Here is a 115,343-nt window from a genome sequence, read left to right as displayed (position 1 = left end):
CCACCGCTTACGACGCGGTTGCAGCGCGCATCGCTGATCCGATCGTGGATATTATCCTCGTCGGCGACAGAGTTGGCAATGTTTGCCTCGGATTCGACAACACCTTGCCAGTCAGCGTCTCGATGATGAATCATCACCTCGAAGCGGTTGCGCGGACAAGACCGCGTGCCCTTCTCATTGCCGACACGCCCTTCCTCAGTTTCCACGTGAGCCGGGAAGAGACCATCCGCAACGCCGGCGGCTTCCTCCAGCGTGGCGCCGATGCGGTGAAGCTCGAAGGCGGTGCAAACCGCCTCGATATGGTACGCGCCCTGGTCGACTGTGAAATTCCCGTGATGGGACATCTCGGTCTCACCCCACAGAGCGTCAATGTCATGGGTTTCAAGGTGCAGGGCCGGACTGCCACCGACGCCTTCGGCCTGCTCGAGGACGCGCATCGTCTGGAGGAAGCTGGTTGTTTTGCTCTCGTGCTGGAGGGAATCCCGGCGGAGCTAGCAGCGCGGGCGACGGAGATCCTGAAGATTCCGACCATCGGAATCGGAGCCGGTCTTGATTGTTCGGGGCAGGTGCTCGTGTTTCATGATGTCGTGGGTCTTACCGACCGTAAGCCGCCCAAATTCGTGCGCGCCTATTCGAATGGATTTCAGCTGATGCAGGAGGCGCTCTCGCGCTGGGCGACTGACGTTCGTGACGGTACATTCCCAGGAGGGCAGGAATCCTATCGCCTTCCGGACGCGCTCAAGGAGCTCGTCGCAAACTGGCCTCCACACGAACCAACCTCAGGGTCGTAATCATGCGAACCATCCGATCCGTTGCTGAACTGCGTCGCGCTTTAGCTGAGGCTCGGGGCCCCGACAGACACATTGGATTGGTGCCCACGACGGGTTACCTGCACCAGGGCCACATGGCCCTGGTCGAAGACAGCCAGGCTCGTTGCGACGCCACGGTCGTCAGCATCTTCGTTAATCCTACGCAGTTTGGCCTAACCGAAGATCTCACCACCTATCCCCGCGACTTCCCTCGCGATGAACAACTTTGCCGGGAGGCAGAAGTCGACGTCCTCTTTGCTCCGGAGGTGCGGGACGTCTACTCTACCCGCCTCAGTTTGATACCTTTGTTGAACCCGGTGCACTCGCGGAGTCCCTGTGCGGCCCGTTCAGGCCCGGCCATTTCCGCGGCGTTGCGACCGTTGTCTGCAAGCTGTTCAACATGGTCCAGCCGGATGTCGCCTTTTTCGGGCAGAAAGACTTGCAGCAATGTGCAGTGGTCCGCCGCATGACCTTTGATCTCAATCTGCCGATCGATATCGTCACCGTGCCGACGGTCCGCGAGCCGGATGGCCTCGCAATGAGCAGCCGAAACCGCTATCTCAGCGCCCCGGAGCGCAACCGTGCATTGGCGATCAGCCGGCGCCTGCTCTCGGCGGAAACCGCGTTTCGCGAAGGAGAGTGCGATCCCGTCCGGCTGCTATCGCTTGTCAGGCCTCCCCTTGAGGCGTTGGATGAGTTGCAATACCTCGAAATCGTGGACGCTGAAACGCTAAAACCGGCCACGAACCCGTTATCGCGTCCGGTCGCCATTTGTGCAGCAGGCTATGTTGGCCCGACCCGGCTTATCGACAACGTCATGCTCGATCCGGACGCCAGGAGATAGGAAGCTCCAATCGGCGGGCCCCTCACAACGTGACAGCAAACAGGTGCAGAGAGGCGCTAGCGGAGAGGAAGCGAGCGAACCTTGGAGGGGCGCCACCTGACGAGCTTAGTGCGAGGAGGCGTGGAGCGTGTCTCTATTGAGATGGCGGATCCGGTCGCTCAGATTTTTTTTATCTTGAGGGCACGGCGCTTCATCGTCGCGGTCAGTTTTTTCGTTTTCCGACCAAGTACTTTGCCGACGAGGTTAGAAGTGGACCCCGGAGCGGGGACCATGGATCGCCAAAGTTAAGGTGTGATCCGGCCTGCCTTGTCGTTCAAATCAAGCAGCTTTCTTCTGCTGCTGTTGCGTCTGCTGTGGGTATGTGGGCAACGCGTTTGCGTTGTCCAAGCGAAGCGGCATATCCACAGTCCTCGCCGCCTCGATCCTGTCGATGCCGGCACGCCATGCCGCCATCGGAAACTGGTTATTCATCGCCTGGTGCGGGCGGCGATGATTGTAAAAGCTCATCCATGATCCGATGCCATCTCGCGCTTCGCGTCCGTCGGCATAGGCTTTCAGATGCACTTCCTCGTACTTGATCGAGCGCCACAGCCGTTCGATGAAAATATTGTCCATGAAACGACCGCGTCCGTCCATCGAAATCGCAATGCCTACAGCCTCAAGCCTGCTGGTGAAGGCTGAGCTGGTGAACTGCGCGCCCTGATCCGTGTTGAATATTTTAGGCCGGCCGTGCCGCGCCAGCGCTTCGTCGAGCGCGGCGATGCAAAAGCCCGTATCCATCGTGTTCGACAGACGCCACGCCAGTACCGCCCGGGTAGCCCAGTCGATGATCGCCACCAGATACAGGAATCCCTGCGCCATCGGAATGTAGGTGATGTCGCTGGCCCAGACGTGATTGGGCTCGGTGATGCCGACGCCGCGCAAAAGATATGGATAGATCTTGTGGCCGGGCGCTGCCTTGCTGGTGCCGGGACGCGGGACCAGCGCCTCGATTCCCATCACGCGCATCAGCCTTTGCATGCGCTTGCGGTTGATGCCGTAGCCTGCCTGGTTGAGTTCGAACACCATTCGTCGCGAGCCGTAGAACGGCCACTTCAGATGCAATTCGTCGATCCGTCGCATCATGGCCAGATCGTCGGAGCTGGTCACCGGCTCGGAGCGATAGACGCCCGAACGCGCCAGATTCAGCAGCTCACATTGCCGCCGAACCGACAAATTCTCGCCAGGGCGCTCGACCATCGCCCTGCGCTCGGGGACGGTCATCGCCCGGGCCTCTTGGCCAAGAAATCCCTTTCAACCGTCAACTGGCCAATCTTCGTATATAGCTTCGCCGTCTCACGCTCATGCTCCTCCTCGCCATCTCCCAAAGCCGTCGCGCCACGCACGAACAGGCTCGCCAAATTGTCGAGGACTTGCTTCTTCCAGCCGTAGATCTGGTTCGGGTGAACGCCGTGCCGCTTCGCCAGTTCAGGCACCGTCGCGACCTCGCGCAGGCCTCCAGGGCAATCTTGGCCTTGAATGCGGCATCGAACTTCTTGCGTGATTTCGTCATATCCGTGCTCCGTCGGTTCAAACAGAGCAGGACGCTTCACACCTTAACGTTTGGTCCTATTTCCGGGGTCCACTTCAGTTCCCACGTTGTGATCTCTCGTTTTGCTTGGTCTGCTTCATCGACATTCCCTAGATGCATTCAGCAAAATACGAGGACTGGGACATGGTCATGACATGGCCACTCACAGACCAGGGCCTAATGGCGCGGGAGCCAACGCGGTGACCGACACCGCTCGCCAGCTCGGCGTGACGAAACTGTTGCAGGCGGGCCCATTGGCGTGCTTAGCAGCAGAAATGACGCCCTCTTCGCTTCCTATCTGGCGGCGGCTCGACTGCTTCGTGAGCCTGCTATACCGGCGTGCCCTCGCTCGTGCTGACGGACCATGACCAGCTTCGCCCACGGCGCTTAAGGGAAATCTCAAAGAAAGAAAAACGATCGGACATAAACACTGACGGTCTGTCTGTACCGGAACGCCCGCTGCGGCTGCCCCGGCGATGGATTCTCCGCGGGAAAATAGACACTCTGGCAAGTGGCGAGACATCGCACGGACATCGCGGCGAAAATCGTCAAAAAGAGCCCCTCCAGCGCTGAATTCCATCACGGAGGCGCTTCCTCTAGCGCTGGCGTGGCGGAGCCAGACCAGCACAACTGTCCTGCTTCGAGGGCATGGCGGCAACGTCTTGGACAATCAACAAGCAACGACGACTGTGGTGAAGTTCATACTCGACTTTGGAATCAGCTAGCATTACAGTTGCTTTTTTGATTTGAAGTGGGCGCGTTGAGCGGCAGCCTGGTGAGCTCTGCGCCAGAAGGACCATGCGATGATGTGTGCGGGTTGAATCCGCTTCCGCGCAAGTCTGATAGCAATGCGGCGGATTTCCTGGATTGACCAACGGATCAGTGGTGGGGTGGTTATGTTTTGGCTTTTGCCGGGGGGCGCCGTTTCGTTTTTTTGGGCGGTGGCGGATTAGCGCGATGTCGGATCGCGGCCATCATGGCGAAGGCGAGCATCACCAAGGACACATGACGGTGCCAGCCATGCCAGGATCTGCTCTCGTTGTGATCGAGCCCGAACTCGTTTTTCGCCGTTTCAAAGCTGTCCTCGATCGCCCATCGATGGCCTTCGACCGCGACCAGCGTTTCAATGGCTGTTCCCGCTGGGCACCAGGTGGTGAAGAAGGCGAGGTCATCATCGGCAATGCGACGACGGATCAGTAGACCGCGTGTCCACAAACCGTCATTTGCACTGTTGGACTGCTCGGCCTCGAGATCCGCCAATTCGAGATAACACCAATCGTGCAGCCGCGGTCCTTTGGTTCCGGCTCCCGCCGACAGGCGCTTCCAGTCGGATGAGCGCCGCGTCCGGGCGAGGTCTGCAGCCGTACCGGCGACCGGCGGTCGCTTGCCCCAGGATCGAAACACATGAGCGCTGCTGACCCCAAGCACGTAGCCTTTGCCTGCCCGACGTAGTTGCTGTTCGATGTTGCCAACACCGTAGACGGTATCACCGGCAACCCACTTGAATGGTACAGACCCGGCTATCGCGCGTGCGATCATTCTCGTCGCAAGCTTTGGTTTGGTCGCAAAGCCGACATCGGCAGGCACATATGTGGCTTCCAGACGATCTGGATCGTCGGTCCATTCCTTCGGAAGATACAACGCGCGATCGATGAACGCATGGCCATGACGCGAAACGTAGGCAGCGAAGACGCCGATCTGGCAGTTCGTGATCTTTCCTGCCGAACCAGTGTATTGCCGCGCCACTCCGCATGACGCTTTGCCCTGTTTGAGAAAACCGGTCTCGTCGATCACGAGCACCGCATCGTCATCCGCCAAATGCTCGATGACATAGTCGTGCACGATATCGCGCAGGGCATCAGCGTCCCAGTCTCCACGACCCAGAATCGCCTGCTGCCGCCATGGGCCGGGATCGCCAGCCGCCTCCGCGCGCATCCAACCGGTCTTGCGCTGCTCATCTCCGAGCAGACCTTCCAGGAACAGACCTGCATTCGTCGCAACACGCTCTTGCGTGAACAACGGACGTATCCGTTGCTTGATCTCTCGAAGCGACGCCGCCCACAACGCAAGCGTCGCCTCAACCGACGCGGCCCGCGCCCACGACATTCGAATCATGGTTGCCCATGGATTCAGAAGCCCGCAACAAAAGCAACTGTAATGCTAGGGTCTGTACCTAATTAGCGAGTTCTGATTCCCTGGTGCTAAGTTGATTCGGCACGGGGGACTTCGATGCGCAAAGGACTGTTCTGGCTCAACGACAAGCAGTGGGCTCAGATAGAGCCGCATCTGCCAACGAACCAGACCGGCCCGGCGCGGCAAGACGATCGACGCATTATCAGCGGTATCATTCACATGCTCCAGTGCGGCGCACGCTGGCGCGATTGCCCGTCCGACTATGGCCCTTACACGACGATCTACAATCGGTTCAATCGCTGGGCTAAGCGCGGACATTGGCAGGCGATCTTTGAAGCGCTCGCCCGCTGCGGCAAGGACCGAGTGGCTTTGTCGATCGACTCCACCTCGATCAAAGCGCATCGCTCGGCGAGCGGCGGAAAAGGGGGGAGTGTGAACAGGCGATCGGCCGCTCGCGCGGTGGGCGGACCACGAAAATCCACGCGCTGAGCGACCCCGATTGCAAACCTTGCGCATTTCATCTCACTCCGGGACAAGCCGCAGACATTGCCGCAGGGCCGGCCCTTTTGAAGCTCGCGCCGCCCATGTCTTCCCTCATTGGGGACAAAGGCTACGATGGCGACGGCTTTCGCGCCGAAATCGTCAATCGCGGCGCGAAACCCGTCATTCCAAACAAATCCAACCGGGTAACCCTCCACAGCTTCAGCAAGCGCCTCTATAAAGGGCGCAATGTTATCGAGCGCTGTTTCTGCCGGCTCAAGGATTTCAGGCGTGTTGCTACTCGCTACGACAAACTTGCCAGAAACTTCTTGGCCGCCGTCCACCTCGCCGCTCTCGTCGCTTATTGGATCAATTGAGTCTGAACCCTAGCATTACAGTTGCTTTTGTTGCGGGCTTCTGAATCCATGGGCAACCATGATTCGAATGTCGTGGGCGCGGGCCGCGTCGGTTGAGGCGACGCTTGCGTTGTGGGCGGCGTCGCTTCGAGAGATCAAGCAACGGATACGTCCGTTGTTCACGCAAGAGCGTGTTGCGACGAATGCAGGTCTGTTCCTGGAAGGTCTGCTCGGAGATGAGCAGCGCAAGACCGGTTGGATGCGCGCGGAGGCGGCTGGCGATCCCGGCCCATGGCGGCAGCAGGCGATTCTGGGTCGTGGAGACTGGGACGCTGATGCCCTGCGCGATATCGTGCACGACTATGTCATCGAGCATTTGGCGGATGACGATGCGGTGCTCGTGATCGACGAGACCGGTTTTCTCAAACAGGGCAAAGCGTCATGCGGAGTGGCGCGGCAATACACTGGTTCGGCAGGAAAGATCACGAACTGCCAGATCGGCGTCTTCGCTGCCTACGTTTCGCGTCATGGCCATGCGTTCATCGATCGCGCGTTGTATCTTCCGAAGGAATGGACCGACGATCCAGATCGTCTGGAAGCCACATATGTGCCTGCCGATGTCGGCTTTGCGACCAAACCAAAGCTTGCGACGAGAATGATCGCACGCGCGATAGCCGGGTCTGTACCATTCAAGTGGGTTGCCGGTGATACCGTCTACGGTGTTGGCAACATCGAACAGCAACTACGTCGGGCAGGCAAAGGCTACGTGCTTGGGGTCAGCAGCGCTCATGTGTTTCGATCCTGGGGCAAGCGACCGCCGGTCGCCGGTACGGCTGCAGACCTCGCCCGGACGCGGCGCTCATCCGACTGGAAGCGCCTGTCGGCGGGAGCCGGAACCAAAGGACCGCGGCTGCACGATTGGTGTTATCTCGAATTGGCGGATCTCGAGGCCGAGCAGTCCAACAGTGCAAATGACGGTTTGTGGACACGCGGTCTACTGATCCGTCGTCGCATTGCCGATGATGACCTCGCCTTCTTCACCACCTGGTGCCCAGCGGGAACAGCCATTGAAACGCTGGTCGCGGTCGAAGGCCATCGATGGGCGATCGAGGACAGCTTTGAAACGGCGAAAAACGAGTTCGGGCTCGATCACAACGAGAGCAGATCCTGGCATGGCTGGCACCGTCATGTGTCCTTGGTGATGCTCGCCTTCGCCATGATGGCCGCGATCCGACATCGCGCTAATCCGCCACCGCCCAAAAAAACGAAACGGCGCCCCCCGGCAAAAGCCAAAACATAACCACCCCACCACTGATCCGTTGGTCAATCCAGGAAATCCGCCGCATTGCTATCAGACTTGCGCGGAAGCGGATTCAACCCGCACACATCATCGCATGGTCCTTCTGGCGCAGAGCTCACCAGGCTGCCGCTCAACGCGCCCACTTCAAATCAAAAAAGCAACTGTAATGCTAGTAGTTCTTTGAGGAGTTCACCGTGCTTTCTCTGCTACCATTCTTTGCGCCTTGCGGAGTCGCCAAGTGTTGGACGCAACGACCACTGCGCTTCTGCGTGCTGTTCTTGAGGAGGTTTGCGACAGTCTGCCTCGCAGCGAAACCGGCACTCGGGCCCATGTCGCTTCCAAGATCTTGGAGGCCGCCAACAAAGGTGAGATCACGGCGGAGCGCCTTCGGCAGGTCGCAATGCAAGCTCTTCGCTCCGCGCCAACCATGTGGCGCTAGATACGGACAAGACCGATAGTGCTCATGTGAATTTCCAGGTCACGGTGTTGAAGATCCTTGTGAGCTACCCGAACGGCTTCGCATCCATGCCGGACCTCAAGCGAGACATGGCCATTTTGGCCACGAGCGGTCCGGATTGGGCGGCACGCACCAAACGAATGGGCGCCCGTGTGCCCGAGCTCGACCTTTTTACGCAGCAACTCGTCGACCGCTTGCATGGAGGGTGGCGCATCACGGACAAGGGACGAGCGGTGCTCGAGCTGATGGAGCCGCGCCCTACTATGCACCAACTCCAACCAGAGGACACGAGAGCTCCTGAGCTGCCATCGCCAGTGCCGGCAGGATCTCTTCCTGTCGAACTACGCCGGAGTGAGCCCGAACGACTGGGGCGGCGCCGGTCCTCCAGGGTCACTGATGGCTAACGAGGCCGGCGCAACGATGCTGGACTCTCACGATCTCCGCCGGCGGATGGCCCGCCGGATTTGATTGGCCAGATAAGTGCCCCAAATGATCATCATCTCGCCGACACGTTCCGTGCGCTTGCGCTCAGGGTACGTTGACCGGAGGCATGGCCGCAGTCGGGCGTAACACGAATTGTTCTCGCTGCTGCCCACGCGCTGCCAGGATGATCGCAAAGACCACGAAGAAAATCAGAGACCGAGTCATGACCAAGACTTACTTCAGAATCCATATCGCAATTATGAAACCCCTCACACCCGGGCCAAACGACGCGCGTCGCGCGCATAATATCGCGCCGCTCTTCAGGTCCTGTTTGCTGAGCCGAAAGCAATAACGATTATTCGTGCCGCAACACGGCCGAGTAGCCTTGTGTGGTGCTCAAAAAATGCATTTTCCAGACACAACAGCCGGAAATCTGTGCAAAATCAGGATAAGAACTGACGGCGCGGGCGCAGGAAAGGTCGGTTGCTATCCAGGACCCCAACCAGGGGCGCTCATGCGCAAACAATTGTGCTTCGGCGCGCTCCTAGCGATGACTGCAGCGGGACTATACTCCTATGTTCGAGCCTCTTCGCGTTATTATGAAGGTTAAGTAATTTAAGACCTCGCTTTGCCTCTGAGGTCAAAGGCAATAATTCTCTTTCAACTGCCGACTTGCCAGCGTGGCCGGCTTGATGTCGCTCGCAAACAGCTCTTCGGCTTCTTTTCTGACGAAATGATTTGAAGGCGCCGCTGAGCGGTGTGATCTCGATGCTTTGGAGCAAGCGACAAACAAAGCGCGTGCGTTTCGAACGAGAGCATTGGGTCACCCTTTTGGGTGTAAATGGAAAATGGTGGCGCGATTGCGTTCTCGTTGAGATTTCCGAAACTGGCGCCCGCCTACGCGTTGACGGGTCTCCAGACGTGCTCAAATCACGACACTTTTTCTTGCTACTTTCCCGAACTGGATTGGCGTTTCGCCGGTGCGAATTGGTCATGCTAGATGGCTCGGAAGCGGACGTTCAGTTTGTAGTCCCTAGCATTGCTGGTTTGAGCACTCCTAGGATCGGCGGACTGTGACGAGGGGGAACTGCAAGCCAGCACGCCGTCGCTTGAAGAAAACGCGCTGGAGCAGGCAGCTAACATCCTGCCGGTAGGAGTCCGCCGTCTGCCACGAGCCGTTCGCGGGGTCGCGGAAAACGGCGCTGGCGAGTTCAGCGACGACGTCGTCGCAGTCCCGTGCAGAAGCTCGGCGATGTGGTCGATGTCAATGCAGCCGCGCTCGTTGAGGACGACCGCGAGCGCGTCTGCCGCGCTGGTGATTTCCGGGCCGCCGCCGGCGCGATCACCGATCGGCCCGGGCTTCGCGGTGTTCGTCTCGAGGTCGTAGTCCTCGATCGAGGCGACGAGCCAGCAGTCCAGGTCGTCGAGGAAGGGCTGGATGTTCGGCCGGCGGTGCGTCTCGCGCACCTCGACGATCTCTTCATCCTCCACCATGGAGACGGTGGTGAAGTTGATCGGGCCGAAGTCGCGGGCGAAGTTCGACTAGGCGATGCGCAGCCTGACCTGGGCGTTCTTCCACGGTCGGTCGAGCTCCTGCGCCTTCAACACCTCGCGCACGGAGTCGCGGACCGGGATCGGCTTCCGGATGATGCGCACATGCTTTTCCGGGATGCCCTCGGCGCTGCGGCCGTTGCGCGCTTTCACCACGACGGGCTCGCCGTCGACGACCTGCATAAATCCGTGGGGCTTGTCGAAGAAGTAGCTGCCGTCGCGCACGTGGCGATCGGCAGGCCAATCGACGTCCGATGCATCGCGGGCTTCTTCCAGGTCGGGAGCACTTCGGTACTCGTCGATCGCTATAAAACGTATAGACGTAAACAGTTCGGATCGAGTTCGGCGCCGATTCTCTGCGATCACCTTAGCTCGGTGGTACCGCGCCTTCCCCCCCGAGTTGCGCCATGAGCCAATCTGCGAAGGCTCGTACCGCCGATCTCTGTCGGCTGGCGCGCGGGTAGATCAGGCGGTGACCAACGTAGCGGATATCGTTAGCGCGTCGTGCCAACGGAGCGACCAATCGTCCGCTCGCCAGTTCGCGCTCGGCCAGGAGGGTCGATTCCAGCGCGACGCCCAATCCCTCCGCAGCCGTAGCAATCGCAAGAAAGCTCCGGTCGAATCTCATGCCGTGAAGCGCAGGGGCTTCCAAGCCATTTGCGGTGAACCATTGGTGCCACTGCACCCGCTTGACGTCGGAGCGGATGAGCGTCTGATCGAGCAGATCGGCAGCCTTTCGTATCGATTTTGCGAGCGAGGGCGAGCAGAGCGGCGTGACCGTCTCCTCCGGCAGAGGAACAATTTCGACACCTTCCGCGCGCGGCGGACCGTAGACGATGTCGATATCGAAATCATCATTGCTGAAGCGTGCGTAGTCGGTGTTTGCAGCCAGTCGAACTTCGAGCTTCGGGTAAGCGGCGAGAAACTGTGCAAGCCGTGGCGCCAGCCATTGCACGGCAAAGCTGGGCGCGGAATGGACGCGCACCAATTGTGGCCCGCGCGCAGCGACTTCCTCGAGGCCGCGACGGAGCTGGTCGAATGCCGCTCCCGTGTGACGCATAAGGTTCTCGCCGGCCGGCGTGAGCCGCACGGATCGGGCGCTGCGCTCGAACAAAACGGTCCGAAGCGTGCCCTCCAGCTTGCGGATCGCGTGACTGACGGCACTCGGGGTCAAGTGAAGCTCATTCGCCGCATCGCGAAACGATCCAGTGCGGGCGGCCGCTTCAAAGGCGCGAATTGCCGATATGGGGATATTCGACAGCATCCCACAAGTGAACCAGATTCATCGGTCCGTGACAACTGCGCGCTTGTCCGTTCATCCTCCGCGGGTCATTCCTTGCCTTGCCAAGGAAGAATAAATTCGTGGGAGGAACTGATGCTGCTCAGCGGTAAGACGGCCATCATTTCGGGCGCAGCCTCGCCGCGCGGGATCGGGCTTGCCACCGCCCGGCGGTTCGCCGGCGAGGGCGCTCGGGTCGCCATTCTGGACATTGACGCTGGCGCTGCCGCGGATGCTGCGACGTCGCTTGGAACCTCCCACACTGGGCTAGGGTGCAACGTCGCCGACAAGTCGTCCTGCGAGCAGGCGGTCGCCCGCGTGATCGAATCTTTCGGCGGCATCGATGTTTTGATCAACAATGCGGGCATCACCCAGCCGGTGAAGTTTCTGGAAATTTCGGCGGCCGATTGGGATCGCATTCAGGACGTCAATCTCAAGGGCATCCTGTTTCTCTCTCAGGCGGTGATCCCGCATATGCGCGCACGGAAATCCGGATCGATTGCATGCATGTCGTCGGTCTCGGCCCAGCGTGGCGGTGGAATTTTTGGCGGCCCGCACTACTCGGCGGCGAAAGCCGGCGTGCTTGGCCTCGCCAAAGCGATGGCACGGGAGTTTGGCCCGGATGGCATTCGCGTGAATTGCGTCACGCCCGGCCTGATCGGCACCGACATCACGGCAGGGAAGCTGACCGATGAGATGAGAGCGAAAATCCTGGAAGGCATTCCGCTCAATCGCCTCGGCACGGCGGAAGACGTCGCCGGCATCTACACCTTCCTGGCGTCGGACCTCTCGGCCTATGTGACCGGTGCCGTGATCGACGTCAACGGCGGCATGCTCATCCACTGAGTTAGCGAGACAAGGTCAGATCGATGGAAACGCCGACCAACACGCTTGCGAACACGCCCAAGCTGGCGGACCGCGCCTACAACATTCGCCGCAATGCGCTGCGCATGGGTGAAGTCCAGGGCCAAGGCTATATCGCCCAGGCGCTGGACATCTCCGACGTTCTCGCGGTGGCCTATTTCCACGCAATGCGCTACCGGCCGGAGGATCCGTCCTGGGAAGGATGCGACCGCTTCCTTCTGTCGAACGGGCACTACGCCATCGCCCTCTACGCGGCTTTGATCGAGGCGGGGATTGTTCCCGAGGAAGAGCTCGAAACTTATGGCAGCGACGAGAGCCGCCTGCCGATGTCGGGCATGGCCTCCTACACACCCGGAATGGAAATGTCGGGCGGTTCGCTCGGGCTTGGGCTCAGCATCGCAGTCGGCATGGGCCTGGGGCTCAAGCGTAAGAAATCCGAGGCGCGGGTGTACACCTTGTTCTCTGACGGCGAGCTTGATGAAGGCTCGGTCTGGGAGGCCATCCAGTCGGCAGGCCACTACAAGCTCGACAATGTGATCGGCATCGTCGACGTCAACAATCAGCAGGCGGACGGTCCTTCCACGCAGGTCATGGCATTCGAGCCGCTGGTGGACAAGCTTCAGGCCTTTGGCTGGTTCGTGCAGCGCGTCGACGGCAACGATCTCAATGCCGTAGTTGCCGCCTTCGACGCCGCCAAGTCCCATCCTGAGCCCAAGCCACGGATGATCGTCGCGGACACGCTGATGGGGAAAGGTGTTCCATTCCTGGAGCAGCGCGAGAAGAGCCATTTCATCCGCGTCGAGCAGCACGAATGGCAGCTCGCGCTCGCCGCGCTGGAAGCCGGGAGGCAGGCATGAAGACCGTCAGATCCGCACCGCAGCCGGGCAAGCCTCGCCTGACCACCTCGGCCATGATCGCATCGATCGCGACCGAGGGACAGAAGACGAAGCCGGCGCCCTTTGGACACGCGCTCGTCGAGCTCGCACGCAGCCGTCTCGATGTGGTCGGCATGACGGCCGATCTCGGCAAGTACACTGACCTGCACATCTTTGCGAAGGAATTTCCGGACCGCTATTACCAGATGGGCATGGCCGAGCAGCTTTTGTTCGGCGCCGCGTCCGGCCTCGCCGCCGAAGGCTTCATGCCGTTCGCCACCACCTACGCCGTGTTCGCATCGCGGCGGGCTTACGACTTCATACACCAGACGATCGCGGAGGAAGACCGCAACGTGAAGATCGTCTGCGCGTTGCCGGGTCTGACCTCGGGCTATGGCCCGAGCCATCAGGCCGCGGAGGATCTTGCGCTGTTTCGCGCGATGCCGAACATGACGGTCATCGATCCCTGCGATGCCCATGAGATCGAGCAACTGGTGCCCGCCATCGCGGCGCATCAGGGACCGGTCTACACGCGCCTGCTGCGCGGGCAGGTGCCAGTCGTGCTTGACGAGTACGACTACAAATTCGAGCTCGGCAAGGCCAAGCTGATCCGTGGCGGGGAGGACGCCCTAGTCATCTCGTCCGGCATCATGACCATGCGTGCGCTCGAAGCCGCGCAAACTTTGAGGGGCGACAGCGTCGATATTGCGGTGCTGCATGTTCCAACCATCAAGCCGCTCGATGCCAAGACGATCTTGCGGGAAGCCGGTAAGTCGGGCCGCCTTGTCGTCGTTGCCGAGAACCACACAACAATTGGCGGTCTTGGCGAGGCGGTTGCCGGACTTCTGATGCGTTCCGGTGTCCATCCGCCTTTTCGCCAGATCGCATTGCCGGACGAATTTCTTGACGCCGGCGCACTTCCGACACTGCACGACCGCTACGGGATTTCCACCGCAGAGGTCGCGAGGCACATCAAGCAGTGGCTTTAGAGTACCGGCGCTAAGCGCCAACTCAGCCAAACCTCAGTGAAGAGCTTCGCCCGCCGCGGGTCGCGCGGCGAGCGATGGCTCTTCCCCGAACGCCGGCGGTCGAGAGCCGGCAAGCGAAGAACCCGGAAAGCTGCACGCCGGCGCAGACTAAAGCAGTCGGCAGCAACGTCAACGCAGGATCAGGAGGAAAACATGACTGTCTCGAAGACCGGAAGCATCAGCCGCCGTTCGCTGTTGATGGCCGCCACGGCCGTTCCTCTCTGCGGGATTCTCACCCGGCCGGCGTATGCCGCAGAGTTCGTCTATAAGTTCGCGACCGGACAGGATCCGACGCATCCAGTGAATATCCGGGCGCAGGAGGCGATCGACCGTATCCGCGAAGCGACGAGCGGTCGACTGGAGATTAGGCTATTCCCGGCCAACCAGCTCGGCTCCGATACCGAGCTCTTGACCCAGGTTCGCAGCGGCGGCGTTGAGTTCTTCAACCAATCGTCCTCGATACTTGCCACCCTCGTGCCTAGCGCAGGCATCGTGAACACCGGGTTCGCATTCGCTGACTACGACAGCGTATGGAAGGCGATGGACGGCGACCTCGGCACCTACATCCGGGCGCAGATCGCCAAGACGCCGATCATGGCGGTGTCGAAGGCCTGGGACAACGGCTTTCGTCAGGTGACCTCGTCGGGCCGCGAGGTGCGGAGGCCGGATGACCTGAAGAATTTCCAGATCCGCGTTCCACCGGCGCCGCTGCTCACCTCGCTCTTCAAGGCGCTCGGCGCCGGGCCGACGCCGATCAACTTCAATGAGGTTTATTCCGCGTTGCAGACCAAGGTTGTCGACGGCCAGGAGAATCCGTTGCCGATCATCGCGACCGCGCGTCTCTACGAAGTGCAGAGCACGTGCAGCCTGACCGGGCACGTCTGGGACGGCTACTGGATCCTGGGCAACAAGCGCGCCTTCGAGCGCCTACCCAAGGACGTACAGGAGATTGTGACGCGCGAGCTCGACCGCTCCGCCGTCGACCAGCGGGCGGACATCGCGAAGCTCAGCCAGTCATTGCGAACTGACCTCTCGGCGAAGGGCCTCAAGTTCATCCATGTGAATCGTGGCGCCTTCCGCCAGGCCTTGTCCAAAACCAGCTTCTACGCCGACTGGAAGGGCAAGTTTGGCGAGGAGGCGTGGTCTCAGCTCGAAAAAGCCGCGGGCCAGCTATCATGACCAGTATGAGCCATACGCCGCACGTCGATGCCGGCATGGCGGCCGGCAGATCTCAAGGGGACGCGCGCAGTTGGGTGGTGACAGCGAACAGGATACTTGGCCACGTCGTCGCAGTCCCGGCGGCACTGCTCGTCCTTGCGGAGATCGCAGTCCTGTCCTCGGGCATCGTGGGTAGATACGTGTTCCGCTCGCCGATCGTCTGGTCCGACGAGCTCGCCGGCATTCTCTTCCTCTGGCTCGCCATGCTCGGATCCGTGATCGCGTTCCAGCGCGGCGAGCATATGCGGATGACCGCCATTGTCGGCGTTCTCAGTGCGGAACTTCGCGCGTTCCTGGACGTCGTCGCAGCAGCGGCATCGCTGGCATTTCTCGTGCTCGTCGTTTGGCCGGCCTATGAGTTCGCCGCGGACGAGGCGTTCGTCACGACCCCGGCGCTCGAGATCGTCAACACCTGGCGTGCGGCGGCGCTGCCGATCGGGATCGGGCTGATGCTGATCGCAGCCGTCCTCCGGCTCATCCGCATCGCGAGCCTGCGCAGCTTGCTGGCCTCCCTGGCGATCGTCGCAGGCATCATCGGGACGTTCGTTCTGCTGGCGCCGGTCTTGAAGCCGCTTGGCAATCTGAATCTTCTGATCTTCTTCGTTTTCGTGGTCGGCGCGATGGTCTTTGCGGCGGTGCCGATCGCGTTTGCATTTGGCCTCGCCACGGTCGGCTATCTTGCCCTGACAACCGGCACGCCCGACGTCGTGATGATCGGACGAATGGACGAGGGCATGAGCCACCTGATCCTGCTTGCCGTGCCTCTCTTCGTCTTTCTTGGCCTTCTGATCGAGATGACGGGCATGGCGCGCGCCATGGTCAGCTTCCTGGCGAGCCTTCTCGGTCACGTGCGTGGCGGACTGCACTACGTGCTGGTCGGGGCGATGTATCTGGTCTCGGGCATTTCCGGCTCCAAGGCGGCTGACATGGCTGCCGTGGCTCCTGTGCTGTTTCCCGAGATGCGGCAGCGCGGGGCCAAGCCCGGCGATCTCGTTGCGCTCCTGGCCGCGACGGGCGCGCAGACCGAGACGATTCCCCGTCACTGGTTCTGATCACGATCGGCTCGGTGACCGGTGTGTCGATCTCGGCGCTGTTCACCGGCGGGTTGCTTCCGGGCGTGGTGCTCGCGCTCATGCTCGCGGCCGTGGTGTGGTGGCGATACCGCCGCGAGGACCTGTCCCACGTCAAACGCGCGACGGGGCGAGAGATCGGCCGCGCCTTTGTGATTGCGATTCCGGCCATAGCACTGCCATTCGTGATCCGGACCGCCGTCGTTGAAGGCGTTGCGACGGCAACAAAGGTCTCGACCATCGGCATCCTGTACTCCGCCTGTGCGGGTCTCTTCATCTATCGGCAATTCGACTGGCGCCGTATCTATCCGATGCTGGTCGAAACGGCTTCGCTGTCGGGGGCGATCCTGCTCATCATCGGCGCGGCGACGGGCATGGCTTGGGCGCTGACCCAGTCGGGATTCTCAGCCTCGTTGGCAAAGTTCATGACCGGCCTTCCCGGCGGCGTCCCTGTCTTCCTAGCGGTGACGATCGCGACCTTCGTGATCCTCGGCAGCGTGCTGGAGGGGATCCCGGCCATCGTATTGTTCGGCCCGCTCCTGTTCCCCATCGCGCGGCACGTGGGGGTGCACGACGTCCACTACGCGATGGTGGTCGTTCTCGCGATGGGCATCGGCCTATTCGCGCCACCGTTCGGCGTCGGCTACTACGCGGCTTGCGCCATCAGCCGCATCAACCCGGACGAGGGCATGAAGCCGATCGTGGGCTACATGATCGCGCTCTTGATCGGCACCCTGATCGTTGCAGCCGTGCCCTGGCTATCGATCGGCTTCCTTTGAGCGTCGGCGGAACGCCTCGCGGGACAAAACCGTGAGGCGCCTCGTCAGGCGAATTTCGGCAGATACAGCGGCAGCCCTTCGCAGGGCATATCGATCTCCTCGACCTGGCCCTTGCCGACTTCAGTGACACGCAGCTTCTTGCCCTCGAGTGTAAAGGCACAATTCGTCGGCTGCGGCCCATCCAGGATCAGCCGGTCGACGACTTCGCCCCGTCGGTCCAGCACCGTGACGTTCTTCTGGTTGTAGACCGTGCAATAGAGGCGGCCATTCGTCCCGAAGGCCATACCGTCCGGCCCTTTGAAGTCAGGATTGGAATCAGGCTGCAGGACGTTGCCGAAGACCGCACGTTTCGGCGAGGCTTCGCCGAGCACGTCGTATCGGTAGATCTCGCCGGTGAAGGACGCGTTGGCATAGAGCTGATTGTCGGGACCGAAGGCAATGCCGTTGGTGAACCGGATCTTGCGATCGAGCACGCGCAGGACTTTCATCGCCGCTGGATCGATCTCATACACACGGCCGTCCCAATCAAGATTCATATAGTCGTCGACGAAGGCTTGCCCGTTGATGAAATCCTCAGCAGCCATGCCGGAGTCGGTCATGTAGAGCAGTCCATTCGGACCGAAGCAGAGATCGTTCGGGAACAGAAAGCGGTCGGCACCTTCGCCCTGCATGCGCCGGATCTCGTTTCCGCTTTCGTCGATGCAAATCAGCGCCCGAAGACCGGCTTCTGCGATCCAGATCCGGTCGTGACAGTTTTTTCCACGTGTAGTCTGTCGGGCACCTTGTTGCCCAGAGGGAACCATATATCAGTCCGTCACTATTGAAATGGCGCGCTATAACGGACTAAGACGAGGTGTGCTCATGACGAGCGCGCGAGGCCTACCGCTCCGCGCTGGACCTCTTCGTTCATTGACAAAGCACATTCAGTCGCCACGATGCTTGGGGAGACAAAAAATCGTGGAAATCTGGTCTGCCAGTCCGGTGATGAAGAATGATGAGCAAGAAGACAATTCGGACGACCAAATTCGAAGCGAGTGTTTCAGAGCAGCTGCCGGCGGGACGGATCGGCGCTCGTTTGCGTGCCTGGCGCCGCAACAAGAACATGACACTCGACGAGCTGGCTCTCGCGACGGGACTGAACAAAAGCTTCCTGTCCCGGATCGAGAAAGACGCCAAGGCACCGTCGATCGCAACCGTGATGAAGCTCTCTCGTGCTTTGGACATTCCCGTGGCGCTGCTATTTGGTGAACAGGTCGCGGACTCGGACATCCATCTGGTTCGTACAGCGAACCGGCAGCCGGAGGAGGATCCGGTCCATGGATACTCTTTTGTATCCCTATCGCCAGCGGGGCCGGGCCGACGGGCGGAAGCTTTCTTAATGACGCCGCCGGCCCACTTCAGTGAGGCAACCTACGCAGAACATTCCGGCGAGGAGTCGCTCTACGTCATTACGGGCCGCGTCGAAGTGAAGTTCGCGGACCGCAGTGTCGTCATGGGCCCCGGAGATTTCCTGCAGTTTCCGGGGCACCTCGTTCACCACGTGCGGCGGGTTGGCGCCCGCGCAACCGTCCTTATCGTCATTAGCCGAGACTGATCCACGCCCACCACCTTCCGAAGGCCTGATGCTATGCTTGATCAAGATGCGCCATTCATCGACTACTATGTCTGGCTGATGTCGGACTGGGCCTATTTAGGGCAGGTCAGATTGTCACAGATAACCGCGCGTCACGGAGTTCGTGTCACTATATCCCAATGCGCATGCAGGATGTCTATGCAGCAAGCGGCGGGATCGTTCTTGAAAAGCGTTCATGGCAGCGACGCGACTATCGCATCGAGGAGCTTAAGCGTTGGAGCGAGCGGCTCGGGATGATCGTCAACATCGAGCCTTCCTATTTTCCTGTCGACGTGGATCTTGCGTCCTGCATGGTAATTGCGGCGCAAAACCAAGGCTTGAATGTCGACACTCTCGCGAACGCAATGATGCGCGCGATTTGGGTCGAGGACGAGAACCTCGCCGACCGCGACACGCTGCTGAGAACTGCGGATCGCGCCGGTTATGACGGTTTGACGCTGTTGGAGGGGGCGGCAGGTGCTGCCCGCCTGGAATACGTATCCAATACCTCTCGCGCATTGGAAGCTGGTGTCTTTGGATCGCCGTTCTATGTCTTCAAAGGCGAACGGTTCTGGGGGCAGGATCGGCTGGATATGCTTGAAGAGCGACTGATCCGCACAAAAGGCGCTCCGCTGGGGCGCAGGCCGCAAGCCTGATTCATTTCGAGTGTCTGAGCCGATCCGACGTCGACGCGGTCACCGTGTCGGCTTCAGCGGACTGTCGGCCCAACTGCGGGCAGGCGGCTCGGCAGCGGGTCGTCTTCCAAACAGTACAAGCGTAGCACAACCGCCCCTCGTTGGAGTCGTCGGCACGCTGGCATTGGCTTGCCGCAGGCCGGACACGCATTCCGGATCGGAAAAGCGCTTGGGTCTGGTGTTTCTCACCGCGACTATGAGTCAGCCACTCTCGTTCGCAATTGTTCGGGCGCGGTGCTGGCCAAGGCGCCAGCTGATCGTGCCGTGCTTCGGCGCCTACACCAACGACGTGCGGAGATTGCGCAACAGCCGAGTGGCGCCAACGCCGGATACAATAGGGGCGCAGACGGGAAGTGCGCGCGCACTAGCAAAAAGGCCCCTTCTGATCCACTTTCCGGCCGACCCGGAGTATATCTCTTGATGCGGTCCGATGGGCGAAGCCCTTGCGCCAAAACAACAATACGGCGGGGCTAATCGCCGTACTGCCAAGCTGGTTTGAGCTAGATTTGATACTGAGCACGCCTTCAACGCGTCTGCGTTAAGCAAACCTTTCATATTTCGCCCGTGAGCGCGCATGCGGATTGGAATAGGGTTAAAAAAGCGTTAACCTGAAGCTACACCGAGTAGCATCCAGGCAATGAACCTCTCTCGCCGGAACTTCATGCAAGCGGCCCTCCTAGGCGGTGCCGCGCTGAGCGGAGGTGCCGCGTTGAGCGCGGTCGCCACCCATCAACGTCGCCCCCTCCCGTTGTCGCCGCTCCCGCACGCCGCTGATCTTGCCGGCTTGGCTCCCTCGTCCGCAGCGTTGAAATCGCAATCCTTGGCACTCGGTAGATTCTTTCCGTCCCTGCTGGATCCCGATGCCGCAGGCGGTCCTTTCATCGGCAACACGCTCTCCGGCGATAAGTCATTTGCCGATTACGTTCGCCAGGGCGAACCCGGTAACTCGGTTTTCCTGAGGCAGGCTGACGGCCGCGCCACCATTCCATGGACCCCCATTTTCTTGAGGGAAAACAACCAGCTATTGCAGTTGCCGTCATCTGTGACGCGACAAATAGACTGCTCTGATCTTTTGGTGATGAATGAGAGCAGTGCGCGTTATCCCGTCTTTGGCAACAAGGCGCGGAAGTACGAATTCCTGCTCCCGAATCTGAAGTGGTCCGGCTCCAAGCGTTTAGGGACGGTTGGCGCGGTCTCTAGCAATCATGCTCTGCAGTTTGCCCTAGCCAATCGTGTGGCCGATTTGACCGGTGACGGACAGCCGCTGAATTGTGCCCTGGACTTGGTGCTTTTCGAGGTGCCGGGAGCTACCACGGACATGGCGCGGCTGGGTATTTTGCGAGGCCTGGTTGAACACGTTGCCATAGCCAAGAACAACATTGAATTGGTGGGCCAAGCTTCCCAGGAATATGCGAGAAATTGGCTACATTCGGATACGGATTCGCTCGTTCCCCCAGGCGGCTCGAACGACCTGAGTGTGTTGGGGCATATGAATGCGATTGCCGAGTTGGCGCAGTTCCTTAGCGCCGCTCAGGCGTGGAGCGCACCGCCCGACGTGATTTTTGTCGCCATGGGCAGCGGCTCGACGGTCTTGGGCCTTCTCCTGGGCGTCCATTTGATGGGATGGAAGACCAAGGTCGTGGGAGTGGCCGATCAGGACAAATCATATCTGACGCGATGGCTTGTCAACCGGCAACCCTCCTTGCCATTTGTGGAGGGGAATGTTGCCAAACTCGCTCGCAGCACGGTCCAGTGGCTGCAGCAAATCCGCTTTCCAGGCATCTCCCCTGATGTGCTTCGCGTGATGCAAGACGAGATATTCGTGCCGGATTCCACCAGCTGGCAGCCCGGCTACGGCTTGGTCGAAGCCGCCGACGTTGCGTGGGCGAACGAGTTGGAGGAAGCCGGACTCATCCTTGATCCAGTCTTCACTTTGAAAGCATGGCGCTCGTTGCTCACCATGTCTAAAGCGGGGGCGCTCAAGAACAAGAAGGTTCTTTTCTGGAATACTTACAACAGCTTTGATTACATGCCGCCTCTTCTATCCAGCTTGGGATAGCCGATGCGTGGTTACCAGCCATTGATCGTCTATATAGCAGTCGTCATGTTTCTGACGCTGGCATATCTTGCATCACCTATTTCGAGAGAGGCCTTTTGGCAGGTGTTTCCGGGGCTTGAAACAATGGCCCAAGCGCATCCACTCGGCACCGCTGTGGCGTTTCTGGTCACATCCACTGTCCTTGCATTTCTGTCCTTTCCCTCCATGCCAATGATTTGCCTGGCCGCCGGTTTTTACATGGACGGGTTGGAGGGAGGCGCCACCGTGCTGCTCGGCAGTGCCTTTGGCGGTTTGAGCGCGTTTCTCTTCTATCGAAAGCACATTCAACGTCGCAGCGCTTCATTATGTCAGCAATCGGCTGTGAGACTCTGGTTGACCTTGCTCGGACTACGCCTCTCGCCGCTGGTGCCCGCACCACTGGTGAATTTCATTGCCGCGATGCTTGACGTCACCCCTCTTCAGTACCTGACGACCAGCATGTTGGGCGGCGCGCCGCTGGTCCTGTTCTATGCGCAAATAGGGCAGCAAGGGCATCACTTATTGTCCGGCGAAACGCCGCATTGGCAGCAGTTTTCCGGATACTTGACCATATTATGCTTAAGCACGCTGTTGAGCGCGATGGGTCCGTGGCGGTCGGTGCTGAACGACCTCAAGAAACTGAAAGGCACGCCCGGATCGAACAATCTTCCGTTGCACTCAGCACCTGGCCTGCAATCAATCCTTTACCGACAAACTGGTTTTTCCGAAAACTGAAATCTACTTTGTTGTATTTCGCCATCCTTTCTTAAACTCACAGCTATAGATTGCAGGCGCTTCTACTGGCACAAAGGTAAAGAGCGCCTCCATGTCCCTGAAACGCTTTGTCCGCGGGTCGCTAAGCGGCGCCATGGTCTTCCTTTTCGCGACTTCAGGCTGGGCAGCTGATCTTGCAGAGATCAAGCAGCGAGGCGAAATCCGCCATCTTGGCATCCGCTACGCCAACTTTGTGACCGGCGCGGGGGATGGTTTGGACGTCGAGCTGATGCAGGGCTTCGCCAAAAGAATTGGCGTCTCCTACAAGCTTGTCTACTCAGATTTTTATTCGGTCATCCGCGACCTGCTCGGCAAGGATGTGGTGCGCAAAAATGGCGAAGTGACGCTGGCCGGTGACTATCCCATCAAAGGCGATGTGATATCGAGCGGCTTCACCGTGCTGCCCTGGCGTGAGGCCATTCTTCTATATTCCGAGCCGACCCTTCCTTCGCAGGTTCTCTTGGTGGCACCAGCCGAGTCTGATCTGCAGCCTATCCAGGACGGCGCGGATCTTGCGGCAGACATCGTCAACACCCGGAAGGCGATCGGATCCAAGAGCGTACTCGTGATGGAGCGCACCTGCTTGGATCCATCCAATTACGGCCTGGTCAACGTCGGTATCGATTTAAAGGCTTACAACAAGAGCGCCAACCTGAACGAGATGGTCCCGGCCATGCTCAACAAAGAGGCCGAATTGACACTGCTCGACGTGCCGGATGCCATTCTGGATTTGGGCAAATGGGCGGGCAAAATCAAGATTCTGGGGCCGATCTCCGAGCAGCAAACGTTGGCAACCGCCTTTCCGAAGGACGCTCCAGCTTTGCGCAATGAATTCAACGCGTATTTGAGCGAGATCAAGGCCTTCGGCTTCTATGACCGGCTGGTGGACAAATATTATCCAGGCATCCGTCGATTTTTCCCGGAATATTTCGCGAAAACGAATTAATGATATCTTCGCTGATTAGATTCAGTCGATCGTTAGCGCCACGCTGGCTCTTGATAGCGGCAGCGGCGTTTCTGCTGTCGATGTTTTATCTGATTGGCAATCTCTATACGTCGCAAGTGGAGTTGCGGCAAAACGCCGATGCGCGTCTGGTGTCGCTCGGTGAAGCGCGCGCCGCGGAGGTCAGCGATTTCTTAGCTGAACGGCGGCAAGCCGCGGCACGGCTCGCAGCCAGCGAGGACATTTCCAACTATTTCAGCAATCTCGATCTCGGAATGTCCGTCAAATACGGCCTCTTCGCCAATTTGGCTGCAATCGAGCGCCGCTTTCAGGCGACGATGGTTGAGGAGAAATATCAGGGCCAAGCCGCCTATTTGCGGCTGGCTTTCTTCGATCGCAACGGCGTGGCGCAAGTTGATGTCGGCTCGTCCAGCGCGACGACAGCTTCGCCGGGGCGTAACGCCCTGGCCGAACCATATATTCAGATTGACGACAAGCGCCGCCTGATTGTGGTCAGCGTACCGGTACTCCAGAAGGGCAAGATAAGGGGAACGGTCGAGACCGTGAGCAGTCTCAATCTACTTTCCTCATTGGTGTCTACCAACGACCTCGGCCAGCCGCGCGAATTCCTCCTGGGAGACGATGGGCAGGTGCTGCTCCCGATCGAGCGAGAGCACTCGGCCGTTGTCACCGAAGGCCCCTCGCTAGCCAAGATTTCGTCTGGCCGCATACAACCGCTGTCAAATCTCAGCGCTTCCGAACTGAAAGGATATCTCGCACTTCGCTCGCCAGTTACCGGCACTCGACTTTCCGTCCTGAGGCTGGCCAGCGAGGATGAGCTATACGGTCGTACGCTTTCACCCCTCTCCGTTTTTTATCTTGGCCTCTTCGCCATCGTGCTATTTATGCTGGCGATCGGCTTCGAGCGAATGCGTCAAAATGCGGCGCGGTTACAAATCAAGTTCGTGGAGTCCAATCGACATCGAGCGGAGTTGGCCGAAAACAATCTCGCTCTCTCTCAAGAGATCAGGCGGCGCGAAGCCATTGAGGCCGACCTGCAGCGACAGAGAGAGGCTCTGGACAAGTCAAACTCTGAATTGCGCATAGCCGCGGCTGCTTTCAATGCTCAGGAAGGCATGATCGTCACCGATACCAAAGGCGTAATCTTGAGTGCCAACCGCGCCTTCGTGGGCTTAACCGGCTATACGATCGAAGAATTGGTGGGACAAACCCCGAGACTGTTCCGGTCTCATCGGCGTGATGGTGAATTCTACCGCAGTATGTGGGGTTCCGTTCAAGCAACTGGCGGCTGGCAAGGTGATATGAGTCTCAGGACCAGGAGCGGCGAAAACTGTGCGCGCTGGCTGACTATATCTGCTGTGAAAAACGAGACGGGCGAGGTCACCAACTACATCGGCTCGTATTATGACATTTCTAAACTGAAGCACGCTGAGGAAAAGATCCAAGAACTCGCTTTCTTTGACCAGCTAACAGGCCTGCCGAACCGCGTCCTGCTGATCGACCGCGTGCGCCAGGCGGTCAATGCGAATATCCGTAGCAACTCCTACGGCGCCTTGCTGTTCATTGATCTGGACAATTTCAAGACACTGAACGACTCGCTGGGTCACCACATGGGCGATATGCTGCTGAAATGTGCGGCTCAGCGCCTCTCGCATTGTGTGAGGGCGGATGACACAGTTGCCCGCTTTGGCGGCGACGAATTTGTCGTTCTTCTCGCCAATCTGGGTACACAGAAAGCAAAGGTCGCAGCCTTACAGGCGGAAGCGATAGGCGAAAAGATACTCGCAGCCTTCACCGAGGTCTTCCAACTCGATGCGTATGAATATCCCTGTACCGCAAGTGTTGGCGTGACCTTGTTTTCGACTGATGAGTGCAACGTTGACGAGTTGCTCAAGAGAGCCGATCTGGCAATGTACGATGCGAAAACGGCGGGGCGAAATGGCCTGCGGTTTTTCGACCCGGCCATGCAGACTATGATTACAGCCCGCGCTGCCCTCGAGACCGATCTACGAGAAGACCTTAAGAAGGAACGGCTTTTGCTGCATTACCAGCCGCAGGTCGATCACGAAGGAAGGCTGCTGGGGGCAGAAGCGCTGGCGCGCTGGCCGCATGCGCATAAAGGGATGATTTCTCCTAGCGAATTCATCCCCGTCGCAGAAAGCACCGGCCTCATCCTTCCGCTCGGCGCCTTGATGTTGAAGACCGCGTGCCGTCAGCTGGCTCGCTGGTCAAGCGATCCGGCGACCGAACGCCTGACCATCGCAATCAATGTCAGCGCCCTGCAGATGCGTCAGAAGAATTTTGTCGAAGAGGTCCGCGCGATCATTGAGCAAACCGGCGCCAATCCCCATCGCCTCAAAGTCGAACTCACTGAAAGCACATTAGTCAGCAACGTCGACGATGTGATCGCCAAGATGGGCAAATTGAAAGCGATTGGCATCGGCTTCAGCCTCGATGATTTCGGAACCGGCTATTCAGCGCTTTCATATCTGAAGCGTTTGCCGCTTGACCAGCTCAAGATCGATCGCAGCTTCGTCAAGGACGTTCTGGTTGACTCTAATGACGCCGCGATAGCCCAGATGATCATAGCGCTTAGCAGAAGCCTTGGCCTTTCAGTCATCGCCGAAGGCGTCGAAACGGAGGAGCAATATGCGTTCCTGGCGCGACATGGACAGCTCAGTTACCAGGGCTATTTGTTCGGACGGCCTATGCCGGCCGAGGATTTCGTGAGTCTCGCCCGAGCTTTCTCGCCACGTCACGGTTTGAAGCGGGTACGCGGGTCGGTCAATCGGGCTTCCGCATAGGCCGTCGCCGGGAGACGCCAATTGCTGTTGTTTCTTGCTCGTTTTGAGTGGCGAAGCAGCCGTCCGAATGCAACCGACACAGCCAAAGCCCAATCGAGGCCATAGCGCCTGCTCGTGGTCCAAATCGGCCGCGCCCCGGCAATGTCGCGCCTGCTCGCATTATGTCGTCGATCATCGGTGGTTCCTCTGGTTGCGTTGTTGCCGTTGGCGTGTCGCAACCCGATCCTACCGGAGAATTTCCGGTGGCCAGGCAATGGCGCCCGCCTGCTACGGCGCTATTAGAGGCGCACGACCGGGTGGCTTTGCTCTACCGAGCTACACCACAACCGTGGACACGACCCGTACCACCGCTGGAAAGAATGGGCTTCCTGTCTCTGCGCAAGACGCGCCGTTAGTCACTTAAGGCTCCGCTTTGACCGAATGAGTCCGCGTACAATTGCTCAAGTTTCACAACTTCATCTTGAGTGAGCTCGGCGAATTCGTTCTCTCGTGCCCGCTTTGAAAGTCTTCCTTGATTCTGTCGCAGAAAGCCAAACAGGTTGTTGAGCGTTCGCTCGGGCATGTCGATGATGTTTTCGACTCCGGATCGGAACATATCGAAGTTGCGCAGGAAGCTCGTCTCATTCGGAAGGTCCAGCTCAATCGTCTGGCGTACACATTCGTACAGAAATTCGGCATGCGGGGTCGCGTCGAAGAAGCGGTAAAAATCCCCGGTGTCGTTCAAAACCTTCACATTATTCTTTGGGGTCGCTTCCCATTGTACGCACGGAAGTAGCCTGCTGGAATAGCTTTCCAGCACGCCTTTGTACTCGGCGATCCGGTCTAGAATCGCCGACGACACTGGAAAATGGACCCCGGCCGGATTAAATCCGCGCCGCGCGAGGACATGATGCATCAGGTATCGATGGATGCGTCCGTTGCCGTCCTCGAATGGATGGATATAAACAAAGCCGAAGGCGAGCACCGCCGCCGCGATAATGGGATCGAGCTCGTTCTCGGCGGCGAGGTCGAATGCGATCAATCCTGCCATAAGAGAGGCGATGTCTTCATGCCTCGCGCTGATATGGTCCGGGATAGGGCGCTGTGTATCGCGGTCATGCTCTCCGACGAAGCCGCCTTCCTGCCGGAACCCGAGCTTCACGAAACGCTCGTCTCCGATGACGATGCCTTGCAGGCGCAAAAACTCCTGCTCATCGAGCGGCGCGCGTCCAGCCTCGCCGATGGCGCGTCCCCATCTTTGAATGCGATCCTGAGGCGGCCTTTCGCCTTCGATGATGTAACTGGACTTTGAATCTTTCAGCAGCAGAAAGGCGGCGGTCCGCGCGAGCAAATCCTTCGGGACTTCGCTGACGACAGCGCGCGCGCGCTCCTTCCAGTTCTGCGCGAGAAATTGGTTCAGCGCGGCCGTCTTGAAAACGAGCGGACAAAATTCCGGGGTGCCGGGAAGATTGTTGCGAACGCGATGCCGGGCGGAATTCGTGCCAACCCCTCCGAACTGGAGGTCGGTATCGATGGCGTCTACATATGAGACCTTGTCTGTAAGCGACAGATTCAGCTCGCGGCCAAGCAACCACTCGTACAGAAACCAGATGCGGCGTGTGTAAATTCCGGTCGGCTTCTGCCGGACAAGCTCCGCGATGTCACCCTCGTTAACGACTAGGAAAAGCCGCTTCAGGACGGAAAGATCGACTCCTTCGTTCTTGAGGGCAAAAGTCAGGTGTCCCTCAAGCGAGGCCTGGGGAGCATGGCGAGGCGTGTAGATCCGCCAACCATCCTGTTCAATGATGCGGTGCCGGGCTCCGATGGCCGAAAGGGTGCGGGGGACCGGCACGGCCAGCTTGTAAGTGTCGATGAGCGCGGCATAACCCGCGGGGACAGCGGGCTCAGGCAATCGCCTATCGTGAAAAACATTCACCGATCCTGAAAATTCTGCGCTCACTTACATTCCTCTGAAAAACATTCCCCGTCCTCGAATTTTGGTCACTGAGGGCTTGGATTTCGAAAATCCATCATACCACGTGAAAAATAATCTCTCAACGGAATATTCATGAAAATGGTTCACTTTGGACTGAGAACCCGACCCACGATTCCAGTAGCGGACCAGGTCGGTCCGGGATGGAACCCGTCATGGCGCCGGTGATCCGCCGACGTTCCGGTTTTCAAATTCGCCATCATTTTCATGACGCTCAGATAGGGCTGATTTTACGCTGAAGACGACGAATTCTCTTGGCATTCAGACGCGCTGCGATGCCCCGGCACGACCGTGGTCCAGCCAACCGCACGGCACGACCTGCGGGCGCTGCCGCTCTTGAAGACCGACCCGGGCGTCCAGAAGCCGGCAGAGGCCACATCCTTGTCAATCGCGGCTCCGACCCTGACCGCAAGAGAGAGGCCGTCGCTGGTGACATCGGGATGAGCAAGCGTGTTCGTCATGCTGGTGGGGTCCGCTTAGCTCGGCTCGCTGGCAGGCCCGGTCTTGACTGGCCAGCGTTTCGATCTCGCTCGATAGTCCCTCGATACGCCCATCCATCGATGCGAGTCTTCCGCTAAACCCTCGATGATGCGCAACATGCAAGGCGAAAAACATTGGCGCTAATTGCCAAGATACCGGGCAACTCGAACAGGGAATGTAGGCTTTGTCGCACACCATGCCTCGCTCCAGGAGGAACGCACGGGTCTGTTTGATGGACGGGTGCGCTGACCGACAAATCCACCGCGGACGAGGTGCAGGGCCTGGAAAGTCGAGTAGATCGGCAGTGTGACGCGCTGCGCGAGAACCCCGATAGAACTCCTCTTGTACTTCCGGTACCGATGGAGGTCGCGCCCGCTATTCTGCGAGGTTTCCGGTTTGACTGCATGTCCGCAGCTCGGACTCACGCCACCCATCGTGGTGCCGCCCTCACGCGTGTCCAAGCCCGCGCCGCCAACGTAATCCTTGCATGCAAGGATCAATGCCGTCGCAGGCGCGCCGTCATTGCCGGCATGGTTGTTATCGCCGCGACCGTCGAGACGACACAGCATCGCCTTCGACGAGGCCGCAAATCTGCACAGTACATTGCAAAGTTTCGTGGTTCCCGACGCTTGCGGCTCGGCGGAAGCTGGCCGGTAGTGGATATCAAGACCTTCTGGGAGGGTGGATGGACGCGCAGACTTCCGTCAATTCCGGCGTCGCGCCTCGTTCTGTCACGCTTGCGAGCAGGCGCCTTCGGATCGCGCTGCTGCTTTGTGCGACGATGATCACGATCTATTTCGGCTTCATGGCATTGTTCGCATTCGACAAGCCGCTTTTGGGCACTGTGCTTGCGCCCGGGCTCTCGCTTTGCATCGTGCTCGGCCCTCTCGTCATCGTTTCATCGTTCCTGCTCTGCCTCATCTATGTGCTGTGGGCGAACCGGGTATTCGATGCCAGCCTTCGTGACCTCGAACGATAGGACCTCGCGATGGCGAACAACTCGCTCTCGATCGGCTTCTTCTTCGCATTTATGGTCCTGACGCTCCTGATTACTTACTGGGCGGCGCGGCGCACCCGTACCACGGAGCACTTCTTTGCCGCGGGCGGCGAGATCACCGCATGGCAGAATGGCTGGGCGCTCGCCGGCGACTTCCTCAGCGCGGCCGCGCTGCTCGGCATCGCCGGCATTGTCACCTCGAATGGCTTCGATGGCATGGTCTACTCGATTGGATGGCTGGTCGGCTGGCCGATCATCCTCTTTCTGATTGTCGAGCCACTGCGCAATGTCGGGAAATTCACGTTCGCGGACGTGGTCGCCTATCGGCTCAGCCAAAAGCCGGTGCGGCTCGCCGCGGCGGTCGGTACGCTGGCGGTGATCCTGTTCTACCTGATCGCCCAGATGGTCGCGACCGGATCGTTGATCAAGTTGCTGTTCGGCCTGCCCTACACTTGGTCGGTGGCTTTGGTCGGTGCTGCCATGCTCATCTATGTGCTGTTCGGCGGCATGCTCGCCACCACCTGGGTGCAGGTGGTGAAGGCGGCGCTGCTGCTCGCCGGCGGAGTGATCCTGGCAGTCCTGGTCCTGATGCATTTCGACATGAACCCGCTCAAGCTGTTCGCCGCAGCGGCGGAGAAGTACGGCACAAGAGTGCTGCAGCCAGGTTCGAAGGTGGTTTCGGGGCAATGGGACGCGATCTCACTCGGCCTCGGGCTGATGTTCGGCACCGCGGCGATGCCGCACGTCCTGATGCGGGTATACACGGTTCGGGACTCCAAGGCCGCGCGACTATCGATACTTTATGCCACCGGGCTGATCGGCTTCTTCCACCTGATGGTGTTCATCATCGGCTTTGGTGCCATGGTGCTGGTCGGCCCGGAGGCGGTGATGAAAGCCGGCGGTGGCGGCAACATGGCTGCACCTCTGCTCGCCCTCACAGTCGGCGGCGACGCCTTCTTCGGTTTCATCTGCGCAGTTGCGTTTGCCACCATGCTGGCGGTGGTGGCAGGCCTGACGCTTTCCGGTGTGGCTACGTTGTGCCATGATGTCTGGACCAACGTCGTTCGCCACGGTACGGCATCGGAGGCTGAGCAGCTCAAAGTGGCGCGGATCGCCACCGTTGCCATCTCGGTGCTGGCAATCGTGCTCGGCATCACCTTCGAAGGCCAGAACGTGGCCTTCATGGCCGGGCTCGCCTTCTCCATCGCCTGTGCCGCCAATTTTCCATCACTGGTCCTCGCCATCATCTGGCGTCGCTTCACGACGCCAGCGGCCGTCGCTAGCATCATGATCGGCACGCTAAGCTCGCTGGTGCTCATTGCGCTGTCACCGACCATCCAGGTCGACGTGCTCGGTAAGCCGCTGGCCCAGGTGAGCGGCGCCTGGTGGTTCGTCTCGCTGCGTAACCCGGCCATCATCAGCATGCCGCTGTCGTTTGCCGTGGCGATCGCGGTGTCGTTGTTAACGCGGGAAACGAACGCGGATGGCCGCTTCGACGAGATGCAGCATCGCATCCTGTTCGGGCGCTCAAGGACGATGCCGTAATCGGCGGAGTGAACCAGAGCTGGGAATTCCGAATGGCATGCGCGGAACTGCAGATGCTCCTGCACAATTTCGCCGTTGGCCCTTCGCGCGTCAATGTTACGATTTTGAGCCGAACATTTTGACCAGGGGGACAGAAATGCGCGACGCCTCACATCACCATCGTTTCATCGGCAGCCTGTGCAGTTGCGGAGCGCATGCTCCCGCGCAGCCGACTGTCGAAGAGGCCGTGTCCGAAAGCGTCCAGCAGGCACTTCTGCATGGCCTTTTCCCGCAGCCGGTTTTGCGGCGGGAACTGCTTCGCACCGTTGGCGCTGGGGTGATCATCGGCGCTCTCTCCAGCATCCTGCCAATCGACACCTTGAAGGCAATTGCCCAGGAGCGAAGGCCTCTCGAGAAAACCAAGCTGGCTGTTGGCTTCCTCCCGATCACCTGCGCCGTTCCGCTGATCTACGGCGAAAGGCTCGGCAGCTACCGCAAGGAAGGTCTGGATGTCAGTCTGCAGAAGATCGCCGGTATCGCGCTGATCCGCGACAAGATGCTCAACGGCGAGCTGGACGTCTCGCAGCAGGTGATGCCGGTCCCCCTGACGATGACAGCCGGCCTCGGCGGTAACGTCCAGTCGATCAAGGTGCTGACCATCTTGAACCAGAACGGCAACTCCCTCGTTTTGGCCAACAAGCACAAGGACAATCGGGATCCCAAGAACTGGAAGGGCTTCACATTCGCGGTCCCGTTCGAGCAAAGTCACCAGACCCTGCAGCTGCGCAACTATTTGGCTACCGCCGGGCTCGATCCGGACCAAGATGTCAAATACCGCATCGTACCTCCGACCGAATACGTGGCGAGCCTTCGCGTCGGAAGCATCGATGGTTTTTTCGGCGGAGAGCCGGGCGGTCAGCGCGCGGTCTACGAAGGCGCTGGCTTCATTCATCTGATCTCGAAGGATATCTGGGATGGACATCCTTGTTGCTCTGTCACCGCCGCGGAAAGCTGGATCCAGCAAAATCCCAACACATTCATGGCGTTCTACCGCGCCATCATCGCGTCCAGTCTTCATGTCTCGAAGCCGGAGAACCGGGTCGGCATGGCGAAGGTGCTGTCAGAGCCGCAATATCTCAATGCTCCCGAAATTGTCCTCGAGCAGGTTTTGAGCGGCACGTATGCCGACGGCCTTGGCACCATCCGGAAAGATCCGCGGCGGGTTGATTATCAGCCGTTTCCGCAATATTCGGCAGCAGTTTGGCTGATGACCCAGCTCCGGCGCTGGAACATGCTAAAGGAGGATGTCGACTACAAGGTGCTCGCCGAAAAGGTGATGCTGGCGACCGATGCCGCTCGGATCATGCGCGAGCAGGGCGTGACGCCGCCAGCGGTCGGCTTCGGCACCGAAAGGATTCTCGGGAACGAATTCGATTCCAATAAGCCGCAGGACTACCTGGCTTCGGTCCGGAAGGGGGGCTGATGGAGGTGTCACGCCGGCTGCAGCAGCCCTGGGTATCCTCGGTCGCGATCTTCATCGCATTTGTAAGCGTCTGGGGCTGGTTCACCGCCGGTTCGTCGGGAGGTGTTAGCGTCGCCGATGCCGAATATGTCCGCCTTGCCGGCCAGAGCGCGCCGGGTCAGCAGGCCGGTGCGATCCCCTCACCGTGGATCGTCGCGCTCCGCGGCTGGGATCTGATCACACACGCCTTCGATCACGACAATCCCAACAATCTGGGCATCGCATGGCATCTGGCCTATTCCATGGGCCGCGTAGCACTGGGCTTCACGCTGGCCTTACTCGTCGCGGTGCCCCTAGGCTTCCTGCTCGGTCTATGGCCTGCTTGCCATCGCGCGTTGGATCCTTTCATTCAGATCCTGCGGCCGGTATCGCCACTCGCGTGGATGCCGCTGGCGCTCTATACGTTCCGCGACAGCACCGTCTCGACGATCTTCATCATCTTCATCTGTGCGGTCTGGCCGATGTTGATCAGCACGGCAACCGGGACAGCTTCCGTGCGGGCTGAATGGCTGAACGTCTCGCGCGTATTCGGTCTTCCACGATTAGAGCATGTCACGCGCGTCGTCTTTCCCGCCAGTGTGCCTATGATCCTGTCGGGAATGAGGATCTCGATCGGTATCGCCTGGTTCGTCATCGTGGCTGCCGAGATGGTCGGCGCACAGAGCGGCATCGGGTACTTCATCTGGAACGAATGGAATAATCTCCAGATCGCGAGCATGATCGTCGCCATCGTCCTGGTCGGCGGTATTGGATTGGCGCTAGATATTTTGCTCAAGCGAATAGGCGAAAGCCTCAGCTTCCGGGAATAGGACGATGGCGGATCTCGAGATCAACGATGTGTCAATGTCGTTTGTTGACCGTTCTGGCAAGGGGCTTCTTGCACTGGATAGAATCTCGCTCGCTATCGAAGACAGCGAGTTTGTCTGCTTGATCGGCCATTCAGGCTGCGGCAAGAGCACGTTGCTAAACATTGTTGCTGGCCTTCTGGCGCCTACAAAGGGTGCAATACGCTGCGCCGGGACGACGATTTCTGGCCCGGGGCCGGAGCGCGCAATGGTCTTCCAGAGCCATGCTCTATTGCCCTGGATGACTTGCTACGAAAATGTTCGCCTTGCGGTCAAACAGGCCTTCAAGGGTGCCGCGGCATCCGAATTGAAGGATCGCTCGGAGCAGGCGCTGAAGCTTGTTCACCTGGAGCACGCCATCAACAAATACCCTTTCGAGGTGTCAGGTGGAATGAAGCAGCGGGTGGGCATCGCTCGCGCTTTTGCGGTCGAGCCTAAGGTGCTGCTGTTGGACGAGCCGTTCGGCGCGCTCGATGCGCTGACCAAGTCGAGCCTTCAGGACGAACTGGTTCGCATCGTGGAAAAGACCCCGACCACGGTTGTAATGGTCACGCACGACATAGACGAAGCGATCTTCCTGAGCGATCGAATTGTCGCGCTCTCGAACGGACCGGCTGCGCGAATCGGGCGGATTTGGGAGATCGATACCTTGCGACCGCGGGACCGGCTCAAACTGGCGACCCACGCCGGGAGTCTGCAGTATAGAAAGGAAATTCTCGAGTATCTGTATCAACGAGAATGCGTGCCTCAGGGAATGGTAGAGCTATAACGGCCGAGATCGTTGCGGCTGGAGCGCGAGAGCGGGCTGCGCCCCGCGGCTTCAGGCACCGAAGGCACGGAAATCGCCTTCAGGCATCTTGAAAGCCGCCGTAGAAGGCTGTTTGATCGGGCGGGGGGCGGTCACCCACCGTCGGATTTTCGTCGTTGGCCTCTTCCGGATTGGCACGCAGGAGCGAATGTTCGACTGGAACGACCTGAAATTCTTCCTTGAACTCGCCCGGCAGGGGCGGTTGATGCCGGCCGCGCGGCGCCTCAAAGTCGACCACACGACGGTCAGCCGGCGCATTTCAGAGCTTGAGCGAGATCTTGGTATCAAGATTTTCGACCGCAAGCCGAACGGGTTCGTGCTGACGGAGGACGGGCACAAGCTCTACCAAGAGGCCGAGAAAATTGAGGGCGCGGCCCTGGTGATATCGGAAGATTTCCGCGCCACGCCCGCCGAGCCCACTGGTCGCGTCCGGCTGACGAGCATGGAGGGTATTGCCGCCTTCTACCTTGCCGAGAAGTTGGTCCAATTCAATGAGAAGCACCCGGGCGTTGTCGTGGAGCTTGTGACCGAAAGGCACCTGATCAATCTGACCAAACGCGAGGCGGATGTGTGCATCAGCTTCGTTCCCCTCGTGGGCCCCAAACTTTCGGTCAAAAAAGCTGGCGAGTTCAAGCTTGGGCTGTTCGCGTCGTCCAGGTACATCGTGGAACGGGGGACGCCGGGCACCATGGAAGAATTGAAGCGTCACGATTTCATTGATTATGTCGACGATCTCGTGGCTATCCAGCCGGTGCAGTGGCTGCACGACGTCCTGGTGCCGGAGAGCGTCGTGTTTCGATCGACCAGCATGGCAGCCCAGCAGAATGCGATCGCTGTCGGGCGTGGCATCGGCCTTCTGCCCTTCTTCTCGGCAAAAAAGGATCCTCGCCTTGTATGGCTCATGAAAGATGTGGTGGTCACGCGGTCGCTCTACCTTTCCGTCCATGAGGATATCGAATATATGGGTAGGGTGCGTACGCTGCTGCGGTTCCTTCATGAGATCTTCAAGGCGGACAGAGCGTATCTGAACGACTTCGAGTGATCGAATCCGCGCAAGTGTATCTGCGGAGTTTCTTACGGTCGACGTCCTCCCGTGATGTACTAGAATGCCGGCGCGAGGGAGCGCTGCGATGGCTGACGACTTTACGTACAAGGTACGCGGCTTCTTCGGCCGAATTCCCTCTGAACCGCATCTGCTGACCGACCGCATCACGCCAGTCGAAGGCTGCATCGTGTTGTGCCATCTCGGTGTTCTCGATGTCACTCATGGGGATGATTGGACGCTGGAAATCGCCGGCCTGGTCGAGACGCCCGCGAGCTTCTCCGTCGGTCAGCTCAAGTCGCTTCCAAAGACCGAGGTGGTCTCGGTGCATCAATGTGCAGGCAGCCCGCTGGCGCCCGACAAGCCCACGCAGCGGGTCTGCAACGTGCGCTGGGCGGGCGTTCGTCTGGATCATGTGCTAGCATCAGCGGGCGTGGCGAGGAGCGCAAATTTCGTCTGGTCACAGGGGGCGGACTCCGGCGACTTCGGAGGCATCGCGTGCGGACATTACATCAAGGATCTGCCGCTCTCCCGGATATCCGACGACGTCTTGCTCGCCTACGAGATGAACGGAGCGCCGCTGCTTCCTGAGCACGGGTATCCGTTGCGGTTGGTGGTCCCGGGCTTCTACGGCACGAACAGCGTCAAATGGCTCCGCAAGCTCGAATTGCGCTCGGAGCGGGCTCCGGGCGTCTTCACCACCACATGGTACAACGACCTCGCGCCGGACGGCTCGACCCAGCCGGTGTGGGCGATCGCCCCCCAATCGGTCATCGTGGCGCCAAAGCCGAATCGTCAGCTCAGGCGTGACGAGGTTTTGCAGGTCTGGGGATGGGCCTGGGGTGACGACGGAATTGCGGCGGTCGAACTGAGCGCCGATGAAGGGCGGAGCTGGCAGGGATGCCGCTTGGAGAAGGTGTCAGGACGATCCTGGACCAAGTTCACCTGTGATTGGATAGTAAAAGAGGGATGCTGCGGTCTCCTGTCTCGGGCGATCTCGCGATCGGGCGAGAATCAGCCGGCCGGCGGCCGACGCAACGCGATCTATCGCGTGCCGGTCCTGGTCGTCTGAAGACGCGCAACCGCTCGTGCAGATTTTCCGCATTCGCCACCCGCCGGCGAAAGACTAACCTGTGGTGCCAGAAACCGAGAGGATCGTCTCAAATGCCGTCGAATTTGCCGCGCTTCAAAGCTGCCGCGTGCCACACATCTTCAGTTTTCCTCGACGCGGCCAAAAGTGCAGACAAGGCCTGCGACCTCGTTGCCGAGGCGGCACGCAACGGTGCCTCGCTGGTTGCTTTCCCGGAATCGTTCATTCCCGGCTTTCCCGTGTGGGCGGCGCTGCAGGCGCCGATCATGTCTCATGATTTCTTCAGAGCGTTGTCGGCCCAGGCATTGCGGCTCGACAGCGCGGAATTGACAAAGGTCAGGATGGCGGCCAAGCGCCACAACGTCGTGGTCTCTATCGGTTTTACGGAAGGGACGGTTGCCAGCCTTGGCTGTATCTGGAACTCCAATCTTTTGATCGGTCAAGATGGATCGATCCTGAATCATCATCGCAAGCTCGTTCCGACCTTTTACGAGAAGCTGATCTGGGCTGCCGGAGATGCGCGTGGGTTGCGCGTCGCGCAGACCTCCATCGGCCGCATTGGCATGCTGATTTGTGGTGAGAATACGAATCCACTTGCCCGCTATTCATTGATGGCGCAGGGCGAGCAAGTTCATATTTCGACCTACCCGCCGATCTGGCCGACGCGTCCCTCCAAGGAGAAGGGGGGCTATGACCTACGCAGGGCCATCGAGATCCGGGCTGGAGCTCATTCGTTTGAAGCCAAATGCTTCAACATCGTTTCGTCCGCCTGCATGGACGTAGGTATGAAGGACGCGCTCGGACAGGCTAACCCCGCCATGCTAGATCTGATCGAGGGCACACCGCATGCTGTATCGATGATCCTCGATCCAACAGGGCAGATTATCAGCGACGTCCTCTCAGACAGCGAAGGCATCGCATATGCCGATATTGACGTCGCGCAATGCGTCGAACCGAAGCAATTTCACGATGTCGTAGGCTACTATAATCGTTTCGATGTGTTTTCGCTGACGATTGACCGTTCGCAGCGCGAGCCGGCCGTTTTTATCGACATGGAGACAGGCGAGGGGGACGAACGGCCGGTCCAGTCCTCGCAGCAGGAGACGGTCAGACCCAGAGTGGCCGAGCTTGAGCGGGCAGTTGCGGACTGAGTGATCCATCAAGGGGGGCCGAGATGAAGCGCGTTCTCAGCGAGCTGTTGGAGCAGTGACCGACAGAACTCGTGCGTTCCGCCGTCGGCTCCCTTTGAAGGTCGGCGCGCGAAGGATGGGATCATTTCGGGCGGTTACAACGTTCATCCGAAGGAGTTCGAACTCGAGATCGACCGCATTCCAGATGTGCTCGAAAGCGCCGTCGTCGGACTGCCACATCGATTTCGGCGAGCGAGTTGTCGCGGCCGCCGTCCCGACGGCAGGAGTAGCTGCAGGGGAAAGGGATGGCGTGGCGGTGCTGAAGGACGGCTGGTTCCATACAACCTGCCGAAGAACGATTTCTGCGTGAGCGAGCTGCCCGGAATACGATCGGAGAGGTTCAGAAGAACGTGTTGCGCGAGTTCAGAGGGAAAAAAGGCGGCCAGTCATTCTGCTCGTCTGGATCGTTGCGAAAACCGCAATGGTAAATTGAAGGAACATTCGATTATCGCCCGAATGGGAAATGATAAGTACCGAGACATCGTTTGAATAGCGAAAGCGAATTGGGAATGTCAGCTACGATCAAGCTCTATGGCGGCAAATTGTCCGGACACAGCCACCGGGTCGAGCTCTTGCTCGGCCTTCTCTCGCTTCCCTACGAGTTGATCCCGACGCCCCCTGCCGAGCGAAAGACGCCGGCCTATCTCGCGATGAACCCGTTCGGGCAGATACCTGTCATCGATGATGACGGCACCGTCGTTGCCGATTCCAATGCAATCCTGATCTATCTGGCCAAGCGCTACGACACTACCGAGACGTGGCTTCCGGAAGATCCCGTCAGTGCGGCTGCCGTGCAACGTTGGCTGTCCGTGGCAGCCGGACAGCTCGCATATGGACCAGCGACAGCTCGGCTGGGCAAGGTGTTCAACTTGCCCGTCGATGGCCGGCAAGCGGCCGAGATCGCCAGCAGTCTGTTCAGCGTGATGGATGGTCATCTTGCGAAGCACGAGTTTCTCGCGGCAACCCATCCCACCGTGGCTGATCTCGCTTGCTACAGCTACACACGGGCCGCTCCGGAGGGAGGCATTGAACTGTCCTCCTACCCGAACATTGTCGCCTGGCTGGGGCGGTTTGAAGCACTTCCGAATTTTCAGCGGATGCCAAGCGCGCCTGCGAGCTGATCGGCAAATCTTCTTCGAGGTGCGGTCATGACCAGCCTTTCCGAACGGAGCTCGTCTCCTTTTCACCAGGGCGAGATCGACGTGCAGCGACGCGTCGGCGTGGCCGACAGAATGAGCGAGCGCGGGAAAACCTCCATCCGCACATGGATGCCCGATCAGCACCGTGAATTCTTCGCAGGACTCGAATACCTCCTTGTCGGCTCGTCGGACCGAGCGGGCTGGCCGATCCCTTCGGTCCTGTTTGGCCCGCGCGGATTCGTCTCTTCACCGGATCCAGGACGGCTGCGCATCGAAGCGTTACCGAAAACCTTCGACCTGCTCGGAACGAATCTTTCCGTGGGCGCCAGCTTGGGAGTGCTGGGCATAGACCTGACCAATCGTCGGCGAAACCGCATGAACGGAACGCTGATCACCCTCGACCAGACAAGTTTCGAGGTGGCGGTCGTGCAGAGCTTTGGCAATTGCCCTCAATACATCCACACGCGCCATATCAGCGCGGCACCATCCGCTGCGCCGGAGCAACTCGGTCCCGGCGAGGTCGAGGCGTTCGCCGTCTTGGACGATGCGGCACGAGAGCTGATCCGCCAGTCGGCGACCTTCTTCGTCGCCTCATGTGCGGCTTCAGATGACGGATCATCGTTCGATTGCGATATTTCTCACCGCGGCGGTAAGCCAGGCTTCATTCACGTGGCGGATAACCAGATCACCGTTCCGGACTTTGCGGGTAATTCCTTTTTCAACACGCTTGGGAATTTTATGTCCAATCCCAGGGCGGGACTGCTTTTTGTCGACTTTGTCGTCGGCGATGTCCTAATTCTGCACGGGACGATCGAGTTGCTCTGGAATGATCCGCCGATTCAGGGCTTCAAGGGCGCCGAGCGCGCCTGGCGGCTTCATGTCACGGCCGGCCGGAGAGTGCGCGCTGCGGCGATCCCTCTCATCGGAGAGGTGGTCGAATATTCTCCGAGGGCGCTCACCACGGGAGCTTGGCCGAGAGGTGAGCGTTCCCAGTGACCCAATGGAGCTGATGAGAGCGAGCATGACAGCCTGAGCGGCCGATGGAGATCGACAGGGCCAATCTGATCGCGGCCCGAGATTCTAGGGCGATATTCACGGATTGATCGGCCGAATTCACCTCTCTGGGGCGATTGCCTTTGGGGGCCGGGCCAACTGGCGGGTTGGGAGGGCCGTGGAGCTGCCACGGCCTTCCATTCGGAGAAGATCAGGACATCGTCGGCATCACGAACTCGGCGCCGGCCCGGATGCCGGTCGGCCAACGGGTCGTGATCGTTTTCAGCTTGGTATAAAAGCGAACGCCCTCGGGGCCATGCATGTGATGGTCGCCGAACAGAGAGGCTTTCCATCCGCCGAACGAATGGAATGCCATCGGCACCGGGATCGGTACGTTGATGCCCACCATGCCGACCTGGATCTGATGCGCAAACTCACGCGCCGCATCGCCATCCCTGGTAAAGATTGCGGTGCCGTTGCCGAACTCGTGTTGGTTGATCATGTCGGCCGCCTCGTCATAAGACTTGGCCCGGGCCACCACGAGCACCGGTCCGAAGATCTCTTCGCGATAGATCTTCATGTCCGTGGTCGCGCGATCAAACAGGCTGCCGCCGATGAAGTAGCCCTTCTCGTAGCCCTGGCGATGGAAATCGCGCCCGTCCACAATCAGCTTCGCGCCTTCGTCAACGCCGGCGTCAATATAGCCTCGGACTTTGTCGAGGTGCTGCTTCGTCACCAGCGGGCCCATCTCGGCCTCGGGGTCGGTACCGGGACCAATGTTAAGCGCGCGGACCTTGGGCGCCAGCTTTTCGATCAGACGATCGGCGGTGGTGTCGCCGATCGGAACGGCTACCGAGATCGCCATGCAGCGCTCGCCGGCGGAGCCATAAGCCGCGCCCATGAGAGCGTCGACGGCCTGGTCCATGTCGGCGTCAGGCATCACGATCATGTGGTTCTTGGCGCCGCCCAGCGCCTGGCAGCGCTTGCCGTGGCTGGTCGCCGTCTCATAGATGTATCGCGCAATCGGCGTCGAGCCGACGAAGCTGACCGCCACGATATCGGGATCCGTTAGGATGGCATCCACCGCTTCCTTGTCGCCATGCACGACATTGAACACGCCGTCGGGCAGCCCGGCCTCCTTCAGCCACTGCGCAAGCACGAGCGAGGCCGAGGGATCGCGCTCCGACGGCTTGAGGATAAACGTATTGCCGCAGGCCAGCGCAACCGGGAACATCCACATCGGGACCATTGCCGGGAAATTGAATGGCGTGATGCCAGCGACCACCCCGAGCGGTTGACGCAGCGAGTGGCTGTCGACACGGGTCCCGACATTCTCGGTGATCTCTCCCTTGAGCAGTTGCGGCGCGCCGGTCGCGAACTCCACCACCTCCATGCCGCGTTGGATCTCGCCCTTCGCGTCCGAAAGCACCTTGCCGTGTTCGGCGGTGATCACTTGGGCAAGTTCATCGATTCGATCCTCCATGATCCGCAGGAAACGGTTGAGAATACGAGCACGGCGCAGTGGCGGTGTGTTCGCCCAGCCCGGGAACGCCTTGCGGGCGGCTGCAGCGGCCGACCGCACGTCTTGCGTCGTGGCAAGTCCGAGCGTTGCCGATTGCTCGCCGGTCGCGGGATTGTAAACCGGCGCGGTGCGAGGGCCCCGGCTCGGCACCAGCTCGCCATTGATGAAGTTCAGAATAGTCACGGGCATTGGCTGCTCTCACTAACATGATGCTTGATCGAGCCAGATATGCAGCGCATAAAAATGCGGCATCAACGGCCGAATTCGCGGCTCCGTTGTGCAGAAAGTGTAGTCAATGGATTGGGAGCGCGTTCGGATATTCCTAGAAGTGGCGCGTGCCGGCCAGATTCTGAAGGCCTCGAAAAGCCTACGGCTGAACCATGCAACGGTCGCCCGGCAACTGACCGCGCTGGAGAGTAGCTTGAATGCCAAACTGCTCGAACGACACACTACAGGGTGCGCGCTGACGGCGGCGGGCGAGGCGCTCGTCGCGGCTGCCGAGCGCGCAGAGAGCGAATTCCTCAAAGTGGGATCGAGCATTGGAGGCGCCGCCGAGGCCCTCACCGGAACCGTGCGCGTAGGGGCACCGGACGGGCTTGGCAACTACTTCCTGGCCGATCGGCTGGGCGCGCTGGCCGCGAAGCACCCTGGCCTTGTCATTCAACTCGTGCCGCTTCCGCGCACATTCTCCCTGTCAAGGCGCGAGGCCGACGTTGCGATCACGCTGGACCGGCCCAAGCAGGGTAAGCTGATCCTGTCCAAACTCACCGACTATACGCTCAGTGTCTATGCTGCTGATGCTTATCTCGCGCGCGAGGGTCCCATCAGGACGCAGGCCGATCTTGCCGGCCGCCTGTTCGTCACCCAGGTCGAGGATTTCGTCTACAGCAGGGCATTGGACTATGCCTCAGTGCTCGGCCGGCTCATGTCGCGACGCTATGAATGCGGTAGCGTCGTTGCGCAGATGGAGGCCGTTCGTGGTGGACACGGCGTCGGAATCCTTCATGATTACGTGGCCCAGCGCTATCCCGAATTGCAGCGTCTGCTTCCCGACATTCGTTTCGTGCGGAATTACTGGTTGACGTCGCATCCCGATACGCACGAAACGCGGCGGGTTGCAGAAGTGCATCGCTTTATCGTGGCATCAGTCAAGGCGGCGAGGCCGTCTTTCGAGGCTGCTTGAGCGCCACTGCCGGTTGCTCGGGCGGAGCTGTTTGGTTCGTTCCCGATCCGGCGCATTCCATGAACGCCCGCAGAGCGGAGGACACGAATGCGTCCTTGCGGTGAACGAAAACCGTGGTGGCCCTGCCGGTCCCGTTCGGCAGCGAATGCAGGTGGATCAAGCCCTGTCGTTCGGCAGAATCAGCGACGACGCGCGGCACCAATGACAGCCCGACCGAAGCCGCCACACAACCGATGATTCCGTCGAGCGTTCCCATTTCCATCCAGCGCAGGTCGACGAAACCACGATGCGCAAGATATTCGGACAGACGCTGTCGATAGGAGCAACCGGCACGAAACACGATCACCTTCCGGCCGCTTCCCGAAGCCAGGAATTTGCCGAGGTGTTGGGGGGACGTCACCATCGGCGGCGTGATCAGCACCAGCTCCTCCTCCACGATCGGTGTGCAGGTCAGTTCACCGTGCGTGACCGGTGCAGAGACAAAAGCTCCGTCAAGCTTCCGAGACAATACGCAGTCGACCAGCGCTGCGGTCGGGCCTGTCTCGATTTGGACGTCAACATCGGGATAAGCGATGCCGTAATGGGTGAGCAACGGTGGTAGGCGCAACGCCGCCGTCGTCTCCATTGATCCAATGCGCAGCTCGCCGCCCGGCCACGCCTCGTCCTTCACTGCGCAATGCGCCTCGGCCAACAGATCGCTGATGCGCTTGGCGTAAGGAAGCAGCCTGTTGCCCATGGAGGTGAGCGTAACGCCTTTCTTGGACCGATCAAAAAGTCGGACACCGAGCTGGTTCTCCAGCGCTCGAATTCGCTGGGTCACGTTCGATTGCACGGTGTGGAGATTGTGGGCGGCACGGCCGATTCCGCCGGCCGTGGCGACCGCGGAAAAGAAATTCAGATCCGTGCTGTCCATGTGGTCATCTCCCGGAATGATGACTCTGATCAATAATAATCACTTTTATGTTGTCAACAGCCAATCTAGCTTCCCAGTATCCGAGACGGGCATAAGCCTAGGAGAGGAAGAGACATGGCTATCAAGACGAGACTGACCGAATTTTTTGGGCTCGAGCACCCGATCGTGCTGGCGCCGATGGATCCGGCCTCCGGCGGCGAGCTGGCCTCCGCGGTTTCCGCGGCAGGTGCTCTGGGCCTTCTGGGCGGCGGCTATGCCAACCGCGCCTGGTTCGAAGAACAGTCCGCAAAGGTGAGCCGCCCGGACGTCGGCTGTGGATTCATCACCTGGGCGCTGGCGAACGATCCGGGTCTGCTCGATCTCGCTCTGGAGCGGCACAAGAAAGCGATCATGCTGTCGTTCTCGGATCCTGCGCCATATGCCCCGAAAGTGAAGCAGGCCGGCATCCCCCTGATCTGTCAGGTGCATACGCTCGAGCATGCCCAGCGGGCGATCGACGTCGGCGCGGACGTTATCATCGCACAGGGTACGGAGGCCGGCGGCCACGGACTCACGGCGCGCTCGACGATGCCGTTCGTTCCTGCAGTCGCCGATATGATCGCGCAACGAGCGCCGCGCGTTCTCCTTCTTGCCGCCGGAGGCATTGCTGACGGGCGCGGTCTCGCCGCCGCGCTAATGCTAGGTGCCGACGGTGCTTTGATCGGATCGCGGTTTTGGGCCACGCAAGAGTCGGTCATTCATCGCAACGCCAAGGAAAAGGTGCTGGCAGCCACCGGCGATGAAACGATCCGGACACGTGTCTACGACGTTGTCCGCAAAAAGGCTTGGCCCTCGGAGTACACTGGACGCCTGATGAAGAACGGCTTCATCGAAAGGTGGCATGGCCGGGAAGACGAGCTGCGCACACTGCAAGAAGCCGAGCTGCAGCGCGTCGAGAAGGCGTGGGTCTCCGGCGACTACGATACGGCCAATGTCACGGTCGGAGAAGCAATCGGTCTCATCAACGACATTCCAACCGCCGGTGAGCTGGTGAAGCGAATTTCGGCAGAAGCAAGCGCATGTCTTGCGCGCTATGCGCCGACCCGAAATTCTATCGCGGCCTAACGGGTCCGCAACTTTCTACGTATTGCCGGGTGGAGAAGGGGCGTGCGCTGCGGCGCGCGCGCCCGGGAAAACACGTGCCCAACAAGGCCCATGGAGAGATATGATGAGCGAACCTAAAGCGGACGCCCCGAACCTGAGCATCTGGACGGTGGTGCTTGCCTCAAGTGCAGGCACGGTTATCGAATGGTATGACTTCTATCTCTATGGAAGCCTTGCCGTGTTCTTTTCGACCCTTTTTTACCCCGCCAATGATCCCACCGCCGCCGTCTTGATCAGTGTTGCGACCTTTGCGACCGGATTCGTCATCCGGCCGTTCGGTGCCATCCTGGTCGGCAGTCTTGGCGACCGATTGGGACGCAAGCACACGTTTCTGCTGACACTTATCTTAATGGGGATTTCGACCACCGCGGTCGGCCTTTTGCCGACATATGAAACTATCGGCTTTGCTGCACCTGTCGCGTTGGTCTTGCTCCGTTTGGTACAGGGCTTGGCCATCGGCGGCGAGTACGGTGGCGCTGCCATCTATGTGGCTGAGCATGCACCGGTAAACCGTCGAGGCTTCTTCACCAGTTTTATCCAGACCACAGCCACCTTGGGCTTCTTCGTTGCAATTCTGGTCGTGCTGGCGTGTCGGCTATCGCTCGGGGAGGAAGGTTTCCGTGCTTGGGGCTGGCGTATCCCGTTCTTGCTGTCTGCACTTCTCGTCGTGTTTTCGATCTATCTTCGTCTGAAGCTGAGCGAGTCGCCGGTTTTCGAGCAGATGCGCCAGGCCGGCAAGGTCTCGCGCGCGCCGGTTCGCGAAAGTTTTGGCACGAGACAAGGGTTGGGTTATGCGCTCTATGCTCTCTTCGGCGCGACGGCGGGTCTGGGATGCGTGTGGTACACCGGACAATTCTATGCGCTGTATTTCCTGCAGAGCGTTCTCAAGGTGGACTTCCTGACGGCAAATGTCTGCGTCGCCGTTGCTCTAGCCCTTGGCACGCCCCTGATCGTCGTGAGCGGGGCCCTGTCAGACCGCATCGGACGCCGCCCGCTGATTGTCGCCGGCCTGCTGCTCGCCGCCGCGCTCTACGTCCCCATCTACATGGGGATTGCAAGCGCCACGGCTGCGCACAATTACGTGGTCGTCACCGCGCTAATCCTGGCGCAACTCATCTTCGTAGCGCTGGTCTACGGGCCGAATGCCGCATTTCTCGTCGAGCTCTTTCCGGCGCGGCTGCGATATACTTCGCTGTCGCTTCCCTATCACATCGGCACCGGGATATTCGGCGGCTTCGTTCCGCTGATCAGCCTCTCGCTCGTCAGCTACACCGGCAACATCTACGCCGGCCTGATCTATCCCATCGCGATCGCACTGATGACCGCGGCGGTTAATGTCCTCTGCCTGCCTAAGACTGTCGCAGTCGACCTTTCCAGTGAATTCGACAACACACCGGCAGCCAGCCGCCAGATCGCATGAGCCGCCAATTGCCATCAAGGTGTTCGTGCAAGACCCTTTGCACGAACGCCCCGCGGGAATTTGCCGTGGCGATGGTATGAAGGATTTATTCGACGTCTGCGATGAGCCCCTGGCTGTCGTGATTACGAAGACTACCTCCCTCGACTTGTCGCAGATGTCCTGCGACCCAGTCACCCCGTTGCCGATTGCAACGGGGTGTTTTTTTTGCGTCCGCATCCGCCTCGTCGAAGGCAATCCGTTGCCAAAAGCAGCAGCAATCTGTCTCGATTGTAGGCGATCATCGCCGGTCCACCTGCTCGTGCTCCGTTGCGCACGCCCATTTGCGAAGATTCGCACTGTCTCGCTCGTGCGCGATGGATACAGTTTTTCCGAGCAGGGGAGGGCATTGCCAATGAAGCTGATAAACAAATTGTTGCTGCTGACATGCGGCGCGCTGGTCGCGGTGGCGACCGGAACAGTTCCGGTCTTGGCCAAGGAGACCGTAAAGCTTGCGTTTATTGGACCATTGTCGGGCGGGAATTCAGCTCCCGGTATCGGGGGCCGCAATTCCACGCAGTTGGCCGTGCAATTGAGAAACGCCGACCCATCGGCAAAGTACATTTTCGAGCTCGTCACCTTGGACGACGAATGCAAGCCGAATATCGGCATCCAGGTCGCAACCAAGGCCGCATCGGATCGTAGCATCATCGCCGGTGTGACCCACTATTGCTCTGCCGTAGGCATCGCGACGGTTGATACCTATGCCCGGTTCGGATTGCCGGTCGTGGTGTGGGGCGCCATCCTGCCCGAGATCACCTATGGCAACGACTACCACGAAATTCATCGCGTCAACGGGACGATGATCAATGAAGGCAAGCTCGCAGCGGAGTTCCTCACCAAGCAGGGTTTCCTGAAATACGTTGTCGTTCACGACACCACCGACTACGGCAAGGGACAGAACAAATATTTCAGCGAATATCTCAAATTGGCCGGCGGCGAGATCGTCGCGATTTTTCCGGTCAGCCCGGATCAGCAGGACTTCACGGCTGAGCTCACCAAGATCAAGGAGCTGAAGCCAGATCTGATCATGGTGGGCGGCCTGACGCCGCTCGGCGTCCGATTGCGGGCTCAAATGGATCGGGTCGGTGTCACCGCTCAGCTTGCGGGCGTCTCTGGCATCATGAACGCAGGCTTCCTGGAAGGCGCAGGTGCCGCGGCGGAAGGAACGATTTCCTTCCACAACGGTGCTCCCATCACCAAATATGAGCAGGGTCAAGCGTTTCTCGACGCATACGCCAAGGCGGGCTTTCGCGAAGACCCGGACGCCTATGGCCCCTTCGCCTACTCCGCCGCCACTCTGATCATGGATGCGATCGAGAAGGTTGGCCCCGACCGCGCCAAGGTCAAGGACCTGCTCAATACGACCAAGGCATACAAGTCGCTGGTCGGCGAGATCAATTTCGACGACCACAGGCAGAACATTCTGAGGGCCAACGTCTATGTCGCCCAGGATGGTAAATGGGTCTATTGGCCGGATAGCGAATATGCCGCCAGCAAACGAAAACTCCGCCTCAATTGACCAGACGTCATGCGACGCCCTAGCGTGCGGAGACATTGATGGACATCGGGATCGTAGCGCTGCAGCTGTTCAACGGCCTCATGCTGGGGGTGATCTACTCAATGATCGCCGTTGGATTTTCGCTGTTCTTTGGGGTGCTCGACGTCATCAAGTTCTCGCATGGTGACGTCGTGACGCTCGGAAGTTTTTCAGCCTTGGGAGCCGCCGGCGTTTCGGGAGCTCTCTTTGCGCTGCCCCCTGCGCTGGCCTTGCTCACCGGTTTGGCGGCTGCGGTCGGCGCCGGGGCGCTCGCGGGCATCGTGATCGGGAGGATTCTTGTGATCCCCTTGCGCGGCGCCCCCAGCATCAATGTGCTGCTCGCGACCTTAATGGCCGGCACCGTGCTACGCGAGGCCATCCGGCTTGGCGTGCCCAACGGCGGCAACCCGAAGCCGTTTCCGGCTCTGTTGCCGAGTGGCATGATCAATGCCGGTTCCTTCAGTGTGGGTATCGATAGTGTGATCATCGTATGTGCCGGACTGCTGTTGGTGGTGGGAACGCATCTGTTCGTGACCCGCACCCGGTTCGGGCTCTCGATCCGCGCCGTGGCCCAGGATGACGAGGTTGCACGCCTTGCAGGCATCGACCAGCAGCGCGTGGTGCTGGGGACCTTCGCATTGGGATCGGGGCTCGCCGCCTTTGCCGGCTGCATGCTCGGGCTGTATTACCGCGAGATCAGCTTCAACATGGGCGTTCTGCTCGGCATTATCGGATTCGCCTCGGCTGTGGTGGGCGGTCTTGGAAGCCTGATCGGGCCGATCATCGGGGGATTTCTATTCGCCGGCGTGCAGACGCTGGTTGTGGTGGCGATGCCGATCTCGAGCGCTTATCGCGATGTGGTGGCCTTTGCCGTCATCATCATCCTGATTGCGTTGTTCCCGACAGGAATCATTGCAGAACAGCGCAGCGAACGGGTGTGACATGAGCAGCCTTTCAAGCCCGGCTCCCTCGCTCTCCGTCCCACGGATTCGTCGTCATCCGCGCGCCCTCGTCGCAGCCGTGGTGGCGCTCCTGTTTTCCGGCGGCGGCGTGATGATGCACGCCGAATCCCAGCCCGTCGTTCTCGCCTTGCTCGCAGCCTTCGTTCTGGCGTTTGGAGTGTCCGATCGAACGCAGATCGGCCGGGAGATTGCCGCCACCTGCGGCGACTACCGAGGCGTTGCCAATGGCATGGCATTGCTGTGTGCGTTGATCCTGATTGTCCTGTTTCACGCCGATCACTACGCGCTTCTCATGTTGTCAACGGTAGCAATCTTCTCGACTGCCTGCATCGCTCTCAACTTGCAGCTCGCATTCGCCGGCATCGCCAACTTCGCAGGCGCGGCCTTCTTCGTCGTGGGATCATATACGGCCGCCCTAGTGACTGCATACACCACCGTTCCGCGCACATTTGCGCCGTTGATCGGCGCGATTGTGACGGGTGCAATGGGCCTCGTGCTGTTGCTGCCGGTGCTGCGAACGCGCGGGCACTATGCCGCGCTCGTGACGATCGCCTTCGGCGTGCTGCTGCGGACCTGGCTCGAAGTCAACGACGTCCTCGGCGGGCCCCAGGGGCTGAAGATCGGAAGCTTCTCGATCATGGGGCTCGATTTCGCCCGGCTCAAACAGATTGGTCCATGGAGCGTGTCGTTCTATCTGCCCTATGCAACGCTCTCGGTCTGCATGTTCGGCCTCGTGTTCATCCTCGTCCGTCGTCTGGAAAACTCGTGGGTCGGCATCGCCCTGGACGTTGTCCGCAGCGATGAGACCGCCGCGGCGGTGTTCGGCCTGTCAATCCGGCTGTGGAAGGTCGTCGGCTTTGTCCTCGGCAACGCCATCATCGGCATGGCTGGAGCGCTCTACGGGATGATGAACGGGTTCGTGACACCCAACGGCGCGGGCCTCGGGGACTCCCTGCTGATGCTCTCAATCGTGGTGCTGGGCGGAATCGGCAATTTGTGGGGCTCCGTCGTAGCCGCCCTGATCATCCTGGAAGTGCCGGAAAAGCTGCAGTCGATCCAGGAATTCCGCCTGTTGCTGTTCGCCTTGCTCGTGCTCGTCATCTTGCTGTTCCGCCCGGGCGGCATCCTGCCTCGTCCGGTGAGGGACCTGTCCCGCTTCATCGACGGAGCGCCAAAATGAGTAGCACTCTGCTGCATTGTGCCGGTCTCACCAAGACATTCGGCGGGCTGGTCGCGCTCGACCGTTTCGACGTCGAGATCGGCCGCGGCGAGACGATCGGGCTGGTCGGGCCCAACGGATCGGGGAAGACGACATTCTTCAACGTCATCACGGGACTTTACGACCCGAACGCGGGAACGATCCGGCTCGATGGCCGCGACCTCTTTGGCTGTGCGCCCCAGATGATCGGTCGTGCCGGTGTCGCGCGAACCTTTCAGCGATCGAGGCTGATGCTCGATCAGAGCGTGTTCGACAATATTGCGGTCGGAGCCCTCTGCCATTGCGATCTCGGTCTCCTTACAAATATGTTTCGGCGCGCGCGGTGGGGCAGAGAGCTGCGGGAGACGGTCAATCGCGCAAGGGAGATTGCGTCCCGCTTCAACGCCGCGATTGCCGACCGGCTGTTCCAGCCTGTGAGCTCTTTCGCGATGATCGATCGTCGGCGGATCGAGATCTGCCGGGCGCTGATCGGCAGGCCGCGCCTGCTGTTGCTGGATGAGCCCTCCGCCGGTATGACCCCGGATGAGACGCGCGAACTCATGGACGATCTCCTCGCATTCAGGTCCGAGATGCCGGACCTCGCCGTGGTCCTGGTGGAGCACGAAATGGACGTCATCCGGCGTGTCTCCAATCGCTGCATCGTGCTCAATTTCGGCCGAAAAGTCTTCGAAGGCAGTTTTGACGGGTTGATAGCCGACCCCGAAGTGCAGGCAGCTTATCTCGGGATAGGGCAATGATCAGCGTGCGACGAACCGCGGCGCGGACGTTGTCGGCCAATGCGATCAACGCCGGCTACGATCGCGCTGACGTTCTGAAGAACGTGACCATCGAGGTCAGGCCCGGTACGGTAACGGCCATCCTGGGGGCCAACGGCGCCGGCAAAAGCACGTTGATCCGGGCCATCCTCGGGTTGACCCGGATCCGGAAAGGCGAGGTTCGCTTTGGGCACGTAGCGACTACAAACATGCCTACCCACAAGATCGCGGCCCTCGGGATCGCGACGGTCCCGGAAGGCAATCGCGTGATGCCGCGCATGAGCGTCCTTGATAACCTCAAGTTGGGCGGATTGATCATGCGTGACGACAGGCGCGTTGCGGCCCGGATGGAGGAGATGTTCGAGGTGTTCCCGCGTCTGAAGGAGCGGCGAAGCCAGCTCGCGGGAACACTGTCCGGCGGTGAGCGGTCGATGCTCTCCATCGCGCGAGGGCTGATGGCCGATCCGGAACTCGTGATCTTCGACGAGCCCTCGCTCGGACTGTCGCCGTTATTTGTCTCGGAGGTTTTCGGAATAGTCCGACAACTGAAGACAGCCGGGCTTTCGGTTCTGCTGATCGAGCAGAACGTGCGTCAAACGCTCGACGTGGCCGATTACGGCTACGTGCTGGCACAAGGACTCGTTGTCGCCAAAGGAAGCGCTGAACTCTTGAAAGAGAATTCCGAGCTTCACAAGGCATATTTTGGAATCCACTAGGGAACGGAGCTCGCTATGAATTTTCAGGTGTTGGAGCGGATCAATCCGCTGCGTAAGCCGAAAGGTTTCGAGCCGGTGGTCCAGCGTTGGTCCGTCGGTTTCCCACGCAAATGCGACGCCTTGTGTGTTGCATTTCACGGCATCCAGGGACCGAACGCGGAAGCCGTCTACAAGTCCGGCTTCATACGGTGGATGTCCGAAGCCGTCAGCCTGCCGAACGGCCCGCACGTGCACGATCATGCGTGGTTCGTCGATCACAACGGCCTCTATACGCATGTGGTTGCGAGCTATTGGGTTGACCGGACCCGTCGTGATGATTGGCTCGAAGATAGTCGCGTGGCAAATTGGTGGAACGATTCGGCGAGGTGTTCGGAGGCAACGGGCTACTTCCGTGAGAGCTTGACCGTTCCGATTGAACGCCTTGAGACGCTGTATTGGAACGATTATCCAGCCGGAATGAGTCGCTCTAACGAAGTGGCGCTCTACCCGACACCGTATTGCGGCTACTACGGCGCGATGCGCGACCGGATCCCACTCGCGGCGGTCGATCCCTTGCCGTCGGCGCTGCCTGAGCTCCCATCCGCGACGCCGCGCGAGACCAGGTCCAATCGGTGGCGGATCGCTACGCCCCGGAACCTCACGGTGATTCGGTCGGCGGCCTTTTGGGGGCGCTGCGATGCCGACCAAACCGAAGATTACATGCGCGACCTGCGAGCTCCCCTCGAACGCGGAATGGACTTCTTGCGCGAAAGTCCTGAGGCAACGGGTTGCTGCTCGCTGCGGTTTCAGCAAACATGCGATGTCGGCGGGGCACCCGAGCTCGAGACTCATGCGCTCGGATATTTTCTCTCGCTCGGCCACATGGAGAACTGGGCTGAGCATCATCCGTCGCACGGGGCGATCTTCCGCGCCGCAATGGCCCGTTACCACAAGTTCGGCGCGAAGAACCAGCTCAGAACCTGGCATGAAGTCTTCGTGCTGCCGGAGAACAACCAGCTTTTCGAGTATGTCAACTGCGCACCAGGCACGGGCCTATTGAACTACTTCGAAGGCGAGCGGCGGTCCTAGGCTGGACGGCTCGAGTTACGGCCAGAATTCGATCAGATCGAACAGGGCTGTCATCGCGCTCGATACATAGACATCCTTTCGCCAGACGAACACCGTCTCAACGGCCGTCCGGGAAGGCGGCAACGCATGCGCAGCGACCCTGCCGTCCCGGGCGGCAGCTGCAATGACACCTCTCGGCATCAAGGTGACACCAAGGCCGACGGAGACGCAACTGATGATGGCGTCGAGAGAACCAAGCTCTTGCGGCTCGGACAGAGTGATCCCCATTTCCATCAGCATCGTCTCCAGACGGGTGCGATAAGAGCAGCCGGTCTGAAAGACGATCATCTTCAAGGGCCCGATGGCAGCCAGGTCCTTTGTCCGGACCGAAGGGGTCGTTACCAGCACGAGCTCCTCGTGGAAGAAAGGCCGTTGATGCAGGTCCGGGTGATCGACCGGGCCCGCGACAAACGCGCCGTCGAGACGATACTCGAGGACGTCATTCAACAAGCGTGTAGTGTTTCCGGTCGTGATCGTGAGCTGGACGTGGGGACAGGCGCTGGCAAACCTTGGCAGAAGCGGAGACAATCGCAACGCGGTGGTCGTCTCGAGGCTTCCGATCAGCAGAGTGCCCCTCGGCACACCATCATCCCGTGCCGCAGCTCGGGCATCCGCGGCAAGTTTTGAAAGCCTCGCGACATAGGGGAGGACCCTGCGGGCTGCCGGGGTTGGCGTTACGCCCCGTGCGTGACGCTCGAAGAGTGAAATGCCAAGCTTGCCCTCAAGCACTCGGATACGAGTTGTGACTTTGGATTGAGCAGTACACAGCTGCGTTGCCGCACGGCTGATACTTCCAAGACGCAGAACCGTCTCGAACACTTTGAGATCGGAGAGATCCATTCCAGTCCACTCTTGAAGCCAGCAGCAGCAACATTTTGAATGTCGTCACAATCATCCTAACGACCAATGTGGGCCGCGTGAAAGACGCATTGGGGAACCATGCGGCGCGCGTCGTCATCTAGAGACGAGATGACCGTCATCTCAACTGGTAATGGTTCGCCGCGAACCGCAGTGATCGCAACGAGGCTTGCATAAACTCACATCCCAGCGCCCTTGTTCGACTGGCCCTGATATCAAGGTGGCCCTGTGGGCTAAAGGCAATTTTTATCAATGTGCGATAGATGAGGCGGAGTGATGGTCGGACTCAGCGTGTTGAGGATTTTTCATGCTTGCCAAGTTCAAGATTTCTTCCAGGCTGATGTTGATGGTGGTTCTCTCTGTTCTAGGTATTGCATCCGTGGCCGGGGTCGGCTTGTCGGCCCTCAAGAGCAGCCTGCTCGAGGACCGAAAAGACAAGCTTCAGCAGCTCATCCTGCTGGCGAAGCAGGTGCTTGAATTGGACTACCAGGGATCCCGAGCGGCAGGGCTCTCCGATGCGCAGGCCTTGGAACGGAGCAAGCAACTGCTTCAATCATTGCGTTTCGGCAAGGACGACTATTTCTATGCCCTCGACATGGATTCCGTACTGGTCGCGCATCCCAATCCCAAGTTTCAGAACAAGAGCATGAAGGACACCTCGGATGCCAACGGTGTCTTTTTCTCCCGGCTGCAAGTCGATCTTGTGAAGTCCGGCGGATCCGGCTTTGTCGCCTTTAGCTTTCCCCGTGCCGGCGTCGGCGACCCACTTCCCAAGATCGCCTATGTCGTGGGGTTCAAGCCCTATGACTGGGCAGTCGCGGGCGGCATCTATCTGGACGACGTAGACGCGATATTCATGGCAGAAGCAAAGCGCATTGGCCTTCTCATCCTTATAGCCCTTGCGCTTGTCGTGGCCACGTCAATTCTTCTCAGCCGCAGTATCACGCGGCCGATCGCCAGTCTCACGCGGGCGATGCGAAAGCTCGCCAGTGGCGATACAAGATCGGCGATTCCTGCGCTCTCGCGTGCGGATGAAGTGGGAGAGATGGCGACGACCGTCAAAGTGTTTCAGGACGCCATGATAGAGACCGCTCGCCTTCGCCAGGAACAGGCGAGATGAAATTGATGGCCGAGACGGAAAAACGGGGCCTCCTGGGCAAGCTGGCCGACGAGTTCGCACAAGGTGTAAGCACGTCACTCGATGCCCTCTTTCACTCGGCTTCCGCTATGAGGACGACGTCCCAAGGCATGTCGGAGACGGCGAGATCTGCCAGCCGCCAGTCCGGAGTGGTTGCGACTGCTGCAGAAGAGGCCAGCTCAAGCGTGCAGTCGGTCGCGTCGGCCACTGAGCAGCTCTCGGCCTCGATCGCCGAGATAGGCAATCAGGTGGCGCGTTCGACCAAGGTCGCCGGAGGCGCCGTTGAAGAGGCGCAACGGACTAATATCACAATTCAAGGTCTTGTAGCCGCGACATCAAAGATCGGAGACGTGGTTCAGTTAATAACTGCGATCGCAAGCCAGACGAACCTGCTGGCGCTAAATGCAACCATTGAGGCCGCCCGTGCCGGCGAGGCGGGAAGGGGGTTTGCCGTCGTGGCAAGCGAGGTGAAGTCGCTCGCAGGGCAGACCGCACGTGCAACGGAGGAGATCTCGACCCAAGTCAACGGCATGCGGGGCGCCATGAGCGAGGCTGTCCAAGCAATCGAGGGCGTGAGCGGCACGATATCCTCGATCAACGAGATCGCAATTGCGATTGCATCCGCCGTGGAGCAACAGGGTGTCGCGACGCGCGAAATCGCACGCAGCATCCAGCAGGTCGCGCAAGGCACCGAAGACGTATCGCGCAACATCGTCGGGGTGAGCGAGGCGTCTGCCCAGACCGGGGTGGCTGCGGCTGATGTGCTTGCGGCTGCAGGTGGGCTGAACCACCAGTCCACTTTGCTGAAAGCGGATGTCGATCGCTTCCTGGCAAGTGTTCGGGCCGCGTGAGTTGGCGTGCTCCGTCGTCCATCTTAAAAATAGATGACCGTCATCTTGAATGATGATGTCGATCTCGGCAGAGAAAACATACAACGAGTATTGCAGCTTTTCATTGCTCGGTCCACCTTGGTTGCCGGCCGCAGCTTTGTTAGTTGAGCCTCCAGGAGCATCGCCATGCCATTTTTGCGGTTCGATTTGATCGAGGGACGAAGTGACGCGGAGATCCAACGGCTTTTGGATGTCACTCACGAAGTTCTGGTCGAAACGCTCCACGTGCCGCCCCGCGATCGCTATCAGGTGGTGCATCAGCACCCCAAATCCAGCCTCGTCGCGCTTGACACAGGTCTTGATATCAATCGGACCGATAAATTGGTCATGCTGCAGTTGACGAGCCGACCGCGCGACAAGGCGTCCAAATTGGAGTTTTACCGCGTCCTCGCCGAGAGGCTGTCGTCGTCCTGTGGGGTAGCGTCAACTGACCTCATGATAAGTTTCGTGATCAATGCGGATGAGGATTGGTCATTCGGCATGGGACGAGCGCAGTTCGTCACCGGCGAGTTACACTAGGCCTGGAGCAAGTTTGCCTCAGTGTTATTGCAGGGAACGGAACCCGTCCGCCCGCCCGCACCGAGCAGAGACGCCTGCCTCGCCCATAAACGGAAACGCGTTGTCCCGTTCGACTGACATAAGCGACTCGGGGCCGGAATTGCCGCTTGGCTGCGGATTTCCTTCCCCAGAAGGCCAACACGATTTCTCTAACGCTCTGGTCGCGGACTTTTTTTGCCCGCACAAGCGGGGCTACGTTCTTGAGCCGCATCAGGTCAATACGATCTCACTTCAATGCCGCGGCGGGCTCTAGACATTCGACAAGAACCGTAGCCTCAATTGGTTACAGACTATCGCTTCTACGATCCCTTCATTCAGTCGCGCAGCAGAGACCGTTGCAATGACCCTCCTTGCTTTCCCAAAACCAGGTTGGCAGGCGTACAATTCCGCCGCTGAACACCTTCGCGGATTAGGTGCCCCTCTGGCGCAATTCGATTTTGCTCGGGTTCGCACCCCCGCAGAAATGTCGGTCTCATTAGCGGTGCTGGAAGCAACCAATTGCTGCATCGGGGCCATTGTGCGCGACCTTGATGGTGCGTCCGCAGCTGGACCGATCATCGAGCTGTCGCGGGATCTGTCGCATTCTATTCAGGATGCACGCGACAAGTTCGCTTCGAGCGGGCTTTAAATACCATTACCCGTCAGGAGCTGCTTACGAATGAACAGCAGCGGTGGATCAGTCAGGTCGGTGTCCCAGAAGCGCAGCGCAACCCAGGTGGCTGAGCCGACGGCATCTCCGGCGAAGTCGTCAGCATCCTGCCTCGATCAGAAAGGTCGTGAGCAACGTTGGCAACTATGTGACGTCGGCAGCCCGCGGCAATCGACAAGTAAAGCGCCGAGCCGAGAACTGTCGACCAGCCCGCAGCGGCGTCGCTGCTGGGTTCGCGGAGCGCCTTATCTCAGCTCCCGCTGGATCGGTCCGGTATCGCGAGACATGCGAGCGCAGGCTTGGCCAGGAGGCAAAGACACTTGCTCAAGAAGCTTGATCTCGCGCGCCCAAGTCGATCACTAACCGATGAGCTTGACACGCTTTGACAGTCACACCACAGAGGCACGCGAGGCCACTAAAACTCATGCTGGCGGTGCTGGGCTGAGAGCGCTGCCCGCGCGCAACGAGGGTGCCCGGCAAGCGGTGGGGCTGTGTCCGTCGCCGATCGGCCTGAAAGTTCTTCTATCCTATCGAGGGATACTCGAGGACCCCCGTCGCTGACACCGAGCGCGCGCCCCGAACGACGATGCTCCAAGAGACACATCAGATTTGCAATCACTCGCCTCGGCGTGACTTTGGGATCGCGCTCAGAAACTGCGACAACCAGACTGCACGCGCACAAATCCTGCAAGCTCGAAGACAACGAGGCTGTCGTAGAAGAGTATGCCAGCGCGCGGTAGCAGATTGAAATACGCAACTATTGCGTTTGATGTCCCGTCGCTTGATTCTCTCGCGATCGAAGGCCGCTGGTGTCGGCCGTGGAGTTGTCATGACAGCGGCTTTGGTCATCGCGCGAGTTGCACGCATTGTAAGGCTCACCAGCAGAGTTTCGGGCAAGTACAATACACAATGTCCCCCGGCCAACCGTCGCTCGAGCGAATTCGTCAGAGGTCCAGCTGGTTCGCGCTTGGTCAAGTGTTCGGGCTCCTTGAGCGCGCGGGTTGCTTCACCTGATCCGCTAATCTCGACCGGCGGCCTCGCCGCGTCCTCGGATGCCGCTCGTTCTCTGCGCGAGCGCGCAAGAAGCAGCCAGATAGCGTAGCCGAGCCAACACACCCCTTGAACTGCGCATGCCATCCCGCGCCTGGAGAATTCATGTCTTCTGCAATCCGAACGCTTCATCTTGGGCTTAATCTTCACGGCGCGGGCGGACACGCCGCAGCATGGCGTTGGCCGAGCACCAATCCGAGCGCTTTCTTTGACATCGAGCATTATCTTCGGGCAGCGAAGGTGGCCGAGCGCGGCTTGCTCGACGCGGTGTTCCTTGCAGATACCCCGGCAATATCTTGGGATATTACCCGCCGACCGCCACTCAACGGGCTTGAACCTACGCTTGTTCTCACGGTAATCGCACGTGAGACGAAACACATCGGACTGATTGCAACCGCATCGACGACGTACAATGAGCCGTACAACCTGGCGCGTCGTTTCCAATCACTTGATGTCATTAGCGGCGGCCGCGCCGCCTGGAATGCTGTCACGACCTCCAGCCCCGCGACGGTCGGCAATTTCGGTGGGCGCGAGCTCGGTCGCGAGGAGCGCTACAAGCGCGCCGAAGACTTCGTCGAAACGGTCCGTGGGCTATGGCTGAGCTGGGGAGATGGAACAATCGTCGGGGATCAGACATCTGGAATCTACGCCAATCCCCACTTTCGACTGCTCGACCCCAACACCAATATCTTTAGCGTCCGCGGTCCGCTCACGCACCCCGGTTCGCGACAAGTGCACCCGATCATTGTTCAAGCGGGAGGCTCGGACGACGGATTGCGGCTTGCCGCGCGCAGCGCCGATCTGGTGTTCGCTGCTGCAGGCGACCTGGAGACAGCGCTGCGCGAGGCCGGACGCCTGCGTGCGCTGTCGCATCAACTCGGCCGGCGGACGGCGCCGATCATACTGCCGGGCCTGGTCACCTTCGTTGGCGGCACGGAAGAGGAGGCGTATCGCCGCAAGAGAGCGATCGACGAATTACTCGATCTGCCCAGCGCGCTCGTCGCTTTGGCGCGAGGCATCAATGTGGCGCCCGAAAAGCTCAGCCTTGACAAACCCATTCCCGAGGAACTGCTGCCCGATCCGAATGATGTCCCATTTTCGGTCGGTCATCACCGCACCATCGAAAGCTTGGCACGCCAAGGCCGGACAGTTAGGGAGATCATAAGCAGCGTTCAAGGTTTCGGCCATCGCGTGATCGCGGGCGCACCGGAACAGATCGCCGATTCGATCGAGGCATGGTACCGCGCCGGCGCAGTTGATGGCTTCAACATCATCCCAGATGTGTTGGAGGATGGTGCGCCCGCCTTCATCGATCATGTCGTTCCAATACTGCAGCGCCGCGGACTGTTTCGCACCGAGTATCGGGAAGAAAGCTTGCGTGACCGTTTTGGCCTTGCGCTCCCAGGGGGCGTTCCGTCGCAAGAGCGGGCGACGGCCTGATCGCCCGTCTGCCTCGCGGTTTCACTATCAATAGCTTGGAGTTCGATATGTCTCTGTCCGACACACAATCATCTGCGCTTCTCGCGGGCCAGCCACACGCTTACAGAAAGCAAAAGGCAGCAGCCATTGCAATAACGCTCTCCACGCTCTCGCAGATCGCCTATGCGCCCAGCACTTTTGCTCAGGACGGTTCGAGCGACAGTACGAGGCGCGGCGGCATTATTCGATATGGCCACTTTCAGGAGCCGCCTTGCTTGTTCGGAGGATGGGTCCAGCAGTGGTATCTACAGCGGCAATATAGCGACAATCTAGTCGCCCGGACGAAGGACGGGGAGATTGTGCCATGGCTGGCTACATCATGGACCATCTCCGACGACAAGAAAGTGTACACGTTTCAGATCAAGCCGAACGTGAAATTCACCGACGGGACACCGCTCGATGCACAGGCAGTCGCCGACAACATCAATGGCTGGCTCAGCACCAATCCGGACCTCCGCAATCCGACGGCCGCTCCTTACCTCAGCGACAACTTTGAATCGGCAGCGGCAATCGCGCCCGCGACACTTCGACTAACGCTAAAGGCGCCGTTCCAGCCGTTGCTCAATGTTCTGGCCCAGTCGTCCCAGGGCATTCTGTCGCCAACGGCGCTCAAGCGTGGACTTGCGGTGAACTGCGAGAACCCGGTCGGATCGGGTCCATTCATCGTCCAGAAGTGGAATCGGGGAAAAGAGGTTATATTCCGCCGCAATCCCGACTACAACTCCGCGCCGGCAACAGCCAAGCACCAGGGACCGGCTTACGTTGACGGGATCCAGTGGAAGTTCTTCCCCGATCAGACCGTTCGGTATGGCTCTCTGCTAACCGGGGAATCTGATGCAGCTTACGACGTTCCAGCCGTCGCTTGGAAAGATGCGAACTCGCGCTTCACTGTCTTGCGGCACATTACGGGTGGCACGCCCCTGCGCTTGGCGTTGTATACGGCTCGCTCGCCTTTTGACGATCTGCTCGTTCGCCAGGCGTTTGCCTATGCCGCCGACCGAAAAGCCGCGGTCGAGTCCTCGTTCCTGGGCTCCTTGCCGTTTGAAGGCAATGGCGCGCTAAGCCAAAGCTCGCCCGAATATATTAGCGAGCTTGCCCCGTCATACAGGTATGACGTCGGCAAAGCCAATCAGCTCCTGGATCAGGCGGGTTGGACCGAGCGTGACAGCAGGGGCGTTCGCCTCAAGCATGGCAAGCCGCTCGTCGTACGCATCTCCTATTCGAGTTCGTTCTTGAAGCCCGACGGTGAGCAGGCCGTGCAGGTGATCCAACAGCAGGCAAAGGCTGCCGGCTTCGACGTGCGGCTTCAGCCAACGAACCAGGCCGATTTCTTCGCCGGGAAAAATCTCGGTCCGAACGATTACGAGGTCGTCCTTCTCTACTGGGTTGCTCCCGGCGCTGAAATCTTCCGCATCTCCTGGAAGCCTGACCTTAATGGTGAGCTCAATCGCTTCAATCCCTCACGCTACCAGGACCGGGCACTGTGGGACATTATTCAGAAGGCCGAAAAACACTTCGACAATGCTGAGCGAACCGCGCTCTATCAGGAAGCAGAGCGCAAGATCGTCGCTGACGCTCCTGTCGTGGGGTTCGCAGTCCTGGACGTCACTCTAGCTGTGCAAGCACATCTAAAGGACATTTGGCTCGACCGCGGCTCCGTCGGCGAGCCGGTCTTCTATGATAGCTATTTCGACAAGAAATCCGCCCCGTGAAAGTCGCAGCCCGCAGACGGGCCGTGTGGTTCGCACATCGCATCCTGTCCGCCGCAGCGACCGTATGGGCTGCGGCAACATTCACCTTCCTTGTCCAATGTCTGCTGCCAGGTGACCGCGCCCAGATCATTCTCAACGTCGTCAGCGGCAATGTAGGGGCGGCCCCTCGACAAGAGCTTGCGGCAATCAACGCAAAATATGGCTTCGACCAGCCGATTTTCTTGCAATACGCGAAATACATCTCCGGGATTTTGCAGGGGGACCTTGGCCAATCCTACCACCAGCACCGGCCAGTGACAGCCATCATTGCCGAACAGATTGGGCCAACCGTCCTCCTTGCGGTCGCCGCGCTCTTAACCGCGTGGGTGATCACTATTCTGACCACAGTTTTTGCAGCCGGGAGAGATAATTTCTGGGCAAAGCTGCTGAGCGGGATGCAGGTTCTGTTGGCGACCGTGCCGCCTTACTGGCTAGCCACCATCCTGCTCGTCGTCTTTGCCGTACAGCTTCGCATCTTTCCTGTGGTGGGAGGAAATTCGGCGATCGGCCTCATTCTTCCGACCCTGGCGCTGGCGTTGGAACTGTCTGGGCTCTTCGGGCAAGTCGTTACGAGTGAGTTCACGCGTTTGCTCGAGTTGCCCTTTGTAACTTCGGCGCGAACGCGAGGCATGGGCGATCTCGGTGTGCGGTTTCGTCATGTCCTGCGCCATGCAGCTTTGCCAGCAATCACCTTGTCAGGCTGGGCGTTCGGTAAGCTTCTGTCCGGTGCCGTTTTAATTGAGGCCGTCTTTGCCCGACAGGGACTTGGCGGCGTCCTGGTCGCCGCTACAGCCACGCGCGACGTTCCCGTCGTCTCCGGCGTCATTCTGGTCTCCGCTGGCCTGTTTGTCATTGTCAGCGTGACCGTCGATTTCGCCTACAGTATCGTTGACCCAAGGATCAAATTGGCATGACTTGCTCTGCCGCGCTACCAGACGTCCTCAAATCTCGCTATTGGAGGGAAGCACTTTCAACGGCACAGGCAATTCCTTTGCGGGTTTGCTTGGCCATAACCATCGTTACGTTCTTCTTAACAGCGGCGGCCGCGCCCTGGCTGCTACAGACCCATGATCCGCTGGCGATTGACCTGACGTCCTCACTACAGGCCCCGTCGCCCAGCCACTGGCTGGGGACTGATCAGTCCGGTCGCGATTTATACTCCCGCATTGTTGAAGGGGCAGGGCAGTCCCTGACCATCGGTCTTGGCGCGACCGCGTTGAGCGTGTCAATTGCACTCGTTCTGGGGTTCGCCGCCGGTCTTTGCGGCGGAGCCATCGATCATGTTCTCAGCCGTTTGCTCGACGCACTTTTCGCGCTACCGGTGCTTTTCCTTGCGCTTCTGTTCGTGGCCGTTTTCGGCACGACTGTGCTGACGTTGGTCATCGCGGTCGGGATCGGAACAACCCCGGGTTATGCCCGGATGATCAGGGGGCAGGTCCTGTCTGTTAAGGGCGCAGGATATGTGGAGGCAGCCAAGGCGCTTGGACACCCGTATTGGCGTATCGTGCGAAGGCACATCCTCCCCAATGCCATGAACCCGTTGACCGCGATGATCACGCTTGGCGTCGGCCAAGCCATCATCTGGGCATCGGGCGTTGCGTTTCTGGGACTCGGTGTTCCCCCTCCAGCCCCTGAATGGGGGGCGCTCCTGAATGCTGGCCGCAACTACGTGATCTATGCGTGGTGGCTCGAGATCATGCCGGGTCTGGCAGTGGTGATCTTTGCTCTCAGCGTGACGGTGATCGGACGTTATCTGCAGAACCGCCTCGAAGGAAAGGGCTGACATGTTGCATGTTCTTCCCCCCCAGCCTCCTCAGCCAAGTCTTCTCAACGTAGATTCGCTGCGCGTGTCATTCGGACGCGACAATCCAAACGGCACGGCCGTGCGTGGCGTGTCGTTCTCGCTTCGATCGGGGCGTTGCCTCGCGATCGTCGGCGAATCCGGCTCGGGCAAGAGCGTAACCGCGCGCGCTCTCGTCGGGCTTGCGGGCCATGGGGCACATGTTCATGCGCACGAGATGAACTTCACAGGGACAGACCTGACTGACCTCAATGAACGTTCATGGCGGCTCATCCGGGGCAAGAAGATCGGCTTCGTGCTGCAGGACGCCCTTCTCTCGCTCGATCCACTCCGTCAGGTCGGCAGAGAAATCGGCGAGGGCCTCCTTCTCCATCGTGCTGTCCACTCCCGTGAGGAACTCAAACGCCGCGTGGTTGAGCTGCTCGAACTCGTTGGGGTTCCTGAGCCTGAGATCAAAGCCCGGCAGCTGCCGCATCAATTGTCCGGTGGCCAACGCCAGCGAGCCCTCATTGCGTCGGCGCTCGCACTCGATCCAGACCTCTTGATCGCCGGTGAGCCAACCACCGCGCTCGACGTGACCGTGCAGGCACAGGTGCTGGCGCTGCTGGAGGAAACCAAGGCACGGGGCAAGGCTCTGATCCTGATCAGCCATGACCTGGCGGTGGTCTCGCGCATGGCGGATGATGTTCTGGTCATGCGCGAAGGCGAGGTCGTCGAGCGTGGACCAGCTGCGCAGATCTTCGGCGACCCGCAACACGATTACACCTCGCAGCTCCTGAACGCGGTACCCTCGGGACGTCCCCGCGGCTCCCGTTTGTCGTCCACGGCGATTGCACGCCTACCCAAGTCTCTGAGCCCGCTGCAACAACAACACTCGCCTAAATCCACTGCAATCATCCTCAGTGCGACCAATCTTGTGAAGCGATTCAACGGCCCTGATGGCGTCCCGCGGACGGTGGTTGACGGCGTGTCCTTCGAGCTTCGGTCAGGCGAAACGCTGGGCCTTGTGGGGGAATCAGGATCAGGTAAATCCACCACAGCCCGCCTGGCGATGGCTCTGGATACTCCCGACGAGGGAGCCGTTCTGTTCCAGGGAGAGGCGTGGAGCGAAATCGCCGAACGCAAGCGTAGGGCGCGACGCCGCTCGATCTCCGTGATCTATCAAGATCCGCTCAGCTCCTTTGATCCACGCTGGACCGTCGGCCGCATCATATCTGACAGCCTCCTTGATGTGGACACCGGGTCGGAGCGTCGCCTGCGCATTATTGAGCTGCTCGAGTCGGTGGGCCTATCGCCAGCATTCCTGGATCGCCGGCCGCTGGAGCTCTCGGGCGGCCAGCGCCAACGCGTCGCGATCGCGCGTGCGATCGCGCCAAAGCCAGCCGTGATCGTCTGCGATGAACCGGTTTCCGCTCTGGATGTCTCGATCCAGGCGCAGGTGCTCGACCTGCTCGGGGATCTCAAGGCGCAGCTCGGTATGAGCTATCTCTTCATCTCGCACGATCTCGGCGTGATTCGCCATCTCAGCGACCGGGTCATGGTCATGCGCCATGGACGCGTCGTCGAGAGTGGCGATACGGATGAGGTTTTCCTCAATCCACGGGCGGACTATACCAAGCGTCTGATTGCTGCGGTACCTCGCCTCGTCCGACCTGTCGCAAGCGATCGCTCGTCTAGCCTCGTCAGCGGAGAGGTCGCATGAATGCGCCAGTACTTTCGGTTAGGTTTAGCGTGGATCGACGACCAATATACTGCCCGCCGAGACCGATGTCCCGCCAATCCCATCGGGGCTGCCGATACCTCTTGCCCGCAAACGGATCGGAGGATCCGTCTCAACCAATAGACGAGACCGCTCCTGATATGGTCGAGCCGGCTCATTGAAGGCGAGTATGCGCGCGGTCCAAGCCGCACAAGCTTCTCTAGAGTCTATGTTGCTTGCTGATTGCCGCCATGCACGACGATCTCTCCGGGAATCTCACGACTTCTCCACCTGTGACGGGATGGAGTAGGTGCAGATTCATTTGAGCGCTTTCTCCTGACAGGATTGCCGTGCAGGGCGGCGACCGCTTCAACGCGAATATTGCTGCGCCCATATCTCTTGGCTGCACTAACGCCCATCACATCGCCGCTTGGATCGCGCTCCAGAAGCCGCATATCGTATACGGCAACGGAGCACCGATCGCGATGCTCGCCCTGTGCGCCTTAGTGCTGTTCGTCTCGAACTGGGGTACAAACGCAGCCATCACAGCGCTCGCCAGGCTGTTGTCGTCAACCGGGGCCCATTCCAAACTCCGCTTCTTCCAATTGATACTTCCCAATCGCCCGATTTTTTGACTTACCCAACCTTACCCAATCCGAGCCTCAAAGGCCGCTTTCGTTAGATGCGCGAAGATTAGCCTCGGCAACGCCGCGGCCGCTTGAAGAGGAGGGGGCGCGTGGTTTGCGGGCCAAAGAGCCCATCGGAGGGAATCATGCCAAGGACGTTCGCCGCTTTGCGCGGCCATACGGCTAGTTTTGCACAAAAAGCTCTCATCTGCTCCACCCTTTTGGCCGGAACGGCCATGGCGTTTTCCCAAGCTAAGGCGGAGGACATCAACTGGCGCCAGTTCGAAGGCACGTCGATCGTCTGGGCCTACGACATTCATCCGTATGCCGACGCGGTCGCGGCCCAGTTGCCGGAATTCGAGAAACTCACCGGCATCAAGGTGACGCCCGAACTGTATCCCGACGATGCCTATTGGAATAAGCTGACCATCCAGCTCAGTACAAAATCCCGCAGCTGGGACGTGGTGGGTACGGGCATTCAACCGGCCTGGGATCTCGCACCGGGCCAGTTGCTCGAGCCGCTCGATCAGTATCTGAACGACGCTAAGCTCACGGCAGCGGGCTACGACTACAAGGATTTCTTCCCTGCATTGCGGGATGCGCTGACCTGGAAAGTCAAGGAAGGCCAAATCGAGCCAGGAAGCGGGCAGGTGTGGGCGATCCCGCATGGCTTTGAGAACATCCAGCTGTTCTACCGTAAGGACATACTTGAAAAATACGGCATTGGGGTCCCAACGACTCCGCCAGAGATGTCCGCCGCCTGCGAAAAGCTGAAGGCTGCGGATCCCGCCATCACCCCTTTGGGCGTGCGCGGCGTGCGCTTTTGGAGCAGCATCCACACAGCTGCCATCTCGATTGCCAGGTCCTATGGCGTGCATGATTTCGTCGTCCAGGACGGCAAGTTGGAGACAGGGCTGGATTCGCCCGAGTCGATCGCCTTCCACAAAGACTATGTGGACATGATCAAGAAATGCGCGGCGCCGTCCTTTGCCAATGACAACTGGTACCAGGTCGTTGATGGCATCAATTCAGGGCGCACCGCGATGGCGATTGATTCTAATATGTTCGGGTTTTGGAACGACGTGGCTGGCAAGCCCGCGTCCGGCAAAATCGCGTTCGCACCCCCATTGCACGCACCGACTAGCAAGAACTTCGAGTCGAATATCTGGATCTGGTCGCTTGCGATGAACGCTGCGTCCCAGAAAAAAGGAGCCGCCTGGCTGTTCATCCAATGGGCGACATCGAAGCAAGTCGAGCTGAACGGCGCCATCGCCGGCAAGCTCGTCAACTCTCCGCGCGCCTCGACCTGGAGCGACAAGGCCTGGCTCGACTATGCGGCAAAGCCAGAGTTCAACAATTTCGTAGACACGTTTAAAACCGTGCAGGAACGGGCGCAACTCGCCTTCACAGCCCGCGTAGGCTTTGCCGAAGCAATGAACGCATGGGCCGTAGCCATGCAGAAAATGGTCAACGGAGCCGACGTGAAGGCGACGCTGGCCGCCCTTGCCTCGGAAATCCGTTCGTCAATGTGAAACAAATGGGGCGGCGAGCTCATCGCCGCCCCATGCATTTTAGAGATAGACCGAGATGGACCTTCGAGGATCCGACGGGCTCGTGACGCTGCAGTCTTCAGCCAGCCCACTTGTTGCGTCAAACGATAAGGCGGTCACGCGCGCCGAGCAGTCGCATCTTGACTGGTGGAGCATCGCAGCCATAGCGCCAGCGATCACCATATTGCTCGGCTTTCTTTTTCTGTTCTTCTATGGCGTCTTTCAGTCGCTGACGGATCTCAAGTTCGGTCGGCCGCTGGTCCACTTCGTCGGCCTCAACAACTATGCAGCGCTGATCAAGTCGGATGATTTCTGGAACAGCATTCGGGCCACTCTTGTCTACGCCGGATCGGCGGTGGTTGCGGAGGCTGCCTTCGGTCTTGCACTTGCAAAATTGTTCGCGACAGAAGTCATCGTTGCACGGCTGATGCGGCCGGTCATCCTCTTGCCCCTCGTGCTGCCTCCGATGAGCGTAGCGCTCATGTGGACGACGATGATGGACCCGCAAAGCGGGATCCTTAACTATCTGCTCTCGCTTGCAGGAATCGCCCGTTTTGCATGGATTTCAGATCCCAACACCGCAATGTTCTCGCTCGTCCTGATTGACGTCTGGACCTACACGCCATTCTTTGCGCTGATCATTTTCGCAGGCCTTCAGGGTATCAATGAAGAAGTGAGGGAGGCCGCGCGTGTCAATGGCGCAAAGGGGTGGGCAACCTTTGTGCATATCGAGTTGCCGCTGATCGCTCCCTACATTCTGATCGCGGCTGTGTTTCGGCTGATCGAATCGCTCAATCAGTTCGACATCATCTTTGGCACTACGCAAGGCGGGCCTGGAGATAGCACCTCCGTTCTTTCCGTGCGCGCCTACATTGTCGCATTCCAGAATCTCGCCTTCGGGCGTGGTGCAGCCCTCATGGTCGTCAACTGGATGATCGTGCTGGTGGGAACGTTCGCCATGGTCAAGCTGTGGCGCGTCGTGCGGCAGCGCGTCAGCTGAGGGCCAACGTATGCGACTGAGACGCGCCACCTCCGTCAATTTGATCCTCAACCTGCTCGTCGGCATTTGCGCATTGATCCTGGCCTTCCCGCTTGTCTGGATCGTGATGATGTCGCTCAAGCAGCAGGCAGAGGTCATGACCTGGCCGCCGACCTTCCTGTTCTCGCCGACATTGGAAAACTTTCGCGTCTTGTTTGACGTCGCCCAAGCCGGAGCAACCAGCTACGGCACTATCAAGATCGATTTCCTGACCCCGATCACGAACAGCGTTGTCATAGCGCTTGGCTCTGTCATCGTGTCCCTGCTCGTGGGGGTCCCTGCCGGCTACGTGCTGGCAAGACGGGACATACCCCTCAAAGAAGACATTGCCTTCTTCATTCTGGGGTTCCGCTTTGCCCCGGTCCTACTGGTCGTCATCCCCCTGTTCAGCGTTTTCCAAACGATTGGCCTGTATGACACCTATATCGGCATGATCTGGGTCTACCAGGTCGTCACACTGCCGATGATCGTTTGGCTGAGCCGCTCCTATATCGAAGATATCCCAAAGGACATCGAAGAGGCGGCTGCCATGGATGGCGCCAAGCCGGTCAGGGTCGTGTTGCATATCGTGCTGCCGCTTTTGAAACCTGGTCTGATTGGGGCCTCTCTGCTCATCTTCCTGCTCGCGTGGCACAATTTTGCCCTCGGCCTGATCCTCTCTTCGACCAAGGCGCCGGTAACCGTCGCTCTGCTCAAGCTGCTAAACCCGGGCGTGCAATTCTATCCCGTCATGGCGGCAGGATTGGTCGTGACGATGATCATTCCCGTGATCCTGATCGTCATCGGCCAGCGCCACCTGGAGCGTGGCCTTACCTTTGGTGCTGTAAAATGAGTGCCAGGCCGTTGATGTTCTTCGGAACGACAAACCTCGATCTCTGCTTCAATGTCGAGCGGCTGCCAACGCCAGGTGAAAGCCTGATGGGAACGCTGACCCGTCACCCGGGAGGGAAAGGCGCCAATCAGGCTGTCGCCGCGGCTCGGCTTGGCTTGAGACCGCACTTTTACACGCGCCTTGGCGATGATGATGCGGGTCATTGGCTCCTGCAGTCCCTGACAGAGGCCGGCGTTTGCGCCGACGCGATCAAAATCGCGCCGGGCGAAGTCTCCGGCTCGGCTCTGGTCATGGTCGGTGACGACGGCACTAACATGATTGTCATAGATCCCGGCGCCAACCTAAACGTCACGCCACAGATGATTGAGAACGCCGCGGAATTCATTCAGCACAATGCGATCGTGGTCGCCGAAATGGGTATGCCGATCGGAGCGCTCAACAGGCTCTTCGAGCTGAAGCAGGACAAGGGCTTCGAGCTGATCTTCAATCCGGCGCCAGTGAGGTCCGGGCTTCCGTCGACAGCGTGGAGCTGTGTCGATTTCGTCACACCGAACCAGACAGAGGCTTTTGAGCTGACAGGTATCGAGGTCGACGACTTTGAAGGTGCCGCCCATGCTGCGTCCAAGCTTCTTGATCTCGGGCCAGGTGCCGCGCTGATCACCCTCGGGGCACAGGGCGCCTATTATGCTGATAACACCCGCTCTTTTGCCCTGCGAGCCTTTCCCGTGAGAGCGGTCGATACTACCGCCGCAGGCGATGCCTTCAACGGAGCATTCGCCGCATCACTGGCCGAACGGCTGCCCTTGAGAGAAGCGGTCAGGAAAGCGCTGGCGGTAGCCGCGCTCTGTGTGACTAGACGCGGCGCGCAAAGCTCCATGCCGAGCGCCGAGACCGTTGACGAGTTTCTGAAATCCCAAACGATCCTGGAGTTGGAATGACCGAACAGTTCTCAGTTTCAAACAGAACGGTGCTCGTGACCGGTGCCGGCGGCGGCATCGGGTCTGCCATCGTGAATGCGTTTCGATCTGGTGGAGCGAATGTCCTTGCCACCGATGCCAACCTGGAAACTCTCAGGAGCACTCTGGCAAGCCTGCCCCATGGCAACGGCGTACTACCGATGGCGATGGATGTCGCAAGCGAGGACGATGTTAACAGGGTTCTGGACGCGGTCGCCAAGCACTTTGGCCGGCTCGATGTGCTGGTTAACAATGCGGGCGTCAAATCTGCCCAACCGCTCCTGAATGGCGATGCGGACAAAATCGAGCGGACCATCCAGATCAACTCGGTCGCGGTCCTGCGCTGCTCAAAGCTCGCGATCGAGCGCTTCATGAAGGACAAAGGGGGCCGGATCGTCAATATCGGATCCTCGCTATCGTCCCAAGGTGCAGTCTTTAACTACCAGGCGGGCGGCGCCGACTATTGTTTGTCGAAAGCAATTGTTCACGACCTCACCAAGCTGCTCGCCTATGAATGTGCCCCACACAAGATCAATGTGAATGCCATTGCGCCCGGGATCATCGATACACCGATGCATGGGCGCCCGCGCGAGGAAACCGAGGCACGTCACGGGGGCCGTATCCCGCTCGGACGGGTCGGCGTGCCGGAGGATATCGCAGGTCTTGCTGTTTTTCTTGCAAGTCCTGCAGCTTCCTACATGACCGGGCAGATCGTACACGTGAATGGCGGGATGCTGATGAATGGCTAGTGTCGCTTCTCCCCCCATTTGGCCGCCAGTGGACGGTATCATTTCGGATCTCGACGGCGTCGTCTACCGCGGCAACGCGGCTATCGTCGATTCCGTGGAGGCATTTGGACGGTGGCAGGCAGCCGGATTGCCCATCTGCTTCGTGACGAACAACTCGACGCACACGCCAGCAGATGTCGTCAGAAAACTGGAAGGCCTTGGGCTTGTTATTGCGCCGAAGGACGTGGTCACCAGCGCCATCACCGCCGCCGAGCTCATCCGCGCTACATACCCGAAGTTTGGGCGTATATTCGTCATCGGCGCGCCATCCCTTACGAAAGCCATGACAGACGCGGGGCTCGAGGTGACGGATCGAAAGCCCGACGCCGTGGTCATGGGGCTCGATCGACAAATTACGCATGAGAAGCTGCGGATTGCGGTCGACGCGATCCTAAATGGAGCAGCCTTTATTGGCACCAACCCCGACCTCCTGTTGCCGACGGCAGGTGGATTCGAGCCCGGGGCAGGAGCTACGATCGCCGCCGTGGCTGCCGCCACGAAAGTGGAGCCTTTGATTGTTGGTAAGCCGGAGCCGCATATGATCGAGACTGCACTTTCCCGCCTGGGCACGGTACGCAGCGCCACCTTGATGATCGGAGACCAGATTCAGACTGATATTCAGGCTGGCAAGAGAGCAGGGCTTCCGACCGTGCTGGTCACGACCGGCGTGCCGCCCCGAGATGATCCCTCACTGGTATCGCCCGATTTCATCGTGTCCAGCCTGTCTGAGGTTGGGATAGCCCGAGCCACCATTGGAAGCCAGCGACCGAGGAGAGCGTGATGGCCGATGTTCGCCTGGAAGGTATCAATAAGGCCTATGGGACGATCCAAATCCTGCGGAATGTCGACCTGATCATTGAACATGGCGAATTCGTCGTGTTCGTTGGACCATCGGGTTCAGGCAAGTCGACACTGCTCCGAATGATCGGAGGGCTCGAGCGTATCAGCGGCGGGCGGCTCTTGATCGACAATGAAGTCGTCAATGACGTTGATGCCGCCGACCGAAACATCGGCATGGTGTTTCAGAGCTACGCACTCTATCCGCACATGACCGTGCGTGAGAACCTTGCCTTCCCCCTGCGTATGGCCAAAGTTCCGAAGGCCGGGATTAAGGCCAGGGTCACCGAGACTGCATCACTCTTGCAGATCGGTCATCTGCTGGAACGCAAGCCTCGGCAACTTTCAGGCGGACAAAGGCAGCGCGTCGCTATCGGGCGTGCCATTGTACGCGAACCCAAAGTGTTCCTGTTCGACGAGCCGCTGTCGAATCTCGATACTGAGTTGCGGGTGCAGATGCGGGTGCAGATTGCCAAGTTACACAAGCAGCTTGGCAACACCATGATCTACGTGACCCACGATCAGGTTGAGGCAATGACAATGGCCGACAAGATCGTCGTACTCAAGGACGGCAATATCGAGCAAGTGGGCAGTCCGCACGACCTCTATCACAATCCGGCATCTCGCTTTGTCGCCGGGTTCATCGGATCGCCTAAGATGAATTTTCTCAGCGGCCACATCGAATCAGCGCACGCGACGGGCATGGGCGTCAAGCTCGATGCAGGCGCGACAATCCTCGTTCCCGTCCAGCCGAACCAATCGCTTGTCGGCAAGCCGATCACGGTCGGAATTCGCCCCGATGATTTCTCTCCATCCGCGGCGGAGAAGACCGATATTGGGATCGAGATCGACGTCGATTTCGTCGAGCATCTTGGCAGCGTCACCTACATCTACGGCAATGCTGGCAGAGAATCGATGGTTGCCAAGGCACCGAACGCGGCGGCGCCCAGTAGGTCCGGCAAGGTTCGTCTTGCGGCTTCGCCGGCGGACTGCCACCTCTTCATGATGAACGGAAATGCGCTGCGACGGTTGCATGCGCCGGCAAATTGGAGCTAGCCTTCCGACCTGCCCTGCAGGAGGCGGGACGGCATGCACACGCGGGTGGACCAGGTCAAGGGCGGCGGGATCAGGCGGTTCTTCCGGAACTCTCGTTCTTTTGTACTCGGGGCGGGGATCGGATCAGGCATGGCCGCCAGAGCTGCCGAACGGGCGGGCGCGGATTTCGTGCTTGCGCTCAATGCCGGCCGGTTTCGCGCAATGGGTGGCTCTTCACCTGCCTCAATTCTTCCGATCCGCAACAGCAACGAATTCGTGGCTGGCTTCGGCCGGACCGAGATCCTGCCTTCAACGAAATTGCCAGTCTTTTTCGGGGCCTGTACCTTCGATCCAAAGCTCGACATCGACCGCTTTCTCGAGCGCATCATCAGGTGGGGCTTTTCCGGGGTCACCAACTTTCCTTCCGTGATCCACATCGATGACTACAGAAGATCTCTGCTGGAAAAGTCTGGCCTTGGCTACGAGCGGGAAATCGAACTCCTGGTCAAAGCTGCACAACACGGCCTGATGGCAATCGGCTATACGCGCACCCAGCCCGAGGCAAGGCGCATGGTCGAAGCCGGCGTCGAGGCCATCTGCATCAATTTCAATCTCAACCGGCCGATCGAAAGCGGATGCGACCCCACGATCAGCCTGTCCGAGCTCGCCGCGCGCACAAGCGCTGTTGCTCGCGTCGCTCAATCCATCGACAGGAACACGATCTGCCTGATGGGGGGCGGGCCAATTACGAAGCCTGACGAACTCCTCGATATCTGCCGCGAAACAGGTGTTCAGGGCTTCATCGGCGGCTCGTCGCTCGACCGCGTCCCGTTGGAAATGTCGGTCCTTGAGGTGACTTCAGGCTTCAAGACCATTCACTTGTTGCGGGAGAAGGTCGATCTTCTCGAGCGTCAGCTCCAATTGAGCGGGTTCAGGCACGGTGTGATCGCGCAATCCTCAATCATGAAGCGCGTGCTCGAGACTGCAAGGCGCTTGGCAGGCCATCCCAGTCCTGTGCTGGTGTGGGGCGAGGCGGGGTCAGGAAAGCGACGAATAGCCAGTCTGGTCCACGCCTTCAGCGACAAGAAACTGACCAAGCCGGCGCTGTTTCAATGTCGGCCCGGCCCAGCCATCGATACGGTCGGCGTCCTGTTCGGCGCCGGGCAGACTGAGACCAGGCGACGCCAAGTGTCGCTCCTGGAAACCGCAACGGATTCTACGATCCTGCTCATGCATGTCGATCAATTGTCGCGGGACGGGCAAGAGCGTCTTGCCGACTATCTGGAAACCGGCAGTTTCACGCCGCTGAATAGCGTAGCACTGGCACGTTCCTCTGCACGGATCATTGCAACTGCAACCGTTGCTCGCGGGGGGGCTCTTAACGCTGTACTATGCCCTCGGCTTGTTGCGCTGTTTGCCGGGCTGGATATTGGGTTACCCCCGCTGCCCGATCGTCTCGAGGACCTTCCGCAGCTTGTTCAGCATTTCACGGTCGAGGCTAAAGGAGATTCGAACGCCCAGACGCTCGGTATAGAAAATTCTGCGTTCTTGGCGCTCGCAGGCCACAACTGGCCGGGCAATTTGAGAGAATTACGCCAGATCGTGAATCAGCTGGTGACGTTGCAACAAACGCACATTACGGCTGATGTCCTGAGGCCACTGTTGACGGCGTCATCACCTCTGAAGCCGACAAGCGCGTTCTCCGAACGCGAGTGGATCATCGAGGGCTTGAAACGAAACAAGCTGCATCGAGGGAAGACTGCCCGGTATCTGGGGCTTTCAAGAAAAACTCTGTACAACAAGATCAAGGGGCTGAGGATCTTGGAGTAGCAGTTGCCCTCTTGTTTTTGCCCAACGGCCGCCTTGAAGCTGTCACGTCCAAGAGCGCGAACTTTGGGATCGACGACCCCTGTTGGTCAAGCCTGGCCAATTCCATCTCGTCGCAAATCCTCAGCGCGAGAGCCGTTTCCGGCAAGTAGACAATGCCATGGAGATGCGGACCAAGACGTCTCTCTGCCGATATCATTGCAGCATCATCGGCAGCGGCGAACAAGATCTTAAACCCCAGGCTAGCAAACCATTCCATGCGCCGAAGTTCGAGCTCCTGGCCGGAATCGACCGGTTCGCCAGCCGCAGATCGCTCAATCATGGACGCTGGTGGGAAATTTACTACTCCGCTGACCCCAGCTTTTTTCAACGCTTCGGCAACGTCCTCCCAACACGCGAACGGATCGATCATCATGATGGCCGCGTACGTGTGGGCGCGCGTTATCTCGGAAACGTTTTGCAAGCCGCGCAGCAGACAGTCATTCCAATCGATAATAGGCAAGGTAGCCATCACGAGTATGGAGCCCTTCGGAAGGCTGCGCAAAGATGGTGCGTAGATTTCCAACGACGCACCTTTACGGCCGACGGGCAGAAGACTGGCAAGTTTCCCGATGCCTGTCACTTTCAACGCATTATACCCGATTTTACTCATCGTATCATTCGCCGATCTTACACGTGATTTGAACCCGGTCTACATGTGAGCGCACGCCGGATCCGCTGGCAGACCGGGCTTGTCTGCTTCCTCCCTCGACTTAAGCCGCTGTTGGAGAAGTCCAGCAGCGGCCTCTTTTTCAGGTTCCGGGCCAGTGAGGGCATGCGATGCCACCCATTCCGTCAGAAGCTTTCCGAGCAGGCGTGCTTTTTTGAACTGCGGGGGACCATCTTCGAAGCACTCGCAGGAGTGTGGCTCCATCCGGTCCTTCCGCGGACATACTAATCAGATTGCAGGTAAAAGCAGGTCGGCATTCTGCGTGCGACACCCGATAAGTCTGTACGGCGCGGCGATCTCCTCCTAGTCGAAGTCCTCGATCCCGGACACCAAGGGCGGCGGGAGAAGCACGCAGACTTTCTTGGTGCATAAGATAGAACTTGTTCATCTTGGCTATGACCTGCGAGAATGTTCGTCTCGAACGATCTACTGAAGCTGGTCTCTCATGTCGGCCGAGGCGCTCGCAGGCTCGACGCACCTGCAGGTCTTCTTTCCAATGCTCGTTGATATCTGCTCAGCCTCCACGCGCGTCAGTCTCGGAAGGGTGATCTTCGGCATGTCCGGCCTCCTCTTAGGCACGACAGAGGGTTGTACCAATTGTAGAGCTCTTGCCGGGTGGCGCCGCCCGATCTTCGTACATTCCGACCGCGAAGCGTCCGGCCAGATCGTAGCCGAAACTTGTTGGGCGTTGCGTTAGCCTTGTGAGGACGAATTCGCGCGGCTCCTGCAGGGGGAACGTTCGCAGTATTCGAGGCCGATGCCCGTTGCGACTCGGACCGATAGCCGGTCGCGAGTGGCCATGTGAGCGCCGTTTAGGACAGCGATCGAGACCGTCGCACCAATCGTGACCCGACGAGCAATTTGGCAAGCAAGTGCGGGCTAGTCGGGGCGACCATAAGAGGGCAATGCCCCGATGTCAACCAAGAGAGCTGAACCAATCCTCAATTGATATATCTCAATAATCGTGCAACCCTTGCCATGTGTATGGAGTGGCCAAGCGCCCGATAACGGCAACAAGGACGTGAGATGACTAGGAACTGGGATGAAGCGATCGAGCGCATCAAAGATCGCATTCGTTCGACAGCGCAGCAGGTTGGCGATAGTTTCCCGCATTGGGCCGATCCAAATACCGGAATCTGGAAAACGACAGCTCATGGTGATTGGACCGGCGGCTACTGGCTCGGAATGTTGTGGCTTGCGTCGCGAGACGAGGCGGGCGAGCGCTACAAGCATTTGGCTGACGCAGTCTGTAAGCGTCTCGTATCCCGCGTAAATGCCGACACAGCCTTCAAGGCTGCGACGTTCTACTACGGTGCGGGCCTGGGGGCGCTGCTCGGAGGAAGCAAGTCAGCACGAGAGTTGGGTCTCGCAGCGGCAAGAGACATCAAACATCGATTCGACCCCAAGCTGGGTTTGGTGCCGCTCGGCGCAAATGCCGAAGAAGGATCACATGTTGGAGCGACCGCAAGCAGCATCGATAGCTTGGTGGTATCTCTGCTGCTCTTTTGGGCTGCAAGGGAGTCGAACGACAGCCAAATGCTGGACGTCGCCGCCAAACATACAGCCCGGGTTCTCTCAATCCATCAACGAGAAGATGGTGCCTTCGTTCAATCCTCTTCCCTCGACGTGCAGAGTGGCGAAGTGCTTCAACGCTATACGCACAAGGGATACAGCGAAAGCAGCGTTTGGGCGAGGGCGCAGGCATGGGGCGTGCTGGGTTCGACCATCAGTTGCCTCTCGGGAGGCATCGACGAGCGCTTCCTTGCTGCCGCAGTCAAGGGTGCGGATTGGTGGATTGATCACGTGCCAGCCGACGGCATTTCTTTCTGGGACTTCAACGATCCTGCGGCCCCGAATACTGAACGAGACACAGCCGCGAGCGCCTTCATGGCGTCTACTCTGTTCAAGCTGAGTTCGGTCGCGCCCTGTGAAGGCAAGCGTCAAAAATACAAAGATGCTGCGGAAAAGACGGCCGCCGCTCTCGTCGATGGCTATCTCACCCCGTTGGGAGACGATGACAACAGACCCGCCGGCATGTTGGTCGAGGGCTGCTTCAACAAACGGGAAGATTCTCGGCCCGAGGACTACGTCAAAAATGCCGAGCTTATCTTCGGTAGCTATTATTTGTTTGAGGCGCTGCTGATGCTCAGCGGCCGCCTGCAGCCCTCTGAGGTGTAAGGAACGCGAGATGCGACTAGTTCAATTTGTGACGCCGGAAGGCCGTCGGCAGGTGGGCGCCATTCTCAATGATGGTGCCCAGCCGGTGGTCGTTAAAGATGCGACGAGCGTCCGCGAGCTTGCGCTGGAAGCCGCGCGCTCGGATGCGTCCTTGGAACAACTTATTTCGGCACGGGGGGGTGAGGGAGAAGTCAATTACGACGAAATTGTTGCCGAGAAGAGGTTGCTTCTGCCGCTCGATCATGCGGAGCCGTCCCGCTGCACCATTTCCGTGACGGGCCTAACGCATCTCGGAAGCGCCGAATCTCGAGATGCCATGCACGCAAAATTAGCAGCAGATGATCTCTCCGACTCGATGCGCATGTTCAAACTCGGTCTTGAAGGTGGCAAGCCGAATCATGGAAGCATCGGGGTGCAGCCCGAGTGGGCATACAAGGGGAATGGTTCGTGGGCGGTGCCTCCCGAGCATCCGCTTAGTCTGCCGGCGTGGGCCGAAGATGGCGGCGATGAAGCAGAGGTCGTGGGCCTCTACGTCATCGGCGACCAAGGGGAGGTCCTGCGTGTGGGCTTCAGCCTCGGCAACGAGTACTCGGATCACGTGATGGAGCAGCAGAACTATCTCTATCTCGCCCATTCAAAATTGCGCGAGTGCTCTTACGGTCCCGAAGCCTTGCTCGGCGAACTCCCGAGTGACGTAACGGGTACCGTCCGCGTATCGCGGGCCGGTTCAACGATCTGGTCTGACAAATTCATTTCCGGCGAAGACAACATGTCCCATACCATCCGCAACCTTGAACATCACCACTTCAAGTATCGCGGTTTCCGTCGGCCGGGTGATGTTCACGTGCATTTCTTCGGCGCGAGCGTTTTGAGCTTCGCCGCCGGAGTCAGGCCGCGCAGCGGTGACGTCTTCGAGGTGGAATCGAAAGCGTTTGGCCGACCACTCCGCAACCCACTTATCGCGGACGAAAAGACGGAGCTCATTTCGGTCAAGGTACTGTAGGTTTCACAATCGAGGCAGGTCTACCTAAGTGACGCTTGGGTTCTTCATGGCGCAAGTGACCGTTGCGGCGAGGCGGCGGTCACTGACCTCTCCTGTATCCGGAGCGCTCCGCCGTCTTTCGACACATCGGAAATCTGTTGAAAATCAGCGGCTTCTCGCCCAAATTCGTGATTGCGAGCTCGGCCTCGGGAGTTGAAGGTCAAGGTCCTCTAAGATAAGCGGTTGAAATGCAAAAATGGTATCCCGAACTGCGCCCCGGCAAGGCACCCGCTTTTCTCCGTTTACTCGAGGCTATTGAGAAGGACGTTTCGTCCGGGTCGCTTGCTGTCGGGGCGAAACTCCCGACTCAGCGTGACTTGGCGGAGCGCCTCGGTCTCAGCGTCGGTACCGTGATCAAGGCCTACGCAGAGGGGCAACGCAGAAGCCTGCTCGTTGGCCACGTTGGCCGGGGGACGTTTGTTGCAGAACAGCGCCAGAGCGTCCAGTCTCGCGGGCGGGTCATCGACCTGAGCTTGAACATACCAGGCCCCTCGCGGTTGCCGAAAGTGCTCGCAGATAGCAGGTGGACGTTCCCCAGTGACATCTCCGATTATGTCGGCTACCTCTCTCAGTCTGGGGTGATGGATCATCGCAGCCAGTTCGCCAGGCTGTTGCGCGATACCGGCTTCGATACCGGACCTGACAATCTCGTCGTCACGAATGGGGCGCAACACGGGTTCTCGTTGACACTGAGCGCCATCTGTCAGCCGGGTGACAAGGTATTCGTGGAGGCCGCCACCTACCATGGCATGAAATCGTACGCTCATTTCGCCAAGCTTGAGCTGGTCGGGCTTCCAATGGATAGCGAAGGCCTCGTTCCGGAAGCGTTCGACAGAGCGGCGGCTTCGGGCAATGCGCGAGTGCTGTTCACGATGCCCACGGTCCAGAGTTCCACGGCCGCAATCATGGGAGCCGCTCGCCGCCAGGAGATTGTGCGAATTGCACGCAAGCACGACATCCTAATCATCGAGGACGATGCCTACGGCTTCTTGGACCAGGCCAGCATTCCTCTCGCCTCGCTGGCTCCGGAGCGGACGTTCTACGTCAATACGCTGTCGAAATGTCTGGCGCCCGGCCTACGCCTGGGCATGCTCGTCGTGCCCGAACAGTATATACCCCGTATCCATCAGGCCATGCGGGCGACCGTTTGGATGGCGTCTCCCATCTCCTCCATGATCGCCTCCGAGTGGATCGAGAACGGCCTTGCCGCTAAGGTGCGTCAGTCGTTGGCACAAGAAGCGAAGAACCGCGTCAAACTCGCTTCACAGATCCTACGGCCGCATGTTAGGGCCAACCATCCACCGAGCTTTCACGTCTGGCTGGATTTGCCGAGTGGCGCCGTCGAGCATGTTGCCGCCAGAGCATTGCAACGCGGAGTGATCACCACGCCGTCTTCCGCTCTGCTTGTCGATCCGTCGCTGATCTCGGGATTGCGAGTCTCGATCGGCGTGCCGGATCGTATCGAGGATCTCGAGTGGGCCTTGCGGCAATTGGCCGGCTCATTAGAGCCCACCAACGAAGCTGACATGTCCATCATCTGAAACCAGAATGCGCCGAGCGCATTCTGGTTGTGCTGTCTCTTCCGGAAGTGGCACCTGGTCAGATGTTGCCGCCGAAGGAATAGGACGTCTTGACTGTCGTGTAGAACTCGGCGGCATATCTGCCCTGTTCGCGCGGTCCGTAGGATGAGCCCTTACGGCCGCCGAACGGAACGTGGTAGTCCACCCCCGCGGTTGGCAGGTTGACCATGATCATCCCCGCTTGAGCATTGCGTTTGAAGTGACTCGCGTACTTCAGACTCGAAGTGCAAATCCCAGACGACAGTCCGAACGGGGTATCGTTTGCGATCTCCAGGGCATTTTCATAGTTACGAGCACGGATCACCGTTGCAACGGGTCCGAATATTTCCTCCCGTGCGATTCGCATTCGATTGTCGACTTCCGCGAAGAGGGCAGGAAATAAATAGAAGCCCGGCATATCTCGACTAAGCAGTTCGCCGCCAGCCACGAGCTTGGCGCCTTCATCCTGGCCTAGACGAATATAGCTGAGATCTTGATCGAGCTGACGCTGATCGACCACCGGGCCAATGTGGGTTCCGGCTCTGCAGGCGTCGTCCACTACAAGGGATTTCATACGTTCTGCCATTGCTGCAACGAAATCGTCGTGGACGCCATCTGTCACGATAAAGCGGGAGGAGGCAGTGCAACGCTGGCCCGTCGAGAAGAAGGCGCTGTTCACTGCACATTCGATGGCCACGTTGAGGTCGGCGTCGTCCAGAACGACCATCGGATTTTTCCCGCCCATCTCAAGCTGAACCTTTTTCATCGGATGAGCCGTCGTACAACTCTGCGCGATGTATTCCCCGTGGAGGTCGAGCCGGTGAATGAAATCGCGGCAATTTTGATATTCTTCAGCATGGCCTCACCAACGACGGAGCCGCGGCCCATGACGAGGTTGAACACACCTGGCGGAATACCTGCGCGCGAGATGATCTCCGTTAACGCGTGCGCCGATCCTGGCACCAGCTCTGCTGGCTTGAATACGACCGTGTTCCCGCACGCGAGAGCAGGAGCAATCTTCCAGGCAGGAATCGCGACGGGAAAATTCCAGGGCGTAATGAGCCCCACAACGCCCACGGGTTCTCGGGTAATCTCGACGTCCACGCCAGCGCGAACGGACGGCAGCTTCTCGCCTGCAAGACGCAGACATTCACCCGCGAAGAACTGGAAGATCTGTCCTGCACGCGTGACCTCGCCAATCCCCTCTGGAAGGGTCTTACCCTCTTCGCGGGAGAGAAGCCGCCCAAGTTCCTCCTTCCGTGAAAGGATCTCGGCGGCGATCGCATTGAGGCAATCGTGCCGAGTCTGGATGGTTGAACGGGACCAGGCTCGGAAAGCGTCGAATGCCGCGTCAATCGCTCGCTCCACATCGCTTGCCGAAGCTTGCGCAAATTCGCCGACCACGTCGGACGTGTTCGAAGGATTCACGTTCGGCACTGCGTTCGACGCAGCAAGCCATTCCCCGGCGATGTAATTCAAATTCATCGGTGTCCATCCAAATTAGGTTCGTCGAAAAATGCCATGCGGGCGCGATGGCGAATTCATCATCGCTCTACGCCGGCGTTGGTACCGGAATTCCCGGGGACAGTGCTCGACCGCGCCGCAATCCAATTCCACATATATTGGGATATATCAATGCCGCATTGAGCTAGCATATGATTTGACCTGCTTAGGGTTGTGCTGTAGCTTTCGTGTGCCGGCTTGTGGCCAGCCAAAATCAGATTCATTAGAGAGGTCGCCAAGTGATCGCTGAACCCGCAGACAACACGCTCACCCCGAAAGCCGGCGCCCTTAATGGAATTGTCGTGCTGGAAGTGGGAATGGTGATGCAGGTCCCTCTTGCCGGCCAAGTCTTGGGCGATCTCGGCGCGGACGTCATCAAGGTCGAAAGACCCCAGGGCGACATCACCCGTGGGCTCGATTTCGAGGCGACTCGAGTTGGCGGAATGAGCTCCTACTATGCAGCCATGGGACGGAATAAGCGTACACTCGCCCTGGATCTCAAGAACCCAGTCGCCAAGGAAATCCTGCTTCAGCTGGTCGATAAGGCCGACGTGCTCATGCATAACTTTCGACCGGGCGTGATGGAGCGACTAGGCCTCGGATTCCCCGAACTGAGCGCGCGCAATCCTCGGTTGGTCTATGCCGCTGGGTTCGGGTTCGGTGAAAGCGGGCCTCTGGCGAGCCGGCCCGGCCAGGATATGTTGGCGCAGGCTTTCAGCGGGCTTGCTCGCGGCGGGCTTGAAGAGCATCAACCGCCTCACTTGACCAATTCGCCTATCGTTGACTACGGCGCTGCTATGTCGCTTGTACAAGGTGTTCTCGCGGCCCTTATTGAACGTCAAACCTCCGGGCTCGGCCAAGTCGTTTCGACCTGTCTGTACGATGTTGCACTCGCCATGCAACTCTGTGAAATTGCGAGCGAGAGCATTTACGGAACGAAGACGAACTGGATCAGTCAGTCGATCTTCTTCAAAACTAAAGACGGCTGGGTGTCGGTGGTTATGCTGTTCCGTGACAATCCGCTTGGGCTGATGTGCCAAGCGCTCGGTCTACCCGACATCAGCACGCGACCTGAGCTGTCAACCCGCGAAGGTCAGGTTGCGAATCTTTCGAGGGTTCAGGAACATTGCGCGGAGGCGATAGCCTCACTCACGACCGAGGCGGTGGTGCAGCGACTGTCTGAGGTGGATCTCCTTTGCACGGCCGTCAATGAGATCGCGGACGCGGTCAGTCAGGCCCAAACTGCGCACAATGGCATCATGTGGCAAGTAGATGTACCGGGGCGCGGAACCGTCCCGTTGGCCGGTCTTCCGATTAGCCTGTCGCGTACCCCGCCAGGCATCCGGATCCACCCAGCACCGATCGGTGCTGCCACCGACGAGGTGTTGTCCTCATTCGGATTCTCAGTCGAGACCATTACCGATGCCCGCAATAGAAGGGCGTTCGGCTAGCCGCCGTGACCTTCGTTCGCGGCTTGCGCGAAGAAGCGCCATAAACTCCAAGCCAAACCTTCACGGATCACGCTTTGACCACATCAGACCTCGTCATCGCCTCCACGCCGTCCGCACATGTTCGGCTGTTGAGCATGAATAGACATGCGAAACGAAACGCTCTGAGCAATGAACTCATCGCACATATTGCCCAAGCCTGCCGCGCTGCCGTTTCCGACGAGGAGGTACGTTGCATCGTGCTCACAGGAGGCGACGCCTTCTTTTGTGCGGGCGCGGACATCAAGGAAATGCAGCAGCGCGGGTTCGAAGCCATCAACAACCCTATCAGGCGGAATGATTGGAGAGATATTACGACCTGCGTGAAGCCCATCATTGCAGCCGTTGAAGGTGTATGTTTCGGCGGCGGGAACGAACTGGCCATGCTCGCCGACATCGTGGTGGCGGGCGAGAATGCACAGTTTGGCCAGCCGGAAATCAATATAGGCGTGATCCCTGGCGACGGCGGCACTCAACGATTGACCCGCGTAGCAGGAAAATCATTGGCAATGTTGATGGTTCTGGGCGGTCAGCCAATTTCTGCTCAGGCCGCGCTGCGTGCCGGGCTCATCGCGGACATCGTCCCCACCGGCACGGCGAGCGCGCGAGCGCTCGAGATCGCAGGCCTCATTGCGCAGAAGCCGCCGCGCTCCGTCGAACTCGCCAAATCAGCGGTGCTCGCCGCGTATCAGACGCCTCTGGATGCGGGTGTGGAATTCGAACGACAGGCAATTCGGGTGGCCTTCACGACTTCGGACCAGCAAGAGGGCATGGATGCCTTCTTTGAAAAACGCCCGCCCAGATATCGGGGAGAATGAGATATTCGACGGAAGGGCCTTTGCCTTCCGTCATTGGTGCGGAACGGCTCCACCATGACGAGCCATAAGGCGGCGGTCTTCACCAATTGAAATGCCACTACCTGGCCATGCTCCCCTCTCGGCTTGAGAGTAAGGGAGCCGTTCGCAGTATTAGGTTCGCGATGTAACCGCCCAGTGGCTGAGTTCCTAAAACGGGCGATGTGCGACGCCACGGCGACTGACTCGTGCGTACTGTTAGTGATGCGCACCTTCGTCGCACCTCGCAAGAAGTGCAAAGCGCAAACCGTCTTCGCCGTATGACAGGGCCGCGCAGCAATCTACTGAAGCATTGCCGACACCTCGGATGACGGCGGCCCAGCCGTTTGCCTTCCACTATGCTTCGTCAAGGTGGTTAGGATGGGAGTACAGCGACATGTCCGCGAACGCGATCACCTGCTCGTGCGCGTGAGTCCCATGGACGGCGACCGGAGATTCCGACTCAGCCCATCGTAACGCCGCTGTCCATTGCCTTTCCCCTTTGAGCACTTGAATTGTTGGTGTTGTTCAGTTGCGCCCGGACGTTGAGAGAGGCGGGCGCTGATCGCTCCCGCGGAGTCCGCGGTTCAGAGCCATTTTTCGTCGAGACGTTCGGCATTTCAGGCCCGCAAGGCAATCAACGCGCGGATTGGGATAGCGCAATCGGGCCGGGAAATACGGCAGCTGGGCTAGAATACGCTATTCTCCAGCGCCTTACAGGCGCTCCATATTTTCCGCAGCAGCTCTGCCGATCGCAAAACAAGTAATTAGCTAGCCCAAGACCGTATTGCTGTGTCGCAATCTTGACATTGGGCTATCTGCGTGTTGTGCTCCTCACGTACGGACTAGGGCAAGTACGACCGGCGTTGGGAAATAGCGACCGTAAGCGAGAGGCACTTTTCGCCCGCGGAGGATGCCGCCAACTCACGGCGCCATCGCCATAGAAAGACGAACGCGACGCGCAAAGCGCGGGTGCAACAGGAGGGAAACGGTGAAATGAGCCAGACGCTCGCATATGCAGGCTGCTTGCAATATCAAAACGAAATGGCTCGGGGACGTCTTCTCCGCGCACCTCGGTCTTCTCGCCTGAGTTCGCCCCTCACAGCGCGGAGGTGCTCGCTTGTATTCCGCATCAGCGCCACGGAAGCCCACGAACGGCGATGACCTCTCGCCTCGGACTCCTGCACCCATCATCCATGACGAATTGATTAAAAGAGCGGAAGCAAACCATGCAATTGACAGCACACCCCGTAGGGGACGTCGTTGAGATCGAAAAGTCCGTCGCGACGAGGTCAATGACTCTGGGCCTCGGCGGGGGCGTCGCCCTCGAATTCTACGACTGGCAGCTCTATGGCTTCATGGCGGCATTCCTGTCGCCGCACTTCTTTCCAGCCACTGACCCTGTCGTCTCGCTGCTCGCGGGACTGGCAGTATTCGGAGCAGGGTTTGCCGCACGGCCTTTAGGGGCGGCGCTGCTCGGCCCGATCGCAGATCGCATCAGCCACAAAGCCGTGATGCTGATCGCTGTTTCCGCCATGGCACTATCGTCGCTGATGATCGCAGTGCTGCCAGGCTACAAGGATCTCGGCATCACTGCCACCATCGTGCTGGTTTCCCTTCGGCTGGTGCAAGGCCTCGCCGTAGGCGCCGAAGCGGGCGTTGCCAATGCGATCGCGATCGAATTGGCACCGGTAGGTCAGGAGGGACGATACCTCGGACTGATCAATGGCACATTCATCATGGTGGGCTCGATCGGAGCCAGCTTGGTTGCTTTCCTGGTCAGCGGCGCCGTGTCCCCTGAAGTCATGCGCGATTGGGCTTGGCGCGTTCCGTTTGGAGTCGGAGGTGTTCTAGGCTTGCTCATCATCTATCTTCGGCAGACCCTTCCAGAAACCCTAATCGCTCGCGCTATGCATCGGGTCGACGAGGACTCGCGCATCCAAAAAACGACTGGCGGAGTGTGGAAAGCGCTTTGGAAGGCAAGGCTGTCCCTTTTCGCCGCGATTCTGGTTGTTGGCGGCGTGCAGATCGCTAATTACACGTACAATTTCGGTTTGCCTAACATTGCCAATGGCGTATTCAAGGAAAACAGCACTTATGTGTATGGCATCGTGACGGTCATGGGCGCGATTTGGATGGTGTTCTCGCCGACAATCGGTGCCTTTGCGGATAAGGTGAAACCATCGCGGGCGTTCGTGATGATGCGCCTGCTGCTAATCCCGTCGTTCTTTCTATCCCTGCTCTATGCCGAGAAGAGCATTCTGACCTTCTCAATCGTTATGTTGGTGGGCGGAACTCTGGTCGGCTGCAATATGGCGCTCTATAACTTTATTGCCACAACGTTGATGCCCAGAAATATTCGGACCACCGGCGTCGCGCTCGGGTACGCTATTGGCGCAACGATATTCGGCGGTACCACACCATTCCTGCTGCTGTGGCTCCAACGCTCTAATCTGTCCTGGGTGTTTCCATTCTACGGCACGGCCGTCGCGTTGCTTAGCATCATAGTTTATCTGATCGCGAAAAAACGAGGCGGCGTCTACGTCGGGGATTAGGCACGGCGGGGCTTCGTCTCCTACTTCTGGCTACCCCAGCGTGAACGATCCACATCACGAAGGGCCCCGCATTGGACGGGGCCCTTCTCATTCAGACCGATTGCAACACGGAGATTTGGCCTGCTCTGGATCGAGGGTCATCCGCAGATTATAGACGTTTGTGATCGATAGTCGCAGTCCTAGACGAGGCCCTCGGCGGGCACTCCGGGCAGGTTTTCGGTCCTCGTATCTAGGACCATTCGATCGTGGCCGCGGCGCCCCCCCAAAGTCGGCCGGGGATGGATCCTGGCGCGACGTCGAGCGCAAGCTGATTGGCGCAGGGAGCGCAGCGATCAGCATCCAGCCGTTCTACCCCGCGCTCGTATAGCTCCAGCGTCATTGAGGACCACATAAGCCAGCCGCGTAGCGCGCCCGAGCGGCGAGCAGCATAGGCATCGGATTAACGCCAGTTCTCCGGCTGCAATCAGGATCGGCGCTGAGGCGGTCTCGGATACTGAATTCTATTCTAACCCATTAGTTTCTTCATGTTCATCTCGGGGCTTGCGAGCGCGTCTACTGGAGGTCTAAGCCGCCTCGCGATCATGATTTCGGCGGCACGAATTTCTCTCGCTACGACACCTAGGCTCCCGAATCCGCATGCGGCCACCAGGCGTCCATCTGCTGCGAGGTAAAACAAGATCTGAGCCCTCGCACCAAAATCTCTGATTATGGGAATTCCTCCTTCCGGAACGAGGCCCACGATTTGCAGTGTCTCGTCGTACTGATCCGACCAAAACCAAGGAACGTCCTCGTAAGGACGGTTCTCGCCCAACATGTTCGCCGCCGCCGCCGCACCTTGCCGCCGGGCATTGCGCCAGGCCTCCAGCCTGATTCGCTTTTCGTAGAGGCGGTGAGGAAACGAACAGCAGTCACCCGCCGCGAAAACGTGCGGATCTGAAGTCGCGAGCGTCTCGTCCAGAGCGATACCGTCCTCGATTGCTAGTCCCGCCGCTTGCGCAAGGCCGACATTCGGCGTCGCGCCGACCCCAACGATCACGAGATCGGCGTCACGCGAGCGACCGTCGGCCATTACCACTTTGGAACGGCCTTCGCTCCTATCGATGCGTTCGACGATCGCGGCTATCTCGATGCGCACGCCAGAACGTTCGTGCTTGGCTTTGATCAACTCGGCCATAGAAGCTGGCACTGCCCGCGTAAGTAGCCGCGATCCTGCCTCGAGTACGGTCACCGAAGCACCTCTCGAGACGGCGCTCGCGGCAACCTCAAGCCCGATGAAGCCGCCTCCGATCACGATCACGTCGCATCCTTGACCAATGACATGGCGGATGCGCGTGGCGTCCTCGTACGTCCGTAGTGTCGCCACCTCGGCTCCTTCGGCGATCGGAACGCTCAGTTTCCGAGGTCGGCCTCCCGTGGCCAGTAGGAGACGGTGATACGCTATCGCTGAGCCGTTTGAGAGCGTAACCATGTTGGCCGCGCGATCAATTGAGACCGCTTCGCTTTCCTGGAGATACTCTATTTCCAACTCGGCAAGGCGTTGTGACGTCACAATCAGCTTGGGTCCAGGGTTCATTTCGTCGAGCAGGAGCGCCTTGGATAGAGGCGGGCGCTCATATGGCAGTATAGTTTCGTTGCCTACTAAGGCCAGTCTGCCCCGCCATCCACGTTCGCGCAGGGCGATGGCGGCGGCTGTGCCGGCTTCGCCCGCGCCGACAATCACTATTGTGGATTTTGCACTCAAGTGGCCACCCGATCGCCAGTTGAAGGCGGCGCATCGTTTGCCAGACTCTCGAACACGTTGCGCACGAGGGATTTGAGTAAGAGAGCTTCCTTCCAACGATCTGTGCTGTCGTTGCCTTGTCGGTCGGTAATTGCATAAGGCTGCGGACCAAGTTCGCAGACGAAAGCGAGACGGGCATCCGCACCAGCGCGCCTTTGCCAGCTCTTGAATCCATACTTCCACCAATAGAGAAACAGATCCAACCAGATTTTGTGCTGAGGGAACGTGATCTCAACCTGTATCTGCTCGCGCGATGCAACGCGGCCATGAAATGCCCAGGTGCGGTCGAGCACCTGCCGCACCTGCGCTTCGTCTTCGTCCGAGATCGGATACCAAAACTCGCGGCCCAATAGGACGTGCGAGAGATCAGCGAGCATCCGCATCTCGGGAACCTGATCCATCAACTCGAGTGTAAACAGGAGATCTGTCGTCATCCTATTGCGATGCGTCTCGAAGTAGATCGGCATGTTCGCATCTTGCGCCACCCTGATCCAGCCTTCCAGCAGCGGGACACAGTCGGCGACACGGCGCGGGCGAATGTCAGGCTGGACGTCGAGATGCACGACGTCGAGGCGCCGAGCAAGGTCAATGGCAGCTTTCAGGTGATCGATCGTCTGCGGGAAGCACATACCCTCGACTGCAAGTCCCGAGCCGTCTAGGGCACGTGCAATCAGGGCGACGCGCGCAGGATCAGTGCACGAGGTGCTAATGCCGTCGAACCCGGCTTCTTGGATCATCGCTATGTTCTGATCGATGGAACGTTCGACCCCGTCGGGCTGGCGCCGTTCCATCGCCCAAAGGGACTGTAGTATAAGCAAGCTCTGCTTCGACATTGTCCTGCATTCCGCCCTTTGGCTCCGTTTAGAGCTTGATGAAGACGGTGTCGTTCTCGACCTTCACCTCGTAACTGCGCAAGTCGACGCATGCGGGCAAAGCACGCGACTCGCCCGTTCGGTAGTCGAAGGTCCCGAAGTGCTTGGGACACTCAATGATTCCGCCGTCGACGATGCCATCCGCTAGGTGGACTTTCTCGTGGGAGCAATGGCCATCGATCGCGAAGTAGTCTCCCTCGGGAGAGCAAACAATAACAAACGTGCGGCTACCATGATCGAAGCGAAGGGTCTCTTCGGGCATCAATGCATTGGTAGCACAGGCGGAAACCCATTCTCCTTGGCTGGTCATTCCGTATCCCTCTAAATCTATATCGCAACAATTGCACCGATGCCTTGGCAAATCCGCGACCGGCGCAGATGTCCTTGGCGGGCGGACGGGAGGCTCCCGCGCGTGCGCAGTGCTCGTAAGAAGAGAGCCGGACGGACATTCCGCAACATCAGAGCTAACTGCCGCGCGCCCACTTCTTGGCCTTTATGCGTTTGTACATCCTCTCGTCCGCTTCCGGAGAACCGTCGTGAGCTGTGCCGAACCACTCGTCGAGCGGGATGCGACGCTCACCGTAGTTCACTTCGAAATACTTGTGGTGGAGGTAGTGATAGAAGTTGTCCGTGTTGACGGCCTTCGCATCGTCCACCACCACCCGGTCGAAACCGGTGTGAGACTTCGCGGCGGACAACCCTGCGTGCATGAGCTGAAACATTGCATGCACCGGGTGGGAGGGCACGACGAAATGGATCAGCACGCCGGAAAAATAGGCGATGTGTTCAAGGGGAGACATTGACAAGCCCGACCACGGCCCCGGGTTTACGTTCTTGTGGTGTACTTTGTGTACGATGTGGTACAGCGGCCCGATATGAATGAGCCGGTGAATCAGATAGAAGTGCAACTCGCGCCAGACCGGCATCACCAACACGAGGATGGCGCAGTACACCGGGTGCTGTCCGAAATCGACGTACGGCAGATAGCTGTTAGCGTAGAGCCACCAGGTGGCCGCCTCGTATGCGGTCCATACTGGCACCGCGCTACACATGGTCCAAAACACGTTCTCAGCCGTCTGGCTTCCGAACATAAAGGCCGTATTGTCGGTGTCGGGCCACTTTGCATTATACTTGAAGTTGGTTTCCTGGCGCCGTTGGATATAGAGGATGAAGTGAAAGCTGCCATAGACTAGGAGCGTTAGCCCAGCGTTGCGCAGCAGAATGAGCAAAATCCAGTCAGCGCGGAATTCCCGCATTGTATCAAGCGCGGGTGTCAGATAGATCCACGATACAAGCGAGATCACGAAATAGAGGGTATTCCAGGGCAAGAAGTACCCCGGCAACCAACGAATAACTTTCTTCGGTTGCACTGGCCAGACAAAAATCGGCGCGCGTTCGGGCCTCTTGTTCGGTGTCCAATTCCCGCGTTTGTCGCGCGCCCCGTATAAGATGTCATCCATATTTGCTACTCCATCAACGTTTTGAAGAGAGAAGCTCGCCTATGCGGCCAGATTCTCAGGCGCCGAGACATCATCGCGGTCATCGCCCGCACGAGACTCAGATCAGAACTCAAAAGCCCTCTTGCTTCAGCCTTGACATAAACTCGGCGAATTCGTCGTCGTCGATAATCGAGGTTTCCTGCGGCCCCGGAAACGCGTTCGCACTGACGTCAGCGCGAAATGCACTGAGGGCTTTCACACGCTCTTCCTTGACACGCTCTTGCAACGCTTGCAGGTTTCCATAGGTCCGGGCGTGCCGGGGCCGCCGGCCTTCGCCACCACATATGTCCTCGGTGAAGAGAAAGATAACGTCCGCATCAGGTCCGGAGCCAAGCGAAACCGTCACCAGTCCGGTTCGCCGACGGATCTCTGCCATGACTCTGGCGGGGATAACCTCGCATTCGACTGCAAAAGCGCCTGCCTCTTCGAGGCGGCGGAAGCGATGAAAAAGCGTCAAGGCCTCGTCGGCATTCTTGCCGAAAGCGCGAAGCTTTCCGACCCAGGTCGATTTCCTTGGAACGAGTCCCAGGTGACCCACGACCGGGATATCTTCGGCCGCGAGCATAGAGACGGTCGCCATGCCGCGTGCCGTGATGACCGCATCGGCGCCGTCGGTCAGCGCCTTCAATGCGGTGCGTAGGATATCGTCCCGGGTTACGGCATCGGCAAAGCCCAGCGCCGCAGTGACGAAAAGCCGTTTCGAACCCTTGCGCACGGCCTCCACGTTGCGGGCGCGGGCAACCAGCATCTGGACACCAGCTTCCTCCGCAGCTGCTGCCTCGTCCGCCGTCTCAGCGGTGACTTGAGTGTAGCGCTTGCCCGAGTCTCGGGCCGCGCACAGATCGGCTACGGTCACCGTGCGCTCAGCTTCGCGCGCGGCCCAATCGTAAATCCGCGGCATCTTGCTCACTAGCTCTCAAAGTTATTGCCAAAGGTCCGGCGCGTCGAACCGGCGCCTGTCAAGGAATTTCGGAGGGTCGCCTCGCCACCTATCAACTGCGTGTCGTCCTTCGGTCGAGTGTCCATGTACAAAGTCGTCAAGCCGCCGGCCATCACTGTGCCCATTGTTCGATATGCGGATGCCCTGCAGCGACAGCGAGACCATGCCAAACGAAGTGCGGCGGGTTTGGATATGGTGGCTCACAGCCGCTCCTCACCTCGCTCATGCCTCTCTTGACGACGGAGCAGGCCAAGTCGGCATCTGGAAGCATGTGGTTCAGGCTCATTCTGAATCCTTTCAAGTCGACGCGAAACTTGTACGATACATCTCGTCGACTGCTCTACGTGTTGCCATGCCAGGAATGACCCCGAGCTTGGTGCAGACCAGGGCGCCGCAGCAAACCCCGAACCGCGCCGCTTCGATCACATCCCGACCTTCGGCCAGAGCCACGGCGAAGCCGGAATTAAACGCGTCGCCAGCGCCAGTCGTGTCCACGACGTCGACCTCGGCGGCTGGGATGGCTGTATCGATCGTGTCGGTCACAATGAGCACGCCGCGGTCGCCAAGGGTTACGATGACATTGGCGGCGCCGCGCTTGCGCAGCATCTCCACTAGCTCGCGCGAAGGGCGCGGATCGTCCGGCCGTAGACCGAGCAGAATACGAAGTTCGCTCTCGTTCGGCGTCAGGTAATCGACTAGCGGGAAAATCTCATCAGGAAGCGGCGCGGCGGGAGCTGGATTAAGGACAGTTTTCTTGCCGTGTTTTCGGCCCAGCTCCATGGCTCGCATTGCTACCTCGACCGGGGGTTCGAGCACCGCCATGACGACGTCGCTCTCCCGGATGCGGCTCTCGGCGCGATCTACATAAGCCGGGTCCATAGCGTTGGTTGCGCCATAGTCCATGATGATGAAGTTCTCACCGCGCTCGTTGAGAATGATGAAGCCCACCGCCGTCGGACTCTCAGCGATTTGCTTGACATGCGCCGTACCAACGCCCTCGGCTTTGAACAGATCGGTTGCGATATCGGCGAACTTGTCTTTGCCGATGATGGCCACCAGCGAGGAGTCCGCCCCCAGCCGCGCGGTCGCAACCGCCTGGTTTGAGCCCTTTCCGCCAGGCCCCATATCGAAACTGCTGCCGAGCATTGTGACGCCGAAGACGGGAATGTTCGGAGCCCTAATGGTAAGTCCCACCGCGAAGCTGCCTACGACGGTGATTTTCGGTTTACCCATCGATTCCTCCCTTGAAGGTGCTTAAGGCTCGCGCTTGTGTGGATTGCCTCCACGATATCGGCATAAGGAAAGTGCGGCGCTCAACGTGAAGGCGCTGTTCGCGGGCGCTGAGTATTGACACCAGCTCCTCCCTAAATACTCGCAGCAGCCGCCCAAGGAGACAAAACGTGCATCCAGGATGGCCCATCGGCGAGTTTGCTTATTAGTCGTTGTGAGCGAGCATAGATGTGCAGCTCGTGCGTAGAAATGGACAAAGCACGCTCTGACTTATATAAAACGCGCATGGTAAAAATACTGCAGCGCACATTTTTCCCTGAGAGCCATCAGTATGTCCTTCCTGATGTCGCCTGGACTCGCTGCGCCTTTACGGTGCTGAGGGCTGGTAAAGTCATCACTGCCCCTGACCATCACATCGCGCGAGATAGCTATCCGGGCCAGGACATTCTCTACTGCACAGCGGGTCATGGCTTCGTATCGAGCGAGGGAAGGACATTGAGCGTTGGGCGCAATCAATTGATGTGGATCGCCAACGAGACACCGCATGCGCACTGGCCCGACGAGAGCGATCCCTGGACCGTTCTATGGGTACGGATCGACGGACCAAACTGTGCAGCCATTCGGCGAAAGGTGTTCGGCGGTGGTGCAACCCTCGCAACAATATTGGCGCCGAACAACATCGACCGGTGGTTCGAAGAGCTGTTTGGTGTTTTGCGCGCTCGAGATGATAACGTCGATATGGCCCTCAATCACCTTGTGGCAGAACTGCTGCACCTCATAGCAGCGCCTTCACCTCCGCACGGTGAGTCTCGTCTTCCAGCCCCATTGCGCGCCATCGTCTCAAAGATGCGGCAGGCTCCAGCGCGATCCTGGCATGCCGAGGAACTGGCCTCCGTCACCGGTCTCAGTGCCGCACAAACGCGGCGGCTATTCCAAAGGTATCTACAGATCAGTCCGCGGCGCTGGCTGATCCGAGAGCGTATTTTGATGGCGCAAAAGTTACTTTTGGAAACTGACGCGGGGCTCGATGCTATCGCCGAACGCTGCGGTTTCTGCGACGTCTATCACTTCAGTCGCGAATTTAAGCGCAGCACTGGCACGGCCCCCCGTACTTGGCGGCGCGCCGAAGGGAATTGAATCGATACGTTGCAGCTTTCAACGTCTGGCCATTAAATGTTTGGAGCACATCTCCAAGGTGAAGTAGCTGGATGTTTCCCTGCGGAAACTAAGCCGCTAATGCATTGCGTTGCTCTGTCAGATCGCTGCCACATTGCAACTCTAAGCTGACGACGCTGGTTTGCTTGTGTCGCCGCGCCGCTTCGTCAAAAACGAGCTGCTCGCGTTAACCGCGACAGGAAGTGGCAAGGTTTGGCGGCTCGGCAGGGGCTCCGCACCCAAATGCATTCAGCACCCGAAGCCGTTTTACCCAATATTACCCAGATCACGTTGCGCGCCCACTTTGGGCGAATGCACTTGCTCCGCAGTATGTGGCGAGTAAGTGGCCATCGTAGAATAATCGATGGGCGGCACGTCCAAATGCCGGGATGAAATTTCTTAGGAGAGCCTCATGTCAGTCGCCCTTCCCACGCCAACCCAGCTTCGTAGCATCGCCGAACAGTGTGGTCTCTCACTGACCGATGAGGACGTTGCCTCGTTCCTAGGCCTGATGCAGGGCTCGCTCGAAGCGTACAATCTCGTCGCTGCAATGCCCGACGAATTGCCGGTGGTCAAATATCCACGCACTCCGGGCTATCGGCCGTCACCGGAGGAGAACCCGCGCAACGCCTGGTACCGCAAGTCGACGGTGAAGGGCGCGGCGAGCGGCAAGCTCAAGGGCAAGACGGTGGCCCTGAAGGACAACATCATGCTGGCCGGGGTGCCCATGATGAATGGCTCGGCCACCCTCGAAGGCTACGTACCCGACTTCGACGCCACCATCGTTACGCGCATGCTCGATGCTGGTGCCGAGATTGCCGGCAAGGTTCACTGCGAGGCCTTCTGTCTCTCGGGTGGCAGCCACACCAATGCGACCGGTCCGGTGCATAATCCACACAGGATGGGCTATTCGGCCGGCGGTTCTTCCTCGGGAAGCGGGGTTGTGGTCGCGCTGGGCGAGGTCGACATGGCGATCGGGGGCGACCAGGGCGGCTCGATCCGCATGCCATCCTCGTTCTGCGGCACATACGGTATGAAGCCGACCTGGGGTCTCGTTCCCTACACGGGCATCATGCCGATCGAGGTCTTTATTGATCACACCGGACCGATCACGGCAACAGTGGCCGATAACGCGCTGCTGCTCGAGGTGATCGCCGGTGACGACGGCTACGATTCGCGCATCAAGGCACCAAAGGTTGACGAATACACCAAGGCCTTGGGTGCAGGCATCAAAGGGATGAAGATTGGCATCCTTAAGGAAGGTTTCGAGCAGCCGTCCGCGGAGGCTGCGGTCAATGAAAGCGTGCGCGAGGCAGCCAAGCGCTTTAAAGATCTTGGTGCGACTGTTGAGACCGTCTCCATTCCGATGCATCTCCTGGGGGCGGCGATCTGGACCCCGATCGGAACCGAGGGCGCCGTCCAGACCATGATGTTCGGCGACGGCTATGGTCTCAGCCGAGGCGATCTCTACCCGACCTCACTGATGGATTTCCATCGCGGGTGGCGGCGGCAGGCAGACTCGTTGTCCGAGACGAACAAGCTGTTCCTGTTGCTCGGCACTTACATCAACAACACATTTGGTTCCAGGTTTTACGGCAAGGCCGTCAATATTTCCCGCCGCCTCGCTGCAACATACGACAAGGCTCTCGAGACCTATGACCTTCTACTCATGCCGACGACGCCGATGAAGGCAACGCCGCTGCCGCCTGCCGGCGCCAGTCGCGAAGACTATTTCACTCGCGCGATCGAGATGTTCACCAATACCGCGCCATTCGACATTACGCATCATCCAGCCATGTCACTGCCCTGCGGAATGGTCGACGGCCTACCAGTGGGCCTGATGCTGGTCGGTCGTTACTTCGAGGAATCCACCGTCTACCGCGCCGCCCATGCTTTCGAACAGATGGGCGACTGGAAGAAGATGTGAGACGGGCTGCGATGGCGTCCGGGTGGATCGCAACATATGACTAACGCATTCATGGCGGCATTCGACATTCTGAGCTTCGGCGCGATCATGGTCCTGATCGTACTGGGCCTCGGAGTCATAGCGAGCATGATGGGCATCTTCAATTTTGCCCAAGGCGAGTTCGTGTTGCTCGGTGCCTATATTACGTATCTCGCCTATAGCCATGGTCTCCCCGTTTGGGTCGGTATGGCGGCCGCACCGATCCTCGTCGGATTGCTGGGTTTTGTACTCGAAGCACTCATTATCCGCCGCTTCTATGCGGCACCGATCGTGGCGATGCTCGGCACCTATGCCCTCGGTCTTATCATCCGAGAAACGGTGCGGGGCCTGATTGGCGGCTTCTATCTGACGGTTCCGGAGCCGATTGGCGGATCTATCGCTATCGCCACTATGCACATCTCGGCCTGGCGCTTCGCGATACTCGTGATCACGGGTTTGGTGATGGGGGCCTGCTATCTGCTCCTGTCGCGCACGAGCTTCGGCCTGCGCGTTCGGGCGACGCTGGAAAATCCAGCGCTGGCGCGCGCCTCTGGCGTTTCGACGACGTTCATCTATGGCGCCACCTTTGCTTTCGGCGCAGCGTTAGCGGGGCTCGCCGGTGCGCTTATCGTGCCGGTTTTCGATCTATTTGCCGATCTCGGAATTCGTTTTCTGATCCAGGGATTTGTTGCCGTCATGGTCGGTGGCGTCGGCTCCTTCATCGGACCGGTGGCAGGGGCCGGCGTAATCGGCGCTCTTACCGCGGCGCTACCTTGGGCAGTGGCACCGGTAGTCGCCGACGTGCTCGTCTTCGTGCTTGCCATCTGTTTCATCAAGTTCCGCCCGCAAGGCCTCATCGCGCAAAGGGGAGTGTAGTCATATGATTGCTGATCGCGTCCAACTCACACGTCGTCGTTTCCTTTCGAACTTCGCTTTCACGGCTGGTGCGATCGCCACAGGAGCCAGCAGTTGGGTGATCCGCCCCGACTGGGCCAATGCGGCCGAAGGCCCCATCAAGGTCGGCATCGCGATCGATCTCACCGGCCCAATCGGCTTTGCCGGAAAGGCGGATGCCAACGTCGCCAGAATGGTGATCAAGGAAATCAACAATTCCGGCGGACTTTTGGGCCGGCCGCTCGAGCTTTATATCGAAGACACCGCCTCTAATGAATCGGTGGCGGTGGGCAATGTGCGCAAGCTGATCCAGCGCGACAAGGTGGACATGGTCCTCGGCGGCCTCGCGAGCTCGATGCGCAACGCGATCAAGGATGTAATCGTATCACGGGGCAAGACACTCTATATTTATCCACAATTCTATGAAGGTCAGGAATGCACACCATACCTGTTCTGCACCGGCGCCACACCGGCGCAGCAATGCGACACATTTATCCCTTGGCTGATCAAAAACGGCGGCAAGAGGTTTGCCCTTCCAGGTTCTAACTATATCTGGCCGCGTAATCTGAATGCATACGCCCGTAAGTTGATTGAAGCAAATGGCGGCGAGGTCGTGTTCGAGGAGTATTATCCTCTCGACCAGGTCGATTTCTCCGCTACTGTCCACGGGATTATCTCTAACAAGGTCGACACTGTCTTCAACACTGTCATTCCACCCGGTGTCGGCCCCTTATTCAAGCAGCTCTATGAAGCGGGCTATCTCAAGAACGGCGGACGGCTTGCTGCCGTGAATGAGGATGAGAATTATCTTAGCCTCCATCCGGTCAATGAGATGGAAGGGCTTGCGAGTTGCCTCGACTATTACAAAGCAGTCGCCAAAGATGATCCCGTCTCCGCCAGAATTCAGGCGGCCTATGAAAAGGACTATCCTGGAGATTCCCTGTTTGCCGCGAGCAGTGCCGCGCCCAGCACCTATCGCGGTCTGAAACTTTGGGAGGCCGCGGTCAAGGAAGCCGGGAAGGTCGATCGCGAGTCGGTGGCTGCGACGCTCGATCACGCCAAGATCGCGGAAGGTCCGGGCGGACCCGCCGAGATGGTGCCGGGCAAGCGGCACTGTAAGATGAACATGTACACGGCGGTGTGCAAAAGCGGGAAGTTTGAAATCGTGGAACGTAGCAATGGGCTTGTTGATCCCAGGGAATGCTGACGAGTCGCGGCGGAAGCGATGAGCGCGGTAGAGAGGCCATCGGTGCCCACATTAGAAGTGAATTGTGCGACGGCTGAAATGGCGGAAACCGCCTTTGCAGGGCAAGTTGGCCCTGCGCGACGGGTCCTGCTCATCATCGAAGGGCTAGTGCTGATTGGAGCACTAGTCCTTCCGGTGATGCTGCACGACTATCTTACGGTGTTTGCGACTCGCGTCGTGATCCTGGCGCTCTTCGCTCTCTCGTTCGATCTGGTGTGGGGGTATGCCGGGATCATGAGTTTCGGGCAGGCCCTCTTCTTCGGCTCGGCAGGCTATGGCGTCGCGCTGCTTGCACGCGATCTCGACATCACCTCAATCCTTTTAGTGCTGCCGGCGGGCACACTAATCGGCCTCGTCTTCGCGCTGCTGCTCGGTGGTTTCCTCCTACTCGGCCGGCATCCAGCCAGCGTGATCTTCGTTTCGCTCGGTACGCTCACCGGCGCCTATGCCGCCGATCGTCTCGCGCGAGGCTGGTACTATCTTGGCGGCCAGAACGGCATTCCCTCGATTCCGCCGATGACGCTCGGCTCCTACGAACTCTCGGAAGGGCCGATCTTTTACTATCTCGCACTGGGGCTTCTCGTCATTGTCTACTTAGCATGCCGCTTCCTGGTGCGCTCGCAGTTCGGTCTCGCGCTCGCAGGACTCCGCGAGAACGAGCAGCGCATCGCTTTCTTCGGCTATAAGACACAGCATCTGAAGGCCATAGTGTTCGCGATCAGCGGCGCCATCGCAGGCCTGGCCGGTAGCCTCTATGCCTTCCACGAGGGTTTTGTGTGGCCCAATATGATCGGCGTTGTGGTCTCCACGCAGGTCGTGCTCTACGTGCTGTTCGGCGGCTCCGGCACGCTGATCGGCGCGGTGATCGGTACGGCCATTGTCGAAGGCCTCTCCTTCTGGCTGTCGGACAATTACCGCGACATCTGGCCGATCATTCTGGGCCTGCTCCTGCTACTCGTGATCCTTTTCCGGCCGCTCGGGCTTATCAGCATAGTGTTGACGGAGCGCGAGCGCGTGGGTGGCTTCGCCGCGAAAGCGCAAAACAAGAAGAGGGCGCAGCATCATGCCGCTTCTTGAAGCCGCAGGCATTGGAAAGATCTTTGGCAAGCTTACGGCACTCGATGGCGCGGCTCTCACGGTCGGCGAGAACGAGTTCCACGGTTTGATCGGGCCGAACGGCTCGGGCAAAAGCACGCTGATGAAGTGCATTGCCGGGGCGGAGGTGCCGACCCAAGGCAAGGTCAGCTTCATCAACGCTGATATCACCGCATTCACGCCCACCGAGCGCGCTCGGGCTGGCATGAGCCTGAAGTTCCAAATCACATCGGTGCTGCCAACCCTCACCCTCTACGACAATATCTTGCTCGCGCTGCAGGGGCACTGCTCGCTTCTTGATCTTGTGTTCTCGCGCAGCCGCAGACAGTTGCACGACCAAGTCATGATGATGCTCACCCAGTTTCGTCTTGCTGATCGTGCGTTTGATGCCGCAGCAGCGCTTTCTCATGGTCAACAACAATGGCTGGAGATTGCGATGGCGCTCGCGGGCAAGCCCCGGCTGCTGCTGTTGGACGAGCCCACCGGAGGCATGAGTCTGGAGGAGCGCCGCGTCACCGGCGAACTCTTGCGACCAATCAAGGAGCATTGCTCTCTCGTTATCGTAGAGCACGATCTCGATTTCATCCGCGATATCTGCGACCGCCTCACCGTCCTCGACCAAGGCAAGGTGCTTGCGACAGGAAGCGTCGCGGAGATCCAGGCCAACAAACGTGTCCAGGAGATCTACTTACGCCGTGCTTAAACAACAGTTCCTCGACATAAGGCATCTTGACGCGGGTTATGGCCGCAGCCAGGTGCTGTTTGACATTACCCTCGGCATTCCCAGGCGCGGCGGTGTCGCCGTGCTTGGCCGGAATGGTGCAGGCAAGACTACGCTGATGAAGGCCATCGTCGGCGAGCTACCAAGCTGGAGAGGCGAGGTTTTCTTTGATGGCCACGATTTCAATCGCCTCCGGACCGAGCAGCGTGTGCGCGCCGGTATCGGCTATGTGCCGCAAGAGCACTCGGTGTTCGCACGCCTCTCGGTACGTGATAATCTCGCAGTGGGATCGCTCTCCAACACCGACGCTTCGGCGATTGATCGGGTCCTGACGATCTTTCCCAAGCTCGGCCACCGCTTGGATCAGGCAGCTGGCACTCTTTCGGGCGGCGAGCGTAAGATGCTAGCGATCGGGCGTGCGCTACTGGGAAACCCAAAGCTGCTGCTGCTGGATGAGCCGACCGAGGGAGTTTGGATCGGCGTGATCGAGGAGATTACTGAACGCCTGACTGCGCTCACCAAGGAGATCGCGGTGATCATCGTCGAGCAGCACCTGGATCTCGCTTTGCGCGTGGCGAGCCACGCGTACGTACTCGATCGCGGCCGCATCGCGCTGCACGGCGCGGCAGGCGATGTCCGCGGCAATCCGGAACTTCTGCGGTACCTCGCACCTTAGTTTCTAGCGCCAGTCCGAGATAGTTAACTCACTCGCTAAGTGAGCTTGGCGGAGCAGGCGAGGGTTCGCCATAGCAGTCGGCGAACAGGCCGCTCAAGCGTTGTTGTCAGCGAGGATGCGGCGGCACGTTGTGGCCAACGACTGAGAGGATGACATTTGCGGCATCGTCGGCGCTGCACTTGAGGTACGTGGCCGAGGTCACGTTCGGCTTTTGTGATGGGGAAGCGGCGGCGCAGCTCTCGCCTCATGACACCGAAGACGCCGCGCTTCTCCCGGAAATGAAGACGCGAAGGTGGATTTTGTGCGTCGTGACCGCAGTGCCCCTGTCGACATAGGCCCGCTCAATCGCACCGCCACAGAGTGTCTCGGCGCAGTCGATGACGTCCCACAAACGTGTGACCTTCGCAGGGGGGCGGGCATTGCGCCGGCGTGCAGCACGAATAGGCCCACCACGGGCCCGGCGGTTTGTTGCTGAGGACGGAGGTCCTCACGTCCAATTCGTAGAGCGCGGCGGCCTTTGCCGAATGCACTCCACCTGCGGTGGCATGGAGGCGAACTGGCGCCCCTGCAAGCGCAACGCAACCTCGATGAGGGATTCGTTCCAGGGCTGTGACACAGCAGGATTGCTTGGTCGAGCCCACAGACACGCTACATCAATTTCCAGAAGGACGCTTTTGAGAAAAGCCGAGGGGAGGCCGGCAGTCTTCCTATAGGCCACTGTTTCAGGGCATCTACCCAATCTTACCCAATCACACTCCTCGCCGATGTTATAGCCAGCGTCGGCTCGGTTTAGACCACATGCTATTAAGAATGATCCGGGAGGAAGATCGTGTCTCACCATTGCACGGGCGACCAGGGGTCGGTCCGGGATGGTAATCGATCTGGGATTACGGCCGGCGCCTCAGGCGCGGTTGCAATCGTGGCTACGCTGGACACCAAAGGCCCCGAAGCATCCTTCCTCTCGGACATCATCCAAACATGCGGCCGAAAGACCATCCTGATCGATATCGGGACCTCGAATAATGAGGTGAAGGCCGCCCACGCAACTGACGCGAGCCGCGCGCGCTCAGCCTCGCCCGCCGAGCTCCTGAAAGAGATTGCCGCAGCTACCCGCATAAAGGTGGCTGGCCTGCTCGCCTCGGACGCAATCAGCGCGATTGTGGCCATTGCAGGAGGAAAGGGAAGCGCTGTTTTCGGCGAGGTCGTGTCTGATTTGCCTTACGGCTTCCCCAAGCTGCTGGTGACCAGTGCAAGACCAGCGCTCCTGGCCGAACTCGCGATTCACAACGACATCATGCTCTATCCAACCTTGGTCGATTTCTTCGGCATTAACGCGTTCACGGCAAGGGTGCTGGAGAATGCAGGCCGAGCCATTGCGGCCATGCGCTATGTGCCGGCCAAGCATGGGTGCGAAAGAAAGATTGTTGCGATCACGGCCTTCGGTGTGACGACGCCCGCGGCAACTCAATGCGTGGCACGTCTTGCAGAGGCCGGCGCAGACGCGATCGTTTTTCCCGCCAACGGTGCTGGCGGTCGCAAAATGGAGCAGCTGATTGCTGCCGGCGAATTCGATGCCGTGCTCGATCTGACCACAACGGAATTGGCCGATGAACTCATGGGAGGCACGGCCAGCGCCGGGCCCGATCGGCTCAAGGCGGCCTCGCGCCGCTCAATCCCACAAATCATCGCGCCCGGCGCGATCGACATGGTCAATTTTGGTCCACCGGCCAGCGTTCCCGATCAATTTCGCGGCCGCCAATTCTATTCACATACACCGTACACGACACTGATGCGAACCACGCCTGCGGAGAGCGCAAAAATCGGCCGGGTTACGGCCGAGCGGCTCTCGCAAGCACGCGGGCCGGCAGCCGTGCTTTGGCCAGCCAAAGGCGTGTCCGATTACGACCGAGAGGGTGGCGTCTTTCGCGATGCCGATGCCGATGGGGCATGGCTCCAGGCAGTTAAGGACAATCTCCGGCCAGAGATCGTTGTTTGCGAGCTGGACTGTCACATCAACGACCCCGAATTTGCCGAGGCCGCCGTGACGTGGCTCCTCAAACAACTAGGTCAAGGAGGCTCGTCCCGTGCGGATGTTTGAGCGAACCGACATTCTCTCGCGGCTTGCAGGTCAGGTCGCGGAGCGAAAAGCGATCCTTGCCGCGGCGAGCAGCTGCGGCCTCGTCGCAAAATGCGCCGCACTCGGAGGGGCGGATATGCTGGTGGTCTACTCTACTGGGCTCTCGCGGCTCATGGGGCTCCCCACCAGTCGTATCGGTGACTCCAACGCGCGTACGCTGGAGCTTGCGGCAGAAATCCGCAACGTCGTGTCTTCCGTCCCCGTCATAGGCGGCGTCGAGGCCTGGGATCCCCTGCGGCTCGATCTCGACGATCTTCTCGACAATTTCCTAGCCGCCGGATTCTCCGGTGTGATCAACTATCCCACCATCTCCACGATGGGAGAGAAATGGCGCGACCGCCGCGGTCGCGTTGGACTTGGCTTCGAGCGCGAGCTCGAGATGATTGCGACTGCCCGCAAGAAGAACATCTTCTCGCTTGCCTACGTTGCGAGCCCCGAAGATGCCAAAGCCATGGCAAGCAGCGGAGCCGACTGCATCGTCCCACATGTCGGCGCGACGCGCGGCGGGCTCGTGGGCCATGAGGAGGGCCAGTCCATCCAGGAGGCGATCCGGCGCATCAACGAGATCAACGCGGCCGCGCAAGCGGTCCGCTCGGACGTCATCCTGCTCTGTCATGGTGGGGCGGTCGCGGAGCCCCAGCACACGTTCGAGGTCTATCGGTCGACCGAGTGTGTCGGCTTTGTCGGGGCCTCCTCAATCGAACGAATACCGATTGAACGCTCGGTCAAAGCGGCGGCAGAGGAGTTCAAAGCCGTTCCCCTTCCGCGACATCACTGACGTTCAAAGAAACACCGCAGCGAGGCGGAGATGGACAAGCCGATCAACCAATCAGGCGAAAAAAGGACAGCGGCATTGCCAGCAATAGGTGCTACTCAAACGTTCGAAACAGAGGTGCTCGTGGTCGGTAGCGGAGCAGCCGGCCTTTCGGCGGCACTCTACGCCGCAAAGAATGGCCTTCGCGTGACGGTTTGCGAAAAGTCTTCTCGTCTCGGCGGGACCACGTCGCTGTCGAATGGCATGATCTGGGTTCCCTGTTCGCTTCAGGCGCGCTCCGCCAAAATCGATGACTCGCTTCCAAAAGCCAGGACTTATCTTGAGCATGAGCTTGGCAATTACTATCGGCAAGACTTCATCGAAGCCTATCTTGAGGACGGGCCGACTGCGCTTGCCGCTCTCGAGACCGGGACAGAGGTCAAGTTCACGCTGGCCTCGGCGCCCGATTATCACTCAAGCCAGGTCGGCGGAGTCGACAAAGGCCGGGCACTCAGCCCTGCACCCTACGATGCGCGGCTGCTCGGCTCCGACTTCGATCTGATCGGCGACCCCATTCGCGTTGTGCTCGGGGGGATGATGATTTCTTCCAGCGAAGTCCGAAGCTTCCTGAATCCGTTCCAATCGTTTGCTTCCCTCAAGCATGTCTTGCGTCGCGTGACTCGCTACGCGCGGGATCGCTTGAGCTACAGGCGCGGCACCGAGTTCAGCGGAGGCAATGCCCTGATTGCGCGCCTGCTCGTGAGTTTGCGGAAGTTAGGCGTCGAAATATGGCCGGCGTCTCCTCTCGTTGAGCTCGTCATGGAAGACGGGCGCGTCACAGGGGCAATCGTCAAGCGCGGCAATTCTGAGATCCGCGTGCGCGCATCCCACGCTGTCATTCTCGCTACAGGCGGCTTCGCCCGCAACGCGCAGCTGAGAGCCGAGCTGAGCGGCCCACACCAGCATGACGACACGCTGGCTCATGCCGATGTTACAGGCGATGGCATTAACCTTGCCACGAAGCTCGGAGCTGCAATCGACAAGGATGTCGCTTCTGCAGGGTTCTGGACTCCAGTCTCGATGTTCAGGAGTGGGACAGGCTCCCAAATTGTCCCCTACGGATGGCTCGACCGCGGACGACCCGGCGTCATCGCGGTTGCCCCAAATGGGCAACGCTTCGTCAACGAATCCAATTCATACCACGATATCTGCCTCGCGATGTTTGGAAACGGATATCCCGCAGACAAGCGGTTCTACTTCGTCTGCGATCACGAGTTCGTTCGGCTGAGGGGCATGGGACATCTGCTGCCTTGGCCATGGACGCTGAATATCCGGAAGTACGCGCGGCTCGGCTACATCAAACTGGGCCGAACGATACCGGAGCTCGCCATGCAAATCGGCCTGAATCCCGGCGAGCTCAAAAGGACGGTCGAGGAGCATAATGCGCACGCCGCCGCTGGCGTCGATCCGCTCTTCAAACGCGGTGAATCGGCGTTCAACCGCACGCTTGGCGATCCGTTGGTAGGAACGAAAAATCCAAATCTTGGGCCCATCCAGAGTGGCCCCTTCATCGCGCTGCCGATCGTTCCGGCAACGCTCGGCACAGCCGCTGGCTTGGCGACCGATAGCTACGGCAAGGTTCTGGACGCAGAACGCGAGCCAATCCCGGGTCTTTATGCCTGCGGCAATGATATGACCTCACCAATGCGTGGAATTTATCCGGGAGCAGGCATCACCATCGGCCCCGGCATAGTCTTCGCTTGCCGGGCAGTTTCGAACATTCTGGAATCCGCTCATCGCGTGCAGAAGGCGCCTGCATCCGCAACGTGAAATCGCGTCTCACGGCATCTGTATCGCGACAAGAGGTCAATTCAGTCCATCTTGTGCCGTCGATTTTGCTGCTTTGGGAAGCAAGGACCATGTCTTCATTCTGGCGGCGTTCTCCTGTTCGAACCTCTGCTGGATGCCTCCCGGACCGCGTTGAACCGGGGCGATCAATTTCGCCTCGGCGGAGGTGCATTGTGGCGGCGGGATGCGAGCCCATCACGCGAGTGTCTGAACGCCGTCATCGAAGACCGACCTTCGCATTTTATTCACACGCGTTTCATCCTCTTACGTCTGGAATCAACATGCGTCGTTCGCGCCTCGCCAAAATCGTTGCGACCGTTGGTCCGGCGACAGCTGCACCAGAACGATTGCGTGCTCTCTATCTCTCAGGCGCAGATACGTTCCGACTAAATTTCAGTCACGGGAGCCCGGACGATCACGCACGGGTCTATGACTCGATCCGCAGTCTCGAACGGGACTTCGGCACGCCAATAGGCGTCCTGCAGGATCTGCAAGGACCGAAGATCCGCATCGGCGCCGTCGAAGGCGGCAAGCTCGATGTACGCGCCGGCGAGAAAGTTCGATTTGTGCTCGACGGAGCTACGGGCGGAAAGCAATCGATCCCACTACCTCATCCGGAAATATTCGCAGCCGCACGTCCGGGCCAGACTTTTCTCGTCGACGACGGCCGTGTGCGCCTGAGCGTTGACAGTCCGGGCGACGGTTTGATCATCGCGACAGTTCTCGTCGGTGGAGCGATTCGCGATCGCAAAGGGGTAAACCTGCCAGGTTCGCTGCTTGCTATATCTCCCCTGACGAAGAAGGACCGCGGCGACCTCGCCTTCGGCCTCGCACTCGGGGTCGACTGGGTCGCCCTGTCGTTCGTCCAGACGCCTTCCGACCTCCTTGAAGCGCGCGGGCTGATCGGCGAGCGTGCCGGTCTGATTGCGAAGATCGAGACGCCAATGGCGCTCGATCGTATCGACGATATCATTCGCCTATCAGACGGCATTATGGTCGCACGCGGTGATCTCGGTGTCGAAATCCCGCCCGAGGAGGTGCCGGGCCGACAGAAGGAACTCATCCGCGCCTGTCGGCTGACCGGAAAGCCCGTGATCGTCGCAACACAGATGTTGGAGTCGATGGTGGCTGCACCGACAGCGACGCGCGCGGAAGCCTCAGACGTCGCTACCGCCATCTACGATGGAGCTGACGCGGTCATGCTCTCGGCTGAGTCGGCAAGCGGCGCCTATCCAATCGAGGCAGTTGTCATGATGGACAAAGTAATCAGAAGTACTGAACGGCATCATCTCTATCGGTCGCTGGTCCAAGCCTCGCAAGCCGACGAAGAGATGTCCCCACCGCATGCAGTCGCCGCCGCTGGTGCAGATCTTGCCGTGACCCTCGATGCGAAGGCGATCATCGGTTTCACCGCAAGCGGCACGACGGCGGCGCGCATCGCGCGCAAGCGGCCCCCGGTCCCGGTTCTTGCTCTCACTCCAGATGAGAAAGTCGCGCGGCGCATGTGCCTGCTCTGGGGGGTGCACAGCATCGTTTCAGACGACCCCGCCACCGACAAGGAGATGACGCAGATAGCCGCAGGGGTGGCGCGCAACGAAGGTTATCTTGAAGCAGGTGATTTGATGATCGTCGTATCCGGCGTTCCGTTTGGGCAAATAGGTGCAACCAACAACGTCCGTATTGTCACCTGCTAAAATGGTTCAGGACAATTTCGCTACATCCGCCCTAAGAAACGAAGCACTACGGGCCGAACAATGATCGCCGACAACGCTCTGATTCTTCATCGGTGAGACCAGGAGCTGACCTTGCTTGGGCTCGACTACAGCATTCGGCTCTTTGATTTGCTCCCGGTTATCGAAGAAACGCTTTCGGTCGAAATCTGGTGCAGTGATGCGGCGGGCCGGATGCAATGCTCTGGCGGCTTTTTTGCGCTCCTCGGAGGTTCGAACAAACAATGACATTCAACCGATGCCGACGAGGTGATGAAAGCGCGGCGGAATACGTTCTTCGGCGCTGGTCGGCAAGCCCGGCGTCCGACGGCGATAGGTTGAACCCTTCGTCCGCTTCCCGAATGACGATCCGCCAAATGTCGGTACCGTTCGTCCCACAGCCGCACCGTAGTGTGACATTCAAAGTCATCGAGCGCCCCACTGTTCGGCGACAACTGCGATACCACAAGGCTTTACTGGCTCCACCAAATCGGGCCTTGTCATCAGCATCGGATAAGGAAACGTCAGGCTCGGGTGCTTGATGGCGAGGCCGGGGTTAGCGGTGATACACGCGTACCGGAAGCGGCATTCCAGCTTATCAGAGTCTTCGAACGAAACGGGATCTGTAGTGAACAACAACTCCTTGGTGCCGGACGTCAGCGAGTTCCTGGAGCTCTGGGAGCAAACTTTCAATGTGCACGCGCCGGAACGTCTGGTTGTGCTATACGCCGATGATGCGCTGTTTCAGGGTACATCGAGTGCTAAGCTCTGCATCGGGGCTAAAGAGATAGGCACTTACTTTCATGGCATCTCTACCGTAAAAATGGACGTATGGCATTCCGTCAGTTTGGCGTACAACGTTGTTTTGGTGGTGGGAAATTATGTCTTTTCACAGTTGCGGAATGGTCATGAGGTGTCGATACCGGCTCGGTTCACCTTCGTATTACGTCGCGAGGACGGCGTGTGGAAGATCGTGCACCATCACTCATCTGCCATCCCCGATTGATCGCCGAACCAGCTTTGCGGTATCGGAGTTTGTAGCTGAAGTGGCACACTCAGGCTGCCTCTCGCCAGCCTGCCCATCGTGCGGCTGGATCGCAACAATTTGCAGCGCTCGCAACGACAACAGGACGGCAGCGAGGTACCGCCTGCTTTGCTGAAGCGACTGACGGCAGAAGGGCAGTCCCTGGTCGAACGACGCGACGCCTTCGAGCTGGTGCGCGACTAGGTGGTTGGTCCCAAGCTTTGATCGTGCATTCTTATCGCATGATTCGAAGGATGCGCTATTGGTCAAGTTTTACACGGCTGCGCCACCACGACGGAGGCCGTCCGTCGAGCAATACAAAGTAGTCACGAGAGCTTGAGAGCGCTCGCGAAGCGCTACTATCAACCAGAAGACCGTCGCGAAGGGGAAGCAGCGCGAGACCGTCGCCGATCGCTCGACAGCCCCCAAAGAAGCCAAGTCGACTGTCCTTAGCATCAAGGCGGAGGCGATCATCGTCGCCTTCCGGGCGGCATACGCTGCTGCCACTGGACGATTGCCTCTATGCGCTGCAGCCAACCATCCCGCATCTGACGAGGTCATCTCTGCATCGCTACCTCCAGCGTCATGGGATTAGCCGATTGCCGGAGGTCGAAGGCAGCAAGCCTTCGAAGAAACAGTTCAAGGCTTATCCGATCGGCTATTTCCACATCAACATTGCTGAGCTCCAGACCGCTGAAGCCAAGCTCTACCTCTACTTCCCCATCGATCGCACCAGTAAGTTCGCCTTCGTGCAACTGGTCAAGAAGGCGGAAAGGACCTCCGCCTCGGCCTTCCTCGAAGCTCTGATCGCCGCGGTCCCCTACAGACTCCACACGGTTCTCACCGACAATGGGATGCCCAGCTTCTGGGCCCGCAATTTTGACCATCTTAACATCGCCGCCGGCGAGCAGGTACTTCAAGTCGGTGCCGGCACCGGATACTATTCGGCGGTGCTGGCCGAGATTGTCGGACCCGCTGGTCGTGTGACGGCGATCGAAACCGACACAGAGTTGGCGTCGCGGGCCCGAGTGAACCTCGAGAGCTGGCCCCAGGTCGATGTCGTCTCGGGCGACGGCCGGGCGGTAGATGTCGGCGAGCTTGATATCGCCATCGTGTTCGCCGGAGCCACTCACCCATCCCGTGTCTGGCTTGATCGCCTTGTCGAAGGTGGCCGGCTTCTGATGCCTATGACGGACGATACCTGGAAAGGCTTTCTTCTCCATGTGGTACGGCGTCGAGACCACTTCGAGGCCTCTTCCATTGGTGCCGTCTCTATTTATCCTTGCACGGGTGGACGCGATGAGGACGCTGCAAGACGTCTACATAACGCGATCGACCGGTTGCCGCTTCGCAACCTTCCAATTCGCGCGTTGCACGTAGGTGAGCCGAGATTTAACGACTCAGAGAATGTGTGGTTTAGCGGGCCGGGCTTCTGGCTCGAGCGTGATCCTCCATGCTAAGACGACCTACACTGATCGAGCGCATACCTGTTCAGCCAAGTTGAAGATCACCGGCTCCGACGAGAACGCGCGTGGTCGAGCAATTTTACACGTCGGCGTTTGCTCCACGAGTAAGGTCGTGATGCAGGATCACTTCTTTGAAAATGAATGATAGGAACTTCTCGGCAAACTCTGGGCAAGGCTAGCTGCCTGTGCGAGCGTGCGTAGTCTTTCGACTTGGCGTTCCTCACGAGCTGGATCTGCCGAAGGCGATTGAAGTCGCACTTTTAGTTTTCCGACCTGCCGAGTGCACCTGAAACGTTCCGCGAGAATGTGGATAAGGGCCGCATCGAGATTGTCGATGCTGCTCCGCAGTTCGTTCAATTCGGATGGAGTTTCCAAGTTCGCGTCTCCTTTCTATGCAACCATACTTTCCAGCTTGACACCGGGTGGTCTCTGGCTGAAACATTTTCAGGCTTTCCGAGTCACTGGGCCCTAACAGCCCGGTCTGATTGAACGAATTCGATCAATCTCAGTACGCCACCTCGGCATTGAAAGCATTTCTGACTCGAGCGCAGTAAATCAGTATTGGCCCATGTGGCCATCGAGGCCGGCGGGTCTTCGGCCAACAATCTCAAGAACCACGTACGTTACTGCACTTTCAGACTCGGCATAATAACGGCATCCGCGGTGCCTAGCCTGCTGCCAGCCGCCGCGGTGCGGGCCAGCGCGACCAGGCCAGCGCATTCTTACTTTGGGCGCGGTGAAGGATCGTCGAGCGTGCCAAGTGGTGGATGCCGTTGCTCTATGAGGTCTGGTCATAGGGTCGTATGCCTTAGTCGAACCCACGGACTGCCGGAGTGGCAGCTTCTGCAGCTGCAACTTCACTCATAAAGGCAACAGCCAGTCCGAAGCCGATGAGGCCAATCAGGATCGACCCTGCAGCAAGGGATGTGACCCCGCTAGTTTCGACGAGGATACCGCCGAGAACGGCCCGATGGCTATTCCTGCGAAGGTGGTCGAGCTGTTCATTGCCAAAACTAGCTTCGACCTCTCCCCGGCTAGATCGAGAAGCCGGTGCTGGATCGGAACGAGATACATGTAACTCGCGTTGCCCCAAAGAAATGCGGTGAGCACGGTTAAGGCACCATGATGCCCGAATCCAACCAGAGCTACGAGAACGATTAGTTGTGCGCCGATCACCGCAATGAGAACTTTGTAGGGGCCGAAGCGATCGGTTAGAAAGCCGCACGCTGCGTTTCCTGTCACAGCTCCGAAACCGTACGCAAAGAGCGCGGCTGAGAGCAGCGGCACGCCTGTAAGCAGAGAACCGGTGATAATGACGCTCACATAGGAGTAAACAACGAACTCGGAAATGACCACGAATAGGGTAACCGAAAGAACACCGTAGATGGCCCTGGGGAAGTCTTTCGAAGCCGGGCCGTTTCCGCGCTCCGGCGCCTTTGCAGAGACACCGGACATCATAGGGGCGAAGATCAGCAATGCCAGGAGCCCCGCAACTGCCACGAAACCGAATGCGAAACGCCAGCCGATGGCATCAGCGATCCAGCTAGTCGCCGGAACACCCGCAACTTGTGAAACGGTCATACCACCGAAGATAAGGGACAATGCCGACCCTTTGCGACCGGGCGGCAGGAGCTCGGTTGCCAATGCGGTGGCCGCCGGGGTGAACATGGCTGCGCCGTAGGCTGAAATGACGCGAGCTGCAGCCATGGTTGCAAAGTTCGGAGCGATCGCACAGATCACGTTGCCGATGATGAAGATTGAAACGGATAGGATCTGGACATTGCGGCGGATTAGGGCCCGGAACATCCAGGCATTCAGCGGCGCAAAAACCGCGTAGGAGAGTGCGTAGATTGAGATGATCCATCCCGCCGCTCCGGTTGAAATGTTGAGGTCACGAGAAATCACTTCTAGTGCCCCGATGATGACAAACGTATCTAGGCCAATCGCGAACGCAGCGATCATCAGAGCGGCAAGGGTTAGCTTTGTTCGTGTATCAGGAGGGGATAAGCTCATGATCCTGGCCATTCAGTTCATCGTGAGGTGTTCAAAGCCGTCATGCAACTCAGGATAAGGGCCAGCCGATGGCCATGCCTGAATACCCGGGGACGACGGCCAAGCTGCCACGGCCCCAGCACCTCTCCACATCCTGTGTGATCTCAAGCTGGTCAGGATATTCGAGCACCACGCTGCGTAAGTCCCGCATCATACAAGCCCTCCAGGAGTTTTTTCGCTACAACCGGCGCTGTTGTTTCGAAAAGCGGCTTATTTGATGCTTTTGCGTCGATCTACCCCACCCCGGCGAGCTCGGCGAGTATGACGTCTCGCAGCTTGGCCCCTTCGAAGTGGAGATATTTCACGCTGGCATGACGCGTACATCTTCTCGCCCGGCAGGGCGTGCAAATGCGCGGCGTCAGGATGCAGCGATTCGGTGCACGCGACCCGCTACAGATCACGATTTGGCTCATCCCGCTGCAATTTTGCGGGAATGCTGCGGCCACAATCTGAGATAAGTTTTGGTGAATGGTTGCGAAGGAATCACCAATGAGCGGCACCAAAGTTGATGGCGAAACGGTATTGCGCGCGGCTTGCACTGGCGATGCCCAGGCGCTCTATGACGTGACGGCACAATCGGTTCAAGGACTGGCAATCACCCATTACAAGCCCGAGCAACTGGAGGGGTGGATGGGAGAACGTACTGCCAAATATTACGAGGATGTCATCGCTGCGGGCACCACGATCATAGCCGAGCAGAACGGAGAGGTATTGGGGTTCGTCGACTCAGTTCCTGGCGAGGTGACCCGCCTTTTCGTTTTGCCGAAGGCATCAGGCCGCGGAATTGGTGAGCGATTGCTCAAAGCTGGTCTTGAAGCCGCGGCAAAGGAACACCCAGGACCAATCAAGATCGAGTCAACCTTGAACGCGCAACGGTTCTATGAACGTCATGGCTTCAGGGCCATCCAGAAGGGCTACTTCTCTCATGGGCTTGGCGGAGATCCGATCGAGATTGTCCTCATGGAAATGGCACGATAGAGCAGAGTGCAGAGCACTTGGTCCTCAGATATCATCTCTATCTGCAGGCCGGCGCGATTTCGAAACATCATGATCGAGCCTTCCTCCCAAGCCGCACGACGTGCCGCCACGAACAACCTAGACCATCGTCTCACCTCTTCCGATCGCACGAACGAAACTCATTTCGACCGCTCGAACAATCGGTGCTTCGCCAGGAACACATTTGTCATCATCGAAGCAGTCGATGTCAGCTTGCCTGCTTTGCTGCGCCTTAAACCCCAATTCGCTCTTCGCACCGGCCACCCTGCCACAGCGGAGCTAGTTTTTAATTAGTCGCCGCCGCGTAGCCTCGAGTCCGGCGATTTGCAAGGACGCCCGGTATGGAGGCGACCGGCACAAGCATCGACACGGGCCTCTGATGCAGGCCGATCTCCAGGACATCGCGCCAAGCGCATCTGCGGACTCGTGCGCTGGAACTTGCGACCTCATAACATCGCTCACGCCGCACAAGCGCGCTCAGCTCAAAATGACGTACCAGGGGCCGTCACAGGACCCGTACACAGAAGCTGGGGCAGGAGATCCCGATCTTCAGGAGGCCGCGTCGCGGCGAATTCCGCCCTTCGTTGTCCGATGATCGCCGCGCTGGGCATTCAAGACCCTGCCTCGCAATCCGTTTTTGCGGGAGCGACTTCGCTGGAATGCGCGGCGACTCGGGATTGGTCATTTATGGCTGTTTGCGCTGACTCGGGCCGAATTCCAAAGCATAAGCTTTCGTCTCCATGCGCCGTTTGGTATGATATCAGCGGAACGACGACGGAGTGCGCTATGGAGCCTCAGTGGCTGACGTATGGGAAACGCTTGCAAGCTATTGCCTCTAGCGGGCTCCATTTTGCCCGAGACCAATTTGATCGAGAACGTTACGAGGAGATTGCCTCTATAGCCAATGAAATGCTCGCCAACTTGGGAAGTGTTCCCATCGAGAGGATAGAAGGGCTCATCTCTGATTTCGCGAAGGGCTATGCGACACCGAAAGTCGATGTGCGCGGAGCGATCGTAGAAGAGAACAAGGTCCTTCTGGTCCGTGAGAAGAGCGATGGTCTTTGGGCCTTGCCTGGCGGCTTTGCAGACGTTGGCCTTTCTGCTGCCCAAAATATCGCAAAGGAGTTGTACGAAGAGGCTGAATTGAAAGTGTCTGTTCGTCGCCTCTACGGGGTCCGACACAAGGCCGGCACTTCCTATTCGCCTGATGTCCGGGATTTCTACAAAGTTTTCTTTCTTTGCGATAGGCTCTCAGGCGGTGAGGCCCGGCCCAGATTGGAGACGAGCGAGGCGATCTTTTTCCCGAAAGATCGGCTACCTCCGCTGTCGCGAGGTAGAACTATCGAGAGTGACGTTGAAGCAGCCTTCGCATTCGCAGCTGACGCGAACAGACCTGCCTTCTTCGATTGAGAGCTCGATCCATTCTCTTGGTCCGCACTCTTTGGTCCGCCAATAACGACTTTGCCGAATGAAGAGCTCCGCATGACAGAGAGAATCATTCGGGCGCCATCAACCACGGCGCCTTGCGCGTGCTTTGACAGTCGGTTGCTGGTCGCTATCTTCGCTTCTAGCGAAGATCGCGACCGAGCCCTTCGGCACTCATTCGGTGGTGTAGAGCGGTCGGTGCGCAGAACGCTCAATGGTTTCGGTTGCGTCATCGCAGCCCAACGTAGCTGATGCTGGTCAAGCAGCTTCATCAGCGATCACGTCCACCAACAAACGTAAGGGCGCTGAAACTCGACTGCATTGGTGACCGCCTCTATGCCACGCTCAAATGCGTTTGCCCCGTGCTTGGGATGGGCGCCGATGATCGGGAGGCTGTCCACGCGCCGCGTCAGCGGTCGGCGAGGGGGATCCCGCAGCAACCCGCATCTGCCTCAGCATGTCCTTCAAGCTCTGCGCGAAATCCTCGTCCGGCACCCAGTAAACGTCGTTTCTGTCGCCTGACGTTGCGACCGGCGAGCGGAAGACATTTACGCCACGCAATCCGTCGCGGAACTATACTGTCGATCAATCGCAAGAAACCGTGTTTGCTCCCGCGACCTGAACTTACTAGCCCTTGGCGAACGACCGCCCATTTCTGCCGACTCTCCAACACTCGGTCCTTGGGATTGCGTCGGTTGACGCGGTCGGCCGCCCTTCGCGTAGAACCGGACCTTATTATCGGTCGCGTCGATTTAGAATGAAATAGTTGGCCAGCCCGATCGTTAATAGCAAGAAGGCCGACACGACTGTACGAATCAGGATGGAGTCGATCTCGGACTTGAACACGGCGTTGTTGGCTTCAGCACCTGTTGAGAAATCGACATAGGACCCGGCGGCGAGGAGGAAAATGGCCAAAAGGCTGGAGAGGAGAAAGAACGCCGTCTTCATGCCTGCTTACTGTTCGCGAGTCTGGATGTGGGTGCGGAAACAGTCTCAGGCAATCGCCTTGACTGCGCTGGAGTAGACGCTGGCCGGCCGCGCGAGTCCGTAGTGCTCGCGCAAGGTCGTGCCGGTGTAGTCCTCGCGGAACAGGCCGCGCTTGCGCAGGATCGGGATGACCTGCTCGGCGAAGGTATCGAAGCCGCCGGACAGCCATGGCGGCATCACGTTGAAGCCATCGGCTGCGCCGCGCTCGAACCAGGTCTGCATGTTGTCCGCGATGCGTGCCGGCAATGACCCAGTGGCCGCGCGCGCCGGCGAGGCGCTGCACCAGCTGGCGAATGGTCGGCTTCTCGCGGTCGACGATATCGACCACGAGCTTGAAGCGGCTCGCGACTCCGCGCGCGCTCGCTGTGTCGATGAGATCCCGGGGAACCGGGCTATCGAGATCGTAGCCGGTGAGGTCGAGGCCTATCATCTGACGCAGCTGCGTCAGGGAGAATTCGGGCTGGATCAGCTCGTTGAATTCGTCCTGAAGTCGATCGGCTTCAGCCTGCGTGCTGCCGATGAAGGGGCTGATGCCGGGCAGGATCTTGATCTCGTCGGGACTGCGATCGAAGGTGCGGGCCTGGCGCTTGATGTCGGCATAGAACGCCGTCGCCGACTCCAGTGTCTGATGCGCCGTGAAAATTGCCTCCGCGAACCGGGCGGCGAACGCGCGGCCGTCGTCGGAGGAGCCGGCCTGTACGTAGACCGGCCGTCCCTGCGGCGCCCGCGAGATGTTCAGCGGGCCACGAACGCGAAAATGCTTGCCGATATGGTCGAGCGTGTGGATCTTGCTGGTGTCGGCGAAGATGCCAGAAGCCGGATCGTTGACGAGCGCGTCATCCTCCCAGCTATCCCACAGCCGGGAGATCACGTCGAGATATTCGCGGGCGCGCTCATAGCGCTCGTGGTGAGGGGGATGTTCAGGCAACCCAAAGTTCTGTGCGGCCTGCTGCGCACCGGTGGTGACGATGTTCCAGCCGGCGCGACCCCGGCTGAGATGGTCGAGAGACGCAAACAGCCGTGCCAGATTGTACGGCTCGGTATAGGTCGTTGACGCCGTCGCGATCAGCCCGATACGGCTGGTGACGGCGGCAATCGCTGCGAGCCAGGTGATTGGTTCGAAACGAAGGCGCTGGGCGTACCGAACATTGTCGGCCAGCGCCGGCCCGTCGGCAAAGAAGATGGCGTCGAATTTGCTCGCCTCGGCCCGTTGCGCCAGCTCCTGATAATGGGTGATGTCGAGGATGCGGTCTGGTTCAGATCCCTTATAGCGCCACGCCGCTTCGTGATGGCCGCCCGGATAGATGAAGAGATTGAGAAGAAGCTGGCGTTGGTTGCTCATGGTTCGTTTGTTCCGATGCGATGGCCAATGGTGAGACTTGAACGATTAAAGACCCGGAGAGGAATCCCGTGGCTCCGGCTTTCGAGCGAACGCGAAGCGCAGATATCGCTCCAGGCGGAGGCCCTCCGGGGTACGCTTCGCCTCGACCAAGCCAGCAAAGGCGCGCTCGATCGCTTCCCGTTCCGCTGTGGAAAAGCCGCCGAGGAAGTTACCGAATGCACTAGCCTCGGACCATCCGAGC

90 protein-coding genes and 10 pseudogenes (2 of these 100 cut by a window edge) are annotated in these 115,343 nt (G+C 59.2%); 76 read left to right on the top strand and 24 right to left on the bottom strand.

Going from position 1 to position 115,343, the window contains the following annotated elements:
- Positions 1-791, top strand: the 3' portion of a protein-coding gene (gene panB / locus IVA93_RS39295) for a 3-methyl-2-oxobutanoate hydroxymethyltransferase (protein ID WP_247478025.1). 88 nt of this gene lie to the left of the window's left edge; the window shows 791 of its 879 coding nt (coding positions 89-879); its start codon lies beyond the left edge, outside the window; its stop codon occupies positions 789-791.
- A gap of 2 nt (positions 792-793) precedes the next feature.
- Positions 794-1,653, top strand: a pseudogene (gene panC / locus IVA93_RS39290) (pantoate--beta-alanine ligase).
- A gap of 441 nt (positions 1,654-2,094) precedes the next feature.
- Here the strand turns inward: panC and IVA93_RS39285 are convergent.
- Both IVA93_RS39285 and IVA93_RS39280 read right to left on the bottom strand, forming a co-directional pair.
- A pseudogene (locus IVA93_RS39285) lies at positions 2,095-3,205 on the bottom strand (IS3 family transposase); the annotation flags it as partial.
- Positions 3,206-4,117: 912 nt separating this feature from the next.
- On the bottom strand, positions 4,118-5,338 hold the full coding sequence (locus IVA93_RS39280; protein WP_247285483.1) for an IS701 family transposase: 1,221 nt from the start codon (positions 5,336-5,338) through the stop codon (positions 4,118-4,120).
- 114 nt (positions 5,339-5,452) lie between these two features.
- Here IVA93_RS39280 and IVA93_RS39270 point away from each other — a divergent pair.
- The 4 genes and pseudogenes from IVA93_RS39270 (at position 5,453) to IVA93_RS39255 (ending at position 8,353) form a co-directional block, all read left to right on the top strand.
- Positions 5,453-6,213 (top strand): annotated as a pseudogene (locus tag IVA93_RS39270) (IS5 family transposase).
- Between the two features lie 58 nt (positions 6,214-6,271).
- Positions 6,272-7,492, top strand: coding sequence for an IS701 family transposase (locus tag IVA93_RS39265; protein WP_247285483.1), 1,221 nt, complete (start codon positions 6,272-6,274; stop codon positions 7,490-7,492).
- A 238-nt stretch (positions 7,493-7,730) separates the two neighbouring features.
- Positions 7,731-7,931, top strand: coding sequence for a hypothetical protein (locus tag IVA93_RS39260; RefSeq protein ID WP_018459031.1), 201 nt, complete (start codon positions 7,731-7,733; stop codon positions 7,929-7,931).
- 26 nt (positions 7,932-7,957) lie between these two features.
- Positions 7,958-8,353 (top strand): hypothetical protein, encoded by a 396-nt coding sequence (locus tag IVA93_RS39255; protein ID WP_247789991.1) that lies wholly within the window; start codon positions 7,958-7,960, stop codon positions 8,351-8,353.
- 1,169 nt (positions 8,354-9,522) lie between these two features.
- Here the strand turns inward: IVA93_RS39255 and IVA93_RS39250 are convergent.
- Both IVA93_RS39250 and IVA93_RS39245 read right to left on the bottom strand, forming a co-directional pair.
- Positions 9,523-10,178 (bottom strand): annotated as a pseudogene (locus IVA93_RS39250) (winged helix domain-containing protein); the annotation flags it as partial.
- Positions 10,179-10,290: 112 nt separating this feature from the next.
- On the bottom strand, positions 10,291-11,187 hold the full coding sequence (locus IVA93_RS39245) for a LysR substrate-binding domain-containing protein (protein WP_247789990.1): 897 nt from the start codon (positions 11,185-11,187) through the stop codon (positions 10,291-10,293).
- Between the two features lie 111 nt (positions 11,188-11,298).
- Between IVA93_RS39245 and IVA93_RS39240 the strand changes: the two genes are divergently transcribed.
- From IVA93_RS39240 to IVA93_RS39220, 5 genes and pseudogenes are all read left to right on the top strand, one after another.
- Positions 11,299-12,048: an SDR family NAD(P)-dependent oxidoreductase gene (locus IVA93_RS39240; RefSeq protein ID WP_247299936.1), complete on the top strand. Its 750-nt coding sequence runs from the start codon at positions 11,299-11,301 to the stop codon at positions 12,046-12,048.
- Between the two features lie 23 nt (positions 12,049-12,071).
- Positions 12,072-12,923: a transketolase gene (locus tag IVA93_RS39235; RefSeq protein WP_247789989.1), complete on the top strand. Its 852-nt coding sequence runs from the start codon at positions 12,072-12,074 to the stop codon at positions 12,921-12,923.
- Positions 12,920-13,930 carry a transketolase family protein gene (locus IVA93_RS39230; protein WP_247789988.1) on the top strand — a complete coding sequence of 337 codons (1,011 nt, stop codon included), beginning with the start codon at positions 12,920-12,922 and terminating at the stop codon, positions 13,928-13,930. The genes IVA93_RS39235 and IVA93_RS39230 overlap by 4 nt, the downstream gene beginning before the upstream one ends.
- 192 nt (positions 13,931-14,122) lie before the next feature.
- Positions 14,123-15,148, top strand: coding sequence for a TRAP transporter substrate-binding protein (locus IVA93_RS39225; RefSeq protein WP_247789987.1), 1,026 nt, complete (start codon positions 14,123-14,125; stop codon positions 15,146-15,148).
- A gap of 35 nt (positions 15,149-15,183) precedes the next feature.
- Positions 15,184-17,036 (top strand): annotated as a pseudogene (locus tag IVA93_RS39220) (TRAP transporter large permease).
- Positions 17,037-17,080: 44 nt separating this feature from the next.
- Here the strand turns inward: IVA93_RS39220 and IVA93_RS39215 are convergent.
- Positions 17,081-17,839 (bottom strand): SMP-30/gluconolactonase/LRE family protein, encoded by a 759-nt coding sequence (locus IVA93_RS39215; RefSeq protein WP_247299944.1) that lies wholly within the window; start codon positions 17,837-17,839, stop codon positions 17,081-17,083.
- A 188-nt stretch (positions 17,840-18,027) separates the two neighbouring features.
- On the opposite strand from IVA93_RS39215, the gene IVA93_RS39210 reads away from it, so the two are divergent.
- From IVA93_RS39210 to IVA93_RS39185, 6 genes are all read left to right on the top strand, one after another.
- Complete coding sequence (locus IVA93_RS39210) at positions 18,028-18,630, top strand: helix-turn-helix domain-containing protein (protein WP_247285523.1); 603 nt, start codon at positions 18,028-18,030, stop codon at positions 18,628-18,630.
- A 164-nt stretch (positions 18,631-18,794) separates the two neighbouring features.
- Positions 18,795-19,304 (top strand): 2-hydroxychromene-2-carboxylate isomerase, encoded by a 510-nt coding sequence (locus IVA93_RS39205; RefSeq protein ID WP_247299947.1) that lies wholly within the window; start codon positions 18,795-18,797, stop codon positions 19,302-19,304.
- A 748-nt stretch (positions 19,305-20,052) separates the two neighbouring features.
- Positions 20,053-21,402 (top strand): pyridoxal-phosphate dependent enzyme, encoded by a 1,350-nt coding sequence (locus tag IVA93_RS39200; protein ID WP_247789986.1) that lies wholly within the window; start codon positions 20,053-20,055, stop codon positions 21,400-21,402.
- Between the two features lie 3 nt (positions 21,403-21,405).
- Positions 21,406-22,155 carry a VTT domain-containing protein gene (locus IVA93_RS39195; RefSeq protein ID WP_247299952.1) on the top strand — a complete coding sequence of 250 codons (750 nt, stop codon included), beginning with the start codon at positions 21,406-21,408 and terminating at the stop codon, positions 22,153-22,155.
- A 91-nt stretch (positions 22,156-22,246) separates the two neighbouring features.
- A complete protein-coding gene (locus IVA93_RS39190) occupies positions 22,247-23,140 on the top strand; it encodes a transporter substrate-binding domain-containing protein (protein WP_247789985.1) in 894 nt (297 codons plus the stop codon).
- 80 nt (positions 23,141-23,220) lie between these two features.
- Positions 23,221-25,962, top strand: coding sequence for a putative bifunctional diguanylate cyclase/phosphodiesterase (locus IVA93_RS39185; RefSeq protein WP_247789984.1), 2,742 nt, complete (start codon positions 23,221-23,223; stop codon positions 25,960-25,962).
- 391 nt (positions 25,963-26,353) lie between these two features.
- On the opposite strand, the gene IVA93_RS39180 is transcribed toward IVA93_RS39185, so the two are convergent.
- Positions 26,354-27,901 carry a Fic family protein gene (locus tag IVA93_RS39180; protein WP_247299958.1) on the bottom strand — a complete coding sequence of 516 codons (1,548 nt, stop codon included), beginning with the start codon at positions 27,899-27,901 and terminating at the stop codon, positions 26,354-26,356.
- Positions 27,902-29,099: 1,198 nt separating this feature from the next.
- Here IVA93_RS39180 and IVA93_RS39175 point away from each other — a divergent pair.
- The 10 genes from IVA93_RS39175 (at position 29,100) to IVA93_RS39130 (ending at position 39,567) form a co-directional block, all read left to right on the top strand.
- On the top strand, positions 29,100-29,393 hold the full coding sequence (locus IVA93_RS39175; protein WP_247299963.1) for a DUF485 domain-containing protein: 294 nt from the start codon (positions 29,100-29,102) through the stop codon (positions 29,391-29,393).
- 9 nt (positions 29,394-29,402) lie between these two features.
- Positions 29,403-30,956: a solute symporter family protein gene (locus IVA93_RS39170; protein WP_247478041.1), complete on the top strand. Its 1,554-nt coding sequence runs from the start codon at positions 29,403-29,405 to the stop codon at positions 30,954-30,956.
- Positions 30,957-31,092: 136 nt separating this feature from the next.
- The gene (locus IVA93_RS39165) at positions 31,093-32,418 is read left to right on the top strand and encodes an ABC transporter substrate-binding protein (RefSeq protein ID WP_524536891.1); all 1,326 of its coding nucleotides are present in this window, start codon (positions 31,093-31,095) and stop codon (positions 32,416-32,418) included.
- Positions 32,418-33,266, top strand: a complete 849-nt coding sequence (locus IVA93_RS39160) for an ABC transporter permease (protein WP_247789983.1) — start codon at positions 32,418-32,420, stop codon at positions 33,264-33,266. The genes IVA93_RS39165 and IVA93_RS39160 overlap by 1 nt, the downstream gene beginning before the upstream one ends.
- Positions 33,267-33,270: 4 nt before the next feature.
- Positions 33,271-34,071 (top strand): ABC transporter ATP-binding protein, encoded by an 801-nt coding sequence (locus IVA93_RS39155; protein WP_247369539.1) that lies wholly within the window; start codon positions 33,271-33,273, stop codon positions 34,069-34,071.
- Between the two features lie 187 nt (positions 34,072-34,258).
- Entirely contained in the window at positions 34,259-35,152 is an 894-nt protein-coding gene (locus tag IVA93_RS39150; RefSeq protein ID WP_247789982.1) for a LysR family transcriptional regulator, read from the top strand.
- A gap of 88 nt (positions 35,153-35,240) precedes the next feature.
- Complete coding sequence (locus IVA93_RS39145) at positions 35,241-36,224, top strand: molybdopterin-dependent oxidoreductase (RefSeq protein WP_018458428.1); 984 nt, start codon at positions 35,241-35,243, stop codon at positions 36,222-36,224.
- A 92-nt stretch (positions 36,225-36,316) separates the two neighbouring features.
- Positions 36,317-37,393, top strand: coding sequence for a carbon-nitrogen hydrolase family protein (locus IVA93_RS39140; protein ID WP_018458429.1), 1,077 nt, complete (start codon positions 36,317-36,319; stop codon positions 37,391-37,393).
- A 548-nt stretch (positions 37,394-37,941) separates the two neighbouring features.
- Complete coding sequence (locus tag IVA93_RS39135) at positions 37,942-38,553, top strand: glutathione S-transferase family protein (protein ID WP_247789981.1); 612 nt, start codon at positions 37,942-37,944, stop codon at positions 38,551-38,553.
- A 27-nt stretch (positions 38,554-38,580) separates the two neighbouring features.
- Positions 38,581-39,567, top strand: coding sequence for a pyridoxamine 5'-phosphate oxidase family protein (locus IVA93_RS39130; protein ID WP_247377013.1), 987 nt, complete (start codon positions 38,581-38,583; stop codon positions 39,565-39,567).
- 208 nt (positions 39,568-39,775) lie between these two features.
- On the opposite strand, the gene IVA93_RS39125 is transcribed toward IVA93_RS39130, so the two are convergent.
- Positions 39,776-41,275 carry a CoA-acylating methylmalonate-semialdehyde dehydrogenase gene (locus IVA93_RS39125; protein ID WP_247285545.1) on the bottom strand — a complete coding sequence of 500 codons (1,500 nt, stop codon included), beginning with the start codon at positions 41,273-41,275 and terminating at the stop codon, positions 39,776-39,778.
- Between the two features lie 106 nt (positions 41,276-41,381).
- Here IVA93_RS39125 and IVA93_RS39120 point away from each other — a divergent pair, with 106 nt between their 5' ends.
- Positions 41,382-42,269, top strand: a complete 888-nt coding sequence (locus IVA93_RS39120) for a LysR family transcriptional regulator (RefSeq protein WP_247285546.1) — start codon at positions 41,382-41,384, stop codon at positions 42,267-42,269.
- Here IVA93_RS39120 and IVA93_RS39115 read toward each other — a convergent pair.
- Complete coding sequence (locus IVA93_RS39115) at positions 42,235-43,182, bottom strand: LysR family transcriptional regulator (protein WP_247285547.1); 948 nt, start codon at positions 43,180-43,182, stop codon at positions 42,235-42,237. The two genes, IVA93_RS39120 and IVA93_RS39115, sit on opposite strands and share 35 nt — an antisense overlap.
- Positions 43,183-43,296: 114 nt before the next feature.
- Between IVA93_RS39115 and IVA93_RS39110 the strand changes: the two genes are divergently transcribed.
- The 8 genes from IVA93_RS39110 (at position 43,297) to IVA93_RS39075 (ending at position 52,041) form a co-directional block, all read left to right on the top strand.
- A complete protein-coding gene (locus IVA93_RS39110; protein WP_247299990.1) occupies positions 43,297-44,286 on the top strand; it encodes an NAD(P)H-dependent flavin oxidoreductase in 990 nt (329 codons plus the stop codon).
- Positions 44,287-44,386: 100 nt separating this feature from the next.
- Complete coding sequence (locus IVA93_RS39105) at positions 44,387-45,745, top strand: MFS transporter (protein ID WP_524536879.1); 1,359 nt, start codon at positions 44,387-44,389, stop codon at positions 45,743-45,745.
- A 391-nt stretch (positions 45,746-46,136) separates the two neighbouring features.
- Positions 46,137-47,303: a branched-chain amino acid ABC transporter substrate-binding protein gene (locus IVA93_RS39100; RefSeq protein ID WP_247371531.1), complete on the top strand. Its 1,167-nt coding sequence runs from the start codon at positions 46,137-46,139 to the stop codon at positions 47,301-47,303.
- Positions 47,304-47,341: 38 nt separating this feature from the next.
- Positions 47,342-48,262 carry a branched-chain amino acid ABC transporter permease gene (locus tag IVA93_RS39095; RefSeq protein WP_247789979.1) on the top strand — a complete coding sequence of 307 codons (921 nt, stop codon included), beginning with the start codon at positions 47,342-47,344 and terminating at the stop codon, positions 48,260-48,262.
- A gap of 1 nt (position 48,263) precedes the next feature.
- A complete protein-coding gene (locus IVA93_RS39090; RefSeq protein WP_247337836.1) occupies positions 48,264-49,463 on the top strand; it encodes a branched-chain amino acid ABC transporter permease in 1,200 nt (399 codons plus the stop codon).
- Positions 49,460-50,239: an ABC transporter ATP-binding protein gene (locus tag IVA93_RS39085; protein WP_247369525.1), complete on the top strand. Its 780-nt coding sequence runs from the start codon at positions 49,460-49,462 to the stop codon at positions 50,237-50,239. The genes IVA93_RS39090 and IVA93_RS39085 overlap by 4 nt, the downstream gene beginning before the upstream one ends.
- The gene (locus tag IVA93_RS39080) at positions 50,236-50,973 is read left to right on the top strand and encodes an ABC transporter ATP-binding protein (protein ID WP_247767983.1); all 738 of its coding nucleotides are present in this window, start codon (positions 50,236-50,238) and stop codon (positions 50,971-50,973) included. Before IVA93_RS39085 ends, IVA93_RS39080 begins: the two co-directional genes overlap by 4 nt.
- Before the next feature lie 15 nt (positions 50,974-50,988).
- Complete coding sequence (locus tag IVA93_RS39075; protein ID WP_247789978.1) at positions 50,989-52,041, top strand: phenylacetaldoxime dehydratase family protein; 1,053 nt, start codon at positions 50,989-50,991, stop codon at positions 52,039-52,041.
- A gap of 15 nt (positions 52,042-52,056) precedes the next feature.
- On the opposite strand, the gene IVA93_RS39070 is transcribed toward IVA93_RS39075, so the two are convergent.
- A complete protein-coding gene (locus tag IVA93_RS39070; RefSeq protein WP_247369523.1) occupies positions 52,057-52,920 on the bottom strand; it encodes a LysR family transcriptional regulator in 864 nt (287 codons plus the stop codon).
- A 325-nt stretch (positions 52,921-53,245) separates the two neighbouring features.
- Between IVA93_RS39070 and IVA93_RS39065 the strand changes: the two genes are divergently transcribed.
- The 18 genes from IVA93_RS39065 to IVA93_RS38980 all read left to right on the top strand — a co-directional run bounded on the left by IVA93_RS39065 (position 53,246) and on the right by IVA93_RS38980 (position 73,446).
- Positions 53,246-54,058 (top strand): cache domain-containing protein, encoded by an 813-nt coding sequence (locus IVA93_RS39065; RefSeq protein WP_247789977.1) that lies wholly within the window; start codon positions 53,246-53,248, stop codon positions 54,056-54,058.
- Complete coding sequence (locus tag IVA93_RS39060; protein WP_247789976.1) at positions 54,055-54,927, top strand: methyl-accepting chemotaxis protein; 873 nt, start codon at positions 54,055-54,057, stop codon at positions 54,925-54,927. The genes IVA93_RS39065 and IVA93_RS39060 overlap by 4 nt, the downstream gene beginning before the upstream one ends.
- A 165-nt stretch (positions 54,928-55,092) precedes the next feature.
- Complete coding sequence (locus IVA93_RS39055; protein WP_247369519.1) at positions 55,093-55,485, top strand: tautomerase family protein; 393 nt, start codon at positions 55,093-55,095, stop codon at positions 55,483-55,485.
- A gap of 379 nt (positions 55,486-55,864) precedes the next feature.
- A complete protein-coding gene (locus IVA93_RS39050; protein WP_247369516.1) occupies positions 55,865-56,152 on the top strand; it encodes a hypothetical protein in 288 nt (95 codons plus the stop codon).
- Between the two features lie 1,176 nt (positions 56,153-57,328).
- Positions 57,329-58,663 carry an NtaA/DmoA family FMN-dependent monooxygenase gene (locus tag IVA93_RS39045; protein WP_247369513.1) on the top strand — a complete coding sequence of 445 codons (1,335 nt, stop codon included), beginning with the start codon at positions 57,329-57,331 and terminating at the stop codon, positions 58,661-58,663.
- Between the two features lie 47 nt (positions 58,664-58,710).
- Positions 58,711-60,414: an ABC transporter substrate-binding protein gene (locus IVA93_RS39040; RefSeq protein WP_247369511.1), complete on the top strand. Its 1,704-nt coding sequence runs from the start codon at positions 58,711-58,713 to the stop codon at positions 60,412-60,414.
- Positions 60,411-61,367: an ABC transporter permease gene (locus IVA93_RS39035; RefSeq protein ID WP_247376991.1), complete on the top strand. Its 957-nt coding sequence runs from the start codon at positions 60,411-60,413 to the stop codon at positions 61,365-61,367. The genes IVA93_RS39040 and IVA93_RS39035 overlap by 4 nt, the downstream gene beginning before the upstream one ends.
- The gene (locus tag IVA93_RS39030; RefSeq protein WP_371827259.1) at positions 61,364-62,236 is read left to right on the top strand and encodes an ABC transporter permease; all 873 of its coding nucleotides are present in this window, start codon (positions 61,364-61,366) and stop codon (positions 62,234-62,236) included. Before IVA93_RS39035 ends, IVA93_RS39030 begins: the two co-directional genes overlap by 4 nt.
- A gap of 1 nt (position 62,237) precedes the next feature.
- Positions 62,238-63,956, top strand: a complete 1,719-nt coding sequence (locus tag IVA93_RS39025; protein ID WP_247789975.1) for a dipeptide ABC transporter ATP-binding protein — start codon at positions 62,238-62,240, stop codon at positions 63,954-63,956.
- 347 nt (positions 63,957-64,303) lie between these two features.
- Positions 64,304-64,588: a hypothetical protein gene (locus IVA93_RS39020; RefSeq protein ID WP_247789974.1), complete on the top strand. Its 285-nt coding sequence runs from the start codon at positions 64,304-64,306 to the stop codon at positions 64,586-64,588.
- Positions 64,589-64,725: 137 nt separating this feature from the next.
- Positions 64,726-66,111, top strand: a complete 1,386-nt coding sequence (locus IVA93_RS39015) for an ABC transporter substrate-binding protein (RefSeq protein WP_247789973.1) — start codon at positions 64,726-64,728, stop codon at positions 66,109-66,111.
- 82 nt (positions 66,112-66,193) lie between these two features.
- Positions 66,194-67,129 carry a carbohydrate ABC transporter permease gene (locus IVA93_RS39010; RefSeq protein ID WP_247369499.1) on the top strand — a complete coding sequence of 312 codons (936 nt, stop codon included), beginning with the start codon at positions 66,194-66,196 and terminating at the stop codon, positions 67,127-67,129.
- A 10-nt stretch (positions 67,130-67,139) separates the two neighbouring features.
- Positions 67,140-68,000, top strand: a complete 861-nt coding sequence (locus IVA93_RS39005) for a carbohydrate ABC transporter permease (RefSeq protein WP_247369497.1) — start codon at positions 67,140-67,142, stop codon at positions 67,998-68,000.
- Complete coding sequence (locus IVA93_RS39000; protein ID WP_247369495.1) at positions 67,997-68,938, top strand: ribokinase; 942 nt, start codon at positions 67,997-67,999, stop codon at positions 68,936-68,938. The genes IVA93_RS39005 and IVA93_RS39000 overlap by 4 nt, the downstream gene beginning before the upstream one ends.
- Positions 68,935-69,705: an SDR family NAD(P)-dependent oxidoreductase gene (locus IVA93_RS38995; protein ID WP_026233437.1), complete on the top strand. Its 771-nt coding sequence runs from the start codon at positions 68,935-68,937 to the stop codon at positions 69,703-69,705. Before IVA93_RS39000 ends, IVA93_RS38995 begins: the two co-directional genes overlap by 4 nt.
- Positions 69,698-70,525: an HAD-IIA family hydrolase gene (locus tag IVA93_RS38990; RefSeq protein WP_247440355.1), complete on the top strand. Its 828-nt coding sequence runs from the start codon at positions 69,698-69,700 to the stop codon at positions 70,523-70,525. The genes IVA93_RS38995 and IVA93_RS38990 overlap by 8 nt, the downstream gene beginning before the upstream one ends.
- A complete protein-coding gene (locus IVA93_RS38985; RefSeq protein ID WP_247337842.1) occupies positions 70,525-71,637 on the top strand; it encodes an ABC transporter ATP-binding protein in 1,113 nt (370 codons plus the stop codon). Before IVA93_RS38990 ends, IVA93_RS38985 begins: the two co-directional genes overlap by 1 nt.
- 129 nt (positions 71,638-71,766) lie before the next feature.
- Entirely contained in the window at positions 71,767-73,446 is a 1,680-nt protein-coding gene (locus IVA93_RS38980) for a phosphoenolpyruvate hydrolase family protein (RefSeq protein WP_247369491.1), read from the top strand.
- Here IVA93_RS38980 and IVA93_RS38975 read toward each other — a convergent pair.
- Positions 73,421-74,095 carry a hypothetical protein gene (locus tag IVA93_RS38975; protein ID WP_247371500.1) on the bottom strand — a complete coding sequence of 225 codons (675 nt, stop codon included), beginning with the start codon at positions 74,093-74,095 and terminating at the stop codon, positions 73,421-73,423. The genes IVA93_RS38980 and IVA93_RS38975 overlap by 26 nt on opposite strands.
- A gap of 1,083 nt (positions 74,096-75,178) precedes the next feature.
- On the opposite strand from IVA93_RS38975, the gene IVA93_RS38970 reads away from it, so the two are divergent.
- The 3 genes from IVA93_RS38970 to IVA93_RS38960 all read left to right on the top strand — a co-directional run bounded on the left by IVA93_RS38970 (position 75,179) and on the right by IVA93_RS38960 (position 78,913).
- Entirely contained in the window at positions 75,179-76,330 is a 1,152-nt protein-coding gene (locus IVA93_RS38970; RefSeq protein ID WP_247369486.1) for a glycoside hydrolase family 88 protein, read from the top strand.
- A gap of 10 nt (positions 76,331-76,340) precedes the next feature.
- Complete coding sequence (gene araD1 / locus IVA93_RS38965; protein ID WP_247789972.1) at positions 76,341-77,333, top strand: AraD1 family protein; 993 nt, start codon at positions 76,341-76,343, stop codon at positions 77,331-77,333.
- 227 nt (positions 77,334-77,560) lie between these two features.
- The gene (locus IVA93_RS38960; protein WP_247376973.1) at positions 77,561-78,913 is read left to right on the top strand and encodes an aminotransferase-like domain-containing protein; all 1,353 of its coding nucleotides are present in this window, start codon (positions 77,561-77,563) and stop codon (positions 78,911-78,913) included.
- A 58-nt stretch (positions 78,914-78,971) separates the two neighbouring features.
- Here IVA93_RS38960 and IVA93_RS38955 read toward each other — a convergent pair.
- A pseudogene (locus IVA93_RS38955) lies at positions 78,972-80,416 on the bottom strand (aldehyde dehydrogenase family protein).
- A 257-nt stretch (positions 80,417-80,673) separates the two neighbouring features.
- Between IVA93_RS38955 and IVA93_RS38950 the strand changes: the two are divergent.
- The 3 genes from IVA93_RS38950 to IVA93_RS38940 all read left to right on the top strand — a co-directional run bounded on the left by IVA93_RS38950 (position 80,674) and on the right by IVA93_RS38940 (position 85,309).
- Entirely contained in the window at positions 80,674-81,885 is a 1,212-nt protein-coding gene (locus IVA93_RS38950) for a CaiB/BaiF CoA transferase family protein (protein ID WP_247300053.1), read from the top strand.
- Positions 81,886-81,959: 74 nt separating this feature from the next.
- A complete protein-coding gene (locus IVA93_RS38945; RefSeq protein ID WP_247300055.1) occupies positions 81,960-82,739 on the top strand; it encodes an enoyl-CoA hydratase-related protein in 780 nt (259 codons plus the stop codon).
- A 1,244-nt stretch (positions 82,740-83,983) separates the two neighbouring features.
- Positions 83,984-85,309: an MFS transporter gene (locus tag IVA93_RS38940; RefSeq protein ID WP_247789971.1), complete on the top strand. Its 1,326-nt coding sequence runs from the start codon at positions 83,984-83,986 to the stop codon at positions 85,307-85,309.
- Between the two features lie 505 nt (positions 85,310-85,814).
- On the opposite strand, the gene IVA93_RS38935 is transcribed toward IVA93_RS38940, so the two are convergent.
- The 6 genes from IVA93_RS38935 to IVA93_RS38910 all read right to left on the bottom strand — a co-directional run bounded on the left by IVA93_RS38935 (position 85,815) and on the right by IVA93_RS38910 (position 91,633).
- Entirely contained in the window at positions 85,815-87,050 is a 1,236-nt protein-coding gene (locus tag IVA93_RS38935; RefSeq protein WP_247789970.1) for an NAD(P)/FAD-dependent oxidoreductase, read from the bottom strand.
- Positions 87,047-87,922, bottom strand: coding sequence for a sugar phosphate isomerase/epimerase family protein (locus IVA93_RS38930; RefSeq protein WP_247369473.1), 876 nt, complete (start codon positions 87,920-87,922; stop codon positions 87,047-87,049). The genes IVA93_RS38935 and IVA93_RS38930 overlap by 4 nt, the downstream gene beginning before the upstream one ends.
- 28 nt (positions 87,923-87,950) lie before the next feature.
- Positions 87,951-88,271 carry a Rieske 2Fe-2S domain-containing protein gene (locus tag IVA93_RS38925; protein ID WP_247298923.1) on the bottom strand — a complete coding sequence of 107 codons (321 nt, stop codon included), beginning with the start codon at positions 88,269-88,271 and terminating at the stop codon, positions 87,951-87,953.
- A 154-nt stretch (positions 88,272-88,425) separates the two neighbouring features.
- Positions 88,426-89,421 (bottom strand): sterol desaturase family protein, encoded by a 996-nt coding sequence (locus IVA93_RS38920; protein WP_247298921.1) that lies wholly within the window; start codon positions 89,419-89,421, stop codon positions 88,426-88,428.
- Between the two features lie 109 nt (positions 89,422-89,530).
- Positions 89,531-90,361: a 3-methyl-2-oxobutanoate hydroxymethyltransferase gene (locus IVA93_RS38915; protein ID WP_247478129.1), complete on the bottom strand. Its 831-nt coding sequence runs from the start codon at positions 90,359-90,361 to the stop codon at positions 89,531-89,533.
- 336 nt (positions 90,362-90,697) lie between these two features.
- Positions 90,698-91,633, bottom strand: a complete 936-nt coding sequence (locus tag IVA93_RS38910) for a ribokinase (protein WP_247789969.1) — start codon at positions 91,631-91,633, stop codon at positions 90,698-90,700.
- Between the two features lie 246 nt (positions 91,634-91,879).
- Here IVA93_RS38910 and IVA93_RS38905 point away from each other — a divergent pair, with 246 nt between their 5' ends.
- The 7 genes from IVA93_RS38905 (at position 91,880) to IVA93_RS38875 (ending at position 99,362) form a co-directional block, all read left to right on the top strand.
- A complete protein-coding gene (locus IVA93_RS38905; RefSeq protein WP_247298918.1) occupies positions 91,880-92,767 on the top strand; it encodes a helix-turn-helix domain-containing protein in 888 nt (295 codons plus the stop codon).
- A gap of 430 nt (positions 92,768-93,197) precedes the next feature.
- Complete coding sequence (locus IVA93_RS38900; protein WP_247298915.1) at positions 93,198-94,712, top strand: amidase; 1,515 nt, start codon at positions 93,198-93,200, stop codon at positions 94,710-94,712.
- Between the two features lie 36 nt (positions 94,713-94,748).
- Positions 94,749-95,606: a branched-chain amino acid ABC transporter permease gene (locus IVA93_RS38895; protein ID WP_026233434.1), complete on the top strand. Its 858-nt coding sequence runs from the start codon at positions 94,749-94,751 to the stop codon at positions 95,604-95,606.
- Between the two features lie 7 nt (positions 95,607-95,613).
- Positions 95,614-96,831, top strand: a complete 1,218-nt coding sequence (locus IVA93_RS38890) for an ABC transporter substrate-binding protein (protein ID WP_524502333.1) — start codon at positions 95,614-95,616, stop codon at positions 96,829-96,831.
- Between the two features lie 78 nt (positions 96,832-96,909).
- Positions 96,910-97,947 carry a branched-chain amino acid ABC transporter permease gene (locus IVA93_RS38885; protein WP_247285613.1) on the top strand — a complete coding sequence of 346 codons (1,038 nt, stop codon included), beginning with the start codon at positions 96,910-96,912 and terminating at the stop codon, positions 97,945-97,947.
- On the top strand, positions 97,934-98,668 hold the full coding sequence (locus IVA93_RS38880; RefSeq protein ID WP_247369471.1) for an ABC transporter ATP-binding protein: 735 nt from the start codon (positions 97,934-97,936) through the stop codon (positions 98,666-98,668). The genes IVA93_RS38885 and IVA93_RS38880 overlap by 14 nt, the downstream gene beginning before the upstream one ends.
- A complete protein-coding gene (locus tag IVA93_RS38875) occupies positions 98,661-99,362 on the top strand; it encodes a branched-chain amino acid ABC transporter ATP-binding protein (RefSeq protein WP_247369468.1) in 702 nt (233 codons plus the stop codon). Before IVA93_RS38880 ends, IVA93_RS38875 begins: the two co-directional genes overlap by 8 nt.
- Before the next feature lie 127 nt (positions 99,363-99,489).
- Here IVA93_RS38875 and IVA93_RS41465 read toward each other — a convergent pair.
- Positions 99,490-99,892, bottom strand: a pseudogene (locus IVA93_RS41465) (IS5/IS1182 family transposase); the annotation flags it as partial.
- A gap of 389 nt (positions 99,893-100,281) precedes the next feature.
- Between IVA93_RS41465 and IVA93_RS38870 the strand changes: the two are divergent.
- The 4 genes from IVA93_RS38870 (at position 100,282) to pyk (ending at position 105,795) form a co-directional block, all read left to right on the top strand.
- Positions 100,282-101,460 (top strand): Tm-1-like ATP-binding domain-containing protein, encoded by a 1,179-nt coding sequence (locus tag IVA93_RS38870; protein WP_247285602.1) that lies wholly within the window; start codon positions 100,282-100,284, stop codon positions 101,458-101,460.
- A complete protein-coding gene (locus IVA93_RS38865) occupies positions 101,453-102,277 on the top strand; it encodes a phosphoenolpyruvate hydrolase family protein (RefSeq protein WP_247285603.1) in 825 nt (274 codons plus the stop codon). Before IVA93_RS38870 ends, IVA93_RS38865 begins: the two co-directional genes overlap by 8 nt.
- 30 nt (positions 102,278-102,307) lie before the next feature.
- The gene (locus tag IVA93_RS38860) at positions 102,308-104,083 is read left to right on the top strand and encodes an FAD-dependent oxidoreductase (protein WP_247789968.1); all 1,776 of its coding nucleotides are present in this window, start codon (positions 102,308-102,310) and stop codon (positions 104,081-104,083) included.
- 299 nt (positions 104,084-104,382) lie between these two features.
- Positions 104,383-105,795 carry a pyruvate kinase gene (gene pyk / locus IVA93_RS38855; protein WP_247789967.1) on the top strand — a complete coding sequence of 471 codons (1,413 nt, stop codon included), beginning with the start codon at positions 104,383-104,385 and terminating at the stop codon, positions 105,793-105,795.
- 6 nt (positions 105,796-105,801) lie between these two features.
- On the opposite strand, the gene IVA93_RS38850 is transcribed toward pyk, so the two are convergent.
- A complete protein-coding gene (locus tag IVA93_RS38850) occupies positions 105,802-106,062 on the bottom strand; it encodes a hypothetical protein (protein ID WP_247337870.1) in 261 nt (86 codons plus the stop codon).
- A 376-nt stretch (positions 106,063-106,438) separates the two neighbouring features.
- Between IVA93_RS38850 and IVA93_RS38845 the strand changes: the two genes are divergently transcribed.
- From IVA93_RS38845 to IVA93_RS38835, 3 genes and pseudogenes are all read left to right on the top strand, one after another.
- Positions 106,439-106,816: a nuclear transport factor 2 family protein gene (locus IVA93_RS38845; protein ID WP_247337871.1), complete on the top strand. Its 378-nt coding sequence runs from the start codon at positions 106,439-106,441 to the stop codon at positions 106,814-106,816.
- Positions 106,817-107,095: 279 nt separating this feature from the next.
- A pseudogene (locus IVA93_RS38840) lies at positions 107,096-107,691 on the top strand (transposase family protein); the annotation flags it as partial.
- Positions 107,689-108,294: a protein-L-isoaspartate O-methyltransferase family protein gene (locus IVA93_RS38835; RefSeq protein ID WP_247790099.1), complete on the top strand. Its 606-nt coding sequence runs from the start codon at positions 107,689-107,691 to the stop codon at positions 108,292-108,294. The pseudogene IVA93_RS38840 and the gene IVA93_RS38835, both read left to right, overlap by 3 nt.
- An 85-nt stretch (positions 108,295-108,379) precedes the next feature.
- Here the strand turns inward: IVA93_RS38835 and IVA93_RS38830 are convergent.
- Positions 108,380-108,675, bottom strand: a pseudogene (locus tag IVA93_RS38830) (chorismate mutase).
- Between the two features lie 525 nt (positions 108,676-109,200).
- The gene (locus IVA93_RS38825; protein WP_247789966.1) at positions 109,201-110,325 is read right to left on the bottom strand and encodes an MFS transporter; all 1,125 of its coding nucleotides are present in this window, start codon (positions 110,323-110,325) and stop codon (positions 109,201-109,203) included.
- A gap of 516 nt (positions 110,326-110,841) precedes the next feature.
- Here IVA93_RS38825 and IVA93_RS38820 point away from each other — a divergent pair.
- Positions 110,842-111,330, top strand: coding sequence for a GNAT family N-acetyltransferase (locus IVA93_RS38820; protein WP_247298897.1), 489 nt, complete (start codon positions 110,842-110,844; stop codon positions 111,328-111,330).
- An 804-nt stretch (positions 111,331-112,134) separates the two neighbouring features.
- Positions 112,135-112,758, top strand: a complete 624-nt coding sequence (locus IVA93_RS38815; protein ID WP_247298895.1) for an NUDIX hydrolase — start codon at positions 112,135-112,137, stop codon at positions 112,756-112,758.
- A gap of 750 nt (positions 112,759-113,508) precedes the next feature.
- Here the strand turns inward: IVA93_RS38815 and IVA93_RS38810 are convergent.
- From IVA93_RS38810 to IVA93_RS38800, 3 genes and pseudogenes are all read right to left on the bottom strand, one after another.
- Complete coding sequence (locus IVA93_RS38810) at positions 113,509-113,721, bottom strand: hypothetical protein (protein WP_247298893.1); 213 nt, start codon at positions 113,719-113,721, stop codon at positions 113,509-113,511.
- 45 nt (positions 113,722-113,766) lie between these two features.
- Positions 113,767-115,102 (bottom strand): annotated as a pseudogene (locus tag IVA93_RS38805) (LLM class flavin-dependent oxidoreductase).
- 45 nt (positions 115,103-115,147) lie between these two features.
- Positions 115,148-115,343: the final stretch of a class I SAM-dependent methyltransferase gene (locus IVA93_RS38800; protein WP_247789965.1), read on the bottom strand. It continues 506 nt past the right edge of the window; 196 of the gene's 702 nt are visible here — the last part of the coding sequence; its start codon lies beyond the right edge, outside the window; it ends in the stop codon at positions 115,148-115,150.

This window comes from Bradyrhizobium sp. 155 (genome assembly GCF_023101105.1).
Classification (GTDB): domain Bacteria; phylum Pseudomonadota; class Alphaproteobacteria; order Rhizobiales; family Xanthobacteraceae; genus Bradyrhizobium; species Bradyrhizobium canariense_D.
This window is presented reverse-complemented; position numbering and strand designations above follow the sequence as displayed.

What these genes read in the sequence shown, in the direction of transcription:
- IVA93_RS39280 (WP_247285483.1), bottom strand. Translation starts at nt 5,338, where the DNA reads ATGATTCGAATGTCGTGGGCGCGGGCCGCGTCGGTTGAGGCGACGCTT.
- IVA93_RS39265 (WP_247285483.1), top strand. Translation starts at nt 6,272, where the DNA reads ATGATTCGAATGTCGTGGGCGCGGGCCGCGTCGGTTGAGGCGACGCTT.
- IVA93_RS39245 (WP_247789990.1), bottom strand. Translation starts at nt 11,187, where the DNA reads ATGCTGTCGAATATCCCCATATCGGCAATTCGCGCCTTTGAAGCGGCC.
- IVA93_RS39240 (WP_247299936.1), top strand. Translation starts at nt 11,299, where the DNA reads ATGCTGCTCAGCGGTAAGACGGCCATCATTTCGGGCGCAGCCTCGCCG.
- IVA93_RS39235 (WP_247789989.1), top strand. Translation starts at nt 12,072, where the DNA reads ATGGAAACGCCGACCAACACGCTTGCGAACACGCCCAAGCTGGCGGAC.
- IVA93_RS39230 (WP_247789988.1), top strand. Translation starts at nt 12,920, where the DNA reads ATGAAGACCGTCAGATCCGCACCGCAGCCGGGCAAGCCTCGCCTGACC.
- IVA93_RS39225 (WP_247789987.1), top strand. Translation starts at nt 14,123, where the DNA reads ATGACTGTCTCGAAGACCGGAAGCATCAGCCGCCGTTCGCTGTTGATG.
- IVA93_RS39215 (WP_247299944.1), bottom strand. Translation starts at nt 17,839, where the DNA reads ATGGTTCCCTCTGGGCAACAAGGTGCCCGACAGACTACACGTGGAAAA.
- IVA93_RS39210 (WP_247285523.1), top strand. Translation starts at nt 18,028, where the DNA reads ATGATGAGCAAGAAGACAATTCGGACGACCAAATTCGAAGCGAGTGTT.
- IVA93_RS39205 (WP_247299947.1), top strand. Translation starts at nt 18,795, where the DNA reads ATGCAGGATGTCTATGCAGCAAGCGGCGGGATCGTTCTTGAAAAGCGT.
- IVA93_RS39195 (WP_247299952.1), top strand. Translation starts at nt 21,406, where the DNA reads ATGCGTGGTTACCAGCCATTGATCGTCTATATAGCAGTCGTCATGTTT.
- IVA93_RS39190 (WP_247789985.1), top strand. Translation starts at nt 22,247, where the DNA reads ATGTCCCTGAAACGCTTTGTCCGCGGGTCGCTAAGCGGCGCCATGGTC.
- IVA93_RS39185 (WP_247789984.1), top strand. Translation starts at nt 23,221, where the DNA reads ATGTTTTATCTGATTGGCAATCTCTATACGTCGCAAGTGGAGTTGCGG.
- IVA93_RS39175 (WP_247299963.1), top strand. Translation starts at nt 29,100, where the DNA reads ATGGACGCGCAGACTTCCGTCAATTCCGGCGTCGCGCCTCGTTCTGTC.
- IVA93_RS39170 (WP_247478041.1), top strand. Translation starts at nt 29,403, where the DNA reads ATGGCGAACAACTCGCTCTCGATCGGCTTCTTCTTCGCATTTATGGTC.
- IVA93_RS39165 (WP_524536891.1), top strand. Translation starts at nt 31,093, where the DNA reads ATGCGCGACGCCTCACATCACCATCGTTTCATCGGCAGCCTGTGCAGT.
- IVA93_RS39160 (WP_247789983.1), top strand. Translation starts at nt 32,418, where the DNA reads ATGGAGGTGTCACGCCGGCTGCAGCAGCCCTGGGTATCCTCGGTCGCG.
- IVA93_RS39155 (WP_247369539.1), top strand. Translation starts at nt 33,271, where the DNA reads ATGGCGGATCTCGAGATCAACGATGTGTCAATGTCGTTTGTTGACCGT.
- IVA93_RS39150 (WP_247789982.1), top strand. Translation starts at nt 34,259, where the DNA reads ATGTTCGACTGGAACGACCTGAAATTCTTCCTTGAACTCGCCCGGCAG.
- IVA93_RS39145 (WP_018458428.1), top strand. Translation starts at nt 35,241, where the DNA reads ATGGCTGACGACTTTACGTACAAGGTACGCGGCTTCTTCGGCCGAATT.
- IVA93_RS39140 (WP_018458429.1), top strand. Translation starts at nt 36,317, where the DNA reads ATGCCGTCGAATTTGCCGCGCTTCAAAGCTGCCGCGTGCCACACATCT.
- IVA93_RS39135 (WP_247789981.1), top strand. Translation starts at nt 37,942, where the DNA reads ATGTCAGCTACGATCAAGCTCTATGGCGGCAAATTGTCCGGACACAGC.
- IVA93_RS39130 (WP_247377013.1), top strand. Translation starts at nt 38,581, where the DNA reads ATGACCAGCCTTTCCGAACGGAGCTCGTCTCCTTTTCACCAGGGCGAG.
- IVA93_RS39125 (WP_247285545.1), bottom strand. Translation starts at nt 41,275, where the DNA reads ATGCCCGTGACTATTCTGAACTTCATCAATGGCGAGCTGGTGCCGAGC.
- IVA93_RS39120 (WP_247285546.1), top strand. Translation starts at nt 41,382, where the DNA reads ATGGATTGGGAGCGCGTTCGGATATTCCTAGAAGTGGCGCGTGCCGGC.
- IVA93_RS39115 (WP_247285547.1), bottom strand. Translation starts at nt 43,182, where the DNA reads ATGGACAGCACGGATCTGAATTTCTTTTCCGCGGTCGCCACGGCCGGC.
- IVA93_RS39110 (WP_247299990.1), top strand. Translation starts at nt 43,297, where the DNA reads ATGGCTATCAAGACGAGACTGACCGAATTTTTTGGGCTCGAGCACCCG.
- IVA93_RS39105 (WP_524536879.1), top strand. Translation starts at nt 44,387, where the DNA reads ATGATGAGCGAACCTAAAGCGGACGCCCCGAACCTGAGCATCTGGACG.
- IVA93_RS39100 (WP_247371531.1), top strand. Translation starts at nt 46,137, where the DNA reads ATGAAGCTGATAAACAAATTGTTGCTGCTGACATGCGGCGCGCTGGTC.
- IVA93_RS39095 (WP_247789979.1), top strand. Translation starts at nt 47,342, where the DNA reads ATGGACATCGGGATCGTAGCGCTGCAGCTGTTCAACGGCCTCATGCTG.
- IVA93_RS39090 (WP_247337836.1), top strand. Translation starts at nt 48,264, where the DNA reads ATGAGCAGCCTTTCAAGCCCGGCTCCCTCGCTCTCCGTCCCACGGATT.
- IVA93_RS39085 (WP_247369525.1), top strand. Translation starts at nt 49,460, where the DNA reads ATGAGTAGCACTCTGCTGCATTGTGCCGGTCTCACCAAGACATTCGGC.
- IVA93_RS39080 (WP_247767983.1), top strand. Translation starts at nt 50,236, where the DNA reads ATGATCAGCGTGCGACGAACCGCGGCGCGGACGTTGTCGGCCAATGCG.
- IVA93_RS39075 (WP_247789978.1), top strand. Translation starts at nt 50,989, where the DNA reads ATGAATTTTCAGGTGTTGGAGCGGATCAATCCGCTGCGTAAGCCGAAA.
- IVA93_RS39070 (WP_247369523.1), bottom strand. Translation starts at nt 52,920, where the DNA reads ATGGATCTCTCCGATCTCAAAGTGTTCGAGACGGTTCTGCGTCTTGGA.
- IVA93_RS39065 (WP_247789977.1), top strand. Translation starts at nt 53,246, where the DNA reads ATGCTTGCCAAGTTCAAGATTTCTTCCAGGCTGATGTTGATGGTGGTT.
- IVA93_RS39060 (WP_247789976.1), top strand. Translation starts at nt 54,055, where the DNA reads ATGAAATTGATGGCCGAGACGGAAAAACGGGGCCTCCTGGGCAAGCTG.
- IVA93_RS39055 (WP_247369519.1), top strand. Translation starts at nt 55,093, where the DNA reads ATGCCATTTTTGCGGTTCGATTTGATCGAGGGACGAAGTGACGCGGAG.
- IVA93_RS39050 (WP_247369516.1), top strand. Translation starts at nt 55,865, where the DNA reads ATGACCCTCCTTGCTTTCCCAAAACCAGGTTGGCAGGCGTACAATTCC.
- IVA93_RS39045 (WP_247369513.1), top strand. Translation starts at nt 57,329, where the DNA reads ATGTCTTCTGCAATCCGAACGCTTCATCTTGGGCTTAATCTTCACGGC.
- IVA93_RS39040 (WP_247369511.1), top strand. Translation starts at nt 58,711, where the DNA reads ATGTCTCTGTCCGACACACAATCATCTGCGCTTCTCGCGGGCCAGCCA.
- IVA93_RS39030 (WP_371827259.1), top strand. Translation starts at nt 61,364, where the DNA reads ATGACTTGCTCTGCCGCGCTACCAGACGTCCTCAAATCTCGCTATTGG.
- IVA93_RS39025 (WP_247789975.1), top strand. Translation starts at nt 62,238, where the DNA reads ATGTTGCATGTTCTTCCCCCCCAGCCTCCTCAGCCAAGTCTTCTCAAC.
- IVA93_RS39015 (WP_247789973.1), top strand. Translation starts at nt 64,726, where the DNA reads ATGCCAAGGACGTTCGCCGCTTTGCGCGGCCATACGGCTAGTTTTGCA.
- IVA93_RS39005 (WP_247369497.1), top strand. Translation starts at nt 67,140, where the DNA reads ATGCGACTGAGACGCGCCACCTCCGTCAATTTGATCCTCAACCTGCTC.
- IVA93_RS39000 (WP_247369495.1), top strand. Translation starts at nt 67,997, where the DNA reads ATGAGTGCCAGGCCGTTGATGTTCTTCGGAACGACAAACCTCGATCTC.
- IVA93_RS38995 (WP_026233437.1), top strand. Translation starts at nt 68,935, where the DNA reads ATGACCGAACAGTTCTCAGTTTCAAACAGAACGGTGCTCGTGACCGGT.
- IVA93_RS38990 (WP_247440355.1), top strand. Translation starts at nt 69,698, where the DNA reads ATGGCTAGTGTCGCTTCTCCCCCCATTTGGCCGCCAGTGGACGGTATC.
- IVA93_RS38985 (WP_247337842.1), top strand. Translation starts at nt 70,525, where the DNA reads ATGGCCGATGTTCGCCTGGAAGGTATCAATAAGGCCTATGGGACGATC.
- IVA93_RS38980 (WP_247369491.1), top strand. Translation starts at nt 71,767, where the DNA reads ATGGCCGCCAGAGCTGCCGAACGGGCGGGCGCGGATTTCGTGCTTGCG.
- IVA93_RS38975 (WP_247371500.1), bottom strand. Translation starts at nt 74,095, where the DNA reads ATGAGTAAAATCGGGTATAATGCGTTGAAAGTGACAGGCATCGGGAAA.
- IVA93_RS38970 (WP_247369486.1), top strand. Translation starts at nt 75,179, where the DNA reads ATGACTAGGAACTGGGATGAAGCGATCGAGCGCATCAAAGATCGCATT.
- araD1 (WP_247789972.1), top strand. Translation starts at nt 76,341, where the DNA reads ATGCGACTAGTTCAATTTGTGACGCCGGAAGGCCGTCGGCAGGTGGGC.
- IVA93_RS38960 (WP_247376973.1), top strand. Translation starts at nt 77,561, where the DNA reads ATGCAAAAATGGTATCCCGAACTGCGCCCCGGCAAGGCACCCGCTTTT.
- IVA93_RS38940 (WP_247789971.1), top strand. Translation starts at nt 83,984, where the DNA reads ATGCAATTGACAGCACACCCCGTAGGGGACGTCGTTGAGATCGAAAAG.
- IVA93_RS38930 (WP_247369473.1), bottom strand. Translation starts at nt 87,922, where the DNA reads ATGTCGAAGCAGAGCTTGCTTATACTACAGTCCCTTTGGGCGATGGAA.
- IVA93_RS38925 (WP_247298923.1), bottom strand. Translation starts at nt 88,271, where the DNA reads ATGACCAGCCAAGGAGAATGGGTTTCCGCCTGTGCTACCAATGCATTG.
- IVA93_RS38920 (WP_247298921.1), bottom strand. Translation starts at nt 89,421, where the DNA reads ATGGATGACATCTTATACGGGGCGCGCGACAAACGCGGGAATTGGACA.
- IVA93_RS38915 (WP_247478129.1), bottom strand. Translation starts at nt 90,361, where the DNA reads ATGCCGCGGATTTACGATTGGGCCGCGCGCGAAGCTGAGCGCACGGTG.
- IVA93_RS38910 (WP_247789969.1), bottom strand. Translation starts at nt 91,633, where the DNA reads ATGGGTAAACCGAAAATCACCGTCGTAGGCAGCTTCGCGGTGGGACTT.
- IVA93_RS38905 (WP_247298918.1), top strand. Translation starts at nt 91,880, where the DNA reads ATGGACAAAGCACGCTCTGACTTATATAAAACGCGCATGGTAAAAATA.
- IVA93_RS38900 (WP_247298915.1), top strand. Translation starts at nt 93,198, where the DNA reads ATGTCAGTCGCCCTTCCCACGCCAACCCAGCTTCGTAGCATCGCCGAA.
- IVA93_RS38895 (WP_026233434.1), top strand. Translation starts at nt 94,749, where the DNA reads ATGACTAACGCATTCATGGCGGCATTCGACATTCTGAGCTTCGGCGCG.
- IVA93_RS38885 (WP_247285613.1), top strand. Translation starts at nt 96,910, where the DNA reads ATGGCGGAAACCGCCTTTGCAGGGCAAGTTGGCCCTGCGCGACGGGTC.
- IVA93_RS38880 (WP_247369471.1), top strand. Translation starts at nt 97,934, where the DNA reads ATGCCGCTTCTTGAAGCCGCAGGCATTGGAAAGATCTTTGGCAAGCTT.
- IVA93_RS38865 (WP_247285603.1), top strand. Translation starts at nt 101,453, where the DNA reads ATGTTTGAGCGAACCGACATTCTCTCGCGGCTTGCAGGTCAGGTCGCG.
- IVA93_RS38860 (WP_247789968.1), top strand. Translation starts at nt 102,308, where the DNA reads ATGGACAAGCCGATCAACCAATCAGGCGAAAAAAGGACAGCGGCATTG.
- pyk (WP_247789967.1), top strand. Translation starts at nt 104,383, where the DNA reads ATGCGTCGTTCGCGCCTCGCCAAAATCGTTGCGACCGTTGGTCCGGCG.
- IVA93_RS38850 (WP_247337870.1), bottom strand. Translation starts at nt 106,062, where the DNA reads ATGTCATTGTTTGTTCGAACCTCCGAGGAGCGCAAAAAAGCCGCCAGA.
- IVA93_RS38835 (WP_247790099.1), top strand. Translation starts at nt 107,689, where the DNA reads ATGCCCAGCTTCTGGGCCCGCAATTTTGACCATCTTAACATCGCCGCC.
- IVA93_RS38825 (WP_247789966.1), bottom strand. Translation starts at nt 110,325, where the DNA reads ATGGCCAGGATCATGAGCTTATCCCCTCCTGATACACGAACAAAGCTA.
- IVA93_RS38820 (WP_247298897.1), top strand. Translation starts at nt 110,842, where the DNA reads ATGAGCGGCACCAAAGTTGATGGCGAAACGGTATTGCGCGCGGCTTGC.
- IVA93_RS38815 (WP_247298895.1), top strand. Translation starts at nt 112,135, where the DNA reads ATGGAGCCTCAGTGGCTGACGTATGGGAAACGCTTGCAAGCTATTGCC.
- IVA93_RS38810 (WP_247298893.1), bottom strand. Translation starts at nt 113,721, where the DNA reads ATGAAGACGGCGTTCTTTCTCCTCTCCAGCCTTTTGGCCATTTTCCTC.